At 71.7% G+C, this 111070-nt stretch carries 114 protein-coding genes and 1 pseudogene (2 of these 115 running past the window's edge); 63 read left to right on the forward strand and 52 right to left on the reverse strand.

Annotated elements, in window-relative coordinates:
- Window positions 1–285 carry the 3' end of a TerD family protein gene (locus EKH77_RS34375; protein WP_126915690.1) on the forward strand. 828 nt of this gene lie to the left of the window's left edge, so the window shows 285 of its 1113 coding nt (coding positions 829–1113); its start codon lies beyond the left edge, outside the window; the stop codon is at window positions 283–285.
- Between the two features lie 104 nt (window positions 286–389).
- On the forward strand, window positions 390–995 hold the full coding sequence (locus EKH77_RS19920; protein WP_126915691.1) for a Uma2 family endonuclease: 606 nt from the start codon (window positions 390–392) through the stop codon (window positions 993–995).
- A gap of 4 nt (window positions 996–999) precedes the next feature.
- Here EKH77_RS19920 and EKH77_RS19925 read toward each other — a convergent pair whose 3' ends face one another.
- Complete coding sequence (locus EKH77_RS19925) at window positions 1000–1827, reverse strand: class I SAM-dependent methyltransferase (protein ID WP_126915692.1); 828 nt, start codon at window positions 1825–1827, stop codon at window positions 1000–1002.
- 516 nt (window positions 1828–2343) lie between these two features.
- On the opposite strand from EKH77_RS19925, the gene EKH77_RS19930 reads away from it, so the two are divergent.
- Window positions 2344–2655 carry a hypothetical protein gene (locus tag EKH77_RS19930; protein WP_126915693.1) on the forward strand — a complete coding sequence of 104 codons (312 nt, stop codon included), beginning with the start codon at window positions 2344–2346 and terminating at the stop codon, window positions 2653–2655.
- A 742-nt stretch (window positions 2656–3397) separates the two neighbouring features.
- Here EKH77_RS19930 and EKH77_RS19935 read toward each other — a convergent pair.
- Window positions 3398–4720 carry an MFS transporter gene (locus EKH77_RS19935; RefSeq protein WP_126915694.1) on the reverse strand — a complete coding sequence of 441 codons (1323 nt, stop codon included), beginning with the start codon at window positions 4718–4720 and terminating at the stop codon, window positions 3398–3400.
- Window positions 4721–4783: 63 nt separating this feature from the next.
- On the opposite strand from EKH77_RS19935, the gene EKH77_RS19940 reads away from it, so the two are divergent.
- Entirely contained in the window at window positions 4784–5788 is a 1005-nt protein-coding gene (locus EKH77_RS19940) for a LysR family transcriptional regulator (protein WP_126915695.1), read from the forward strand.
- Window positions 5789–5805: 17 nt separating this feature from the next.
- Here EKH77_RS19940 and EKH77_RS19945 read toward each other — a convergent pair whose 3' ends face one another.
- Entirely contained in the window at window positions 5806–6618 is an 813-nt protein-coding gene (locus EKH77_RS19945; RefSeq protein ID WP_430980995.1) for an alpha/beta hydrolase, read from the reverse strand.
- A 104-nt stretch (window positions 6619–6722) separates the two neighbouring features.
- Here EKH77_RS19945 and EKH77_RS19950 point away from each other — a divergent pair, with 104 nt between their 5' ends.
- Window positions 6723–7883 (forward strand): adenosine deaminase, encoded by a 1161-nt coding sequence (locus EKH77_RS19950; protein ID WP_126915696.1) that lies wholly within the window; start codon window positions 6723–6725, stop codon window positions 7881–7883.
- Between the two features lie 190 nt (window positions 7884–8073).
- Entirely contained in the window at window positions 8074–8538 is a 465-nt protein-coding gene (locus EKH77_RS19955; RefSeq protein ID WP_126915697.1) for a hypothetical protein, read from the forward strand.
- Window positions 8539–8614: 76 nt separating this feature from the next.
- On the opposite strand, the gene EKH77_RS19960 is transcribed toward EKH77_RS19955, so the two are convergent.
- The 5 genes from EKH77_RS19960 to afsQ1 form a co-directional block, all read right to left on the reverse strand.
- A complete protein-coding gene (locus EKH77_RS19960; RefSeq protein ID WP_126915698.1) occupies window positions 8615–8827 on the reverse strand; it encodes a PspC domain-containing protein in 213 nt (70 codons plus the stop codon).
- 94 nt (window positions 8828–8921) lie between these two features.
- Window positions 8922–9485, reverse strand: a complete 564-nt coding sequence (locus EKH77_RS19965; protein ID WP_126915699.1) for a VanZ family protein — start codon at window positions 9483–9485, stop codon at window positions 8922–8924.
- Between the two features lie 45 nt (window positions 9486–9530).
- A complete protein-coding gene (locus EKH77_RS19970) occupies window positions 9531–10151 on the reverse strand; it encodes a hypothetical protein (protein ID WP_126915700.1) in 621 nt (206 codons plus the stop codon).
- On the reverse strand, window positions 10148–11659 hold the full coding sequence (locus EKH77_RS19975) for a sensor histidine kinase (RefSeq protein WP_240667437.1): 1512 nt from the start codon (window positions 11657–11659) through the stop codon (window positions 10148–10150). The genes EKH77_RS19970 and EKH77_RS19975 overlap by 4 nt, the downstream gene beginning before the upstream one ends.
- A gap of 112 nt (window positions 11660–11771) precedes the next feature.
- The gene (afsQ1, locus tag EKH77_RS19980) at window positions 11772–12452 is read right to left on the reverse strand and encodes a two-component system response regulator AfsQ1 (RefSeq protein WP_206280036.1); all 681 of its coding nucleotides are present in this window, start codon (window positions 12450–12452) and stop codon (window positions 11772–11774) included.
- A 218-nt stretch (window positions 12453–12670) separates the two neighbouring features.
- Between afsQ1 and EKH77_RS19985 the strand changes: the two are divergent.
- Window positions 12671–13425: pseudogene (locus EKH77_RS19985) on the forward strand (SigE family RNA polymerase sigma factor).
- Window positions 13426–13597: 172 nt separating this feature from the next.
- Here the strand turns inward: EKH77_RS19985 and EKH77_RS19990 are convergent.
- Window positions 13598–14254, reverse strand: coding sequence for a uridine kinase family protein (locus EKH77_RS19990; protein ID WP_126915703.1), 657 nt, complete (start codon window positions 14252–14254; stop codon window positions 13598–13600).
- A 152-nt stretch (window positions 14255–14406) separates the two neighbouring features.
- On the opposite strand from EKH77_RS19990, the gene EKH77_RS19995 reads away from it, so the two are divergent.
- A complete protein-coding gene (locus EKH77_RS19995) occupies window positions 14407–14775 on the forward strand; it encodes a hypothetical protein (protein WP_240667438.1) in 369 nt (122 codons plus the stop codon).
- A 79-nt stretch (window positions 14776–14854) separates the two neighbouring features.
- Here EKH77_RS19995 and EKH77_RS20000 read toward each other — a convergent pair whose 3' ends face one another.
- From EKH77_RS20000 to deoC, 3 genes are read right to left on the reverse strand one after another with little or no spacing between them, the layout of a single operon-like run.
- Window positions 14855–15739, reverse strand: coding sequence for an aldehyde dehydrogenase family protein (locus EKH77_RS20000; protein ID WP_126915705.1), 885 nt, complete (start codon window positions 15737–15739; stop codon window positions 14855–14857).
- The gene (locus tag EKH77_RS20005; RefSeq protein ID WP_126915706.1) at window positions 15732–17162 is read right to left on the reverse strand and encodes an aldehyde dehydrogenase family protein; all 1431 of its coding nucleotides are present in this window, start codon (window positions 17160–17162) and stop codon (window positions 15732–15734) included. Before EKH77_RS20005 ends, EKH77_RS20000 begins: the two co-directional genes overlap by 8 nt.
- A gap of 2 nt (window positions 17163–17164) precedes the next feature.
- Window positions 17165–18106 carry a deoxyribose-phosphate aldolase gene (gene deoC / locus EKH77_RS20010; RefSeq protein WP_126915707.1) on the reverse strand — a complete coding sequence of 314 codons (942 nt, stop codon included), beginning with the start codon at window positions 18104–18106 and terminating at the stop codon, window positions 17165–17167.
- A gap of 349 nt (window positions 18107–18455) precedes the next feature.
- Here deoC and EKH77_RS20015 point away from each other — a divergent pair, with 349 nt between their 5' ends.
- From EKH77_RS20015 to EKH77_RS20025, 3 genes are all read left to right on the forward strand, one after another.
- The gene (locus EKH77_RS20015) at window positions 18456–19817 is read left to right on the forward strand and encodes a hypothetical protein (protein ID WP_126915708.1); all 1362 of its coding nucleotides are present in this window, start codon (window positions 18456–18458) and stop codon (window positions 19815–19817) included.
- 85 nt (window positions 19818–19902) lie between these two features.
- The gene (locus EKH77_RS20020) at window positions 19903–20586 is read left to right on the forward strand and encodes a class F sortase (RefSeq protein WP_126915709.1); all 684 of its coding nucleotides are present in this window, start codon (window positions 19903–19905) and stop codon (window positions 20584–20586) included.
- Between the two features lie 28 nt (window positions 20587–20614).
- The gene (locus tag EKH77_RS20025; RefSeq protein WP_126915710.1) at window positions 20615–21241 is read left to right on the forward strand and encodes a PH domain-containing protein; all 627 of its coding nucleotides are present in this window, start codon (window positions 20615–20617) and stop codon (window positions 21239–21241) included.
- Between the two features lie 314 nt (window positions 21242–21555).
- Here EKH77_RS20025 and EKH77_RS20030 read toward each other — a convergent pair whose 3' ends face one another.
- The 3 genes from EKH77_RS20030 to EKH77_RS20040 form a co-directional block, all read right to left on the reverse strand.
- Window positions 21556–23241: a phospho-sugar mutase gene (locus tag EKH77_RS20030; protein ID WP_126915711.1), complete on the reverse strand. Its 1686-nt coding sequence runs from the start codon at window positions 23239–23241 to the stop codon at window positions 21556–21558.
- Window positions 23242–23591: 350 nt separating this feature from the next.
- Window positions 23592–24413 (reverse strand): purine-nucleoside phosphorylase, encoded by an 822-nt coding sequence (locus EKH77_RS20035; RefSeq protein WP_126915712.1) that lies wholly within the window; start codon window positions 24411–24413, stop codon window positions 23592–23594.
- Window positions 24414–24556: 143 nt separating this feature from the next.
- The gene (locus EKH77_RS20040; RefSeq protein ID WP_126915713.1) at window positions 24557–24994 is read right to left on the reverse strand and encodes a gamma-glutamylcyclotransferase; all 438 of its coding nucleotides are present in this window, start codon (window positions 24992–24994) and stop codon (window positions 24557–24559) included.
- A gap of 176 nt (window positions 24995–25170) precedes the next feature.
- On the opposite strand from EKH77_RS20040, the gene EKH77_RS20045 reads away from it, so the two are divergent.
- The gene (locus EKH77_RS20045) at window positions 25171–26619 is read left to right on the forward strand and encodes an NAD(P)H-quinone dehydrogenase (protein ID WP_126915714.1); all 1449 of its coding nucleotides are present in this window, start codon (window positions 25171–25173) and stop codon (window positions 26617–26619) included.
- A 120-nt stretch (window positions 26620–26739) separates the two neighbouring features.
- A complete protein-coding gene (locus tag EKH77_RS20050) occupies window positions 26740–27780 on the forward strand; it encodes a DeoR/GlpR family DNA-binding transcription regulator (RefSeq protein WP_126915715.1) in 1041 nt (346 codons plus the stop codon).
- Between the two features lie 78 nt (window positions 27781–27858).
- Here EKH77_RS20050 and EKH77_RS20055 read toward each other — a convergent pair whose 3' ends face one another.
- From EKH77_RS20055 to EKH77_RS20065, 3 genes are all read right to left on the reverse strand, one after another.
- Window positions 27859–28449 (reverse strand): TetR/AcrR family transcriptional regulator, encoded by a 591-nt coding sequence (locus EKH77_RS20055; protein ID WP_126915716.1) that lies wholly within the window; start codon window positions 28447–28449, stop codon window positions 27859–27861.
- 146 nt (window positions 28450–28595) lie between these two features.
- On the reverse strand, window positions 28596–30347 hold the full coding sequence (locus EKH77_RS20060) for an acetyl/propionyl/methylcrotonyl-CoA carboxylase subunit alpha (RefSeq protein ID WP_126915717.1): 1752 nt from the start codon (window positions 30345–30347) through the stop codon (window positions 28596–28598).
- A gap of 294 nt (window positions 30348–30641) precedes the next feature.
- Window positions 30642–31397, reverse strand: coding sequence for an IclR family transcriptional regulator (locus EKH77_RS20065; RefSeq protein WP_126915718.1), 756 nt, complete (start codon window positions 31395–31397; stop codon window positions 30642–30644).
- 189 nt (window positions 31398–31586) lie between these two features.
- On the opposite strand from EKH77_RS20065, the gene EKH77_RS20070 reads away from it, so the two are divergent.
- Window positions 31587–32195 (forward strand): hypothetical protein, encoded by a 609-nt coding sequence (locus EKH77_RS20070; RefSeq protein WP_126915719.1) that lies wholly within the window; start codon window positions 31587–31589, stop codon window positions 32193–32195.
- Between the two features lie 24 nt (window positions 32196–32219).
- Here the strand turns inward: EKH77_RS20070 and EKH77_RS20075 are convergent, their stop codons facing one another.
- The 5 genes from EKH77_RS20075 to EKH77_RS20090 form a co-directional block, all read right to left on the reverse strand.
- Window positions 32220–32831, reverse strand: a complete 612-nt coding sequence (locus EKH77_RS20075; RefSeq protein ID WP_126915720.1) for a Maf family protein — start codon at window positions 32829–32831, stop codon at window positions 32220–32222.
- A 52-nt stretch (window positions 32832–32883) separates the two neighbouring features.
- Window positions 32884–34335, reverse strand: a complete 1452-nt coding sequence (locus EKH77_RS20080) for a peptidoglycan D,D-transpeptidase FtsI family protein (RefSeq protein WP_126915721.1) — start codon at window positions 34333–34335, stop codon at window positions 32884–32886.
- 121 nt (window positions 34336–34456) lie between these two features.
- Window positions 34457–34585 carry a morphogenic membrane protein MmpB gene (gene mmpB, locus EKH77_RS34380; RefSeq protein ID WP_268248314.1) on the reverse strand — a complete coding sequence of 43 codons (129 nt, stop codon included), beginning with the start codon at window positions 34583–34585 and terminating at the stop codon, window positions 34457–34459.
- Window positions 34586–34658: 73 nt separating this feature from the next.
- The gene (locus EKH77_RS20085) at window positions 34659–34865 is read right to left on the reverse strand and encodes an acyl-CoA carboxylase subunit epsilon (RefSeq protein WP_126915722.1); all 207 of its coding nucleotides are present in this window, start codon (window positions 34863–34865) and stop codon (window positions 34659–34661) included.
- Window positions 34866–34899: 34 nt separating this feature from the next.
- The gene (locus tag EKH77_RS20090; protein ID WP_126915723.1) at window positions 34900–36498 is read right to left on the reverse strand and encodes an acyl-CoA carboxylase subunit beta; all 1599 of its coding nucleotides are present in this window, start codon (window positions 36496–36498) and stop codon (window positions 34900–34902) included.
- A gap of 199 nt (window positions 36499–36697) precedes the next feature.
- Between EKH77_RS20090 and EKH77_RS20095 the strand changes: the two genes are divergently transcribed.
- The 5 genes from EKH77_RS20095 to hutH all read left to right on the forward strand — a co-directional run bounded on the left by EKH77_RS20095 (window position 36698) and on the right by hutH (window position 42893).
- Window positions 36698–37564 (forward strand): biotin--[acetyl-CoA-carboxylase] ligase, encoded by an 867-nt coding sequence (locus tag EKH77_RS20095; protein ID WP_126915724.1) that lies wholly within the window; start codon window positions 36698–36700, stop codon window positions 37562–37564.
- 130 nt (window positions 37565–37694) lie between these two features.
- Window positions 37695–38855 carry an adenylate/guanylate cyclase domain-containing protein gene (locus EKH77_RS20100; RefSeq protein ID WP_126915725.1) on the forward strand — a complete coding sequence of 387 codons (1161 nt, stop codon included), beginning with the start codon at window positions 37695–37697 and terminating at the stop codon, window positions 38853–38855.
- Between the two features lie 106 nt (window positions 38856–38961).
- Window positions 38962–39762 carry an enoyl-CoA hydratase/isomerase family protein gene (locus EKH77_RS20105; protein WP_126915726.1) on the forward strand — a complete coding sequence of 267 codons (801 nt, stop codon included), beginning with the start codon at window positions 38962–38964 and terminating at the stop codon, window positions 39760–39762.
- A 170-nt stretch (window positions 39763–39932) separates the two neighbouring features.
- Window positions 39933–41045, forward strand: a complete 1113-nt coding sequence (locus tag EKH77_RS20110; RefSeq protein ID WP_240667772.1) for a sensor domain-containing diguanylate cyclase — start codon at window positions 39933–39935, stop codon at window positions 41043–41045.
- A gap of 303 nt (window positions 41046–41348) precedes the next feature.
- Window positions 41349–42893, forward strand: a complete 1545-nt coding sequence (gene hutH, locus EKH77_RS20115) for a histidine ammonia-lyase (protein WP_126915728.1) — start codon at window positions 41349–41351, stop codon at window positions 42891–42893.
- Between the two features lie 11 nt (window positions 42894–42904).
- On the opposite strand, the gene EKH77_RS20120 is transcribed toward hutH, so the two are convergent.
- Window positions 42905–43174 carry a hypothetical protein gene (locus tag EKH77_RS20120; protein WP_126915729.1) on the reverse strand — a complete coding sequence of 90 codons (270 nt, stop codon included), beginning with the start codon at window positions 43172–43174 and terminating at the stop codon, window positions 42905–42907.
- A 321-nt stretch (window positions 43175–43495) separates the two neighbouring features.
- Here EKH77_RS20120 and EKH77_RS20125 point away from each other — a divergent pair, with 321 nt between their 5' ends.
- The 3 genes from EKH77_RS20125 to EKH77_RS20135 all read left to right on the forward strand — a co-directional run bounded on the left by EKH77_RS20125 (window position 43496) and on the right by EKH77_RS20135 (window position 47264).
- Window positions 43496–44770 carry a L,D-transpeptidase gene (locus EKH77_RS20125; RefSeq protein ID WP_164737822.1) on the forward strand — a complete coding sequence of 425 codons (1275 nt, stop codon included), beginning with the start codon at window positions 43496–43498 and terminating at the stop codon, window positions 44768–44770.
- Between the two features lie 164 nt (window positions 44771–44934).
- Window positions 44935–45909 (forward strand): GNAT family N-acetyltransferase, encoded by a 975-nt coding sequence (locus EKH77_RS20130; protein ID WP_126915730.1) that lies wholly within the window; start codon window positions 44935–44937, stop codon window positions 45907–45909.
- A gap of 140 nt (window positions 45910–46049) precedes the next feature.
- Window positions 46050–47264: a DUF2786 domain-containing protein gene (locus tag EKH77_RS20135; protein ID WP_126915731.1), complete on the forward strand. Its 1215-nt coding sequence runs from the start codon at window positions 46050–46052 to the stop codon at window positions 47262–47264.
- A 169-nt stretch (window positions 47265–47433) separates the two neighbouring features.
- On the opposite strand, the gene EKH77_RS20140 is transcribed toward EKH77_RS20135, so the two are convergent.
- Window positions 47434–48225, reverse strand: a complete 792-nt coding sequence (locus EKH77_RS20140) for an AraC family transcriptional regulator (RefSeq protein ID WP_126915732.1) — start codon at window positions 48223–48225, stop codon at window positions 47434–47436.
- Window positions 48226–48280: 55 nt separating this feature from the next.
- Here EKH77_RS20140 and EKH77_RS20145 point away from each other — a divergent pair, with 55 nt between their 5' ends.
- Window positions 48281–48850, forward strand: a complete 570-nt coding sequence (locus EKH77_RS20145) for a class I SAM-dependent methyltransferase (protein ID WP_164737823.1) — start codon at window positions 48281–48283, stop codon at window positions 48848–48850.
- 58 nt (window positions 48851–48908) lie between these two features.
- Here the strand turns inward: EKH77_RS20145 and EKH77_RS20150 are convergent, their stop codons facing one another.
- Both EKH77_RS20150 and EKH77_RS20155 read right to left on the reverse strand, forming a co-directional pair.
- Entirely contained in the window at window positions 48909–49850 is a 942-nt protein-coding gene (locus EKH77_RS20150; RefSeq protein ID WP_126915733.1) for an SMP-30/gluconolactonase/LRE family protein, read from the reverse strand.
- A gap of 75 nt (window positions 49851–49925) precedes the next feature.
- Window positions 49926–50510: a Uma2 family endonuclease gene (locus EKH77_RS20155; RefSeq protein ID WP_126915734.1), complete on the reverse strand. Its 585-nt coding sequence runs from the start codon at window positions 50508–50510 to the stop codon at window positions 49926–49928.
- A gap of 150 nt (window positions 50511–50660) precedes the next feature.
- Between EKH77_RS20155 and EKH77_RS20160 the strand changes: the two genes are divergently transcribed.
- From EKH77_RS20160 to EKH77_RS20175, 4 genes are all read left to right on the forward strand, one after another.
- On the forward strand, window positions 50661–51401 hold the full coding sequence (locus EKH77_RS20160) for a hypothetical protein (RefSeq protein WP_240667439.1): 741 nt from the start codon (window positions 50661–50663) through the stop codon (window positions 51399–51401).
- Entirely contained in the window at window positions 51398–52735 is a 1338-nt protein-coding gene (locus EKH77_RS20165; protein ID WP_126915735.1) for a nucleotidyl transferase AbiEii/AbiGii toxin family protein, read from the forward strand. Before EKH77_RS20160 ends, EKH77_RS20165 begins: the two co-directional genes overlap by 4 nt.
- A 196-nt stretch (window positions 52736–52931) precedes the next feature.
- Window positions 52932–53732: a trypsin-like peptidase domain-containing protein gene (locus tag EKH77_RS20170; protein ID WP_126915736.1), complete on the forward strand. Its 801-nt coding sequence runs from the start codon at window positions 52932–52934 to the stop codon at window positions 53730–53732.
- Window positions 53733–53872: 140 nt separating this feature from the next.
- Window positions 53873–54937, forward strand: coding sequence for a methyltransferase (locus EKH77_RS20175; protein WP_240667440.1), 1065 nt, complete (start codon window positions 53873–53875; stop codon window positions 54935–54937).
- Window positions 54938–54946: 9 nt separating this feature from the next.
- Here EKH77_RS20175 and msrA read toward each other — a convergent pair whose 3' ends face one another.
- From msrA to EKH77_RS20195, 4 genes are all read right to left on the reverse strand, one after another.
- Window positions 54947–55600, reverse strand: a complete 654-nt coding sequence (msrA, locus tag EKH77_RS20180; protein ID WP_126915737.1) for a peptide-methionine (S)-S-oxide reductase MsrA — start codon at window positions 55598–55600, stop codon at window positions 54947–54949.
- Between the two features lie 89 nt (window positions 55601–55689).
- Entirely contained in the window at window positions 55690–56751 is a 1062-nt protein-coding gene (locus EKH77_RS20185) for a hypothetical protein (RefSeq protein ID WP_240667441.1), read from the reverse strand.
- 48 nt (window positions 56752–56799) lie between these two features.
- Window positions 56800–58428, reverse strand: a complete 1629-nt coding sequence (locus tag EKH77_RS20190) for a M48 family metalloprotease (RefSeq protein ID WP_126915738.1) — start codon at window positions 58426–58428, stop codon at window positions 56800–56802.
- 184 nt (window positions 58429–58612) lie between these two features.
- Window positions 58613–59698 carry a hypothetical protein gene (locus tag EKH77_RS20195; RefSeq protein WP_126915739.1) on the reverse strand — a complete coding sequence of 362 codons (1086 nt, stop codon included), beginning with the start codon at window positions 59696–59698 and terminating at the stop codon, window positions 58613–58615.
- Between the two features lie 143 nt (window positions 59699–59841).
- Between EKH77_RS20195 and EKH77_RS20200 the strand changes: the two genes are divergently transcribed.
- Window positions 59842–60987 (forward strand): cystathionine gamma-synthase, encoded by a 1146-nt coding sequence (locus EKH77_RS20200; protein ID WP_126915740.1) that lies wholly within the window; start codon window positions 59842–59844, stop codon window positions 60985–60987.
- 90 nt (window positions 60988–61077) lie between these two features.
- Here the strand turns inward: EKH77_RS20200 and EKH77_RS34760 are convergent, their stop codons facing one another.
- Window positions 61078–61770: a sigma factor-like helix-turn-helix DNA-binding protein gene (locus EKH77_RS34760; protein WP_126915741.1), complete on the reverse strand. Its 693-nt coding sequence runs from the start codon at window positions 61768–61770 to the stop codon at window positions 61078–61080.
- 45 nt (window positions 61771–61815) lie between these two features.
- A complete protein-coding gene (locus EKH77_RS20210) occupies window positions 61816–62319 on the reverse strand; it encodes a MarR family winged helix-turn-helix transcriptional regulator (protein ID WP_164737824.1) in 504 nt (167 codons plus the stop codon).
- Between the two features lie 215 nt (window positions 62320–62534).
- Here EKH77_RS20210 and ilvA point away from each other — a divergent pair, with 215 nt between their 5' ends.
- The 3 genes from ilvA to EKH77_RS20225 all read left to right on the forward strand — a co-directional run bounded on the left by ilvA (window position 62535) and on the right by EKH77_RS20225 (window position 65784).
- Window positions 62535–63752, forward strand: coding sequence for a threonine ammonia-lyase (gene ilvA / locus EKH77_RS20215; RefSeq protein ID WP_126915742.1), 1218 nt, complete (start codon window positions 62535–62537; stop codon window positions 63750–63752).
- Between the two features lie 137 nt (window positions 63753–63889).
- The gene (locus EKH77_RS20220; protein WP_126915743.1) at window positions 63890–64924 is read left to right on the forward strand and encodes an ATP-binding cassette domain-containing protein; all 1035 of its coding nucleotides are present in this window, start codon (window positions 63890–63892) and stop codon (window positions 64922–64924) included.
- Window positions 64921–65784 carry an ABC transporter permease gene (locus tag EKH77_RS20225; RefSeq protein ID WP_240667442.1) on the forward strand — a complete coding sequence of 288 codons (864 nt, stop codon included), beginning with the start codon at window positions 64921–64923 and terminating at the stop codon, window positions 65782–65784. The genes EKH77_RS20220 and EKH77_RS20225 overlap by 4 nt, the downstream gene beginning before the upstream one ends.
- 91 nt (window positions 65785–65875) lie before the next feature.
- Here EKH77_RS20225 and greA read toward each other — a convergent pair whose 3' ends face one another.
- The gene (gene greA, locus EKH77_RS20230; RefSeq protein ID WP_126915744.1) at window positions 65876–66373 is read right to left on the reverse strand and encodes a transcription elongation factor GreA; all 498 of its coding nucleotides are present in this window, start codon (window positions 66371–66373) and stop codon (window positions 65876–65878) included.
- A 218-nt stretch (window positions 66374–66591) separates the two neighbouring features.
- The gene (locus EKH77_RS20235) at window positions 66592–67002 is read right to left on the reverse strand and encodes a DUF4307 domain-containing protein (protein ID WP_126915745.1); all 411 of its coding nucleotides are present in this window, start codon (window positions 67000–67002) and stop codon (window positions 66592–66594) included.
- Window positions 67003–67124: 122 nt separating this feature from the next.
- Between EKH77_RS20235 and mca the strand changes: the two genes are divergently transcribed.
- The 3 genes from mca (at window position 67125) to EKH77_RS20250 (ending at window position 70344) form a co-directional block, all read left to right on the forward strand.
- On the forward strand, window positions 67125–67994 hold the full coding sequence (mca, locus tag EKH77_RS20240) for a mycothiol conjugate amidase Mca (RefSeq protein WP_126915746.1): 870 nt from the start codon (window positions 67125–67127) through the stop codon (window positions 67992–67994).
- 4 nt (window positions 67995–67998) lie between these two features.
- A complete protein-coding gene (locus EKH77_RS20245) occupies window positions 67999–68199 on the forward strand; it encodes a hypothetical protein (RefSeq protein ID WP_126915747.1) in 201 nt (66 codons plus the stop codon).
- A gap of 111 nt (window positions 68200–68310) precedes the next feature.
- Window positions 68311–70344 (forward strand): thioredoxin domain-containing protein, encoded by a 2034-nt coding sequence (locus EKH77_RS20250; protein ID WP_126915748.1) that lies wholly within the window; start codon window positions 68311–68313, stop codon window positions 70342–70344.
- Window positions 70345–70455: 111 nt separating this feature from the next.
- Here EKH77_RS20250 and EKH77_RS20255 read toward each other — a convergent pair whose 3' ends face one another.
- Window positions 70456–71094 (reverse strand): TetR/AcrR family transcriptional regulator, encoded by a 639-nt coding sequence (locus EKH77_RS20255; RefSeq protein ID WP_126915749.1) that lies wholly within the window; start codon window positions 71092–71094, stop codon window positions 70456–70458.
- A gap of 153 nt (window positions 71095–71247) precedes the next feature.
- Between EKH77_RS20255 and EKH77_RS20260 the strand changes: the two genes are divergently transcribed.
- Complete coding sequence (locus tag EKH77_RS20260) at window positions 71248–71460, forward strand: hypothetical protein (RefSeq protein ID WP_126915750.1); 213 nt, start codon at window positions 71248–71250, stop codon at window positions 71458–71460.
- Here EKH77_RS20260 and trhA read toward each other — a convergent pair.
- Window positions 71445–72248 (reverse strand): PAQR family membrane homeostasis protein TrhA, encoded by an 804-nt coding sequence (gene trhA / locus EKH77_RS20265; RefSeq protein ID WP_126915751.1) that lies wholly within the window; start codon window positions 72246–72248, stop codon window positions 71445–71447. The genes EKH77_RS20260 and trhA overlap by 16 nt on opposite strands.
- A gap of 273 nt (window positions 72249–72521) precedes the next feature.
- Here trhA and EKH77_RS20270 point away from each other — a divergent pair, with 273 nt between their 5' ends.
- From EKH77_RS20270 to EKH77_RS20305, 7 genes are all read left to right on the forward strand, one after another.
- On the forward strand, window positions 72522–74342 hold the full coding sequence (locus EKH77_RS20270) for a phosphoenolpyruvate carboxykinase (GTP) (RefSeq protein WP_126915752.1): 1821 nt from the start codon (window positions 72522–72524) through the stop codon (window positions 74340–74342).
- A gap of 236 nt (window positions 74343–74578) precedes the next feature.
- Window positions 74579–75529, forward strand: a complete 951-nt coding sequence (locus EKH77_RS20275; protein WP_126915753.1) for a hypothetical protein — start codon at window positions 74579–74581, stop codon at window positions 75527–75529.
- Between the two features lie 107 nt (window positions 75530–75636).
- Window positions 75637–75843, forward strand: a complete 207-nt coding sequence (locus EKH77_RS20280; RefSeq protein ID WP_126915754.1) for a hypothetical protein — start codon at window positions 75637–75639, stop codon at window positions 75841–75843.
- Window positions 75830–76339 carry a DUF6879 family protein gene (locus tag EKH77_RS20285; RefSeq protein ID WP_126915755.1) on the forward strand — a complete coding sequence of 170 codons (510 nt, stop codon included), beginning with the start codon at window positions 75830–75832 and terminating at the stop codon, window positions 76337–76339. Before EKH77_RS20280 ends, EKH77_RS20285 begins: the two co-directional genes overlap by 14 nt.
- Before the next feature lie 14 nt (window positions 76340–76353).
- On the forward strand, window positions 76354–77172 hold the full coding sequence (locus tag EKH77_RS20290) for a helix-turn-helix domain-containing protein (protein WP_276319258.1): 819 nt from the start codon (window positions 76354–76356) through the stop codon (window positions 77170–77172).
- A gap of 529 nt (window positions 77173–77701) precedes the next feature.
- Window positions 77702–77926, forward strand: a complete 225-nt coding sequence (locus EKH77_RS20300; RefSeq protein WP_126915758.1) for a DUF397 domain-containing protein — start codon at window positions 77702–77704, stop codon at window positions 77924–77926.
- Between the two features lie 81 nt (window positions 77927–78007).
- Window positions 78008–78496: a hypothetical protein gene (locus EKH77_RS20305; RefSeq protein WP_126915759.1), complete on the forward strand. Its 489-nt coding sequence runs from the start codon at window positions 78008–78010 to the stop codon at window positions 78494–78496.
- Here EKH77_RS20305 and EKH77_RS20310 read toward each other — a convergent pair.
- The 4 genes from EKH77_RS20310 to EKH77_RS20325 all read right to left on the reverse strand — a co-directional run bounded on the left by EKH77_RS20310 (window position 78480) and on the right by EKH77_RS20325 (window position 83303).
- Window positions 78480–78878: a hypothetical protein gene (locus tag EKH77_RS20310; RefSeq protein WP_126915760.1), complete on the reverse strand. Its 399-nt coding sequence runs from the start codon at window positions 78876–78878 to the stop codon at window positions 78480–78482. The genes EKH77_RS20305 and EKH77_RS20310 overlap by 17 nt on opposite strands.
- An 82-nt stretch (window positions 78879–78960) precedes the next feature.
- Window positions 78961–80172 (reverse strand): pyridoxal phosphate-dependent aminotransferase, encoded by a 1212-nt coding sequence (locus EKH77_RS20315; RefSeq protein ID WP_126915761.1) that lies wholly within the window; start codon window positions 80170–80172, stop codon window positions 78961–78963.
- Between the two features lie 87 nt (window positions 80173–80259).
- Entirely contained in the window at window positions 80260–81876 is a 1617-nt protein-coding gene (locus EKH77_RS20320) for an N-acyl-D-amino-acid deacylase family protein (protein ID WP_126915762.1), read from the reverse strand.
- 107 nt (window positions 81877–81983) lie between these two features.
- Window positions 81984–83303 carry an alanine racemase gene (locus tag EKH77_RS20325; RefSeq protein WP_240667444.1) on the reverse strand — a complete coding sequence of 440 codons (1320 nt, stop codon included), beginning with the start codon at window positions 83301–83303 and terminating at the stop codon, window positions 81984–81986.
- 177 nt (window positions 83304–83480) lie between these two features.
- Between EKH77_RS20325 and EKH77_RS20330 the strand changes: the two genes are divergently transcribed.
- From EKH77_RS20330 to EKH77_RS20340, 3 genes are read left to right on the forward strand one after another with little or no spacing between them, the layout of a single operon-like run.
- Window positions 83481–84536: a sugar kinase gene (locus EKH77_RS20330; RefSeq protein WP_126918182.1), complete on the forward strand. Its 1056-nt coding sequence runs from the start codon at window positions 83481–83483 to the stop codon at window positions 84534–84536.
- Window positions 84533–85312: an IclR family transcriptional regulator gene (locus EKH77_RS20335; protein ID WP_126915764.1), complete on the forward strand. Its 780-nt coding sequence runs from the start codon at window positions 84533–84535 to the stop codon at window positions 85310–85312. Before EKH77_RS20330 ends, EKH77_RS20335 begins: the two co-directional genes overlap by 4 nt.
- The gene (locus EKH77_RS20340; RefSeq protein ID WP_126915765.1) at window positions 85309–85734 is read left to right on the forward strand and encodes a RidA family protein; all 426 of its coding nucleotides are present in this window, start codon (window positions 85309–85311) and stop codon (window positions 85732–85734) included. The genes EKH77_RS20335 and EKH77_RS20340 overlap by 4 nt, the downstream gene beginning before the upstream one ends.
- 45 nt (window positions 85735–85779) lie before the next feature.
- Here the strand turns inward: EKH77_RS20340 and EKH77_RS20345 are convergent, their stop codons facing one another.
- Window positions 85780–87156 (reverse strand): M14 family metallopeptidase, encoded by a 1377-nt coding sequence (locus EKH77_RS20345; RefSeq protein WP_126915766.1) that lies wholly within the window; start codon window positions 87154–87156, stop codon window positions 85780–85782.
- A gap of 225 nt (window positions 87157–87381) precedes the next feature.
- Here EKH77_RS20345 and EKH77_RS20350 point away from each other — a divergent pair, with 225 nt between their 5' ends.
- Entirely contained in the window at window positions 87382–88260 is an 879-nt protein-coding gene (locus EKH77_RS20350) for a S1 family peptidase (protein ID WP_126915767.1), read from the forward strand.
- Between the two features lie 61 nt (window positions 88261–88321).
- Here EKH77_RS20350 and EKH77_RS20355 read toward each other — a convergent pair whose 3' ends face one another.
- Window positions 88322–90064 (reverse strand): chitinase, encoded by a 1743-nt coding sequence (locus EKH77_RS20355; RefSeq protein WP_430980996.1) that lies wholly within the window; start codon window positions 90062–90064, stop codon window positions 88322–88324.
- A gap of 285 nt (window positions 90065–90349) precedes the next feature.
- Here EKH77_RS20355 and EKH77_RS20360 point away from each other — a divergent pair, with 285 nt between their 5' ends.
- The 11 genes from EKH77_RS20360 (at window position 90350) to EKH77_RS20410 (ending at window position 100128) form a co-directional block, all read left to right on the forward strand.
- Entirely contained in the window at window positions 90350–91312 is a 963-nt protein-coding gene (locus EKH77_RS20360) for a hypothetical protein (protein WP_240667445.1), read from the forward strand.
- A gap of 99 nt (window positions 91313–91411) precedes the next feature.
- A complete protein-coding gene (gene cpaB, locus EKH77_RS20365) occupies window positions 91412–92131 on the forward strand; it encodes a Flp pilus assembly protein CpaB (protein WP_206279889.1) in 720 nt (239 codons plus the stop codon).
- Window positions 92132–92156: 25 nt separating this feature from the next.
- Window positions 92157–93899, forward strand: a complete 1743-nt coding sequence (locus EKH77_RS20370) for a P-loop NTPase (protein ID WP_126915769.1) — start codon at window positions 92157–92159, stop codon at window positions 93897–93899.
- 165 nt (window positions 93900–94064) lie between these two features.
- Window positions 94065–94367 (forward strand): pilus assembly protein, encoded by a 303-nt coding sequence (locus EKH77_RS34765; RefSeq protein ID WP_240667447.1) that lies wholly within the window; start codon window positions 94065–94067, stop codon window positions 94365–94367.
- Window positions 94364–95749 carry a CpaF family protein gene (locus EKH77_RS20380; protein WP_126915771.1) on the forward strand — a complete coding sequence of 462 codons (1386 nt, stop codon included), beginning with the start codon at window positions 94364–94366 and terminating at the stop codon, window positions 95747–95749. Before EKH77_RS34765 ends, EKH77_RS20380 begins: the two co-directional genes overlap by 4 nt.
- A 14-nt stretch (window positions 95750–95763) precedes the next feature.
- Window positions 95764–96711 (forward strand): type II secretion system F family protein, encoded by a 948-nt coding sequence (locus EKH77_RS20385; protein WP_126915772.1) that lies wholly within the window; start codon window positions 95764–95766, stop codon window positions 96709–96711.
- A gap of 37 nt (window positions 96712–96748) precedes the next feature.
- Complete coding sequence (locus EKH77_RS20390; RefSeq protein WP_126915773.1) at window positions 96749–97645, forward strand: DUF5936 domain-containing protein; 897 nt, start codon at window positions 96749–96751, stop codon at window positions 97643–97645.
- Window positions 97646–98019: 374 nt separating this feature from the next.
- Window positions 98020–98196, forward strand: a complete 177-nt coding sequence (locus EKH77_RS20395) for a Flp family type IVb pilin (protein ID WP_397612537.1) — start codon at window positions 98020–98022, stop codon at window positions 98194–98196.
- Window positions 98193–98888, forward strand: a complete 696-nt coding sequence (locus tag EKH77_RS20400) for a pilus assembly protein TadG-related protein (protein WP_126918184.1) — start codon at window positions 98193–98195, stop codon at window positions 98886–98888. Before EKH77_RS20395 ends, EKH77_RS20400 begins: the two co-directional genes overlap by 4 nt.
- A gap of 32 nt (window positions 98889–98920) precedes the next feature.
- A complete protein-coding gene (locus EKH77_RS20405; protein ID WP_126915775.1) occupies window positions 98921–99496 on the forward strand; it encodes a hypothetical protein in 576 nt (191 codons plus the stop codon).
- Window positions 99497–99573: 77 nt separating this feature from the next.
- Window positions 99574–100128 carry an OmpA family protein gene (locus EKH77_RS20410; protein ID WP_126915776.1) on the forward strand — a complete coding sequence of 185 codons (555 nt, stop codon included), beginning with the start codon at window positions 99574–99576 and terminating at the stop codon, window positions 100126–100128.
- A gap of 36 nt (window positions 100129–100164) precedes the next feature.
- Here EKH77_RS20410 and EKH77_RS20415 read toward each other — a convergent pair whose 3' ends face one another.
- The 5 genes from EKH77_RS20415 to EKH77_RS20435 all read right to left on the reverse strand — a co-directional run bounded on the left by EKH77_RS20415 (window position 100165) and on the right by EKH77_RS20435 (window position 103156).
- Window positions 100165–101022, reverse strand: a complete 858-nt coding sequence (locus EKH77_RS20415) for an arylamine N-acetyltransferase family protein (protein ID WP_126915777.1) — start codon at window positions 101020–101022, stop codon at window positions 100165–100167.
- Between the two features lie 169 nt (window positions 101023–101191).
- The gene (locus EKH77_RS20420; RefSeq protein ID WP_206279890.1) at window positions 101192–101845 is read right to left on the reverse strand and encodes a hypothetical protein; all 654 of its coding nucleotides are present in this window, start codon (window positions 101843–101845) and stop codon (window positions 101192–101194) included.
- 11 nt (window positions 101846–101856) lie between these two features.
- Window positions 101857–102087: a hypothetical protein gene (locus tag EKH77_RS20425; RefSeq protein ID WP_126915778.1), complete on the reverse strand. Its 231-nt coding sequence runs from the start codon at window positions 102085–102087 to the stop codon at window positions 101857–101859.
- A gap of 13 nt (window positions 102088–102100) precedes the next feature.
- The gene (locus EKH77_RS20430) at window positions 102101–102292 is read right to left on the reverse strand and encodes a hypothetical protein (RefSeq protein WP_126915779.1); all 192 of its coding nucleotides are present in this window, start codon (window positions 102290–102292) and stop codon (window positions 102101–102103) included.
- A 12-nt stretch (window positions 102293–102304) separates the two neighbouring features.
- Window positions 102305–103156: a helix-turn-helix domain-containing protein gene (locus EKH77_RS20435; RefSeq protein ID WP_126915780.1), complete on the reverse strand. Its 852-nt coding sequence runs from the start codon at window positions 103154–103156 to the stop codon at window positions 102305–102307.
- A 428-nt stretch (window positions 103157–103584) separates the two neighbouring features.
- On the opposite strand from EKH77_RS20435, the gene EKH77_RS20440 reads away from it, so the two are divergent.
- A complete protein-coding gene (locus EKH77_RS20440) occupies window positions 103585–103965 on the forward strand; it encodes an ATP-binding protein (RefSeq protein ID WP_126915781.1) in 381 nt (126 codons plus the stop codon).
- A gap of 67 nt (window positions 103966–104032) precedes the next feature.
- On the opposite strand, the gene EKH77_RS20445 is transcribed toward EKH77_RS20440, so the two are convergent.
- The gene (locus EKH77_RS20445) at window positions 104033–104305 is read right to left on the reverse strand and encodes a hypothetical protein (protein WP_126915782.1); all 273 of its coding nucleotides are present in this window, start codon (window positions 104303–104305) and stop codon (window positions 104033–104035) included.
- A gap of 385 nt (window positions 104306–104690) precedes the next feature.
- Here EKH77_RS20445 and EKH77_RS20450 point away from each other — a divergent pair, with 385 nt between their 5' ends.
- Complete coding sequence (locus tag EKH77_RS20450) at window positions 104691–105740, forward strand: hypothetical protein (RefSeq protein WP_126915783.1); 1050 nt, start codon at window positions 104691–104693, stop codon at window positions 105738–105740.
- A 24-nt stretch (window positions 105741–105764) separates the two neighbouring features.
- On the opposite strand, the gene EKH77_RS20455 is transcribed toward EKH77_RS20450, so the two are convergent.
- Window positions 105765–106781 (reverse strand): methyltransferase, encoded by a 1017-nt coding sequence (locus EKH77_RS20455; protein ID WP_126915784.1) that lies wholly within the window; start codon window positions 106779–106781, stop codon window positions 105765–105767.
- A gap of 128 nt (window positions 106782–106909) precedes the next feature.
- Entirely contained in the window at window positions 106910–107269 is a 360-nt protein-coding gene (locus EKH77_RS20460; protein WP_126915785.1) for a DUF192 domain-containing protein, read from the reverse strand.
- A gap of 58 nt (window positions 107270–107327) precedes the next feature.
- On the opposite strand from EKH77_RS20460, the gene EKH77_RS20465 reads away from it, so the two are divergent.
- Window positions 107328–108068, forward strand: a complete 741-nt coding sequence (locus EKH77_RS20465) for a prepilin peptidase (protein WP_126915786.1) — start codon at window positions 107328–107330, stop codon at window positions 108066–108068.
- 108 nt (window positions 108069–108176) lie between these two features.
- Here the strand turns inward: EKH77_RS20465 and EKH77_RS20470 are convergent, their stop codons facing one another.
- A complete protein-coding gene (locus EKH77_RS20470; protein WP_126915787.1) occupies window positions 108177–108902 on the reverse strand; it encodes a TetR/AcrR family transcriptional regulator in 726 nt (241 codons plus the stop codon).
- A gap of 110 nt (window positions 108903–109012) precedes the next feature.
- On the opposite strand from EKH77_RS20470, the gene EKH77_RS20475 reads away from it, so the two are divergent.
- The 3 genes in view from EKH77_RS20475 to EKH77_RS20485 are tightly spaced (each overlapping or abutting the next) and all read left to right on the forward strand, a layout consistent with a single transcriptional unit that may run on beyond the window.
- Entirely contained in the window at window positions 109013–109351 is a 339-nt protein-coding gene (locus EKH77_RS20475) for a darcynin family protein (RefSeq protein ID WP_126915788.1), read from the forward strand.
- Window positions 109348–109800: a hypothetical protein gene (locus tag EKH77_RS20480; protein ID WP_126915789.1), complete on the forward strand. Its 453-nt coding sequence runs from the start codon at window positions 109348–109350 to the stop codon at window positions 109798–109800. Before EKH77_RS20475 ends, EKH77_RS20480 begins: the two co-directional genes overlap by 4 nt.
- On the forward strand, window positions 109797–111070 hold the 5' portion of the coding sequence (locus EKH77_RS20485) for a multicopper oxidase family protein (protein WP_240667451.1). It continues 328 nt past the right edge of the window; the window shows 1274 of its 1602 coding nt (coding positions 1–1274); its start codon is at window positions 109797–109799; the stop codon falls past the right edge of the window. Before EKH77_RS20480 ends, EKH77_RS20485 begins: the two co-directional genes overlap by 4 nt.

Genomic DNA, 111070 nt, shown 5'->3' on the forward strand with positions numbered 1-111070 from the left:
CCGCCGCCGTACTACACGCCGCAGCAGCCCCAGGCGGGCTACCCCCAGCCGGTGCAGCAGGGCTACCCCCAGCAGGGATATCAGCAGCAGGGCTACCCCCAGCAGCAGCCCCCCGCCGGCTACCCGCAGCAGCAGGGCGGCCAGCAGCAGGGCGGCCGCCGCTTCGGCACCGGCGCCCTCATCGGCGCGGGCGCGGCGGGCCTCGTCGGCGGCGCGCTCCTCAACGAGGCGATGAGCGACGACGAGCCGGACGTGATCGTCAACAACTACTACGAGGACGAGTGACGGGCTGACGAGGGACTCCTCGTACGGGTGAACGGGACCGGTGGACCTCCGCCGGTCCCGTTCGGCATGCTGGGATCGGTGATGCACCGATGAAGGAGACCGCCGTGAGCGCACTCACCGTCGACCACTCCGAAGGCCACGGCCGTGAGTGGGACGAGCTGCTCCGTATCTGGGAAGAGACGGAAGCTCCCGAGGGCTGCAAGGTGGAGATCATTGAGGGGATCATCACCGTGTCACCAGCTCCCGCCAATAGGCACAACGTCATCGCGGGAAAGCTCCAGCGCGCTCTGTACACAGTGATTCCGGAGGACTGGGGGATCTATCAAACCCTGGCGGTCTCCGTCCCTTCGCGCAGCGGACTCTTCATCCCCGACCTGGTCGTCGCACCGGAGTCCGAGCTGCTGGAACTGTCCGAGTCCGAGCAGTACATTCCCGCGTCCGCCTCGACGTTCATCGCCGAGATCACGTCGAAGTCCAGCCTCCGTCACGACCGTGTCAGCAAGCCTGCGGCCTACGCGCACGCCGGTGCACCGCTCTACCTCCTGGTCGACGGTTGGGCGAAGGGTGGCCCTACCATCACTCTCTACGGAGAGCCGAAGGACGACGTCTACCGAGTGCTGTACGCAGGGAAGTTCGGAGAGGACATCCCCCTTCCCGAGCCGTTTGCCCTGACGCTTGAGACAGAGGCATTCCCCGTCGGCGTCGGCTGACGGCTCACGCCGGGGTGGCGCGGGCCAGGAAGAGGCCCGTGCGTGTCTCCAGTTCGAGCGCGCCGCCGTGGGCGTCGATCGTCCGTGAGACATCGGAAAGCACCGCCCGACGGGTCTCCTCCGTCAGGATCAGGTACGAGGAGAGCGACGACAGCAGGTCGACGATCCCGGCCGTGGTGCGGGTGTGTCGTGAGAGGTACAGGCGGTGCTCCACATCGGTGAAGTCCTCCTGGGCCCGCAGCTCCTCCCACACCCAGGAGTTCGGGGCCATGACCGACTCGCGCGGCTGGGCGTCGACGATCGAGTGCGGCGGCAGTCCCTGGAGGTGGCGGTGGTGCACGGCCCTCAGCTCGTGCCGAAGGGGCTCGTCGGCCACCAGCCAGTCGTTCCAGAACAGGGCGATGGCCCCGCCCGGAACCAGTAACTCCCGCGCCCGCCGCCAGCGCACCTCCGGGTCGACCCAGTGCCACGCCTGGCCCGCGAGAAGCAGCGCGAACCTCCGGTCCGAGGCCTGCCATCTCTCGAAGTCGACGTTCTCGACGGTGACATGAGGCATGTCGGCGGCGCAGTGCCGCGCCAGCACGGCCGCCATCCGGGGATCGGGTTCGAGGCAGGTCAACGTGACGCCGCGAGCGGCGAACGCGAGCGTCGCCTTGCCCGTGCCCGCGCCGACCTCCAGCGCGTCCACGCCCTGTGGCCGGTGCCCGGTGAACTCCAGCACGTCGGTGACGAGTTCGTCCGGATAGCCGGGCCGCGCGGCGTCGTACTGCTCGGCCGCCTCGCCGAAGGCGACGCGCCGTTCGGGGGCGCGGTCGATGGGATTCTCCGTCATGGCCCCATGGTGCCGCCGCCGGCCCGCCGCGCGCCGTATGTCGTCGCGGAGCGGCGAACTCCGCAGTGGTGGCAGTGCAATTCACCACCGGAGTGAGCCCAGACCGGGTGATTTCCGCAGGCGGAACGGCCGCGCGTCGCGCGGTGACGAGCGCCTTGCAGTCCACGCATCCGACCGGCGACTTCGCCGGCCTGCCGGTGCGGTCCGGCTCCCGGCCGCTCGGCACGAACCACGTCGCCTTGCCCGGCCCGGGCCCGTGCGTGCACACGCCCCACGCGTCCGATTCGTGCTCGATCAGCAGCAGCCCGCGTCCGGACTCGTCCTCCTGGGAGGTGGGACGACGGCGTCGCGGTAGGCCCTCGCCTGACACGCGTTGCAAGCCGTGGGCCGCTGTTCCGGCAGTGCTGACCACGACGTGAGGGCGCCGGGACGGCAGGTTCGAGCTGGCGGAAGGCCTCGGGGTGCGCCCAGTGGGACGCCACGGACAAGAAGTGCGCGGCGGCGGACAAGGCGCACGTGACGGCGACCAGCCTCAAGGCGGGGCAGGCGAAGCCGACCCGCACCCCGCTGGGGGTGAAGGGCCTCAACGCCAAGGTCATCTACGACGACGGCCGGTACCTGTCCGGCGCCTCGGTCACCTTCGCCACCCTCGACGGCACGACCCTGTGCACCGCGCGTACCGGTCTCCTCGGTACCGCCACCTGTGACGCCGAGGGCGTCTCCGTGACGGCGGCGGACCAGCTGCTGCGCGGCTACACCGCCACGTACAGCGGCATCAGCACCCTCGTCGGCTCCACGGGCAGGGGCGCTGTGGTCGTCGTCTCGTAGGCCGCGAACGGGGATGCGCGCGCCCGCACCACGCGCCCCCTGTGCGCCTCAAGCGCCCTGGCTTATGGGCCATTTGGTGACCCAGAGGGGCGATAGTGTCGCTGTGCGTGCCAATGGCACGCCCTCCTCCAAGGAAGGACCGGGCCCCACGTCCTCGGGGCCCGGCCCGAATCCAACAGGTGCGGTCAACCGGGATCTTTGGCCGCCTTTGTGGAGGAGGGCGATCCGTGGCCCGTCACCGTAAGCCGACCCTGATCGAGCGGATCTACTTTGTGGTCCGCGAGCTCGGGAGGTGGCTGATCGGGCGTTGACCGACGATCCCCCGACATGCTGGGGACCCTCGGTCGATTGAACGCCCATGCGGTGTTCTGGTCCCCGTCTGGATAACCGGTCCAGGCGGGGGCCTCTTTGTGCGTTGACCGACGATCCCCCGACGTACTGGGGACCCTCGGTCGATTGAACGCCCATACGGTGTTCTGGTCCCCGTCTGGATACTCGGTCCAGGCGGGGGCCTTCCTGCGCAGCGCCGCACGGTGATTTCCGGCCCGCACGGCACCGGGCATCCCCGAGGGGACGCCACCCCCACCGTACCGAATCCGCCACCCAACTTCAGCCCCCACACGCCCAACGGGTGAACCACAACGCGCCCCCATGACGAAGGGGCCGCACCCGCCGCCTGTCAAGAGCGGGTGTGGCCCCTCCGGGCTCTGCGAGCGGAATCCGCGCAAACCGCGGAAGCCGCCTAGCGGCGCGCCGCCGCGATCAGCAGGCGGCGCTGGACCGCCGCGCGGTGCGTCGCGTACAGCGTGATCGACGCGGCGGCCACCATGGCCAGCAGGCCCAGGACGACCGTGCCCTCCCAGCCCGCCGCGCGGAAGGCGATCGCGCCGAGGGTGCCGCCGACCGAGCTGCCCGCGTAGTACGCGAACTGGTAGAGGGCCGAGGCCTGGGCGCGGCCCGTCGTCGCGGCGCGGCTGACGGAGGACGAGGCCACCGCGTGGCCCGCGAAGAAGCCGGCCGTGATCAGGACCAGGCCGACCAGGATCGCGGTCAGCGAGGAGGTGACGGTCAGCAGCAGGCCCACCGCCGTCGTGCCCAGCGCGAGGTACAGCGCGCCGCGCCGGCCGAGGCGGGCGACGAGCGTGCCCGCCGCGGCGGAGGAGGCCGTGCCGACCAGGTAGATCAGGAAGATGGAGCCGACGACTCCCTGCGGCAGGGAGAAGGGCGCCTCCGCCAGCCGGTAGCCGATGACCGTGTAGACCGCGCCGAAGACGGTCATGAAGAGCGCGCCGATCGCGTACAGCCGGCACAGCAGGGGGTCGGTGAGGTGGGCGCGCAGCGTGCGGGCCAGGGAGCTCGCCGAGACCGTGGACGGGGTGAAGTGCCGCGCCTTGGGGATCATGAGCCGGAAGGTCAGCGCGCACACGACCGCCAGCGCGCCCACCGCGCACAGGCCCGCGCGCCAGCCCCATGCCTGGGCCACCCAGCCGGCCAGGATCCGGCCGGTCATCCCGCCGATGGCGTTGCCCGCCACGAACAGCCCGATCGCGCCGACCAGCGCCTTGGGGCGGACCTCCTCCGCCAGGTACGCCATCGCGGAGGCCGGCACTCCGGCCAGCGCCGCGCCCTGCACCGTACGCAGCGCGATCAGCGAGCCCAGGTCGGGGGCGAACGGCACCAGGAGGCCGAGCAGCGCGGCGACGCAGAGGGCCGCCGTCATCGTGGCCCGGCGGCCGAAGCGCTCGGAGAGGGCGCTGAGCGGGACGACCGCGAGGGCGAGGCCGCCGGTCGCGGCGGAGACGGTCCAGCTGGCCTGATCGGCCGTCACACCGAGGCCGCCCGAGATCGCGGGAAGCAGGGCCTGGGTGGAGTAGAGGAGCGCGAAGGTGGCGACGCCGGCGGCGAAGAGCGCGAAGCTCATCCGGCGGTAGCCGGACCCGCCGGGGACCAGCCGGGTGTCGTCGGAGTCGACGTTCGAGGAGGACGGGAGAGGCGACAGGGACGACGCGGTAGAGGCATCCGAGCGTGCGATGACGACGGATGCCCCGGTATCAGCGGGAGGCATGAATCAAACGTATGCACGGTGCATCTGATGCGTCCAATGCACAGAATGGCGATAATCGATCCCATGCAGCATGACCGCAGGTCAAAGGCACCTCTGTCACCGATCGGCAACAGGAGTGTTACCGAAGACTTTGATGGAACACCTACGGCGGAGCTTGCCGCCGGCTCCTGGGCGGCGACCCTGACGCCGCGTCTGGCGCAGTTCACGGCCGTCGCCCGGCACGAGCACGTGACGCGGGCCGCGCACCAGCTCGGCATGCCGCAGTCCACGCTCAGCCGGTCGATGGCCCGGCTGGAGGAGGACCTGGGCGTCGCGCTGTTCGCCCGCCACGGCCGGCAGGTCTCCCTGACCGCCGCCGGGCGCGACTTCCTGACGACGGTCGAGCGCGCGCTGTCGGAGGTCGAGCGGGCCGCCGAGTCCGTGCGGATGGACGCCGACCCGGAGTCGGGCAAGGTCGCGTTCGGGTTCCTCCACACGATGGGCTCCGAGACCGTACCCGAGCTCATCAGGGCCTTCCGCACCGACCATCCGCGCGTCCGGTTCCAGCTGGTGCAGAACTACGGCGAGGCGATGATCGAGCGGCTGCGCGACGGCGAGCTCGACCTGTGCCTGACCTCGCCGGTGCCGGACGAGCCCGACCTGGTGGCGCGCCGGCTGGACGAGCAGAAGCTGCGGCTGATCGTGCCGGACGACCATCCGCTCGCGGCGCGCAAGCGGATCCGGCTGGCGGAGGCGGCGAACGAACTCTTCGTCACCCTCGAACCCGGGTACGGGCTGCGGAAGATCACGGACCGGCTGTGCGCGGACGCGGGCTTCACGCCGAAGATCGCCTTCGAGGGGGAGGACCCCGAGACGCTGCGCGGCCTGGTCGCCGCCGGTCTGGGGGTCGGGCTGCTGCCGCCGCCCGCCGTGCCCCGGCCCGGGGTGGTCGAACTGGCGGTGACGGCGCCGCGCGCGGTGCGCGAGATCGGGGTGGCCTGGCTGGACGGGCATCCGGACACGCCGCCCGTCGCGGCGTTCAAACGGTTCCTGCTGTCGAGGCGGGGGCAACTGCTGCTGCACCGCTGACGGCGCGCCTCAGTGCCTCAGTGCCGCAGCGACTCCCCGAAGCCCGATGCCAGCGGCATCCGCAATCCCAGCGGCGGCGGAGCCGCGAAGGCGTCCACCACCGGGCGGGCGTACGGGTGGCCCAGCAGCGAGCCGCGGACGAAATCGGCGGCGAGTGCGAGGACTTCGGTGCGGTGCTGGTGGAGGGCGTGGCCGTCGGAGTGGACCTCGAAGCGGCAGACGTCGCGGTTGAGCTTCTTGGCGCGCTCGGCGAGGCGGTAGGACAGGTCCGGGTCCGTGCGCTCGTCGTTGGTGCCGTGGACGATCAGCACCCGGCGGCCCGCCAGCTGGCGCACCGGGTCGGGGGTGAGGACGGCGTCGGGCTCGGGCAGCCAGGGGGCGACCGCCAGCACCGACGCCACCGCCGGGTGCCCGGCGGCGAGCAGCGCGGCCCGGGCGCCCATGCCTTGACCCGCGAGGCACACCGGTACGTCGCCGTAGCGCCGCACCGCCTCGTCCGCCGCCCAGAGCACGTCCCCCACCGGGTCGGCGGCCGAACCGTTCCAGCCGCGGTGGCGGTAGCGCAGGACGTGGACGGCCAGGCCCTCCTCGCCGCCCGCCCGGGTCAGCCGGCGGGCCAGGGGGCGCTGGGCGGCCAGCGCGCGGTACGAGGGGCGGCGCACGCCCGCGGCCGGGCCGCCGGGCAGCAGCAGGGCCACCGCCTGCACCGTCGGGCCGGGCGGCAGGCCCGTCGCGCCGAGGGGTTTGCCGAGGCGGGGGGCCTGAAGGACGGGGCTCGCGGAGCCGTCCGGGTCGCTGGGGTCTCGCTGCGGCAACGCTTGCTGGACCATGGCAGACAACGATGGCAGAAGGACCGGTGGTGTCCACCCCACCGATGGGTCACCGTTCCGTATCGTTCGCCGTCATCTACGCGCGTAGGGGCTAGAGTGCGGAAATGACGAGCGAGACGTTCTCCCACACGATCCCGGGACAGCCCTCCCTGCCCTCTCCCGAGCAGATCCGCCGGGCGCCCAAGGTGCTGCTCCACGACCACCTCGACGGCGGTCTGCGCCCCGCCACGGTCGTCGACCTCGCGGCCGCGATCGGCTACGACAAGCTCCCCGAGACGGACCCCGAGAAGCTGGGCGTCTGGTTCCGCGAGGCGGCCGACTCCGGCTCGCTGGAGCGCTACCTGGAGACCTTCGCGCACACCTGCGCCGTGATGCAGACCCGCGAGGCGCTGTTCCGCGTGGCGGCCGAGTGCGCCGAGGACCTGGCAGCGGACGGCGTCGTCTACGCCGAGGTGCGCTACGCCCCCGAGCAGCACCTGGAGGCGGGGCTCACCCTGGAGCAGGTCGTCGAGGCGGTCAACGAGGGCTTCCGGGAGGGCGAGCGCCGGGCGCGCGCCAACGGCCACCGGATCCGGGTCGGCGCGATGCTGACCGCCATGCGGCACGCCGCGCGGGCGCTGGAGATCGCCGAACTCACCAACAACTACCGTGACTCGGGCGTCGTCGGCTTCGACATCGCGGGCGCCGAGGCGGGCTTCCCTCCCACCCGCCACCTGGACGCCTTCGAGTTCCTCAAGCGCGAGAACAACCACTTCACGATCCACGCCGGTGAGGCGTTCGGCCTGCCGTCGATCTGGCAGGCCCTCCAGTGGTGCGGCGCGGACCGGCTCGGCCACGGTGTGCGGATCATCGACGACATCGAGATCGCGGAGGACGGCACGGTCAAGCTCGGCCGGCTCGCGTCCTATGTGCGGGACAAGCGCATTCCGCTGGAGATGTGCCCCACCTCCAACCTCCAGACGGCCGCGGCCACTTCGTATGAAGAGCACCCGATCGGACTTCTGCGGAAACTGCATTTCCGGGCGACCGTGAATACGGATAATCGTCTGATGAGCGGTACCAGCATGAGCCGGGAATTCGAGCACCTGGTCAAGGCCTTCGGCTACACGCTGGACGACATGCAGTGGTTCACCGTCAACGCCATGAAGTCGGCCTTCATCCCATTCGATGAACGTCTGGCCATGATCAATGACGTGATCAAGCCGGGTTACGCGGAGCTGAAGTCCGAGTGGCTGTTCCGCCAGACGACGACGGGAACCGCCTGACCAGCAATTCCCCGCCGGGCCCGGTAATTCCCGGACGGCGTCCAATACCGTGAACGCGGCCGGGGTCCGACAGGGCCCCGGCCGTGTCATTGATTGCGGGTGCGGCGGACTCGTGGCTAGTTTGCAATGCCGCTCCCCTTTTCTTACGGCATCCCCGTCACGATCCCCGTCACGAGTCGAGGACAAACAGATGAAGCAGGCTTCTCTCAAGGCCCTTGGCGCCGCCGTCGTCGGTGCCGCCATCGCCGTCGGCGCGGCGGGCCCCGCCGCCGCCGGCACGCTGGAGTCGGTCACCACCACGGCCACCGGCGCGGCCAAGGGGCTTCCGCTGGAGCAGGTCGCCCCGGCGGCCCCGATGGGCGGCCCGGCGCTCGTCGCCTCGGACCGGCTGATCCGCTCCGGCGTCCTGGAGCAGTCGGCGAAGGCCGCCGACACCGCGCTGGCCCCCCACCTGCCCACCGAGAAACTGACCGGGCACGCGGAGAAGCTCGCCGGGCACCCCCGGGAGGCGACGGCCGAGGCCAACACCGGGAAGCCCGCCGCCGCCCCCGCCGACAACAAGGGCAACGCCGGTCTCCTCGGCGGCCTGCCCACCAAGGCCATCGCCCCCAACGGCCTCTCCCTGCCGGGCCTGGGCACCCCCAACATCAAGTGACGCGTACGGCGTCGGACGAGGCGAACGGGCCGCGCACCCCCGACAGGGGAGCGCGGCCCGTTCGTCGTACGACAGCTCACCAGGCCTTGGCGGACGCGCGGGGGCTGCCCTCGGACGGCATCAGGATCCACAGCGCGAGGTAGAGGACGAACTGCGGGCCGGGCAGCAGGCACGACAGCAGGAACAGCACCCGCACCGTCGTCCGGGACATCCCGAAGCGCTCGGCCAGACCCGCGCAGACTCCGGCGATCATCCTGTGGTTACGGGGGCGGACCAGCGGAGCGGACATGGCGGCGACTCCTTCACATCGAGGTGCCATGGGGAGGGAGTGTTCCCTCTCGATGACTCCACGCTACGGCCGCCGTACCGGGCAAAGCGTCACTCTACGGGGCGATCCCGACCCTGGGGATCGTCGGGGTCAGGGGGCACTCCGCCTCCTCCCGGCGGGGGGCCCGGGTAGGTCCCGCCTCGGCCCTGCGGCGTAGCCGGGCCCGTACCGCCGGGACGACCGCGAGGTGCGCGGCCGTCACCCCGGTGATGTTGAGCAGCAGCGCGTCCACGTCCAGCACCTGGCCCGCGACCCCGCTGCCCACCACCTGGAGGGCCAGCGAGAGCATCGCGCTGGTGAAGACCGTCCGGGCCAGCGAACCCAGCGTCGACGCCCCGATCCGGCCCCCCGCCCACGGCAGCAGCACCCCCAGCGGCGCGAACGGCAGCACCCCGGCCCCTATCGAACGCGCGGCCTCCCAGGGGCTCAGCGCCAGATCGGCCCGGATCGTGGCCAGCGGCTCCATATGCGCGGCGCTCACCCAGGGTGCGGTCAACGGCCGCAGGGCGAGCCAGCCGACCACGAGGACATGGGCGGCCAGGAGGACACAGCCCGCCACGCGGTAGCGGTGTCGGAGGGCGGGCGTACCGCCGTAGCCAAGACGCTGCACGCCCCCCATGACGCCGCACGCGGGGCGCGCGGTTCCGCGTCCGGGTACAGAGAGTCAGCGCCCGTCGGCCGACGGCAGTGGACTGCCGTTGCCCTGCACCGTCTCCGGATGCGTACGGGTCTCGTCGGTGCAGGCGTAACTCTTGGGACGATCGCCCGACGGCCCGCCCAGGATCACCGTGGGCCGCGCGTCGGCCGCCGGCGTCCCCGCGAACGTGCACACGACCTGCGCGAGCGCGAGCGGGGCCAGGTCGTCGGGGGGCATGTTCAGCCGGAGCGCCCCCGCCGGATCGCCCTTCGCCGGACCGCTGACGGTCAGCTGCTGGGGGACCGCCGTGGAGAAACCGGCCTCGTCCTCGGCGGGCGAGGGCGGCCGCTTGAGCTCGTCCAGCAGCGCCCGGGCGAGCGCCGCCGGGTCGCCGCCCTCCGGCACGGACACCAGCCGCGTCACGGGGAGTAGCAGCGAGGTGCACAGCAGCTGAACGGACGTGGTGGCGCTGCCCGGTGTCGCGGAGGCCTGCGGGCCGTGCACCACGCACGTGGCCCGCGAGGGCGCGCTGCCGGCGTCCACGGGCACGGCCGTGCCCCGGATGCCACAGCCGGACAGCCCGGTGACGAGCGCGAACACCCCGGCCGCGACGGCGGCCGTGCGGATCGTCGGCCTGAGCGGCCTCATCGGCTCTCCCCCTCGGCAGGGCCCCGCTCCGGCGCCGAGGCACCGCCGCCGTCGGGGGCGGCGCCACTGTCGGGGGCCGAGTCGCGAGGCAGCGTCAGCGTGAAGACGGCACCGCCCTCGGGGGAGTTCTCCGCTGTGATCTCGCCACCGTGGATATGGGCGTTCTCCAGCGCGATGGACAGCCCCAGACCGCTGCCCTCCGAACGCGGCCGCGACGCGCTCGCCTTGTAGAAGCGGTCGAAGACATGCGGGAGGACGTCCTCGGGGATGCCCGGCCCGTGGTCGCGCACCGCGATCACCAGCGCCTCCTCCGTCTGCCGCACCGAGACCCGCACCGGCGAACCGCCGTGCTTGAGGGCGTTGCCGATGAGGTTGGCCAGGATCACGTCGAGCCGGCGCGGGTCGAGCCGGACCATCGTGCCGCGCTCGGCGTCCAGCTCGACGGCGTCCAGCCAGGCCCGCGCGTCGATGCACGCGGTGATCTGGTCGGCGATGTCCACGTCGTCCAGGACCAGCCGGGCCGTGCCCGCGTCGAAGCGGGTGACCTCCATCAGGTTCTCCACCAGGTCGTTCAGCCTGCGGGTCTCGCTCACCACGAGCTGCACCGCCGGCGCGATCATCGGGTCCAGGGAGTCCGCCTCGTCCTCCAGCACCTCCGTCACCGCGGTGATCGCCGTCAGCGGGGTGCGCAGCTCGTGCGACATGTCGGCGACGAACCGGCGGCTCGCCGCCTCCCGGGAGCTGAGGTCCTCCACCCGCTTCTGCAGCGCCTCGGCCGTCTTGTTGAACGTCCGCGACAGGTCCGCCAGCTCGTCCGTGCCCGAGACCCGCAGCCGGGTGTCCAGCTTCCCCTCGCCCAGCCTGCGCGCCGCGTCGCCGAGCCGCTGCACGGGCCGCAGCACGGTGGAGGCCGCCGCCTGCGCCAGCAGCGCCGAGCCGATCAGCGCCAGGCCGGTGGCGATCCCCAGCGACCAGGCCAGCGAGTTGAGATCGGCCCGCTCGTTCTCCAGGGACTTCAGCAGATAGCCCGTCGGCCCGCCGCCGATCACCTTCGCGCCGCCGACCAGGTACGGCTTGCCGCCGAGGGTGATCCGCTGCCAGTACAGGTGGTACGGGTACGGATTGGACTCGTCGACCTTCCGCTCCCGGTTCACAGCGGTGATCAGCGACTTCGGCACGACGGACAGGGTGAACAGATCGCGGTCGGAGGGCGCGGCGCAGGCGGCGCCGCCCTTGACCGTGCCGATCAGCAGCACCTCGTACTTCTGCGAGGTCGCCGCCATCCGGTCGGCCGCCTCCTGGAGATCCGCGCACGTGGGCAGGAGCGGCAGCGAACCGGTGTTGTCCTGCAACGACTTACGGAAGTCGTCCAGGGCGGCGTTCTGCGTCCGGGTGAGGACCGCGTCACGGTTCAGCCAGTACGCGATGGCCGACGCGGAGACGGCCGCAGCGAGGGCCACCAGCGCGAAGACGAGCATCAGGCGCAGCCGCAGGCTGATCCACCGCATGCTCGGTTTCAGGAGGTTCCTGGCCGCCGCCCAGCCCCGCACCCGACCGGGCTCTTCTGTCACTGTCCGCTCTCAGTCCTCGTGTTCCGTCACAACCGCCGTCCGCCGGGGATCACTGCTGCGGGGCGTCCAGCCGGTACCCCACCCCGCGGACCGTACGGATCAGCGTCGGGGAGGACGGCACGTCCTCGACCTTGGCGCGCAGCCGCTGGACACAGGCGTCCACCAGCCGGGAGTCGCCCAGGTAGTCGTGCTCCCACACCAGCCGCAGCAGCTGCTGCCGGGAGAGCGCCTGGCCCGGCCGGCGGCTGAGCTCCAGCAGCAGCCGCAGCTCGGTCGGGGTCAGCTGGAGGTCCTGGCCGTTCTTGGTGACCGTCATCGCCGACCGGTCGATGACCAGCGAACCGAACGACGCCGAATCGCTGGACTCCCGCTCGCCCCGGCGCAGCACCGCCCTGATCCGGGCGTCCAGCACCCGGCCCTGCACCGGCTTGACCACATAGTCGTCGGCGCCGGACTCCAGCCCGACCACCACGTCGATGTCGTCGTTGCGCGCCGTGAGCAGGATGATCGGCAGCTGGTCCGTCCGCCGGATCCGCCGGCACACCTCGAACCCGTCGATACCGGGCAGCATCACGTCCAGCACGATCAGGTCCGGACGCTGCTCCCGCAGCATCTTCAGGCCCTCCTCGCCCGACGCGGCGGTCACCACACGGTGACCCTGGCGGGACAAGGAGAACTCCAGAGCCGTGCGGATGGCGTCGTCGTCCTCGATCAGCAACAGGAAAGGCACAGTGGTCATTCTGGCCTAAGAGTGGCCGGTAGTTCGACAGAAGGACGCCGCAGCGACCCGGGCCGGCCCCGCAACGGGCGCGGCGAGGCCTGTTGCAGTGCTGTGACAGTCGGCGGACAACGCCATGAAACTGGCCCGGCAGGCTGTGATGCACCGGGCAGGACAGAGGTCCGGGAAACACTGCCGGACCAACTGGCTCCACCGACGGGGGGCGCGAGATGAACGCACTGCACGCCACTGCGACCAGCGCAGTTCGCACGCGCCTGCACGACGCCGGGCGGGCCACCGAGAAGTCCGGTGCCGTGGGCGGGCGGGGGTGCGCTCGCGGCACCGGACGCAACTCAAGGCCGCCGTACATGGTGGCCATCGACGCGATCGCGTACGGGGAGGCCACGGTGGGCGCGGGGGGCGCCGCCACGGCCGACGGGGGAGCGACACCGGTGTGTCGCGGGCGGAGGCGGAGTTCACCGCCTACGTCCAGGAGCGCCGGGCCTCCCTGTACGCGACCGCGTACCACCTGACCGGTGACCGCCACGAGGCGGAGGACCTGCTCCAGAGCGCGCTGTTCTCCACGTACCGCGCCTGGGACCGGATCTCCGACAAGGCGGCGGTCGGCGGCTATCTGCGCCGCACCATGACCAATCTCCACATCAGCGCCTGGCGCCGCCGCAAGCTCAACGAGTACCCGACCGAGGAGCTGCCGGAGACGGCCGCCGAGACCGACGCGATGCGCGGCACCGAGCTGCGCGCCGTGCTCTGGCAGGCCCTCGCCAAGCTCCCCGAGCTCCAGCGCACCATGCTCGTCCTGCGCTACTACGAGGGCCGCACGGACCCGGAGATCGCGGAGATCCTGGACATCAGCGTCGGCACGGTCAAGAGCAGCATCTGGCGGTCGCTGCGGCGGCTGCGCGAGGACGAGACGATCGGCTCCGGCCGGGGCGTCCGCGAGTCCTTCGGGGAGCTCGTGGCGTAACGGACGGACCCGGGTCACGGGGGACCACGGGGATCACGGGGGAACAGCAGGACCAACGGGGGAAAACGGGGGGAGAGAGCGGGCCGGCGGTCGGGGGGACCGCCGGGCCCGCTCTCGCCGTTTCCGGTACGCGTGGAGGAACGTTTCTGTCGAGCGCTCCCGTGCCCGCGCGTCAGACGCGGACGGTCTCGCGGTGGCCGGCGGCCGCGGCGGCGATCCGGCCCATCGCGGTGTCCCTGCCGCAGGCGAAGGCGCCCAGCGCCGTCTGGCGGGCCACGATGCCGCGCTCGGCGCGCATCAGCCGCAGGCCGCGCCGGATCAGGTACAGGACGGGCTTGCGGGCCTCGCGGATGTCACGCAGCAGCCGCTGGCGGAACGTGGCGGAGGGCCGGCCGCGCAGGCACAGGGCGTCCGCGAGGTGCCCGAGCTCCCGGCACGGGCCGATGATGTCGGCGGCGAAGATCCCCTCGGCGATGAACAGCGGCGTCCGCCCGATGTCCAGGCCGCTCTCACCGGTCCGCGAGCTGGTGGAGATGTCATAGACGGGCACGTTCGTCCGGGCCGTGCGGCACAGCTCGTCGATCGCGGCCACGGCGGCCTCCGCGTCCCACGACAGCGGGGAGTCCCAGTCCGTGCCGGTGCCGTCCGGGAGGAGCGGCAGCGTGGGGTCGTCGCCCTCCTTGTAGAAGTCGTCCAGGTTGAGCACCGGCAGCCCGGTACGGGCGGCGAGGGAGGACTTTCCGGAGCCGGAGGGGCCGGTGAGCAGGATGACGCGCGCGGCGGGCGAGTGGGAGGTCACGGGACACCAGTGTGAGGCATTGGGCCGCATGGGGGATCCCCCTGGGTCGCGACGTGCGCGGCGAGTAGCCGATCCACTACGTTGCGTTGTCGTTCGCAACCTTCTCACGGCAGGTGGTCATGGCCTCCCACGCACGTCACCCACGTCACGCGTCCCCTCCTCCTCCGCGCCGGCGCACGCTGATGCGCGTCGGGCTGACCGTATCGGCGGGCGCGGCGCTCGCCACGGGCGGAGCGGCCACGGCCCACGCCGAACCGCAGGCGCCGCGCGCCGAGCTGGGCCGCACGGACGTCGGGGCGGCGTTCACGGGCACCGGCATCGCCCTGGAGAAGTCCGTCGAGGGGCTCTCGCCGGTGCTGAAGACCTTCAAGTACCACCCGCTCGCGGCCACCCCCGTGGACCCGCTGAACAACGGCGCCCGCACACAGGTCGCGGACTTCAAGCCCGTCGGCACCGACGCGGTGACCGCCCCGGTCACGAACCGGGGACAGGTCGGGGACCTGCCCCTGGTGGGCCAGGCGCTGAACGTGCTGCCGGGCAACGGCGGCTGAGACGGTCGCCACGACAGGACGGCGGCGGCTTCCCGAAGGGGAAACCGCCGCCGTCGTCATGTCATGACGTCCAGGTCCGTCAGTAGGACGAACCGCCCGCGCCCAGCGAACCCGTCGGGTGCCAGACGGTCTTCGTCTCCTGGAACGCCATCAGGCGCTTGGTGCCCGGGTCGGCGGACCAGTCCACAGCCTGTGGACGGACGACGCGCTTGAGGTTGTCGGCCGCGGCGATCTCCAGGGCCTTCGCCAGCTCGGCGTCGGCGCCCGCGAGGTCGAGGGCGTTGACGTCCTGGTGGGCGGCGAGGGCCGGGAAGATCTCCGACGCCTTGCCGGACAGGATGTTGACCACGCCACCGGGCACGTCGGAGGTGGCCAGCACCTCGCCCAGCGACAGCGCGGGCAGCGGCGCCTTCTCGGACGCGACGACGACCACCGTGCTGCCGCCCGCGATCACCGGGGCGATCACGGAGACGAGGCCCAGCAGCGAGGACTCCTGCGGGGCGACGACGGCCACGACGCCGGTCGGCTCGGGGGAGGAGACGTTGAAGAACGGCCCGGCGACCGGGTTGGTGCCCCCGGCGATCTGGGCGATCTTGTCGGTCCAGCCCGCGTACCAGACCCAGCGGTCGATCGCGGCGTCCACCTGGGCGGCGGCCTTGGACTTCGACAGCCCCTCGGCGTCGGCGACCTCGGCGACGAACTGGTCCCGGCGGCCCTCCAGCATCTCGGCGACGCGGTAGAGGATCTGGCCCCGGTTGTAGGCGGTCGCGCCGGACCAGCCGCCGAAGGCCTTGCGGGCCGCGACGACGGCGTCACGGCCGTCCTTGCGGGACGACAGCGGCGCGTTGGCGAGCCAGTTGCCCTTGGAGTCGGTCACCTCGTACACCCGCCCGCTCTCGGACCGGGGGAACTTGCCCCCGACGAACAGCTTGTAGGTCTTGAAGACACTGAGCCGATCAGACATCGAGGTAGGCCTCCAGACCGTGACGACCGCCCTCGCGCCCGAAACCGGACTCCTTGTAACCACCGAAGGGCGACGTGGGATCGAACTTGTTGAACGTGTTGGCCCACACCACACCGGCGCGCAGCTTGCTCGCGACGGCGAGCATCCGCGAGCCCTTCTCGGTCCAGATGCCGGCCGACAGGCCGTACTCCGAGTTGTTGGCCTTGGCGACGGCCTCGGCGGGCGTGCGGAACGTCAGCACCGACAGGACGGGGCCGAAGATCTCCTCGCGGGCGATGCGGTGCGCCTGGGAGACGCCCGTGAACAGCGTCGGGGCGAACCAGTAGCCGTTCGCCGGCAGCTCGCAGACCGGGGCCCAGCGCTCGGCGCCCTCGGCCTCGCCACTGTCGGCCAGCGCCCGGATGCGGGCCAGCTGCTCGGCGGAGTTGATCGCACCCACGTCGGTGTTCTTGTCGAGCGGGTCGCCCACGCGGAGCGTGGACATCCGGCGCTTCAGGGCGTCCAGCAGCTCGTCCTGGATCGACTCCTGCACCAGCAGGCGCGAGCCGGCGCAGCAGACCTGGCCCTGGTTGAAGAAGATCCCGTTGATGATCCCCTCGACCGCCTGGTCGATCGGCGCGTCGTCGAAGACGATGTTGGCGCCCTTGCCGCCCAGCTCCAGGGTGAGCTTCTTGCCCGTACCGGCGACGGTCCGGGCGATCGCCTTGCCGACGGCGGTGGAGCCGGTGAAGGCGACCTTGTCGACCCCGTCGTGCGCGACGAGCGCGGCGCCGGTCGTGCCGTCACCGGTGAGGATGTTGACGACACCCTTGGGCAGGCCCGCCTGACGGCAGATGTCGGCGAAGAACAGCGCCGACAGCGGCGTGGTCTCGGCCGGCTTCAGCACCACGGTGTTGCCCGCGGCCAGCGCCGGGGCGATCTTCCACGCCAGCATCAGCAGCGGGAAGTTCCAGGGGATGACCTGACCGGCGACGCCCAGCGGCTTGGGGCCCGGGCCGAAACCGGCGTGGTCGAGCTTGTCGGCCCAGCCCGCGTAGTAGAAGAAGTGGGCGGCGACCAGCGGGAGGTCCGCGTCGCGGGTCTCCTTGATCGGCTTGCCGTTGTCCAGGGTCTCCAGGACGGCCAGCTCGCGCGAGCGCTCCTGGATGATCCGGGCGATGCGGAAGAGGTACTTCGCGCGCTCGGCACCCGGCAGCGCGGACCACTTCTCGAACGCCTTGCGGGCGGCCTTCACCGCCGCGTCGACGTCCTCGGCCGAGGCCTGCGCGACCTCGGACAGCACTTCCTCCGTCGACGGCGAGACGGTCTTGAAGACCTTCCCGTCGGACGCCTCGCGGAACTCGCCGTCGATGAACAGCCCGTACGACGGGGCGATGTCGACGACCGAGCGGGACTCGGGCGCCGGAGCGTATTCAAAAGCCATGGTCAGTCCACCGTCACATAGTCGGGACCGGAGTAGCGCCCGGTGCTCAGCTTCTGGCGCTGCATCAGCAGGTCGTTGAGGAGGCTGGAGGCGCCGAAGCGGAACCACTCGTTGGTCAGCCACTCCTCGCCCACGGTCTCGTTGACCAGCACCAGGAACTTCAGCGCGTCCTTGGTCGTCCGGATGCCGCCGGCCGGCTTCACTCCGACCTGTACCCCGGTCGCGACGGCGAAGTCGCGCACGGCCTCCAGCATCAGGAGCGTGTTCGCCGGGGTGGCGTTGACGGCGACCTTGCCGGTGGACGTCTTGATGAAGTCGGCGCCCGCGAGCATGCCCAGCCAGGAGGCGCGGCGGATGTTGTCGTACGTCGACAGCTCGCCGGTCTCGAAGATGACCTTCAGCCGGGCGGCGGAACCGTCCGCGCGGCGGCAGGCGTCCTTGACGGCCTTGATCTCCTCGAAGACGGACAGATAGCGCCCGGAAAGGAAGGCACCGCGGTCGATGACCATGTCGATCTCGTCCGCGCCCGCGGCGACGGCGTCGGCCGTGTCGGCCAGCTTGACGGGGAGGGCGGCGCGGCCGGCCGGGAAGGCCGTCGCGACGGAGGCGACCTTGACCTCCGAGCCCGCGAGGGCCTCGGCAGCCGTCGCCACCATGTCGGGGTAGACGCAGATCGCGGCGGTGCGCGGGGTGCCGCGGTCCGTCGGGTCCGGGTTGAGGGCCTTGGCACACAGCGCCCGGACCTTGCCGGGGGTGTCCGCGCCCTCCAGGGTCGTCAGGTCGATCATGGAGATCGCCAGGTCGATGGCGTACGCCTTCGCCGTCGTCTTGATCGATCGGGTGCCCAGCGCCGCGGCGCGGGCCTCCAGCCCGACCGGGTCGACGCCCGGGAGGCCGTGCAGGAAGCGGCGCAGCGAGGCGTCGGAGGCGGTGACGTCCGCCATCGAAGCGAGTCGCTCAGCGGCTTCATTGCCGGATGAGGGGAACCTCGGGGAGGGGGTCATGGTCACCGGATGAGCATATCTACGCGCGTAGCGCGTGTCACCCCCTCCGGAGGCCCTTCTTCCGGGGCGGGGAGATACGACATGACTTATCCCTACTCATCCTGATTCAGTGGCAAGCGATGGGCCATCTTCCGGTTGCTGTCGATGTTTGGTGACAAATACGCGAAGACGTGATCACACAAGATCCATAGATTCTTCTCAGCAACCCCGCCCGACCTCTCCGGCCTCAACCGAACCGAGGGAAGCGGCATGCGAATCCCCTACCTCTGACTCCAAACAGGAGCCCTGCATGTCTGCTCTGTCCCCGCGCCGCCGCTCCGCACTGCGTGCCGCGATCACCACCGCCGCCCTCGCGGGTGCCGTACTGGCCCCGGCCACCGCCGCGTTCGCGGCCGAGCCGGCGGCTCCCGCCGCTCCCGCCGCCCCCGCTGCTCCCGCCGCCAAGACGGCCGAGCCGGCCGCGGGCACCTCCGCCACCACCAAGGCGGAGGAGAAGAAGGCCGAGACCGCCACCGGCACGAAGAAGGACGCCGGCACCAAGGCCGAGACGGGCACCAAGAACGAGACGGGCGCGAAGGCCGGGACGGGCACGAAGGCCAAGACCGAGACGGACGGCGCGAAGGCCGAGACCGGCAAGGGCGAGGAGAAGGTCGCCGGCACCTGGTGGCTGCGCCGCACCCTCACCCTCTCCGACGGCAGCGTGGCGAAGGTCTACCAGTCGGGCCCCGAGACCCACCGCGTCGACATCATCTCCGGCGGCGAGGTCGTCAAGTCGGTCAAGGTCGACGGCCGGAACGCGACGTTCGAGTACAACGGCATGGAGCTCACCCTCACCGCTCTGACCGGCGAGGTCCTCGGTGGCCAGAAGATCTTCGGCAGCTGGTGGCTGCACGACAAGGTGACCCTCGCGGACGGCAGCCTGGCGAAGGTCTACGAGTCGGGCCCGGAGACCCACCGCGTGGACATCATCTCGGGTGGCGAGGTCGTCAAGTCGGTCAAGGCCGACGGCCGGAACGTGACGTTCGAGTACAACGGCATGACGCTCACCCTCACCGCCCTGCGCGGCGAGATCCTCAACGACAAGGGCGGCGCCGGCCAGGGCCCCGTGACCGCCGTTCGCTACGCGGGCAACGCCGTCTACATCGGCAACGGCATGGTCGCCGTGCTCCGCAACGACCCCGAGGCCGGCGGTCCCGAGGCGTGGATCCGTCACGTCGGCGAGCAGTGGAAGCCCGGCGACAAGTACATGGTCAGGGTCGTCGGCAAGCTCGACCGCGAGAACACGTCCGCGACGATCCGGGGCCTTGAGCTGCGCCTGGTCGACGCCGAAGGCTCCGCCCCCGTGCTCGAGGTGAGCGGTGACGGCGGAACCAAGACCTTTGCCCTCCCCAAGGGGCAGCCGGCCGGCAAGAGCGGCGCGTCCACCGGCTCCGCCGGCGGCTCCGCCACCCAGGCCAAGGCCGTCAACGCCTCCGCCCAGCTCGCCCAGACCAAGGCGATCCCGCAGGGCGGTGTGGCGGCCGGTGCCGAGGGTGTGCGTGACGGCAACGACACCATGCTCCTCGCCGCCGGTGGCGCCCTCGCCTCCGTCAGCGCCGCGGGCGTCGCCTTCGCCGTGCTGCGCCGCCGCGTCGCCGGCTCCGCCGCCTGATCCACGACCGACCGACTCGCGAGGGCGGGCCGCCACCTCACCGGCGGCCCGCCCTCGCGCCGCAGCGCCACGTCCAGGAGCTCCGATGATCCCCTCCTCCGGCGACCTCGCCCGCCCCCGCGCCCGCGCCCGCCGGGTCACGGCGGCCGCGCTGCTCGCCGTCGCCCTCGGCGGCGGACTGCTCGGCTGCGGCACCGGCCCGCACCCCGCCAAGGTCGGCGCCCATGTGCCGGCGACCTCGGCCCCGCGCCCCTCCGGCGTGCCCGCGCTCCCCGCCTCCAAGCCCGTACGCGTCAGCATCCCGGCAGCCTCCGTCGACACCGGCCCCGTCCTGGAACTCGGTCTAGCCGACGACGGCACCGTCGAGGTGCCGACCGTCGCCCAGGCCGACCGCGTCGGCTGGTACGACAAGGGCGTCACCCCCGGCGAGACCGGCCCCGCCGTCCTCATCGGCCACTACGACACCGCCGAGGGCCCGGCCGTCCTCAAGGACATCGCCAAGGTCCGCACCGGCGACCGCGTCACCGTCACCCGCGCCGACGGCTCCACCGCGACCTTCACCGTTCGCGAACTGCAACAGGTCGACAAGAAGAACTTCCCCACCCGGCGGGTCTACGGGAACACCGACCGCCCCGAGCTCCGCCTCATCACCTGCGGCGGCGACCTCCGCGACGGCCACCGGCCCGACAACATCGTCGTCTACGCCGACCTCACGTCGAGCACGCCGTCGAGCACCCCGTCGGGCGCGTCCGCCACCCGTCGTCCGTAGCCGCGCCCGGTCGTGCAGAATCGGCGCCATGACGAGATCCCCTGACGCCCCCGGCCAGGAATACGCCGAGCGGTGCTTCCGCTCCTCCGCCGGCATCGGCGGCGGTGTACTGCTGCTCGCCCTGACCGCGTGGCTGGGCGGCGACGCGATGCTGCGCGGCACGGGCAACGCGCCGTGGCTCGCGCTGGCGGGACTGCTCTTCGCACTGCCCCTGATCGTCGCCTTCACGCTGCGGCCCGCGGTGTGGGCGGGCGAGGACCGGCTGCTGGTGCGGAACCCCTTCCGCACGATCACCCTGCCCTGGGCCTCCGTCGAGGGCGTCCGCGCGGGCTACTCCAGCGAGGTCTTCGCGGGCGGGAAGAAGTACCAGCTCTGGGCCATCCCCGTGTCGCTGAAGCAGCGCAAGCGGGCGGCGCGGCGGCAGGCGCGGGACGCGGCGGAGGACGTGACGGGGCGCGCCTCCGTGACCCCCCGCCCCTCCGGGCCCCTGCGGGCCCCGTCCGACCAGGCGATCGAGGATCTGCGCGAGCTCGCGGAGCGGGGGGCTTCGCGGGAGGGGGCGCAGGGGTCGCCCTCCGTGCGGTGGGCTTACGAGCTGTTCGTGCCCTCGGCTGTGGGGCTGGTCCTTTTCGCCGCGCTCGCGATTGCCGGCTGAGCGGCGCCTCCCGCGCGGGGTTCCGTCGGCTTTCCGGCTGCCCCGCCGTGGGGGTTTCCCGCGCCTGCGGCGCGGGTTTCGCCCACCCACCCGCCCGATTGCCCGGAAACGGATCGCTCAGCCAGGGGCTGGGGTGACGTGAGGGGGCGGGGTGGGGTGGATGGGCCCTGGTAGGGGCGTGAAGAGCTCTTCGCCGCTAGGGCCAAATACGGGGCAACCAGCACCGTGATACCAGGCACCGCGAAGAGGTCAGCCCCGTAAGGGTCCGTCCACCCCACCCCGCCCCCGACCCACGGACACGGAGACGGAGGGCGTCAGATGCCCGCCGCCCGCGACAGGTCCGTCTTGATGCCCGCCAGGACCTCGCCCGCCTGCCGACGCGCGTCGACCAGCGCCGCCGCCGAAGCCACCGGCACCACGACCTCCAGGTAGCACTTCAGCTTCGGCTCCGTACCGCTCGGCCGCACGATGACCCGCGCCCCCGACACCGTCCCCGCCTCGTCGCCCGCCAGGGCGTACCGCAGGCCGTCCGTCGGCGGCAGCGACTCCGTGCCCTTGGACAGGTCCTCGGCGGAGACCACGTGCAGCCCGGCCAGGACCACCGGCGGCGCCTCCCGCAGCCGGCGCATCGCCGACGCGATCAGCGACAGGTCCTGCACCCGCACCGACAGCTGGTCCGTGGCGTGCAGCCCGTGCTCGACCGCCAGGTCGTCGAGCAGGTCGCTCAGCGTCCGGTCCGACTGCTTCAGCTCGGCCGCCAGCTCGGCCACGAGCAGCGCGGCCGTGATGCCGTCCTTGTCGCGCACGCCCTCCGGGTCGACGCAGTAGCCCAGCGCCTCCTCGTAGGCGTAGCGCAGCCCGTCCACGCGGGCGAGCCACTTGAAGCCGGTGAGCGTCTCCTCGTACGACGCGTCCGGCGCGCCCGCCGCGATGCGGGACAGCAGCGAGGACGAGACGATCGTCGTCGCGAACGCGCCACGGGCGTTCTTGTGCACGAGGTGCTCGGCCAGCAGCGCGCCGACCTCGTCGCCGCGCAGCATCCGCCAGCCCTCGACGTTGTCGGGGTCCGGAACGGCCACGGCGCAGCGGTCGGCGTCGGGGTCGTTGGCGATGATGATGTCGGGCGCGCCGCCCGCCTCCGCGGCCGCGCGGGCCGTCGCGAAGGCGAGGTCCATCGCGCCCGGCTCCTCCGGGTTGGGGAAGGCCACCGTCGGGAAGTCCGGGTCCGGCTCGGCCTGCTCGGCGACGACGACGGGCTCCGGGAAGCCGGCGCGGGCGAACGCGGCGGTCAGGACGGAGCGGCCCACGCCGTGCATCGGCGTGTAGACGACGCGGATGTCACGGGCGGAGCCGTCGGTGAGGACGGCGTCGGTGCGCGCCAGGTAGGCGTCGACGACGTCCTCCTCCCGGAGGGTCTCCCAGCCCTCGGACGGGCGCGGGACGTCGTTCAGGCTGGCGATCGCGGCGATCTCGGCGGCGATGCCGGCGTCGGCGGGCGGCACGATCTGGGAGCCGTCGCCCAGGTAGACCTTGTAGCCGTTGTCGCGCGGCGGGTTGTGGCTGGCCGTGACCTCCACGCCGGCGACCGCGCCGAGGTGGCGGATGGCGAAGGCGAGGACGGGCGTGGGCAGGGGGCGCGGCAGCAGCGCGGCCTTGAGGCCCGCGCCGACCATGACGGCGGCGGTGTCCAGCGCGAAGTCGGCGGACTTGTGGCGGGCGTCGTAGCCGATGACGACCGTGCCACCGGTGTGGCCCTGCTTCTTCAGGTACGCGGCGAGGCCGGCGGCGGCGCGGATCACGACGGTGCGGTTCATGCGCATGGGGCCGGCGCCGATCTCACCGCGGAGACCGGCGGTGCCGAACTGCAGGGTGCCGGCGAAGCGGGTGCCGAGCTCGGCGACGTCGCCGGCGTCGATGAGCTTGGCGAGCTCGTCGCGGGTCTCGGGGTCGGGGTCCTCGGCGAGCCAGGTCCGGGCCTGTGCGATGAGGTCTCGCTCCACGTTTTTCCTCCGGAGGTTTCGGGGGGCGGTGCGCCTGCCGTGCGGGGTGGGTCGGGGCCGGGGCGGGACGGCCCTTCTGGGACTGCATGATTTACGGCGGATGAGCTCCCAGTCGAGGGTGCCCCCATGGCCGCCACAAATCACGCTTTACGTCCCTGCCAGGGCCGTCCCGCCCCGTCCCCTCCCGCCGGTTCGGCGTCTGCGGCCCGGTGGGGGCTGCCCCAGCCCCCGGCGACGTCAGCCGCGTGCCGGGCGATCGGGCGGGTGGGTGGGGTAGACCGCGCCGAAGGCGCGGAAACACCAGCGCCGGAGGCGCTGGAAGCGCCCCCGGCACGGGGTGGGGTCCAAGGTCAGAGCTTGGGCAGGACCTGCGCCAGCAGGGAACCCATGCGGGCGGCCGCGTCGCGACCGGCCTCGAGGACCTCTTCGTGGTTGAGGGGCTCACCGGTCATGCCCGCGGCGAGGTTGGTCACCAGGGAGATGCCCAGGACCTCCGCGCCCGCCTCGCGGGCCGCGATGGCCTCGAGGGTGGTGGACATGCCGACGAGGTCGCCACCGAGGGTGCGGACCATCTTGATCTCGGCGGGGGTCTCGTAGTGCGGGCCGGGGAGCTGGACGTAGACGCCCTCCTCCAGGCTGGCGTCCACCTCCTTGCACAGGGCGCGCAGACGGGGGGAGTACAGGTCGGTGAGGTCGACGAAGTTGGCGCCGACGATCGGCGAGGTCGCCGTCATGTTGATGTGGTCGCTGATCAGCACCGGCTGGCCGGGGCGCATGCCGTCGCGCAGGCCGCCGCAGCCGTTGGTGAGGACGACGGTCTTGCAGCCGGCGGCCACGGAGGTGCGGACGCCGTGGACGACGGCGGCGACACCGCGGCCCTCGTAGTAGTGCGTACGGCCGAGGAAGACGAGCGCGCGCTTGTCGTTGACCTTGTAGGAGCGGACCGTGCCCGCGTGGCCCGCGACGGCGGCGGCGGAGAAACCGGGGAGCTCGGTCACCGGGAACTCGGCCTCCGGGGTGCCGAGGGCGTCGGTGGCGGGGACCCAGCCGGAGCCCATGACCAGGGCGACGTCGTGGGTCTCGGCGCCCGTGAGCTCGCGGAGACGGGCGGCGGCGGCGTCCGCCGCGGCGTACGGGTCGGCCTGGATGTCGGGGGTTACAGAAGCGTTCACGCGGACGAGGGTAGCCGCTCTTGGCCTACGCGCGTAGATGTCGCTGGTTACGGTGTTCCGATTGTTGCTTTGTGCGTTGCGACGAGATGGGATCGTCACTTTCCGCACATACCCGGCGGGGTTCCGCGCATACCCGGTGGCGCTCAGCAGGGCCGCTTGCGCAGTTCCATGACGTAGTCGTGGGGCGCGCCCGCCGATTCCGCGGCGTCGGCGATCTCGCCGAGGTAGCGGGCGGAGGGGAGCCCTCCCTCGTAGCCGTTGAGGACGTAGACCCACGCCGGCTCCTCTCCGTCGAGAGTGTGCACCCGGACGCGCATCCGGCGGTAGACATCCAGGCCGACACCCTCCCAACGGTCCATCGAGTCCTCGTCCATCGGAGCGATGTCGTAGAGGGCGACGAAGACCTGGGAGCGGGGGGCTTCGACGATCGTGGCGAGCGCGCCCTCCCAGCCCATCTGCTCTCCGCCGAAGGTCAGCCGCCAGCCGTTGAGCCAGCCGGTGCCGCGCAGCGGTGAGTGGGGGGCGCGGCGGGACATCAGCCGCGCGTCGAGGTTGCCGGCGTACGCGGCGTAGAGCGACATGGTTCCGAGGGTACGGGAGTGAGGCGGAACGGCATTTGGGGTGGCAATCTCGAAGGGAGGATCGCGCGAACGTTCTGGCGGGTTTCGCTCGGGATTCGGAGAGGATTCGCGTAGGAATCACGGAGGGATCGCGCTAAGGAGGCCCCGGAAGGAGTCGCTTTGATGGGTGCGGGACAATGGAGTACGTGACTCGGATCGTGATCATCGGTGGCGGACCCGGCGGCTACGAGGCAGCGCTTGTCGCTGCCCAGCTCGGCGCGGAGGTGACCGTCGTCGACTGCGACGGTCTGGGTGGGGCGTCGGTGCTGACCGACTGCGTCCCTTCGAAGACTCTTATCGCTACAGCGGAAGTGATGACCAACTTCGACTCCTCCTACGAGGAGCTGGGGATCATCGTCGCCGACGACACCCCGCCGCTGGAGCAGGCCGCCCGTGTGATGGGCGTGGACCTGGGCAAGGTCAACCGTCGTGTGAAGCGTCTGGCGCTGGCCCAGTCGCATGACATCACCGCCTCGGTGACCCGCGCGGGTGGCCGTGTGATGCGCGGGCGCGGGCGGCTGGAGCCGCAGCAGGCGCCGGACGGGTCGCGCCGGGTGGTCGTGACGGCCGCCGACGGGACCGAGGAGACGCTGGTCGCCGACGCCGTGCTCGTCGCCACCGGCGCCCACCCCCGGGAGATCCCGGACGCGCTGCCCGACGGCGAGCGCATCCTGAACTGGACGCAGGTCTACGACCTCGACGAGCTGCCCGAAGAGCTGATCGTGGTGGGCTCCGGTGTGACCGGTGCCGAGTTCGCCGGCGCCTACCAGGCGCTGGGCTCCAAGGTGACGCTGGTCTCCTCCCGCGACCGGGTGCTGCCGGGCGAGGACCCGGACGCGGCCGCCGTGCTGGAGGACGTCTTCCGGCGGCGCGGCATGAACGTGATGGCGCGCTCGCGCGCCCAGTCCGCCAAGCGGGTGGGGGACCGGGTCGAGGTCACGCTGGCCGACGGCCGTGTGATCACCGGTACCCACTGCCTGATGGCCGTGGGCTCCATCCCCAACACGGCGGGGATCGGGCTGGAGGAGGCCGGGGTCCGGCTCCAGGAGTCCGGGCACATCTGGACGGACAAGGTCTCGCGGACGTCCGCGCCGGGCGTCTACGCGGCCGGCGACTGCACCGGTGTGTTCGCGCTGGCGTCGGTGGCGGCGATGCAGGGCCGCATCGCGATGTACCACTTCCTGGGCGACGCGGTGGCGCCGCTCAATCTCAAGACGGTATCCGCGAACGTATTTACGGATCCGGAGATTGCGACGGTCGGGTACACCCAGGCCGATGTCGACAACGGTCTCATCGACGCCCGGGTCGTCAAGCTTCCGCTGCTGCGCAATCCGCGGGCGAAGATGCAGGGCATTCGCGACGGTTTCGTGAAGATGTTCTGCCGGCCCGGCACGGGCATCGTCGTCGGTGGTGTGGTCGTCTCGCCGCGGGCCAGTGAGCTCATTCATCCGATCGCGATCGCCGTCGACAACAATCTGACGGTCGAGCAGATCGCGAACGCGTTCACGGTCTACCCGTCCCTGTCGGGGTCGGTCGCCGAGGTGGCGCGGCAGTTGCACACGCGGAAGACGCAGCGCGAAGCGTAAGGAAGGCCGATGTAGGCCAAGGGGGAGTGGCGGGGGAGCCGTTTGTTCCGGTTCCCTATACCACCTCTTGGGTCGCACTACGGACAACTTCCGTTAATTGCTGCAACCTGCTGAAAACAGATGGACGTTGGCGTTACTGTCGGTTTCGTGTTCGCTGCAGAACGTCGTCAATTGATCCTCGAAATGGTGCGGGCCAACGGGGCGGTTTCGCTCCGTGAGCTCGCCCGCGTCGTCCAGACCTCAGAAGTGACCGTACGGCGGGACGTGCGGGCGCTCGAGGCCGAAGGACTGCTCGACCGCCGGCACGGCGGTGCGGTGTTGCCGGGCGGTTTCACCAGGGAGTCCGGCTTCCCGCAGAAATCCCATCTAGCGACCGCCGAGAAGACGGCAATCGCCGATCTCGCGGCGAGCTTCGTCGAGGAAGGCGAGGCCGTCGTCGTCGGCGCCGGTACGACCACGCAGGAGCTGGCCCGCCGGCTCGCACGCGTACCGGGTCTGACCGTGGTCACCAATTCCCTGCTCGTCGCCCAGGCCCTGGCCCATGCCAACCGGGTCGAGGTCGTCATGACCGGCGGCACGCTCAGAGGTTCGAACTACGCGCTGGTCGGCAGCGGGGCCGAGCAGTCCCTCCAGGGGCTGAGGGTCTCGCGGGCCTTCCTGTCCGGGAGCGGGCTGACCGCCGAGCGCGGGCTGTCCACGTCCAACATGCTCTCCGCGAGCGTGGACCGGGCGCTGGTACAGGCGGCGGCGGAGGTCGTCGTCCTCGCCGACCACACCAAACTGGGCACGGACACCATGTTCCAGACCGTGCCCACCGATGTGATCACCCGGCTGGTCACCGACGAGCCGCCCGTCCACGACGAGCGGGCCGCCACCGAGCTCCAGGCCCTGGCCGACCAGGGCGTCCACATCTCGGTGGCCGGCCCGGGCGCGGGCAGCGGCCCGGCGGCCGGCGTCGTCCACGGGGACGTCCCCACGGCGTCCCCACGACGACGGGACGTACCCCCGCTGCCCGGCCAGCGCAGAAATCTGCCGCTGGGTCACGGCCAGCAGCCCGGCCCGGTCCAGGGCGGGCCGCCGGGCGCCCAGCTGCGCAGCGCCGTCTCCCTGGGCGAGCAGGCCACGGCCCGGGTGGCGGACCTGGCACCCCGCCGACGGTAGGCAGGTCCGATGACCCCCATGGCCACGGGAACACCGGGGATCCGCGAGCTCTCCCCGGCGAAGGCTACGGCAGGGCTTTTAGCACGGCCGGGCTTTTAGCCCGGTCAGGGTGAGCGTGAGCAGGCGGTCGGCCAACTCCGGGTCGTCCGGGGACTGTTCGGCCGCCAGCGCGATGGCGTTCGTCAGCTGCATCAGGTCGACGATGTCCACGTCGGGGCTGATGGCGCCGGACCGCTGGGCGCGGGCGAGCAGCTCGCGGCCCGCCTCGCGCAGCGGCAGGCTGCACCGCGACATGGCGGAGCCCTCGTCCGTCTGCGCGGCCATCAGCGCCCGGGAGAGACCGCGATAGGTGCTGGCGTGCGCCACGATGGCCCGCAGCCAGGCGACCAGCGCCCGGCAGGGCTCGGGAGCCGCCAGCAGCTCACGCGAGCGTGCGAGGATGCCGTCCACCTCGCCCTGGAACACCGCGCTCATCAGCGCCGTGCGATTGGGGAAGTGCCGGTAGAGCGTGCCGATGCCCACCTCGGCCCGCCGGGCGATGTCCTCCAGCGAGGCGTCCGTGCCGTGCTCGGTGAACGCCGTCCGGGCCTCCGTGAGCAGCCGCTCGTAGTTGCGCCGTGCGTCCGCGCGCATGGGTCGTGGTGACGTCTGCGCCGCGTCGGTCGCCATTCCGTCCGTCCTCCCGATCACAGTCCCCGTCGGTCCCTCGTTCCCCCGTCAGCCAAGGATGCCAGGCCGCCGGGGGCCCCGGACGACGAACGCCCACGGGCCCCGGCCGGTGCGGCGGGGCCCGTGGGCGGCGATCAGCTCTCGGATCAGTCCTTGATCTCGCAGATCACGGCGCCGGAGGAGACGGACGCGCCGACCTCGGCGGTGATCCCCTTGATCGTGCCGGAGCGGTGGGCGTTGATGGGCTGTTCCATCTTCATGGCCTCCAGGACCACGACGAGGTCGCCCTCGTTGACCTGCTGGCCCTCTTCGACCGCGACCTTGACGATCGTGCCCTGCATCGGCGAGGCCAGGCTGTCGCCGGAGGCGGCGGAGCCGGACTTCTTGGCGGCGCGGCGCTTGGGCTTGGCACCGCCCGCGGCGGCGGTACGGGCCAGGGTCATGCCGAGCGCGGCCGGCAGGGAGACCTCGAGGCGCTTGCCGCCCACCTCGACCACGACCGTCTCGCGGCCGAGTTCCTCTTCCTCCTCGGCGGCGGCGCCGGTGAAGGGCGGGATGGTGTTGGTGAATTCGGTTTCGATCCAGCGGGTGTGGATGTGGAACGGGTCGCTGGTGAAGGCGGGGTCGGTGACCACGGCGCGGTGGAAGGGGATGGCGGTGGCCATGCCCTCGACCTGGAACTCCGCCAGGGCGCGCGCCGCGCGCTGCAGCGCCTGTTCACGGGTGGCGCCGGTGACGATCAGCTTGGCGAGGAGGGAGTCCCAGGCGGGGCCGATGACGCTGCCGGATTCCACCCCCGCGTCCAGCCGCACACCCGGCCCGGTGGGCGGGGTGAAGGTGGTGACGGTGCCGGGGGCGGGCAGGAAGTTGCGGCCCGGGTCCTCACCGTTGATGCGGAACTCGAAGGAGTGACCGCGCACGGCGGGGTCGTCGTAGCCGAGTTCCTCGCCGTCGGCGATCCGGAACATCTCCCGCACCAGGTCGATGCCCGTGACCTCCTCGGTCACCGGGTGCTCCACCTGCAGACGGGTGTTCACCTCCAGGAACGAGATCGTCCCGTCCATCCCCACCAGGAACTCGACGGTTCCCGCGCCGACGTACCCGGCCTCCTTCAGGATGGCCTTGGAGGCGGCGTAGAGCTGGGCGTTCTGCTCGTCGGAGAGGAACGGCGCGGGGGCCTCCTCGACGAGCTTCTGGTGGCGGCGCTGCAGGGAGCAGTCGCGGGTGGAGACGACGACGACGTTGCCGTGGGTGTCGGCGAGGCACTGGGTCTCGACGTGGCGGGGCTTGTCGAGGTAGCGCTCGACGAAGCACTCGCCCCGCCCGAACGCCGCGACCGCCTCGCGGACCGCGGAGTCGTAGAGTTCGGGGACTTCCTCGAGGGTGCGGGCGACCTTCAGGCCGCGGCCGCCGCCACCGAACGCCGCCTTGATCGCGATCGGCAGACCATGCTCCTGGGCGAACGCCACGACCTCCTCCGCCCCGGACACCGGGTCCGGGGTGCCCGCGACGAGAGGAGCACCGGCACGCTGGGCGATATGCCTCGCCGCGACCTTGTCGCCCAGGTCGCGGATGGCCTGCGGGGGCGGGCCGATCCAGGTCAGCCCGGCGTCCAGGACGGCCTGGGCGAACTCGGCGTTCTCGGAGAGGAACCCGTACCCGGGGTGGACCGCGTCCGCGCCGGACTCCGCCGCTGCGGCCAGGACCTTGGCCATGTCGAGGTAGCTGGTCGCGGGGGTCTCACCACCCAGCGCGTACGCCTCGTCGGCCGCCCGGACATGCAACGCGTCACGATCCGGATCGGCATAGACCGCCACACTGGCGATCCCCGCGTCCCGGCACGCACGAGCGACACGGACAGCGATTTCGCCACGATTGGCGATAAGCACCTTGCGCACGATGGCTCCCTCCTTGAAACAAGGTGAGTTTAGGTACTGGCGACACTCTGTGCCGACCCGACTTCCGGGGTGACCTTGCCCACACGGAGCGTGAGAAGGGAGCCGTGCGTGAGCCCAAGTCCCCAGATCATCCACGGTACGCCGGGTTTCCCGGGCCGCCGTTCGCGCGACCGTGTGGCCAAGCTCTCGGATGGCGACCGGGAGTGGCGACGCCGAATCTTTGTGGAGTCCCTACGAACGGGTGACACAAAGTTTGCGTGCCGTCCCGGGCCGTAGGCACCGTTGCCGATAGATCTACCCGTCAGTAAGGCGGCTGATGTCCGACACGCCCCGCCACTTCGCCGCCTCCGCGGCGACCGCTCGGAGGGTCTCCGTCACCTGTGCGCCGCGCCGGCGGAAGTCGTCCAGCGGGAGCGCCGCCGACACAGCCGCCAGGCCCTCGGACGAGGGCACCGGCACCGCCACGCACGCCACACCCGGCACGCACTCCTCCACCTCCACGGCCACCCCTTCGTGGCGCACCCGCCGCAACTGGACGTCCAGTCGCTCCGCCGAGGTGATGGTGCGCGGAGTGATCGCCCGCATCCCCGAGGCGGCCAGATAGCGCAGCCGGGCCGCCCGGGGGAGGGCGGCCAGCAGGACCTTGCCGTGGGCGGTGGCGTACCCGTGGGCGTCCTGGCCGGTGCCGAAGCCGCCGGTGGGGTGAGTCGTGGTCGCCCCGGCGAGCACGGCGATGTCACCGTCGCGGTACGTGCTGAAGTACGTGTCGACCCCGGCCGTGCGGTGCGCCCTCGTCAGCAGCTCCTGCACCTCGTCCCCCATCCGCATCTGCTGCTGGAAGGCCCGGTGGAGGGCGGGTACCCGGTAGCCGAGGACGTAGCCGGCGGGCGTACGGGTGAGGTGGCCGCGGTCCGTGAGGGCGCCCAGCAGCTCGTACACCGTGGACAGGCCGCAGCCCAGCCGGCGGGCGAGGGCCTTGGCGGGGACGGGGCCGGTGGCGGCGGCGACAGCGTCCAGGACGTCCAGGGCGCGGTCGACGGACTGCGGCATGACGGGCGGGGCTCCTTCGGGATCGGGCGTCAGCGGAATCGATGGAATCAGTCGTAAGAGGCCGAGGTGGTGCGGTAATTCCCGGTGGCGGGGGAGGCGCGGGTGGCGAACTGCGCTGACTGTGCCGGGCATTGCCTCCGGTGGCCCAGGGGATCGTGACCGAAATACCCTGACATCGTTGATGAAGTCATGATCAAGCGCATTGCTGTCGCTGCCGTTCTGACCGGCGCCGCACTGTCCATGTCCTCCGTCGCTGCCGCCGCCGTACCCACGCTGCCGACGCCGGTGGGGCCGCCCCCGTCGTCGAACGCGGGACCGGTCGGTGTCACGGCCCCTTCGCCGGACGCGCCGGTGAAGGGCGACCCCAAGGCGGGCCCGGGGAAGCAGGCTCCGGGGAAGCAGGACCCGGCCAAGAGCGCTCCCGGCAAGAAGGCCCCGGGCAAGGGCGCGCCCGCCAAGGGCGACTCCGGTAAGGGCGACCCCGGCAAGGGGCAGGCGCCGAAGAAGGGGCAGGCCGTCAAGGGTCAGGCCGCCGCGCCGAAGGGGCAGGCCCCCAAGGCGCACGGTGGCAAGGGCGCCGCCGGGCCGAAGGCCCCGGCCGTCCACGGCGCCCCGGCCCCGGCGCAGGTCCAGCCCCCCAAGGGCATGCCCGCGCCGCAGGCCGCCCCCGCCGTGCAGGACATGGCCCCGGACCACGACCAGAGCGTCTACCCGGGCGTGGTGAAGGGGCTCGGCAAGCTCAACCAGCTCAGCCAGCTGAAGCAGGTCGGCGCCGCGACGAGCGCGCTGCCGCTCTAGCGGATCGCGAACCGGGCGGGCCGGTCAGGCCCAGAGGTCGGTGATGCCGACGCCCAGCTCCGCGAGCAGCCGGCGGAGCAGCGGGAGCGACAGGCCGATGACATTGCCGGGGTCGCCGTCGATGCCCTCGACGAACGGTGCCGAGCGGCCGTCGAGGGTGAAGGCGCCCGCGACGTGCAGCGGCTCGCCGGAGGCCACGTAGGCGGCGATCTCGGCGTCGGACGGCTCGCCGAAGCGGACCGTCGTGGAGGCCGTCGCCGAGGCGCGGCGGCCCGTGGCGGTGTCGACGACGCAGTGGCCGGTGCGCAGGACGCCGGCGCGGCCGCGCATGGACTTCCAGCGCGCGGTGGCCTCCTCGGCGTCGGCGGGCTTGCCGAGGGCCTGGCCGTCCAGCTCCAGGACGGAGTCGCAGCCGATGACGAGGGCCCCGGCCGCCGCCTCCCGCTCCGCCACCGCGGCCGCCTTGGCCTCGGCCAGCACGAGGGCCAGCCCGGCGGGGGTCGGGGCGTCCAGGGCGTCCTCGTCCACCCCGCTGACGATCACCTCGGGGGCGAGGCCGGCCTGGCGCAGCAGCCCGAGTCTCGCGGGGGACTGGGAGGCGAGGACGAGGCGGCGGGAGGGGGTGCGGTTGCTCATGGGGGCCAGCGTAGTTTCCCGGGGGCTCCGCCCCGGACCCCGCTCACCGGGGTCACTTGCCCAGCACCGCCTCCATGACCTTCTTCGCGATCGGGCCCGCGAGCTTGCCGCCCGAGATCTCGTCGTCCGGGACGCTGTCGTCCGGGTCGATCATCACCGCGACCGCCACCGGCGAGCCCTCGTCCGTCTTCGCGTACGAGATGAACCACGCCAGGTTCTTCTGGTTCGCGCCCCGCTCCGCGGTGCCCGTCTTGCCGCCGACGGTGACGCCGTCGATGAGGGCGGCCTTGCCGGTGCCCTTGGTGGCGGTGTCCTCCATCATCTGCTGGACCTTCTTGGCGATCCCGGGTGATACGGCCTCCGACATCACCTCGGGCTTGTGCTTCTCGACCGTCTTCAGGTCCGGGTCGCGCAGCTCCTCGACCATGTAGGGCTTCATCAGCTTGCCGTCGTTGGCGATCGCGGCGGTCATCATGGCGACCTGCAGCGGGGTGGCGGTCAGGCTGCCCTGGCCGATGCCGGCCATGGCGGTCTGGGACTTGTTGATGTCCTTGGGGAAGGTGCTGGCGCTCGCCCGCACCGGCGTGAAGGGCTCCTGGTTGAAGCCGAACTTCTCCGCCATCGCGCGCATCTTGTCCCGCCCCAGGTCGGAGCTCGCCTTGCCGTAGACGGTGTTGCAGGAGTTCTGCATGGCCACGTCGAGGGAGGCGTTCTTGCAGGGGGCGGCGGGGTTCTGGTTGGGGAGCCTGGTCACGGTGCCGGGCATGGTCCAGGGGTCGGGGGAGTCCGTGGGGGCGTTGATGTCCGAGTAGAGGCCGTTCTCCAGGGCCGCGGCCGCCGTCACGATCTTGAAGGTGGAGCCGGGCGGGTACGTCTCGCGCAGCGCCCGGTTGTTCATCGGCTTGTCCGGGTCCTTCTGGAGCGCGTCCCAGGCGACCTTGTCCTGCTTGCTGTTCCCGGCGATGGTGGAGGGGTCGTACGAGGGCGTGGAGGCCAGCGCGAGGATCTTGCCCGTCCGGGGGTCGAGGGCGACGACGGCGCCCTTGCGGTCGCCCAGGCCCTCGTAGGCCGCCTTCTGCGCCTTGGGGTCGATGGTGGTGACGACGTCGCCGCCGCGCGCCTTCTTGCCGGTGAACATGTCGGCGGTGCGCTGGAAGAACAGCCGGTCGTCCGTGCCGCTGAGCAGCTTGTTGTTGACGCCCTCGAGATAGCTGCTGCCGTAGCCCTGGGAGAAGAAGCCCGTGACGGGGGCGTACATCTTCCCGTCGGTGAAGGTCCGCTTGTACTTCAGGTCGCCGCCGGTCTCCACCGACCCGGTGACGGGCCGGCCGCCGACGATGATGTCGCCGCGCGGCTGGGAGAAGCTCGCGATCGCGACGCGTCGGTTCTTCTCGTGGTTCGACAGCTCGTCACCGCGAACGAACTGCACCCAGGTCGCCCTGACCAGCAGGGAGAGCACGAGTATTCCGGTGAATACCGCTATGTGACGGACGGGCTTGTTCATATGGGTCAGGACGTGAAACGGGTGAATCCAGTTCCAGAACGGACAAACCTATGAGCCGTCTGTGACACAGCGTGACCGCCGACACGGCGTGACCGTCGCGAGGTCAGCGCACGCCCAGGGGTCAGTGCACACCCAGCACCAGGAAGAGCAGCACCATCCCCACCGCCAGCACGATCCCGGCCCGCCGGAGCATGAGCTGCGCCTCGCGCAGCTCCTCGGGCGGTTCGTCGGACGGGTCGGACCAGAGCATGACCTCCATGGTCCGCCCGCGAGGCGTGTGGCGCCTGAGTACGCGTACTCAGGCCGCCACGACGCCGAGGGGCTCAGGCGGGCCAGTAGGTGGTGCGCCAGGCCAGGGGGCCCGGGTGCGGGACGCGCCGGCCCGCCGCCAGCCGGGCCGGGTTGGACCACTCCGAACGGGCCGGGGCGTCCTGCGCGGCGGTGGCGCCCACCGCCGCGCGCGCCTGGACCACCGCCAGGGCGGCGGCCAGCTCCTCGGGTGTGGGGTTGCCCCGAACGACCTTGATCACGTCGGCGTCCCTTTCGCTACGTTCCCTGCGTTCGCTACAGCGGGATGTTCCCGTGCTTCTTCGGCGGCAGCGCCTCGCGCTTGTCGCGCAGGGCGCGCAGCCCCCGCACGATGTGGCGGCGGGTCTCCGACGGCATGACCACCGCGTCGACGTAGCCGCGCTCGGCCGCCACATAGGGGTTGAGCAGCGTGTCCTCGTACTCCGCGAGCAGCTCGGCGCGCAGCGCCTCCTGCTCCTCCGGCGTGGCGGCCGCGGCCAGCGAGCGGCGGTGGAGGATGTTGACCGCGCCCTGGGCGCCCATCACCGCGATCTGCGCCGTCGGCCACGTCAGATTGAGATCGGCGCCCAGGTGCTTGGAGCCCATGACGTCATACGCGCCGCCGAACGCCTTGCGGGTGATCACGGTGATCAGCGGGACCGTGGCCTCCGCGTACGCGTAGATCAGCTTGGCGCCGCGCCGGATGATGCCGTTGTACTCCTGGTCCGTGCCCGGCAGGAAGCCCGGGACGTCCACGAACGTCAGCACCGGGACGTTGAACGCGTCGCAGGTGCGCACGAACCGCGCCGCCTTCTCGCTCGCGGCGATGTCCAGACAGCCCGCGAACTGCATCGGCTGGTTGGCGACGACGCCCACCGGGCGGCCCTCGACCCGGCCGAAGCCCGTGAGGATGTTCGGCGCGAACAGCGCCTGCGTCTCCAGGAACTCGCCCTCGTCCAGCACGTGCTCGATCACGGTGTGCATGTCGTAGGGCTGGTTCGCCGAGTCGGGGATCAGGACGTCCAGCTCGCGGTCGGCGTCCGAGACCTCCAGGTCGGCCTCCTCCGGGAAGGCCGGCGGCTCGGAGAGGTTGTTCGACGGCAGGTACGACAGCAGCGCCTTGACGTACTCGATGGCGTCCTTCTCGTCGCCCGCCATGTGGTGGGCCACGCCCGACGTGGTGTTGTGCGTCCGCGCGCCGCCCAGCTCCTCGAAGCCCACGTCCTCGCCGGTGACGGTCTTGATGACGTCCGGGCCGGTGATGAACATGTGCGAGGTCTGATCCACCATCACCGTGAAGTCCGTGATGGCGGGCGAGTACACCGCGCCGCCCGCGCACGGGCCGACGACCAGCGAGATCTGCGGAATGACGCCGGAGGCGTGGGTGTTGCGGCGGAAGATCTCGCCGTACATGCCCAGGGACGCCACGCCCTCCTGGATGCGGGCGCCGCCCGAGTCGTTGATGCCGATGACCGGGCACCCCGACTTCAGGGCGAAGTCCATCACCTTGACGATCTTCTGGCCGAACACCTCGCCGAGCGCGCCGCCGAACACCGTGAAGTCCTGCGAGAAGACGGCCACCGGACGGCCGTCCACCGTGCCGTAGCCGGTCACCACGCCGTCCCCGTACGGGCGGGTGGCGTCCATGCCGAAGTTCGTCGAACGGTGCCGCGCGAACTCGTCGAGCTCCACGAACGAGCCCTCGTCCAGCAGCAGATCGACCCGCTCGCGCGCCGTCAGCTTGCCCTTGGCGTGCTGCTTCTCCACCGCCCGCGCGGAGCCGGCGTGCGTCGCCTCCTCGATCCGGCGCTGGAGATCCGCGAGCTTCCCCGCGGTCGTGTGGATGTCCAATTCGTCGGCTACTGGCTCGGACACGGGATGCGGCTCCTGCTCGTCCGGAGGGGTGGGATGGCGGACATGGCGGCGCCGCCCGACGGGCCCGCCCTGGCTACCGGTTCGTAGCGTATCCGCGCGCATGCGCTGCGGCAGTGCGTCTTTGGCCACACCTTCGGCGGCGCCGGAGCCGGTCGGTGCCGTCCGGTTCGTCGGGCTCTCGCCTCCTATGGTGGCTCTTATGACGCCCTCCGACGCCTCCGAAAACCCCCGGTCCGAAAACCCCTGGTCCGATCTGGACCGCCCGCCGCTCAACGCCAACGCCCTGCGCCGCGCGCTGCTCCGCCCCGGCGGGCTGTGGACCTCCCTCGACGTGGTCTCGCGCACCGGCTCCACCAACACCGACCTCGTCGCCGCCGGCGGCCCCGAGGGCGCGGTGCTCGTCGCCGAGGAGCAGTCCGCCGGGCGCGGCCGCCTGGACCGCACCTGGTCCGCGCCCCCGCGCTCCGGACTCTTCTTCTCCGTCCGCCTCGTCCCCGGCCCCGGCGTGCCCGTCGAGCGCTGGGGCTGGCTCCCGCTGCTCGCCGGGGTCGCCACCGCCACCGCCCTCTCCCGCGCCGCCGGCGTCGACACCGCCCTGAAGTGGCCCAACGACCTGCTCGTCACCGTCGACGGGGAGGAGCGCAAGGCCGGTGGCATCCTCGCCGAGCGCTCCGGCGACGCCGTCGTGGTGGGCATCGGGCTGAACGTCACGCTCCGCGCCGACGAGCTCCCCGTCCCGCAGGCGGGCTCCCTCGCCCTCGCCGGCGCCGAGGTCACCGACCGCGACCCGCTGCTGCGGGCCGTGCTGCGCAACCTCGCCGACCTCTACGAGGCGTGGCGCGCGGCGGGCGGCGACCCGGCCGCCTGCCGGCTCCAGGAGATGTACACCGCCGGGTGCGCCACCCTCGGCCGGACCGTCCGCGCCGAACTGCCCGGCGGGCGCGAGCTGGTCGGCGAGGCCGTGGCCGTCGACGGCGACGGACGGCTGGTGCTGGCGACGGCCGAGGGGGTGCGGCAACCGGTGGGAGCGGGCGACATCGTCCATTTGCGGGCGGCCGGATCGTAAACGTCGTAAAGAGTGACCGCCGCGCCGTCGGGAGAGTGAGCTACGGCACACCTGACGTATCGTTGTGCCCGGAACCTAAGCGAGCAGTGATCGGCAGGGCAGTGCGCACGGATCGGACAGGGGGCGGGCGGTGACCGCCGACGATGGGGGAACCACCCGAGCCGGCAGGGCCACGGGGGACGACGGTACGGGCGGCGGCGACCACGGCACGCGCCACGCCGGTCACCCCGGCGTCGGGGGGAGCATCGGCGAGGAGGACATCGGCGAGGAGGGCGACCCTCTCGCGCTCCGGCTGGAGTCGCTGATCCTCGGGGCCGAGCGCCGCTACACCCCCTTCCAGGCCGCCCGCGCGGCCGGGGTCTCCATGGATCTGGCCGCCCGCTTCTGGCGCGCCATGGGCTTCGCCGACATCGGCCAGGCCAAGGCGCTCACCGAGGCGGACGTGCTGGCGCTGCGGCGCCTGGCCGGTCTGGTCGAGGCGGGCCTGCTCAGCGAGCCCATGGCCGTCCAGGTCGCCCGGTCCACGGGGCAGACCACGGCCCGGCTGGCCGACTGGCAGATCGACTCCTTCCTGGAGGGGCTGACCGAGCCTCAGGAAGGCTTGAGCCGGGCCGAGATCACATATCCGCTGGTCGAGCTGCTTCTGCCCGAGCTGGAGGAGTTCCTGATCTACGTCTGGCGGCGGCAGCTCGCCGCCGCCACCGGCCGCGTCGTCCAGGCGGCCGACGACGCGGAGATGGTCGACCGGCGTCTGGCCGTCGGCTTCGCCGACCTCGTCGGCTTCACCCGGCTGACGCGGCGGCTGGAGGAGGAGGAGCTCGGCGAGCTCGTCGAGGCCTTCGAGACGACCGCGGCGGATCTGGTGGCGGCCCATGGCGGGCGCCTGATCAAGACGCTCGGTGACGAGGTGCTGTACGCCGCCGACGACGCCGGTACGGCGGCGGAGATCGGGCTGCGGCTCATCGAGACCCTCACGAACGACGAGACCATGCCCGAGCTGCGGGTCGGCATCGCGTTCGGGACGGTCACGACGCGGATGGGCGACGTCTTCGGCACCACCGTCAACCTCGCCAGCCGGCTCACCTCGATAGCGCCGAAGGACGCCGTCCTCGTCGACGGCGCCCTGGCGGAGGAACTCACGCGCAGCGGGGACGCGCCCAAGTCCGAGGCGGAGGTCGCGGCGGCGGCCGAGCGGGGCGAGTACCGGTTCGCGCTCCAGCCGATGTGGCAGCGGCCGGTGCGCGGCCTCGGAGTCGTCGAGCCGTGGCTGCTCACGCGGCGGGAGCCGTAGCTGGGGGACCACCCGCCGCGGCGGTTCGATCTTGGGTATGGCCCCCGGCGCGGCCGGGAGGCATGATCGGTGCCGTCGGGACAACGGAGACCGGGAGGGCACCAGCGTGAGCGAACGCCGCATCGGAGAGTGGATCGCGATCCGGACGCACGAGAACGGCCACGTCGCCGAACTCGTCCTGGACCGGCCCAAGGCCATGAACGCCGTCTCCACGGAGATGGGCCGGCTCATCGGGCAGGCGACCGCCGAGCTCGCCGCCGACCGGGACGTCCGGGTCGTCGTCCTCACGTCCACGCACGAACGCGCCTTCTGCGTCGGCGCCGACCTCAAGGAGCGCAACTCCTTCACCGACGCCGACCTCGTCCGCCAGCGTCCGCACGCCCGGGCCTGCTACACCGGCGTGCTGGAGCTGCCCGTTCCCACCATCGCCGCCGTGCACGGCTTCGCCCTGGGCGGCGGGTACGAGCTCGCCCTGTCCTGCGACGTCATCGTGGCCGACCGGACGGCCGTGGTGGGGCTGCCCGAGGTGTCCGTGGGCGTGATCCCCGGCGGTGGCGGCACCCAGCTGCTGCCGCGCCGCGTCGGGGCCGCCCGCGCCGCCGAGCTGATCTTCAGCGCCCGGCGGGTGGAGGCCGCCGAGGCCCGGGAGTTGGGCATGGTGGACCTGCTCGTCGACGAGGGCCGCGACCGGGACGAGGCTTTGGCGCTGGCCGCCCGGATCGCCGGCAACTCCCCGGTCGGGCTGCGGGCCGCGAAGCGGGCGCTGCGGCTGGGGCACGGGCTGGACCTGCGGGCCGGGCTGGAGGTCGAGGACGCGGCCTGGCGGTCGGTGGCCTTCTCCGGCGACCGGGCCGAGGGCGTGGCGGCGTTCAACGAGAAGCGGAAGCCGGACTGGCCGGGGGAGTGACGTACTGGCGGGTGACGTACTGAATTTCTTTATTGCGCGGAATGCGCCCGACGTTCTTACGCTGGAGTACGGGTCGGGAGGCCCTGGCGGTCACGGAATGTGAGGCTCGGGTGGCTGGTGACGGGGAGTGCGATGCCCGGCTGCGCGCCGTCGTGGAGCTCGCGCAGGCGATGGCCGCCGCGCCCACCCCGCTCGAGAGCGTCGAGGCCGCGGCGGAGGGCGCGCGCCGCGCGCTGGACGGGACGTTCGCCGCGATCTCGGTGTGGGAGCGGGAGCGCGGCCGGCTGCGGGTGCTGGTGAACACGGGCGAGCTCGCGGAGGGGGAGGAACGCTTCCCCGGGGACGAGTCGTACCCCGTGGACGTCTTTCCCGAGATCACGGAGTTCCTGCACGAGCGGTGGGTGGGCGGGCAGCCGCACGCTTGGGTGGAGACGGCCCGGGGGGACGCCGACGCGGACCACCGGCGTGTCACCGCCCTGCGGCGGCGTGGGCGCGGCTGCTGCGTCGTCGCGCCGATCGTGCTGCACGGGCGGGCGTGGGGTGAGCTGTATGTCGCGCGCTCGGTTCGGGCGCCGCTTTTCGGGCCTGCCGACGCGGACTTCGCGACGGTGCTGGCGGCGGTGGCGGCGTCCGGCATCGTGCAGACCGAGCGGCTGGAGGAGGTCCGGCGGCTGGCGTTCACCGACCCGCTGACGGGGCTGGCCAACCGGCGGGCGGTCGACGCGCGGCTGGACGAGGCTGTGGAACGGCACCTGGGGGAAGGTGCTGTCGTCAGTTTGTTGGTGTGTGATCTCAACGGGCTGAAGAAGGTCAACGACACGTTGGGGCACGCGGTCGGGGACCGGTTGCTGGAGCGGTTCGGGTCGGTGCTGTCGCTGTGCGGGGCGAAGCTGCCGGGGGCGCTGGCGGCGCGGCTGGGGGGCGACGAGTTCTGTCTGCTGTCGGTGGGGCCTACGGCGGACGAGGTGGTGCGGGTCGCGGACGAACTGTGCAGGCGGGCGGGGGCGTTGGAGCTGGGGGAGGGGGTGGCTTGCGGGGTCGCTTCCACGGGGGATCCGATCGGGGTGGTGCGTTCGGCGCGGCGGCTGTTCCGGCTGGCGGACGCGGCGCAGTACCGGGCGAAGGCGGCGCGGTCGTCCGGGCCGGTGGTGGCGGGGCGGGACGGGGGGCGGGCGGATCCGGTGGTGCGGATGGCCGACCGGCCGCCGTCGCCGTTGTCGGCGGAGCGGCGCCGGTTCCGGGGTCGGGGGCGGGGTGGGGTGGACGGACCCTTACGGGGCTGAGCTCTTCGCGGTGCCTGCCACAAGGTCAGGGGCGCCCGGTATTCACCCTCCAGCGGCGAAGAGCTCTTCACGCCCCTACCAGGGCCCATCCACCCCACCCCGCCCCCTCACGTCACCCCAGCCCCTGGCTGAGCGATCCGTTTCCGGGCAATCGGGCGGGCGGGTGGGTGGGCGAAATCCCGCGCCGCCAGGCGCGGGCACCCCCACGGCGGGGCAGCCGGCATGGATCGTCACCCGGCGGCGTTACACGAGTACAAAGTCGACTAGTGACAGGTAGCGATTCAGTCTCTAGGGTGCCTGAATATGGATATGCACTCTGTGGTGGTGGGAACCTCCGGCACGACCGCGGAAGACGTGATCGCCGTCGCCCGCGACGGCGCCCGCGTGGTCGTGTCGGAAGAGGCCCTCGCCGCCGTCGCCGCCGCGCGGCAGGTGATCGACGATCTGGCCGCCAAGCCGGACCCCGTGTACGGCGTCTCGACCGGCTTCGGCGCCCTCGCCGTCCGGCACATCAGCCCCGACCTGCGGGTCCAGCTCCAGCGCAACATCGTCCGCTCGCACGCCGCCGGCATGGGCCCGCGCGTCGAGCGCGAGGTCGTGCGGGCGCTGATGTTCCTGCGCCTGAAGACGCTCGCCTCCGGGCACACGGGCGTACGCCCGCTGGTCGTCGAGACGATGGCCGCCATCCTCAACGCGGGTATCACCCCCGTGGTGCACGAGTACGGCTCGCTCGGCTGCTCCGGCGACCTCGCGCCGCTCTCGCACTGCGCGCTCACGCTGATGGGCGAGGGCGACGCCGAGGGCCCCGACGGCGTGGTGCGCCCGGCCGCGGAGCTGCTCGCCGAGCACCGCATCGAGCCCGTGGAGCTGCGGGAGAAGGAAGGGCTCGCGCTGCTCAACGGCACGGACGGCATGCTCGGCATGCTCGTCATGGCCTGCGCGGACCTGGCCCGTCTGATCACCTCGGCCGACATCACCGCCGCGCTGTCCCTGGAGGCGCTGCTCGGCTCGGAGAAGGTGCTGGCCCCCGAGCTCCACACCATCCGTCCCCACCCGGGGCAGGGCGCGAGTGCCGCGAACATGGCGGCGGTGCTGGCCGGTTCCGGGCTCACCGGGCACCACCAGGACGACGCGCCGCGCGTCCAGGACGCGTACTCGATCCGTTGCGCCCCGCAGGTGGCCGGCGCGGGCCGGGACACCCTGGCGCACGCCCGGCTGGTGGCGGACCGCGAGCTGGCCGCCGCGGTCGACAACCCCGTGGTGCTGAGGGATGGCCGCGTGGAGTCCAACGGCAATTTCCATGGCGCGCCAGTGGCTTACGTCCTTGATTTCCTTGCGATTGCGGCTGCTGACCTTGCTTCCATTGCCGAGCGGCGGACCGACCGGTTGCTGGACAAGAACCGCTCGCACGGGCTGCCGGCCTTCCTGGCGGGGGACGCCGGGGTGGACTCGGGGCTGATGATCGCCCAGTACACCCAGGCCGCGCTGGTCAGCGAGATGAAGCGGCTGGCGGTCCCGGCGTCGGTGGACTCGATCCCGTCCTCCGCGATGCAGGAGGACCACGTCTCCATGGGCTGGTCGGCGGCGCGCAAGCTGCGGACGGCCGTGGCGGCGCTCGGCCGGGTCGTCGCCGTGGAGCTGGTCGCCGCGACGCGGGCGATCGAGCTGCGGGAGGGCCTGGAGCCGGCCCCGGCCTCGCGGGCCGTGCTGAAGGCCGTGCGCGCGGCGGGCGTGGAGGGCCCCGGCGGGGACCGTTTCCTGGCGCCGGACCTGGCGCTGGCCGAGGAGTTCGTCCGGTCCGGGGAGCTCGTCGCGGCCGTGGAGCCGGTGACGGGCCCGCTGGCCTGACGGCCGGTCGGTCAGCCGGCGGCGCCGCGCGACCTGCGCGCGGCGCCCGTGACCAGCGCGCCGCCCGCGGCGACGAACGCTATGCCACCGAAGACATACGGAGTGGTGTCCACGCTCCCGCTGGCCGCCAGCTCCTGGGCGGCCGGGGCCGCTGCCGTCGCGACGGCGTCCTGCTGCTTCTCGGGGCGCTCGGGCGTAGCGTTGGCAGTGGGGACGAACCACAGCGCGCACAGCACCGTGCAGGCGGCGACGGCGGTCAGCAGCGGGCGACGTGTGGTCACGGGATGAAACCCCCTGGCGACGACGGAGATTGTTGGTCGTGAGCTGTGGCGCGTCCCGACTGACACGATGTTAGTGACACCGGCGGCCGGTGGGGAAGCCATGGGGTAACCGGCGGTCTAGTAGCAGGGCGTTTGCCCTTTTTCAAGACCCCGGTTGCGGGCCTCGTGACCCGAGGGGCTTTACTGGCGTGGTCTTTCCCACAGTTTGCCGATGAGTGGAACCGGGCCAAACGGTGCACGCGTTCCCTTATGTAGTAGCCGGGATACGTGTAGCCCCACGAGCCCCACGATCGGCTCGGGGGATTCCGGGGTCCAGGAGCAATGGAGAAGCGTGTGATGACGTACGGCAAGCGCCGCAAGGGCCTGGTGGCCGCGGCCGCTGTGCTCGGCGGGGTACTGACTCTGGCCGCCTGTGGTGGCGACGGCGACGACGCCAAGGGCGGCGGTGACGCCAAGGGGAAGTCGCAGGGTCAGGTCGATGCCGCGGCCGCCAAGGACGCCTCCAAGGCGCAGATCAAGATCACGCCCAAGAACGGCGCCAATGGCGTCGGCATCACGGCCGATGCCGTTTCCGTCGCTGTGAGTGATGGCGAGCTCACCAGCGTCAAGATGACGACGGACAAGGGCACCCCCGTCGAGGGTTCAATATCTTCGGACAAGAAGTCCTGGAAGCCGAACAAGCAGCTCGAGCGTTCGACCAAGTACAAGATCACCGCCGAGGCCAAGGACTCCAAGGACCGCAAGGCCACTGAGAACTCCTCTTTCTCCACCGTCTCTCCCGACAACAGCTTCATCGGCTCCTTCACGCCGGAGGACGGCTCGACGGTCGGCGTCGGCATGCCCGTGTCGATCGACTTCGACAAGCCGATCAAGAACCGGAAGGACGTCCAGTCCCACCTGACGGTCACCAGCAGCAGCGGCCAGAAGGTCGTCGGTCACTGGTTCGGCGACCAGCGCATCGACTTCCGGCCGCAGGAGTACTGGAAGGCCAACTCCGAGGTCACGCTGAAGATGGACCTCGACGGCGTCGAGGGCGGCCCGAACATCAAGGGCGTCCAGAAGAAGACGATCCAGTTCAAGATCGGCCGCTCGCAGGTCTCCACGGTCGACGCCAAGACCCACCAGATGACGGTGGTCCGGGACGGTCAGACCCTCAAGACCATCCCGATCTCGGCGGGCAGCCCGTCCAACCCGACGTACAACGGCAAGATGGTGATCTCCGAGAAGTTCGTGGAGACCCGGATGAACGGCTCCACCGTCGGCTTCACCGGCAAGGACGGCAAGGGCGAGTACGACATCAAGGACGTGCCGCACGCCATGCGCCTGTCCACGTCGGGCACGTTCATCCACGGCAACTACTGGGGCAGCGGCGTCTTCGGCGTCTCCAACACCAGCCACGGCTGCGTGGGCCTGGAGGACAAGCAGGGCGCCAACGACCCGAACACCCCGGGTGCCTGGTTCTACAGCAACTCGCTCATCGGTGACGTCGTCGACGTGAAGAACTCCGACGACAAGACCGTCGCCCCGGACAACGGCCTCAACGGCTGGAACATGGACTGGGCGCAGTGGGTCGCGGGCAGCGCCACCGGCGCGTGAGCCTCACCCACTGAGGATTTCGAGGGGCCCTCCCGGCGGATTCGTCCGCGGGAGGGCCCCTTTGCCGTCGGTGCCCGTCGGTGCCCGTCGGGGCTCGTCGGGGCTCGTCGGGGCTCGTGGAAAACCGAACGACAGCGCGGAGCTCGCGTCGTAGCGTGCGCGGAATGAGTGAACTGCTGCGTCTGAACGATCGTCCCTCCGAGAGCGAGATCGACGGCTGGCACGCCGTCATCGCTTCCGCCCATGCCCACGACCTGCCCGCCGTGCCCGCGCCCGGGCGGGTGGAGACGGCCGGGGTGCTGTGCGTGACGGACGACGACAGCCGGTACGTACGGCTGGCCGTGCCGGGGGACGGCGAGTATGCGGGGGTTGTTTCCCTGCGGTTGTTCAACGAGGGGGCGAACCGGAAGACGGCCTGGATCGAGCATCTTGTCGTCCGGCCGGAGTTGCGGAACCGGGGCATCGGGACGCGCCTGTGGCAGGAGGTGCGGGCGATCCTGGAGGGGGAGCGGCGGGGCGCGGTCGGCGCCCAGATCGAGATCGGCGGCGCGGGCGAGAAGTTCGCCCTCGCGCACGGCTTCGTGTGCGCCCTCCCGCTGGTGATGTACGTACAGGACGTGACGGAGGAGGCGGCGGCCGAGGAGCCGGTCCTGCCGGAGGGGTACCGCTTCGTCGAGTGGGAGGGCGCCGTGCCCGAGGAGTTCGCCGGCCCCTTCGCGGCCGTCCGCGACGCCATGTCGGACAGCCCCTGGGGCGACTTCGAGGAGGAACGGCCGCGCTGGGACGCCGAGCGTTCCCGCGCTTTCCAGCAGCTCGTCGTCGACCGGGGCGGGGAGATGCTCACGGTCGCCGCGGTCGCGCCCGACGGCTCGTTCGCCGGGTACACCGAGCTGGTGCGGCGCTCCCCGGAGGGGGCGCGGGCCACGCAGTACGGCACCGCCGTCGCCGCAGGCCACCGCGGGCTCGGCCTGGGCCGGGCGGTCAAGCTGCGGATGCTGCGGCTCGTGCGCGAGGGCCGGATGCCCGTACGGGAGATCGTCACGGGTGTGTCCGACGACAACGGGCCCATGCGCGCCGTGAACAAGCTGCTCGGCTACCGGCCCGAGCGGTCCGTGGGAGTCTTCCAGGCCCGGCTCTGACCCGGCTCCTGCCCCGCTCCGACCTGCGGGAGCCGGGGCGGGCACCGGGCGTGTGCCCTGTCTCCGGGGATGCGGGAAGATGGGATTCCACTCCGGCGCACCCCCCAGCCCCGGCCCCCCGAGGAAGCGAGCCCCCCACAGTGCAGAGCACCGAGTCGCCCCTGGAAACCGTCGCCGCGGCCGTACGCGGGCTGCGGGCGGCGCGCGGGGACGATCTCGACGACGCCGTCTACGCCGCCGCCTCCGTCCTGGCCGCCGCCCCCGCCGGGTGGGAGGCCATCAGCGGCGCGGTCGTCCGGCACGGCTCGGCGACGGTGCGGCGGGCCTGGGAGTACGGCTGGCAGCCCGCCGACGTCGTCCGGCTCGTACGGCGGGAACTGCCCGCCGCCGAGACCCGTTTCGCCGTCGCCCTCATCGCCGCCGAGGGCCGGCGCTACGCCCCGGAGACGCTCGACGCGCGCTGGGTCGCCCAGCTGACGGAGCTCGACGCGCGCGCCTGGTGGGAGACGGACGACACCTTCCTCGACGGCTTCGCGGAGCGCGAGCGGCTGAGCCGCTTCGAGACCGCCGTCCGCGCCCTGGCCACGCTGCGGCTGATCGACGGGCTGCCGAGGGTCGGCGGCGTCGGCCCGCTGCCCGGCACCGGCGGCCACGTCGCCACGGCCGCCGCGGCCGCCCCGCCCCGGATGCTCGGCCGTGTCCGGGCGCTGCTGGCGAAGGCGGAGTCGACGCAGTTCCCGGAGGAGGCGGAGGCCCTGTCCGCCAAGGCCCAGGAGCTCATGGCCCGGCACTCCATAGACGAGGCCCTGCTCGCCGCCGGCGCGGCCGCCGCCGGGGACGGGCCGGGCGCCTGCCGGATCGGGGTCGAGGGCCCGTACGAATCCGCCAAGGCCCTGCTCCTGAACGCGGTGGCCGCCGCCAACCACTGCCAGGCCGTGTGGTCCGCCGAGTACGGCTTCTCGACGGTCGTCGGTTTCGACGCCGACCTGGAGCTCGTCGAGCTCCTCTACACCTCCCTCCTCGTCCAGGCCACCGCGGCGATGGGCCGCGCCGCCGACGACCACCACGCCCGTGGCCGCTCCCGTCGCACCCGTGACTTCCGCGAGTCCTTCCTGATCGCCTACGCGGGCCGGATCGGCGACCGGCTGTCCGCGGCCGTCCGCGACGTGGCCGCCGAGGAGACCCGCCCCGAGGTGCTGCCCGTCCTGGCCGCCCGGGACGTGGCGGTCGGCGAGACCGCCGGACGCCTCTTCCCCGAGACCACCTCCCACCGCCTCAAGGGCCGCGACGCCGAGGGCTGGGCCCGAGGCACGGAGGCCGCCGACGCGGCGAGGCTGGCGGGGCAGCGCCCGTAAGGGGCAGGTGCGCCCGTAAGGACGCGCCCCTAAGGGGCGCGGGGCTGCGTCGATATGCGGCTGCCGCCGCGCGGGCGCGCCCACCGACGTGCCCCGTAAGGGGCGCGGGGAACTGCGCGACCAGCCCCCACCGGCCCGCAAGTGATCAAACCGAACGCCGCCGGCAGCGCTATCGCGGTGCGAAATACGCCCCCGGCGCCACCCCCACCCCCCTCCGGAACGCCGCGACGAACGCACTCGGCGAGCCGTACCCCACCCGCCGCGCCACCGAGGACACCGTCACCCCCGCCGCGAGCAGCGGCATCGCCGCCTCCAGCCGCAGCTGGGCGCGCCACCGCCCGTACGACATGCCCGTGCCCTCGGCGAAGGCCCGCGCGAGCGTCCGGCCGCTCGCGCCCACCAGCGCGCCCCACTGCGCGAGCGTGCGCCCGTCCGCCGGGTCCGCGCGCAGGGCCTCCGCCACCCGCCGGGCCCGGGGGTCGGCGGGCATCGGCGCCCTGACCGTCGTCACGGAGACGGGACGCAACTGGTCCAGCAGGACGTCCTCCGCACGCTGCCGCGCCCCCGTGTCGAGGTCCTCCTGCGACAGATGCCCGATCAGCTCCCGCAACAGCCCGGAGACCGCCATGACTTGCGGTGTCTCCCAGGTGAACGGGCAACGGTCCGGCCAGAAGTACAGACTCCGCATCAGTGCGGCGCACGTGGCGCCCGTGGCGTGCGGGACGCCCGCCGGGATCCACAGCGCGACGGTCGACGGCAGCACCCACGTACGTCCCGCCGCGCGCACGGCCAGGACGCCGCGCGGCGCCCACGCCAGCTGATGGGCGCTGTGCCGGTGGACGTCGAACCACTCGTCCTCACCGAGCGCGAAGCTGCCGACAGCTATGGCACTGCCGGCCGGGGCGACGACGTGGGCGGCGGGATGCACCCCCGTGACGGCGGTATGTCCTTTCGGCGACATGAGTTGGCCTCCTGGCCCGTATACGACACGGTCGCCTGATTCCTAGCCTTGCCGCATGCCGATGAATCTCGTTCACCGCCGTTTGTGCAGTTCCGAGAAGTGGGCCCGCGCCGTCGAGGACCGTTTGCTGCCGTGGGTCCTGGACGGAGTGCCGCTCGGGCCCGACGCCCTGGAGATCGGGCCGGGTTACGGGGCCACCACGCGCGTCCTGCTGCGCCGGAAGGGCCTGACGCGGCTGAGCGTCGTCGAGGTCGACGCGGCGTACGCGGCCGGGCTGCGCCGCGAGTTCGGCGACCGGGCCGAGGTCGTGCACGGCGACGGGACCGCCCTGCCCTGGCCCGACGGCCGCTTCGACTCCGTCGCCTGCTTCACCATGCTCCACCACGTCCCCTCGCCCGCCCGGCAGGATGCCCTTTTCGCCGAGGCGCACCGCGTGCTGCGCCCGGGCGGTGTCTTCGCCGGCTGCGACTCGCTGAGCAACTGGCGCTGGCGGCTGATCCATTGGGGCGATACGTGTGTGCCGGTGCCGCCCGCGACTCTGGAGACGCGGCTGCGGGCGGCGGGGTTCACGGAGGTGAAGGTGGAAGTGGGGACGGGCAGCTTCCGCTTCCGGGCGGTGCGGTAGGGGATGCCCCGCCGCCCGTACGGGGGTCGGGCGGCGGGGCGGTACCGTCCTCGTGCGGTCAGCCGAGCGTCACCGTCACGACGCGGCCGGAGGCCTCCGTGACGAACAGCTCGCGGCGCCCGTCGTGATCGCCGAACGCACGCGGCACGCGGACGCTCGTCGGCATCCGCAGCCCGCTCACCAGCACGCAGGACCGTCCGGTCACCGGGTCCACCTTGATCAGCTCGCCGCTCCGGAAGGCCGCGACGACCAGGTCGCCGCCGAAGGCAGTGAGGTCGTCGAGGAACTTGCCGTCCAGGACGGTGTGGCTGAGCCGGGTGACGGTGGTGTGCCGCGCCGGGTCGGCCAGGGGGACGCGGACGACCGGGGACGAGCCGTTGACGAGAACGCTCGCGTAGAGCTGATCGCCGACGATCTCCAGGCCGTTGGAGCCGAAGACGTCCGCCTTCCGCGTCCACTCCTCGTCCCGGCTGCCGTCCGGCCGGACCTTGAGGATGCCGGTGGCCAGCTCGCGGCTGAGGTAGAAGTTGCCGGCGGAGTCGATGGCGAGGCCGTTGATCCTGGGTGTGCCGCCGAAGACCTTCTCGGCGCGGGGCTCGGCCGCGGCCGGGTCGAAGCGCATGACACCGCCGTCCCGCTCCAGCGGGTTCACGCCGAAGTTGACGTACATCATCCCGTCCGGCCCCCGGCGGATCCCGCCGGGCCCGGGCACGGGGAAGGACGCCTTCAGCGTCCCGTCGGGGGCGTAGCCCTCGACGCGGTTCTTGGTCACATGGGAGACCCACAGGGTGCCGCGCCCGTCGAACTCCAGGTTCTCCCGCCAGTCCAGCAGGGGCACGCCACCGTCGTGGAACACGGAGACGGCCGTGGGCCGCCCGCACCGGTCGGGGCGGTCGGCATTCCGGGCCGCCGTGGCACTCGCCGCTCCCGCCGCTGCCGACCCGCCAACGACCAGCGCGGCCGCCAGACTTCCCACCATCGCCATCGAACGAATATTCATGGAGGGGTTGTATCGCGTCTGCTTCCGCTCCAGCGCGCCGTTGGCCGAATCACGTGCCGGAGCGGCGCCGCGAGGCTAGTAACGCGGCAGGTTCTCCGTGGAGATGGTCCAGTCGCCGATCGTGACGTCCTCCCCGTAGACGAAGTCCTTCCGCATCGCGTAGCGAGGCCCGGACGGAGTCTTGTGGATACCGGAGAAGACGGCTCCTTCGCCCTTGCGCGGATCGAAGATGGCGTATACCGGGATTCCGAGCAGGGGATAGTCCCGCATCTTGCCCACCCAGTCGTTGTCCGGGTTGGACCGGGAGACGACCTCGATGGCGGCGACGACGGTGCGCGGGTCGAAGGACCCTTCGCCCTCCATGTCCTCTTCCCGGATCACCATGACGTCCGGGTGACGCAAGATGCCTTCGTTCACGCCCTCCACATCGGGCGTCCCGGTGGGAGCTGCCATGCCGTCCGGCATGACCTTCTCCAGCCGACGGCTGATGCGGAACGCTGTCAGCTCGTGCGGCTTTCCGGGCGACATCATGTCGTGAACGATCCCTTCCCTCGTGATCTCCAGCTTGCCGGGCACACTCTCCTGTATCTGCTCGACGACGTCTCGCATCGCCTGGTAGTGGAGGCCATCGTGCCCGACGTGGTCCGGGGCGATCGTCATGACGTTCGCTCCTCTCTGCTGCAGCGGCCCTGAGGGTCGGCCGGAGACACCTGAATCATGCTATCTCCGTGGCCGGAGACACCGCGTTCTTCGCATCCTTCGCATGGGGCGTCGATGACCTACGAGGTCATGCCCTGAGATCATCCCCCGGTGATACCCAGCACCACCGCAACCACCACAGCTCGCTTCACCACAGCCCACTTCGCCGGTGACTTCGAGGCCCACCTCACCGTGCGCGCCGATGACGGGCCCGCGACCGTGGACGCGCTCGAACGGTACGCGGCCGGTCACGGCATGAAGTGCGCGCACATCGTGCTGGACCGGGGCCGGACGCCCAGCCAGCCGATGCTCACCCTGCGCGGCTCCGGGCGGCTGCCCGTGGTGCGGGAGGCCGTGGAGGCCGCGGCGCGCGGGGTGCGGGGGGCCGGGTTCGCGGTCGTCCGGACGAAGATCGAGGCGACCCCGTGGGCGGAGGGCGTACCCCGCACCGACGCGGAGGCGGCGGCCCTCGGGGCGCGGTACTACTTCGAGCACCACGTGAAACTCCTGCTCACCTCCGGCACCGACACCTCCGCCCTCACGGCGCTCGCCGAGGCCCACGCCGCGCACCTGTCGCGCAACGCCCGCCGGGTGCGCGCGGACGGCCGCGCCGAGCGGTTCGTCACGCAGCGCTGCCGCCTCGTGGGCCGCCCGACGGCGGAGCGACGGCTGGACGCGCTCCTGACGGCCCTGCGGGACGCCGGGTACGACATCGCCTCCAGCGAACGGGAGTTCGTCGTGCACGACAGTGACGAGACGGTCGACGACGGCTGGATCGACGAAGAGACGTCCGACGAGACGTCCGATGAGACGCCCGAGGAAACGACCACCACCGAGGACGTGAACCGATGACGACGACGACACCGTGGGAAGACTTCCCGTACGGACCGTGGGAGGCGACGACGGTCGTCCCGCAGCTCCCGCCCGACGAGGCCACGCGGCAGAAGATGGACCTGCCGGCGACGCTGCGCCCGGTGCCCGGCGAGGGCGTCGTACAGCTGCCCGTGTACGACCCGGCGGCCAACCACCACCTCCTCGGCATGCGGCTGAGCGAACCCCGGTTCGCGGACCCGGACCGGGGCGAGGCGTGGTTCGCGGCCCGGCGTCACGCCCTCGACCACGTGCTCGCGGCGGTCGCGGGCTCCCCGTGGGCCGGGCACCTGGTGCTGCGCGGCAGCGTGCTACTCAAGGCGTGGTTCGGCGACGCGGCCCGCGAGCCCGGTGACCTGGACTTCGTCGTCGTCCCCGACACCTGGCGGCTGGAGGACGAGCGCACGGACGCCATGCTCGACGGCATAGCCCGCGCCGCCGAGGCCGCCGCGCGGGCGTCCGGCGGCCCCGTCCGCTTCGACGCGGCGGGCGCGGTCAGCGACGAGATCTGGACGTACGACCGCGTGCCGGGCCGCCGGCTCGTCCTGCCCTGGACGGGCACGGGCACGGGCACCGTGCCGGACGGCGTCCCGCCCGGCACGGTCCAGCTCGATTTCGTCTTCAACGAGCCGCTGCCCGCCCCGCCCGTCCGCACCGCGATCCCGCCCCTGGCCGGCGCCCCGTACAGCCCGCGCGGCCCGGTCGAGCTCATGGCGGCGAGCCCGGAACTCTCGCTCGTGTGGAAGGTCATGTGGCTGGTGAGCGACACCCACCCCGAGGCCAAGGACCTCTACGACGCCGTTCTCCTCGCGGAGAGCGTCACCGCGCCGTACGAGCTGCTGGACCGCGTCCTCTCGGCGGCGGGGGAGTGGTCCGACATCCCGTCCGTCCTCGCGGAGGCGGGCGAGATCGACTGGCCCGAGTTCGAGAAGGACTACCCGGACGACACGGAGACCGGAGGCGGCTACCTGCTGCGCTTCGCCGCCGCCCTGTCCCGGACCCATGTGCCGGACGAGGCGAGCGCGTACGCCCGGCTGGCCGTCGCCTACGAGGGCCTCACCGGCACCGTGCGCGAGCAGCACGCGGCGGGCGGCATGGAGGCCGTCGCACTGTGGTTCGCCGAGCGCACGGTTTCCAGCATCGGCTCGCTGATCGCGTTGAGGGAAGTGCTGGGACGCGATCGGTGCACCCTCCGCGAGGCAGCGGAGATCGCCGTCTCCCTCCGCGACCCCCGCCCCGGCCGCGACCGCGACGCGATCTCCTACTACCACGGCGATCCGCGCCATATCGCGGCGCGACTGGAGGAGATGGCTTGAGGAGATGGCTTGAGGAGATGGGGTAGCGCAGGGGTAATGAAATGGCCGTGAAGTGGTACTCGAGCTTCACTCGACTCCTAGTGACAAACCCGCATCCGTGTTCTTCGATGTGCGTGATTGCCGCTGCGGCAGTCGGCCGGGGCCGTCGTCCGTCGTCCCCACCCCGGCCGTCCCCGTCCTGTACAGGAGTGATCGCATGCTGCGCGCGTTACGCGCCCTCGGCCTTGCCGTTCTCACGGCCGGCCTGACCCTCACCGCCGTCCCGGCGGCCACCGCCGCCACCCCCGCCGCCGGCTCGGCCGCCGCCCCCGCGGCCGAACGGCCGCTGACACCCATCGGCGGTGGCACCGGCATCATCTTCCGGATCACCCCGACCCCGGAGGAGCGCCAGAGCTTCTACGTCTGCACCCTCACCGCCGTCGGCCGCGACAACGCGGGCAACCTGGTGGGCCTGACCAACGCCCACTGCTTCATCGACGAGAAGGGCAACAAGCTCGTCGGCGAGAAGGTCTACCGGGACACCTCGCCCGCCGGAACCGCGGCCGCCCCCGCCGACCTCAACGCCAGCCGCGCGGACCTGGAGACGGGCGCCATCGGCGAGGTCACCTTCGTCAGCACCCCCAACAACCTGCTCAACGCCGGTCCCAAGGGCCTGGACTACGCCGTCATCAAGCTGGACGAGTCGCGGGTCGCCCCCACCGCCACCGTCGGCGGCGTGACCATCTCCTCGATCGGCGCCCCGCCGCCCAACGGCGTCCGCATGTGCAAGCAGGGCCACCGCACGGGCCTGACCTGCGGCATCAAGCTGGGCACCCACGACATCTGGTTCACCCACCTGATCTGGACCAACGGCGGGGACTCCGGCTCTCCCGTGGTCAGCGGCCAGACGCTGGTCGGCAACGCCTGGGGCGTGCAGCACAGTTCGGCGATCCTGGACATCATCGCCGAGATGAACGCCAACGGCGGCGTCGGCGCGGGCTTCCACCTGGCGGTCTGAGCCAACCGAACGGGACACGGCGGCCCTAGGGCGGAAGTCCTACCGGAGATCGACACAGCGGCGGAGCCGGGGCCGGGACGGGGGCTGAAAGGGTGGTGATCCTCCGATACCCACCGGAACCGCCGCCCAGGGAGACCGCGATGGACCCCACCACCACCCGTGACTCGACCGCCCCCGAAACCGCCACGGAAACCCCCTTGGACCCCTCAGGCGCCATGCGACTGATGGAGGAGACCTTCGGTTTCCTCCACTCCGCCGCCCTGCGGACCGCCGCGCGCCTCCGGCTCGCCGACCACCTCGCCGACGGGCCGCGCACCCCCGCCGAACTCGCCGATGCCACCGGCACCGACGGCACGACACTGCGCCGGCTGCTGCGGCTCCTGGCGTCGCGCGGCGTCTTCCAGGAGGACGAGGCGGGCGCGTTCGGACTGACCCCCGCCGCGTCCGCCCTGCGCACCGGCATACCGGGCTCGCTGCACGCCGCGGTGCTCCTGCTCACCGACGACATGTTCCTGCGCCCCGCGGCCGACCTCGCCGAGACCGTGCGCACCGGCGAATCCGCCTTCCCCAGGGTCTTCGGCACCCCTTTCTTCGAGCACCTCCGGACCGACGACGCGGCCCGCGAGGTCTTCGACGCCGGCATGGCGGCCTTCTCCGGCCCCCTCGACGACGTGGTCGCCGCCGCGTACCCGTTCCCGGACCACGGCACGGTCGTGGACGTCGGCGGCGGCCGCGGCGGCCTGCTCCGGTCCGTCCTGCTGCGCCACCCCGGCCTGTCGGGCGTCCTCTTCGACCAGGCACCGGCGCTGCGCGAACCCCTCCTCGCCACGGACGAGTTGACGGGACGCTGGCGTGCCGAGCCCGGCGATTTCTTCACCGCCGTCCCGAAGGGCGACGTCCACCTCCTCAAGCACGTCCTGCCCGACTGGAGCGACGACGACTGCGTCCGCATCCTGCGCTCCTGCCGCCAGGCCCTCGCCCCGGGCGGCCGCGTCCTGGTCGTCGACGCCGCCCCGCCGCCGGGCAACGCCCCCCACCCGGGCAAGGACCTCGACCTCATGATGCTGACGGCCCTCGGCGGCAGCACCCGCACCCCCGCCGAACTGGCCACCCTCTTCACCCGCGCCGGCCTCCGCCACGTCCGCACCCTCCCCACCCCGGGCTTCGCCTCGATCGTGGAAGCGGAAGCGGCACCCCTGGACTAGCCGCCTGGACTAGTCGCCGACGGGCGCTATCCCTACCGGGCAGGAGACGCCCGTGCCGCCGATGCCGCAGTAGCCCGTCGGGTTCTTGGCGTCCGAGAGGTACTGCTGGTGGTAGGCCTCCGCGTAGTAGAAGGGGGCCGCCGGGAGGATTTCCGTGGTGATGGCGCCGTAGCCCGACGCGCGGAGCACCGACTGGTACGCCTCGCGCGAGGCCTCGGCCGCGGACTGCTGGTCGGGGGAGTGGGTGTAGACCGCCGAGCGGTACTGGGTGCCGCGGTCGTTGCCCTGGCGGTTGCCCTGGGTGGGGTCGTGGGACTCCCAGAAGAGCTTGAGCAGGGATTCGTACGAGACGCGGGACGGGTCGAAGACGACGCGGACGACCTCCGTGTGGCCCGTCAGGCCGCTGCACACCTCCTCGTACGTCGGGTGCGGCGTGGTGCCGCCCTGGTAGCCGGCCAGGGTCGTCCAGACGCCCTCGGTCTGCCAGAACTTCCGTTCCGCGCCCCAGAAGCAGCCCAGGCCGAAGTCGGCCACGGCCAGGCCCTCCGGGTAGGGGGCGGCCAGCGGGGTGTCCAGGACGCTGTGGCGCTCCTGGAGGGGGAAGGCCGGGGCCGGGCGGCCGGGCAGGGTCTGCTCGGGGGTGGGCAGGTGGTTCGGGGACATCCGGTTCTCGCTCTCCTCGGCTCCAGCGGTCCTGAAGGAGAGAACGCACGGCCGGGGCCGGGGATTCCGGCCCCGGCCGGGCCGGGTCGTCAGCGACCGTTCCTGAGGGCCCCGGAGCCGATGATCGCCGCGTCGCGGTAGAGGCAGAACGCCTCCGCCTCCTTGGTCGGGTAGAGGGTCCACGGCTCGGCCGCCACGTAGCCGTCCACCCGCCGGAACTGCTCCACGGCCTCCGCGTAGCGCTCCTGCTTGGTCAGGACGTACGCCAGCAGGTGCCGCGCGTCCGCCAGCCGGGGGTGGTCCGGACGGCAGGCCGCCACGTCCATCAGCGCGGCGTCGACCATGGCCGTGAGATCCACCGAGCGGAAGGCGACGTCCGGGGCGTCCGCGTCGAGGTGGTCATGCCAGTGCTGGAGCGGGAGCATGGTCATCAGGTTGCCGGGCGGGGCCGTGCACGCGGCCCCCCACGCGAACTCGCGGACCAGCTCCTCGGAGCCGCGCCACCTCGGGTACCAGAACAACAGAGCGGACGCGTGGGCGTCGAAGTGGTACGGCGCGCGCGAGGTGATCTCGGCCCACAGCTCCCGCATCTCCTCGTGCGACGCGCCCGTGGCCTTGTACAGCGGGATCCGGGCGAGATACGGAGTGGGGTCCTCCGGCGCGGCCAGGGACCCGGCGCGGTCGAGGTCGTCGCGGGCCTCCTCCAGCACCCGGTGGAAGCCCCTGAACTGCTCGGCGGTGGTGTCCTTGGCCCAGGCCGTGCCACGGATGTCCCAAGCCACGATGATCCTCGCTTCCGCCTTGACGACGGCCGCGCCCGGGTCGTCGGGGCGCGCGGCCTCCCAGGCGCGGAGCCAGGCGTCGTCCTTCGCCGCCGCGTTGGCGATGATCCCGACGAGCGCGGAACGTCGTTCCCAGTCGCTGCCCGTGGCGTCGAGCGCCCGGGCGGCGGGCTCCCAGTCGCCCCGGGCGAGGGCGGCCTCGATGGCGTCGGCCTCGGGGTCCGCGAAGGACCGCGCCGTGTTCTGCCGCTCCGGCGGCAGCCAGCCCGCGGCGGCGAGTTGCGCGGCGGACGGCGCCGCGGCCGCGCGCCGCTTCCTCCTGATCCAGAGGAAGACGGACACCGCGATGATGATGAGAGACAGCAACATGCCTGAGGAGGATCCGATCGAGAGGTAGAGGGAAAGGGGACGAAGAGTTCAGGCGGTGGACGAGCGCAGCAGTTCGCGCAGCGGCGCCGTGTCGGGGACGTCCCCGACGGCCGGCCGCACCGCGGCCGCCACCGCCTCGGCGGCCTCCCTGCCGCCCGGCAGCAGCAGTCGTGCCGGCTCCGCCCAGGACAGCTCCCAGCGGGCCGCCGCCGTTTCGGCCAGGGCCAGTTCGGTCAAGTCGCACAGCCCGGAGTGCAGCGCGGGGCGCAGGAACTCCCGGGCGGCCCTGCCCCGCGCCCGAGCGGCCTCCGGTGACTTGGGCAGGTGGTCGGCGATCCGCCACAGCCCGCCCGCGTCGACCGCGCCGAGGAATGCCGCCAGGTCTGCCGAGGGGCTCGCCGGGGACACTGGGAGGCCCGCCGCCGCCAGCGCCTCCCGCAGCGGGCGCGCCTCCTCCACCGTCAGCGTGTGCGCGGTCCGGTGTGTCAGCTCCGGCCAGTCCGCCCGTTCCAGGGCCAGGGTCTCGGGGGTGAGGACGGCGGCCTCCAGCTCCGCCAGGACCTGCTCGGCGTCGCGCAGCAGCGCGAGCGCGGGCCCGGCCGGGGCGTTCGCGCGGCCGTCGTCGGGCAGTGCCTCGACCAGGCGGATCCGGTCGGCCGGCGCCGGGTGGGTGTCGTACCGGGAGGGGACGCCGGCGGGCGGTTCGCTCCGCAGTGCCGCCAGGTTCTCCTGGCGCTCGGGGGCCGTGAGCAGGCTGCGCAGGCCGCCGAAGACCTCGCCGCGCGGCGGGAGGAGGCCCGCCGGGATGCCCATCGTCGCGTAGCGGCTCATATAGAAGTCGTGGACCGCGTCGAGCACGGCGATCTCCCGGAGCGCCGACGCGGTGGCGTCCCGGCCGGCGATCCGCGCCGCCGTCCGGTCGGCGGCGAGCTCCTGCGCCCGGGCGGCGCTGTGGGTGGCCCGTAGGTAGAACCGGGCGTACGCGAGGAAGGGCTTGGCCGCGATCCGGTACGTGAACCCGGCCCGGCCGGTGTTCACCTCCTTCCCCTCGCGGCCCTTGGCCACCGCCTTGGCGGCGGCCTTCTCCCGGCGGGCGCGTTTCCTGTCGAGCCGCTTCCGTTCCTGCTCCTGGAAGGCATCCGCGGTCCGCAGCACGCTGTCGCGGCCGCGGTGGGTGAGGCCGGCGAGCCGGGTGTCGGTGTTGCAGTAGTGGGCGAGTTCATGGGCGAGCACGGCGTGGAACTGCGGTTCGGTGAGCCCGGTCAGCAGCGGGACGCCGATGTAGAGCCGACGTGGGCCGGGCAACAGCCCGAGCAGCCGGGTGTCCTCGGAGACGCCCGCGTTCGCGTCCCCGGTGAGCAGGATCGCGTCGGGCGCGCGGGTGCCGACCCGCTCGGCCAGCGAGCGTACGGTCCGCCACAGTCCGGGCTGCTCGCTCTCGCTGACGGGCAGTCCGACGACGTCGGCGTGCCCCGGCCTGCCGAGCAGGAGGGTGGCCCGGACGATAGGCACTCCGAGCAGCGCGGACAGGACGGTCAGCTCGACCGCGACGGCGGTCGGCGCCCAGAGCCAGGCCGCGACGTCGGCGCCGAGGAGCGCGCCGAGCACGGCCAGGGTGAGCAGATGGAATCCGGCAAGCAGGGCGAGGGCCCGCAGGGCGCGCAGAGAGGTGCCCACAGGGCGAGGTCCCCCAGCTGAGGAGTCGGCGAAGCAACAGCCAGGGGATCATATGTGCGATTGTGGTGCGGGTGGGCGTAATTTCGCCGGACGCCGAATAAGCCGAAGAGGTCGGACAAGCCGAAGAGGTCGGACAAGCCGGATCACGCCCGGTATCGCCCCCGGCCACGCCCGGCTCCCCCGGTCACCCTTGCGCCGCGCCCGCCCCCGCCACCGCCATCGCCCGGTACGCGGCGTACGCGGCCACCGGGTCCGGCTCGTACGTCCACGGGAGCGCCCCGATGTGGCCGTCGACCTTCCGGAACTGCTCCAGCGCCTCCGCGTGACGCTCGGCCCGCACCAGGAACCACGCCAGCAGGTGCCGGACGTGCGGCAGCACCGGGTGGTTCTCCGGCGCGTGGTGCACCGCGTACTGGGCGGCCTCGATCGCGTCGCCGACCACCGCGCTCTGGAACAGGCCGCGTACCAACTGCACGTCGGGCAGGTGGTCGAAGACCGCGAACAGCGGCAGCGCGGGCAGCAGACTGCCCTCCGGCGCGGTGGAGGCCGCGCGCTTGGCGAAGGACTCGGCCTGTTCCCGGGAGCCGTGCCACTTCGCGCTCCAGTAGCGCAGCGCGCTCAGGTGCGCCCCCATGTGGCCCGGCGCGCGCGTGGTCACGGTCTCCCACACGGACTGGAACTCCGCCTCGCTCGCGCCCATCCCCCGGGCCACGCCCAGCTCGACGATGTACGGGACGGGGTCGCCCGGCGCCAGCAGGGCCGCCTCGGCGCAGACCGTGCGCGCCTCCTCCAGGATCATCCGGAAGTCCTGCGAGGACGGGTTCCGCATCGCCTGCTGGACCAGGAACTCCGCCTGCACCGCCGCGCCGCCCGCGTCCTTGGGCGCCACCACGCGCCAGTGCCGCAGCCACATCCCGCCCGTGCCCGGCGCCTCGGCCAGCTCCTGGGCCGCCGCGCCGGCCAGCGTCTGCACCCGCTGCCAGCGCAGCTCGGCGTCGCCCGTGGCGGGCGTCCGGGCCAGCAGATCGGCCGCCGGCTTCCAGTCCTGGGTGCGGCGGGCCTCCGCCACGGCGGCCAGCAGCTCCTCGTCGGGGCCGGGCAGCCGTACGTCGAGCCGCTCGGGCGGGACGAGGCCGTGCGCGCCGGTCGGGTCCGTGGCCGCCTCGGCGCCCTGGACGACGCCTCGCACGGCCCGGTACCGCCGGATCGCGGGGGCCACGACGACACCGCAGATCACGGTGACGGCGAGGAGGATGAGCAGAATCTCCATGGACTGTCCTGAGGAACGAAGAGGCCGAAGGGGCTGAGGGATGACGCCGGACGACGGTACAACGTGACAAACCGGCGAATCGTTCATCTGCCGGTTACAAGTGAACAGGAGCGTTCGGGCGAACGGGCACTACTCTCGGATGAATGAGCGACCAGCACAGCTTCGAGACCCTCGCGATCCACGCCGGGCAGGAAGCGGACCCGCTGACCGGGGCCGTCGTACCGCCCATCTACCAAGTGTCCACGTACAAGCAGGACGGCGTCGGCGGTCTGCGCGGCGGTTACGAGTACAGCCGCAGCGCCAACCCCACGCGCACGGCCCTGGAAGAGAACCTGGCGGCCCTCGAGGGCGGCGTCCGGGGCCTCGCCTTCGCCTCGGGCCTGGCCGCCGAGGACACCCTCCTGCGCACGCTGCTCGCGCCGGGTGACCACGTGGTCATCCCGAACGACGCCTACGGCGGGACGTTCCGGCTCTTCGCCAAGGTCGTGAGCCGCTGGGGCGTGGAGTGGTCGGTCGCCGACACCTCCAGCCCGGACGCCGTGCGCGCGGCCATCCGGCCCGAGACCAAGGTGGTCTGGGTCGAGACCCCGTCCAACCCCCTGCTCGGCATCACCGACATCGCCGCCGTCGCGGGCGTCGCCCACGAGGCCGGTGCCAAGCTCGTCGTCGACAACACCTTCGCCAGCCCCTACCTGCAGCAGCCGCTGTCCCTGGGTGCGGACGTCGTCGTCCACTCCACCACCAAGTACATGGGCGGCCACTCCGACGTCGTCGGCGGCGCCCTGATCGCGGCGGACACCGGCCTGGGCGAGGAGCTCGCGTACCACCAGAACGCGATGGGCGCCGTCGCCGGCCCCTTCGACTCCTGGCTGACGCTGCGCGGCATCAAGACCCTCGCCGTGCGCATGGACCGCCACACGGCCAACGCCGAGCGCGTGGTGGACCTGCTCGTCTCGCACCCGAAGGTGACGCAGGTCTACTACCCGGGCCTGCCCGAGCACCCGCTGCACGAGGTCGCGGCCAAGCAGATGCGCGCCTTCGGCGGCATGGTGTCCTTCCGCGTCGCGGGCGGCGAGGAGGCGGCCGTCGAGGTCTGCAACCGCGCCAAGCTCTTCACGCTGGGCGAGTCCCTGGGCGGTGTCGAGTCCCTGATCGAGCACCCGGGCCGGATGACACACGCCTCGGTCGCCGGCTCCCAGCTGGAGGTCCCGGCGGACCTGGTCCGCGCCTCGGTCGGCATCGAGTCGGCCGACGACCTGCTGGCCGACCTGACGCAGGCGCTCGGCTGACGTTCTTCGGCGTTCTTCGGAGGGGCTGAGCACTCAGCCCCTCCGGCGTTTGAGGAGCGGGGGTCCGGGGCGGAGCCCCCAGGGGCCGTCTCAGTCCCCGCCCCACAGCGGCGGAGCCGTCCCCGACGCCGGCGGATGCCACGGTTCCGCCATCGCCGCCCACACCCCGAACGCCACCACGGCGAGGAAAAGCGCTGCCCAGGCCACGGCCCGAACCACCCGCCGCCTGCGCACCAGCCGCCGCCCCCGCTCTGCGGCCCGTGCCACCACCTCCGCCGGCACGGCCGGACGCGGCCCGTCCAGCAGCCGCCGGACCTCCGCCTCCCGGCGGTCCTGGCCGCTCACGCCGCCACCGTGAGGACGGCCCGCGCGCACAGCGCGCACGCGCTCCACGGATACCCCGAGCGCCGCCGCCGTCTGTTCCTCGGCGACCCCCTCGTACAGCCGCAGGACGACCACCAGCCGCTCCCGCGACGTGAGCCGGGCCAGCGGACCGTCCCCGTCACCCCGGCGATGACACCTCCCCGAGCGGGCATAGCGCGCCACGAGCTCCTGGCGGGTGCGTTCGTACGGGTCCTCGCCGCCGAGGCCGTCCCAGGCGGCGTACGTGTGGGCGAGGGCGCGGGTCAGCAGTCGTTCGGCGGCTTCCCGGTCGCCGGTGAGCAGCAGCGCGGTGCGCAGCAGTCTGCCGCCCGCGCCGCCGGCGAACGCTTCGAACTCCCGGGCGCGGCGGCGCTCCCGGGCGTCCTGCCGCTCTCGCGCCCCTCCAGAAGAGGCTCGCACCCCTCCAGAAGAGGACAGCGGCGCGGTCCGGTCAAGAGGCTCCGGTCAAGAGGCCGGCGGAACCTGCTGGGGCTGGGTGAAGTGGATGTCGGACAGGGCCGTGTTGAAGCGGGTGAGCAGGGTGCAGAAGACGTCCCGCTCGTTCTCGGACCACCCCTCCGTGCACAGCGCCATCAGCTCGCGCCGGGAGGCGCGGACCTCCTCCAGGCGGGCCTTGCCGCGCGGGGAGAGCTGAAGGACGACGGCGCGGCCGTCCTCGGGGTGCGAGGTGCGCTTGACCAGACCGGTGTCGACGAGCGGCGCCACCTGGCGGGTGACGGTCGAGGAGTCGATGCCCATGCCCGCGGCGAGCGCCTTGACGCCCATCGGGCCTTCCTGGTCGAGGCGGTTGAGCAGGAGGTAGGCGGCGCGGTCCATGGAGTTGTGGACCCGGCCTACGCCACCGAGCCGGGTCTGCTCGGCACGGCGGGCGAAGACGGCCACCTGGTGCTGGAGGGCGTCGAGGACACCGGGGGCGAGGTCGGTCGTCATGTCCTGAGAGGTGGGCATGGCCTGGGGCTCACTTCGTACGGCGGGCAGGGGATGCGGAGCTGGAATCGCTGAGAATGTGGGACAGAGTACGCGTCCCCGCACGCTGTTGTACCAGTGCTCCGCAAACCGGTCGGTATGTATGTATGCGCCGCCCGTATCGCCCCTTACGTCCTTGCTGTATGCCCCATTTATCCGCTCGGTCGGCGCCTCCGCCGCGGCGCGATACTGAGGACATGGCCGCACGTCCGGTGACCCTCGGCGATGTGCGCCGGGCGCGGGAGACGCTGTCGGGGGTCGCCCGGGTCACCGCCCTGCAGAGCAGCCGCCACCTGTCCGGGCTCGTCGGCACGCCCGTCCGCCTCAAGTGCGAGAACCTCCAGCGCACCGGCTCGTTCAAGATCCGCGGCGCCTATGTGCGGATCGCCGCCCTGACGCCTCCCCAGCGCGCGGCGGGCGTCGTCGCCGCCAGCGCCGGCAACCACGCGCAGGGCGTCGCGCTGGCCGCGTCCCTGCTGGGGGTGCGGTCGACGGTGTTCATGCCGGAGGGCGCCCCGCTGCCGAAGATGGCCGCCACCCGCGAGTACGGCGCCGAGGTGCGCGCCTGTGGCCAGGGCCTGGGCGAGGCGCTGGACGCGGCCCGCGCGTGGGCGGAGCGGACGGGCGCGGTCCTCGTCCACCCCTACGACCACCCGGACATCGTGGCCGGTCAGGGCACCGTGGGGCTGGAGATCCTGCAGCAGTGCCCCGAGGTGCGCACCGTCGTCGCGGCGGTCGGCGGGGGCGGGCTGATCGCCGGGATCGCGGTGGCGGTCAAGGCGCTGCGGCCGGACGTGCGGATCGTGGGCGTCCAGGCGGCGGGCGCCGCCGCGTACCCGCCGTCGCTGGCCGCCGGCCACCCGGTGACGGTGGCGGACCCGGTGACGATGGCGGACGGCATCAACGTCGCCCGCCCCGGCGAGGTGCCGTTCGGGATCGTGGCGCGGCTGGTCGACGAGGTGCGCACGGTCTCCGAGGACGGGATCGCCGCCGCCCTGCTGCTCTGTCTGGAGCGGGCCAAGCTCGTCGTCGAGCCGGCGGGCGCGAGCCCGGTGGCGGCGCTGCTGGCGGACCCCGGCTCGTTCCGGGACCGGGGCCCGGTGGTGGCCGTGCTGTCGGGCGGCAACGTCGATCCGCTGCTCTTGCAGCGGGTCCTGCGCCACGGTATGGCCGCCGAGGGCCGCTACCTGTCGCTGCGGATGCCGCTGCCGGACCGCCCCGGGGCGCTCGCCGCGCTGCTGGAGGTGCTCTCCGCCGCGAACGCCAACGTCGTCGACGTCGCCCACGAACGCACCGACCCCCACCTGGGGCTGACGGAGGCTGAGGTCGAGATCCACCTGGAGACGGCGGGCCCGGAGCACCGGGCGGAGGTGCGCGAGGCCCTGCGCGCCGCGGGCTATCCGCTGTCCCCCTGACCGTCCCCGGATATAGGCGGCCGCCCCGATATCCGGAAGTAAGGACCACGCATATCCGGTGGCATTCATTCAGAGGGCGGATCGCCACCGATGAACGTAAAATCAACTATTACGTCACCCAAACGGGGAGTACATCCATGCCAGGCGCTATTTACGCCGAAGGCCTGGTCAAGACCTTCGGCGACGTCACGGCTCTGAACGGCGTCGATCTCGACGTTCCGGAAGGGTCCGTTCTAGGACTGCTCGGCCCCAATGGCGCCGGCAAGACCACCGCCGTGCGCGTGCTCACCACCCTGATCAAACCCGACCGCGGTAAAGCCGTGGTGGCGGGCATCGACGTACTGAGGAAACCCAACGACGTCCGGCACGCCATCGGGCTGTCCGGCCAATTCGCCGCCGTCGACGAATATCTGACGGGCCGTGAGAACCTCCGGATGGTCGGCCGGCTCTACCAGCTCAGCGGACGCGACGCCAAGGCCCGCGCCGGCGAGCTGCTGGAGCGCTTCAACCTCGCCGAGGCCGCCGACCGGCCCGCCAAGACCTACTCCGGCGGCATGCGCCGCCGCCTCGACCTCGCCGCCGCCCTGGTCGTCAGCCCGCCCGTGATGTTCATGGACGAGCCCACCACCGGCCTGGACCCCCGCAACCGCCAGGCCCTCTGGGAGGTCATCCAGGAACTCGTCGCCGGCGGAACGACCCTGCTGCTCACCACCCAGTACCTGGAAGAGGCCGACCACCTCGCCCACGACATCTGCGTGATCGACCACGGCAGGGTCATCGCCCGCGGCACCTCCGACCAGCTCAAGGCGCGCACAGGCGGGGAGCGCGTCGAGCTGGTCGTCCACGAGCGCGAGCACATCGCCCCCGCCCTCGGCGTCATCCGCGCCTTCGGCAAGGGCGAGCCCACCGTCGAGGAACACACCCGCAAGGTCATCGTCCCCGTCTCCGGTGGCGCCAAGCTGCTCGCCGAGGTCATCCGGGAACTGGACGGGCGCGGCATCGAGATCGACGACATCGCCCTGCGCCGCCCGACCCTCGACGACGTCTTCATCTCGCTCACCGGGCACGCGGCCGCGAGCGACGAACCGGGCCCGGACGGATCCGCTTCCGGCGCGGACGGTTCCGGCGCGGACGGTTCCGTCGAGCTGAAGGAGGAGGTGGCGGGGCCATGACCGTGACCGGTACCACCCTGCCCCGGCGGCCCGTGCCCGTGGCACGCGGCGGGGCGGCCGTCCAGTCCGTCCGCGACTCCCTGGTCGTCGCCCAGCGGAACCTGATCCGCATGATCCGGATCCCTGAGGTCGTCGTCTTCGGCCTCGTCCAGCCGATCATGTTCGTGGTGCTGTTCAGCTACGTCTTCGGCGGCTCGATCGCCGTCGGCGGCAGCACGGACCCGAGCACGTACCGCGAGTACCTGATGGCGGGCATCTTCGCCCAGACCGTCACCTTCGCCACGGCGGGCGCGGGCGCGGGCATCGCCGACGACATGCACAAGGGCCTCATCGACCGCTTCCGCTCCCTGCCCATGGCCCGGGGCGCGGTGCTCACCGGCCGCACCCTCGCCGACCTGGTGCAGACGGCCCTCACCCTCGTCGTCCTGGCGATCGTGGCGGTCATCGTCGGCTGGCGGATCCACGAAGGCGTCCTCAAAGCCCTCGGCGGCTTCGCCCTGCTGCTCCTGCTCGGCTACGCGTTCTCCTGGATCGGCGCGCTCATCGGGCTGTCCGTAAGAACCCCTGAAGCGGCCACCTCGGGCGGGCTGATCTGGCTCTTCCCGCTCACCTTCATCTCCAACGCCTTCGTGCCCTCGGGCAATATGCCCACCGTGCTGCGCGTCATCGCGGAGTGGAACCCCTTCAGCGCCACCGTGCAGGCGGCGCGGGAGCTGTTCGGCAACGTGCCCCGGGGCTATCCGGTGCCGGGCGCGTGGCCGATGCAGCACCCGGTGTGGGCGTCGGTGCTCTGGTCACTGCTGATCATCGCGGTCTTCCGGGCGCTTTCGGTGCGCAAGTACCGCTCGGCGACGGCGTAGCGACCCTCGGACATGGGGATACGCCGGAGCCCCGGACCCGTGCACGGGTCCGGGGCTCCGGCGTATCGCTGGCGTATCGCTCCGGGGGCGCTCAGCCGCTGTAGGGCTTGGCCTCCAGGATGCGGACCATGGCCTTCTTGCCGTTCGGCAGCTCGTACTGGGCGTCCTCGCCGATCTTCTTGCCGTTGACGCCGCTGCCGAGCGGGGACTGCGGGGAGTACGTCTCGATATCCGAGCTGGCGTACTCGCGGGAGGCCAGCAGGAAGTCGAGGGTGTCCTCCGGGTCGCCGTCGAAGGCGATGGTGACGACCATGCCGGGGGCCACCACGCCGTCCGTGGCGGGGGCCTCGCCGACCTTGGCGGACTCGAGGAGCTGCGTGAGCTGCCGGACGCGGAGCTCCTGCTTGCCCTGCTCCTCCTTGGCCGCGTGGTACCCGCCGTTCTCTCGCAGGTCACCTTCCTCGCGGGCCGCCGCGATCTTCGCGGCGATCTCGGTGCGAGCGGGACCAGACAGGTACTCCAGCTCGGCCTTGAGCTGGTTGTACGCCTCCTGAGTCAGCCAGGTGACGTTGTCGCTGGTCTGGGTCACAGGTGCTCCTCGTCGGTACTGGGGAATGCTGGGGATGCATCTCGATACAAATGAACGCCCTACTCAGAAGGGTGCACCTTCAAAGCGGGGCGAAACCACGAGCCTAACAATTACGTCCCGAAGGGGGAAGGAGTAAGCGGGAGAAAACGCGCAAGAATCCTGTTAACGCAGGTCAGCGCGGTATCTCCGGGTAACACTCGACGGCACGCCCGGCGGTGTCAGCCCCGCGAGGCGGTCCGGCAGCCCTCCAGCTCCGTGGCGCTGGCGTGGGCCGTCGTCCGGATCTCCACCAGCTGGCTGAAGTGGTCCTCGCGCCGGTCGAACGTCACGTCCTTGCGGGCCACCTCGGCGCCGTCCGCGCCCAGCGAGCGCAGGGTGCACACCGCGACGGCGTCCTTCTCCTTGCGCACCTCCACGACCGCCTGCACGGTCGTGTCGGACATCGTCTTCGACCGGGTGAGCTGACCGGTCACCTCCGACGAGGTGATGTAGTGCACACCGGCCCAGCCGACGAAGCCGAGCAGCGCCGCGCCGAGCACCGCCCCGACGATCTTCAGCTTGCGGTCGGCACGCTCGTCCGCCGAGCGGCCGTAACGGCCCTCGGGCAGGGCATCGCGCTCCGCAGCCATGATCGTTCCTCCTGGGCGCCGATTTGTGAACGCGGAATGAAACGCGTCCCGCTTCGGTCACTATAGGAGGCGCCCCGGATGTCCAATGGGAGGGGCCATGACCAGTGACTGAGGACCGAGCGTTGACTGAGCAGCTGCGAATGATGGCCGTTCACGCCCACCCCGACGACGAGTCGAGCAAGGGCGCGGCCACGATGGCCAAGTACGTGTCCGAGGGGGTGGACGTGCTGGTCGCCACCTGCACGGGTGGTGAGCGCGGCTCCATCCTCAACCCCAAGCTCCAGGGCGACCCGTACATCGAGAAGAACATCCACGAGGTCCGCGCCAAGGAGATGGCCGAGGCCCGCGACATCCTCGGCGTCAAGCAGGAGTGGCTGGGCTTCGTCGACTCCGGTCTCCCCGAGGGCGATCCGCTCCCGCCGCTGCCCGAGGGCTGCTTCGCGCTGCAGGACGTCGAGGAGGCGGCCGGCCGGCTGGTGAAGCTGATCCGCGAGTTCCGTCCGCACGTGATCACCACGTACGACGAGAACGGCGGCTACCCCCACCCCGACCACATCATGACCCACAAGATCTCGATGGTGGCCTTCGACGCCGCGGGCGACCCCGAGCGCTACCCCGAGGCCGGCGAGCCCTGGCAGCCGCAGAAGCTCTACTACAACCAGGGCTTCAACCGTCAGCGCACCCAGGCCCTCCACGACGCGCTGATCGAGCGCGGCCTGGAGTCCCCGTACGGCGAGTGGCTCAAGCGCTGGGACGAGATGGGCCGCGAGCGCACCCTGACCACGTTCGTGCCGTGCGCCGACTTCTTCGAGATCCGCGACAAGGCCCTGATCGCCCACGCCACGCAGATCGACCCGGACGGCGGCTGGTTCCGGGTGCCGATGGACATCCAGCGCGAGGTCTGGCCGACCGAGGAGTACGAGCTGGCGAAGTCTCTCGTCGACACTTCCCTCCCCGAGGACGACCTCTTCGCGGGCATCCGCAACAATTGACCCCATGATGATGAGCGCCCTTACGCTTGCCGCCGCGGATCTCGACCAGAACAAGGTCACCCCCGGAGTCCTCGGCTTCATCGTCTTCGCCGTCATCGGCGGGGCCGTGTGGTTTCTGATGAAGTCCATGAACAAGCACATGAAGCGGGTGGACTTCGAGGAGGCGCCCGACCCGTCGGTCGAGCCCGGCAAGACGACGGCCTGACGGCGGCGGCGTGGCGGCGGTGTCCGTTGTGACATGACCGGACGGGCCCCCGCGGCTCGTCCGGCGCCGCCGGAGCCCGCCCCGGAGCCCGCCGTGCGCGAGGATGGGCCCATGCCCAATCGCCTGGCGCACGAGACGTCCCCCTACCTCCTCCAGCACGCCGACAACCCCGTCGACTGGTGGCCCTGGTCGCCCGAGGCCTTCGCCGAGGCGCGGCGCCGAGGCGTGCCCGTGCTCCTGAGCGTGGGGTATTCGAGCTGTCACTGGTGCCATGTGATGGCGCACGAATCCTTCGAGGACGAACCGACGGCCGCCTACCTCAACGAGCACTTCGTCTCCGTCAAGGTCGACCGCGAGGAGCGGCCGGACGTCGACGCGGTCTACATGGAGGCCGTCCAGGCCGCCACCGGCCACGGCGGCTGGCCCATGACCGTCTTCCTCACCCCCGACGCCGAGCCCTTCTACTTCGGCACCTACTTCCCGCCCGACCCCCGGCACGGCATGCCCGGCTTCCGGCAGGTCCTGGAGGGCGTCCGGGCCGCCTGGAGCGATCGCCGCGACGAGGTGGGCCAGGTCGCCCGGCGCATCGTCCGCGACCTCTCCGAGCGCTCCCTCGCCGTGGACGCCGTCCGGCCCCCCGGCCCGGAGGAGCTCCACGCCGCCCTCCTCGGCCTCACCCGCGACTTCGACGCCACGCGCGGCGGCTTCGGCGGCGCCCCTAAATTCCCGCCGTCGATGACGCTGGAGTTCCTGCTGCGCCACCACGTCCGCACCGGCTCCGAGGCCGCCCTGGAGATGGCCACGGCCACCTGCGAGGCCATGGCCCGCGGCGGGATCTACGACCAGCTCGGCGGCGGCTTCGCCCGCTACGCGGTCGACGCCACGTGGACGGTCCCGCACTTCGAGAAGATGCTCTACGACAACGCCCTGCTGTGCCGGGCGTACGCCCACCTCTGGCGGGCCACCGGCTCGGAGCTCGCCCGGCGCGTGGCCCTGGAGACGGCGGACTTCATGATCCGCGAACTCCGCACGGCCGAGGGCGGCTTCGCCTCCGCGCTGGACGCCGACAGCGACGACGGCAGCGGCCGGCACGTCGAGGGCGCGTACTACGTCTGGACGCCCGCGCAGTTGCGCGAGGTGCTGGGCGAGGAGGACGCGGCGCTCGCGGCGGAGCACTTCGGCGTCACCGAGGAGGGCACGTTCGAGGAGGGCGCGTCCGTCCTCCAGCTCCCCGACACCGAGCGGCTGTGGGAGGCGGGGAAGGTCGCGTCCGTCCGGGCGCGGCTGCTGGCCGCCCGCGACCGGCGGCCCCGGCCCGGCCGCGACGACAAGATCGTTGCCGCCTGGAACGGGCTGGCCATCGCCGCGCTCGCCGAGACCGGCGCCTACTTCGACCGCCCCGACCTGATCCAGGCCGCCACGGACACCGCCGACCTGATCGTCCGCGTCCACATGGACTGGCACGGGCGGCTCGCCCGCACCTCGCTGGACGGCGCCCCCGGCACCCACGCGGGCGTCCTGGAGGACTACGCGGACGTCGCCGAGGGTTTCCTCGCGCTGGCCGGCGTCACGGGCGAGGGCGTGTGGATCGACTTCGCCGGGCTGCTCCTGGGCACCGTCCTGGACCGCTTCACCACGCCCGACGGCGCGCTGTTCGACACCGCCGACGATGCCGAGAAGCTGATCCGCCGCCCGCAGGACCCCACCGACAACGCCACGCCGTCGGGCTGGACGGCAGCGGCCGGGGCGCTCCTGTCGTACGCCGCGTACACGGGCAGCGCCCGGCACCGGGAGGCGGCGGAGAAGGCGCTCGGCGTGGTGACGGCGCTGGGGCCGAAGGCGCCGCGCTTCATCAGCTGGGGCCTGGCGGTCGCCGAGGCGCTGCTGGACGGGCCCCGCGAGGTCGCCGTCGTGGGCCCGGCGGACCACCCGGCGACGGCGCGGCTGCACCGCACCGCGCTGCTGTCGACGGCCCCGGGCCTGGTCGTCGCGGTCGGTGAACCGGGCTCGGAGGAGATCCCCCTCCTCGCGGGCCGCACCCTCCTGGACGCCCGCCCGGCGGCGTACGTATGCCGCGCCTTCACGTGCGACGCCCCGACGACGGACGCGGAGAGTTTGGAGGGACGGCTGGGGTCCGGGGCGTAAGCCCCGGGAAACGGTGAAAGGGCGGGAGTGGGGCCCACTCCCGCCGCGATGGCGAGCAGCCACGATGTACCGGACCGGCGGTGCCGAACCCACCCCGGCGCGCTCACCGCGTCACAGTGTCAGCCCCCGCACGAGCACCCCGAGCGCCCGGTCGATCAGCGACGGCAGGTCATCCGTCTGCCCCTGCTCGACCCAGTGCATAGTCGCCTCCTGCATCGCCGCCAGGACGGCGGCGACCACGACCCGCAGCTCCAGGTCGCCGGCCGGGCGCCCCGTGCGCCCGGCCAGGACGGCGCAGAGCACGCGGGCCGATTCCGCCATGCCCTCCGCCGTCCGGCCGCGCAGCGCGGGCACCTCGTGCACGAGCCGGGTGCGCTGGCGTAGTTCGGCGATGTCGCGTTCGACGAGCTGGCGGACGGCACCGGTGACGCCGTGCCGGATGGACTCGACGGGGTGCTCGTCCGCCGGGCGCGAGCGGATCGCGGCCTCCATCACCGCGTCGTACTCGTCGGTGAGGACGATGTCCTCCTTGGTGGGGAAGTAGCGGAAGACCGTGCTGGTGGAGACGTCGGCGGCTTCGGCGATCTGGTCGACGGGCGTGGCGTCGTACCCCTGCCGTTCGAACAGCCGGTAGGCGGCACCCCGGATCGCCCGGCGGGTCTGGATCTTCTTGCGCTCGCGCAGCCCGAGGACGGGCGCGGTCGGCGGCGCGGTCGGCACCGCGGGCGGGGAGGAGTGGGCTGTGGCCATGGCCGCATTCTCCGGCATCGGTCTTTTCACGGACCACACCGAGCGCGGGAGTGGCCGGCTTTGACGGGACGCTGATTGTCAGTGGGGTGTGTGACGCTGTGTGCGGGGCAGGCAAGCGGGCAGTCAGCCAAAAGGTGATGGAGGGGGTATGTCATGACCGTTGCCGCTTTGCTGGTGGCCGTGTTGAGCGTCACCGGGTACGTGTTCGTGGGGGAGGTCGGCGTCCTGGCCGTGGTCGTGGCCGGCGTGGCCGGTCTGACGTGGCGGGTGGCCGCGGCGTCGAGGCCGCGGCCGCCGCGCGGGGCCGTGGAGCGCGTCGCGCGCGCTCGGAGGCGCGCTCAGGCGCACGCTCAGGCGTGCGAATAGGCCACGAGTGAGATGCCCACGTAGTGGGTGATGAACGCGGCGAGCGTGAGCGAGTGGAACACCTCGTGGAATCCGAACCAGCGGGGTGAGGGGTTCGGGCGCTTGATCCCGTAGATCACGCCGCCCGCCGAGTAGAGCAGGCCGCCGACGATCACCAGCACGAGGACGGCGATGCCGCCCTTGCGGAGGAAGTCCGGCAGGAAGAAGACGGCGGCCCAGCCCATCGCGATGTAGCAGGGGGTGTAGAGCCAGCGCGGCGCGCCGACCCAGAAGACGCGGAAGGCGATTCCGGCGGCGGCCGCGAGCCATACGGCCCAGAGCAGCAGCCGTCCCCGGCCGCCGGGGACGAGGAGCATGGTCAGGGGGGTGTAGGTACCCGCGATGATCAGGAAGATATTGGCGTGATCGAGTCGGCGCAGCACGGCCTCCGCGCGCGGGCTCCAGTCGCCGCGGTGGTAGAGCGCGCTGATGCCGAACAGCAGGCAGGCGGTCAGGACGTAGACCGCGCAGGCGATTCTGCCCCGGGTGCTGTCGGCCAGGGCGGTGAGGAAGACGCCGGAGATCAGCACCGCGGGAAACATCCCGGCGTGCAGCCAGCCGCGCAGCCGTGGCTTGACCGGAGTGGCCGCGGTGACGACCGCGGCCGCTCCGGTGACGTCGGTGACGTCGGCGGCCGGCGAAGCGGTCGGCGAACCGGAATCGGACGAACTGGCGTTCAGGATTGCGGCATGCGGCGCCCCGGAGGAACCGGAGGACGGAGAGGGCGCTGTGTCGGGCGCGGGTGTCATGGCCGTCATGCTACCTACGCAACCGTAGGTTACGGGCGGGTATCGGGTGGTGATGGTCACGGGGGCGCCCCCTGGACAGATCGGATGATGAGTCGGATGATCAAATGAGTGCGGGCGGCACCGGATGAGCGGTCACGAAGCGTCTGGGTCGCGGCCCCCAAGGGGCAACCAAAGTGCAGAGACGGTCCGGCACCGGCGATCCCCGGTGCCCATGGGCCGTTCCACCCTCAATATCTGACGCCGGACAGCGGGTTCCGGCGGGACGGAGCGATCGTGGCGCGCACCAGTGCGGCTCCCACCACCCCCACCAACCACCAGGAGCTGATCTCCTGGGTCGACGAGATCGCCGCCCTCACCCAGCCGGACCAGGTGGTCTGGTGCGACGGTTCCGAGGCCGAGTACGAGCGCCTGTGCGAGGAGCTCGTCGCCAAGGGGACCTTCCGGAAACTCGACCCGGTCAAGCGCCCCAACTCCTACTACGCCGCCTCCGACCCCAGCGACGTGGCGCGCGTCGAGGACCGTACGTTCATCTGCTCCGAGAAGGAGGAGGACGCCGGCCCGACCAACCACTGGAAGGCCCCGGCGGAGATGCGCGAGATCTTCTCCGGTGAGCAGGGGATCTTCCGCGGCTCCATGCGCGGCCGCACCATGTACGTCGTGCCCTTCTGCATGGGCCCCGTCGGCTCGCCGCTCTCCGCGATCGGCGTCGAGATCACCGACTCCGCCTACGTCGCCGTCTCGATGCGCACCATGACCCGCATGGGCCAGGCCGTCCTCGACGAGCTCGGCACCGACGGCTTCTTCGTCAAGGCCGTCCACACCCTGGGCGCCCCGCTGGCCGAGGGCGAGCAGGACGTGCCCTGGCCCTGCAATTCCACCAAATACATCTCGCACTTCCCCGAGGACCGCGAGATCTGGTCCTACGGCTCCGGCTACGGCGGCAACGCCCTGCTGGGCAAGAAGTGCTACGCCCTGCGCATCGCCTCCGTGATGGCCCGGGACGAGGGCTGGCTCGCCGAGCACATGCTCATCCTCAAGCTCACCCCGCCGCACGGCGAGCCGAAGTACGTCGCCGCCGCCTTCCCCTCCGCCTGCGGCAAGACCAACCTCGCCATGCTGGAGCCCACCGTCTCCGGCTGGACGGTGGAGACCATCGGCGACGACATCGCCTGGATGCGCTTCGGCGAGGACGGCCGCCTCTACGCCATCAACCCCGAGGCCGGCTTCTTCGGCGTCGCCCCCGGCACCGGCGAGCACACCAACGCCAACGCCATGAAGACCCTCTGGGGCAACGCCGTCTTCACCAACGTCGCCCGCACCGATGACGACGACGTGTGGTGGGAGGGCATGACGGAGAAGGCCCCCGACCACCTGATCGACTGGAAGGGCAACGACTGGACCCCGTCCTCGGACACCCCGGCCGCCCACCCCAACGCCCGCTTCACCGTCCCGGCCTCGCAGTGCCCGATCATCGCCCCGGAGTGGGAGGACCCCAAGGGCGTCCCGATCTCGGCCATCCTCTTCGGCGGCCGCCGCGCCACGGCCGTCCCGCTGGTGACCGAGTCCTTCAACTGGCAGCACGGCGTCTTCCTCGGCGCCAACGTCGCCTCCGAGAAGACGGCGGCCGCCGAGGGCAAGGTCGGGGAGCTGCGCCGCGACCCGTTCGCCATGCTGCCGTTCTGCGGCTACAACATGGGCGACTACATGGGCCATTGGGTCAAGGTCGGCCAGGACAAGGACCAGTCCAAGCTCCCCAAGATCTACTACGTCAACTGGTTCCGCAAGGACGCGGGCGGCCGCTTCGTCTGGCCGGGCTTCGGCGAGAACAGCCGCGTCCTGAAGTGGATCGTCGAGCGCCTCGACGGCACGGCCGACGGCGTCGAGACCCCCATCGGCATCCTCCCGACGCGCGACGCCCTCGACACGGACGGCCTCACCATCCCGGACGCCGACCTCGACCTGCTCCTCACGGTCGACAAGGACGTCTGGCGCGAGGAAGCGGCCCTGGTGCCCCAGCACCTGGAGACCTTCGGCGACCACACGCCGAAGGAACTGTGGGACGAGTACCGGGCACTGGTCCAGCGACTGGGCTGACGCCCGCGCCCTGACGCCTGCGTTCCGACGGCTGTGCCCCGCTCTCTCCGGGCGGGGCGCAGCCGTGTCGTCAGACCGCCTGAGTTCCACCGGAAGGTCCGCGTCCGAGTGTGGGGATGCGCTACGGTCGCGGTAATCGGGTCGCTTCGTAGAGTGAACGAAGCGACCCCCAACGCTGGTTGCACCCGGCGAAGGGGGTCTACACCCGCGAGGTGCTATCCCAAGGAGACTCGCGAATGCAGAAGCATGCTATCCCTCCTGCACGTTTCTTCACGCAGGTGTCGAACGACATCATCCGCCATCCGCGCCTGTCGGCCGAGGCCGTACGCCTGTTGATGTGGCAGCTCTCGCTCCCCGGCGATGTGGACCAGCCGTTGTCGGAGACGGCGAAGCGGGCGGGGATCAAGAAGACGGCGTTCCAGCGCGCGAAGCAGGAGCTGATCGCGGAGGGGTACGTCCACGAGTGGCGCGGCCAGGGCCCGCACGGCCGCTGGGCGACCAGGCAGCTCGTCTCGAACGTACCGCTGAGCGCCGAGGAGGCGCTGGTGGCACGGGACGGGGACCGTCCAGCCGAGCCGCCGACGGCCGTGGAACCGACGGCCGTGGAACCGGCCACCGGCGAGCCGGAGGGCCGGTCCGTCGGCCGTTCCCAAGAAAACACGGAAGGGAACACGCAGAACCCTCCCTCCCAGCCCTCCCCGTCCTCCCCGCTGATCGAGCGCGGCGCCCTGGCGCTCTCCTCCGTCTCGCACCGCGAGCGCCAACTGTGCCTGACCGGGCGGGAGGTGACGGGACTGGCCCCACTGGCCGCCGAGTGGTTCCTGCGCGGCGCCTCGCTGACCGACCTGCGTGAGGCGCTGACCTCGGGACTTCCCGAACGCGTCCACTCGGCAGCGGCCCTCGCCCGCAACCGCCTGACGCGCAAGCTGCCGCCGATGCCGTCGTTCGCTGAGCAGCGGGTCCAGGAAACCCCCGCTGCCGAGCCGCGCGTGGCGAGCATGCGCGAATGCCGGGGCGAGCACGTGCAGCCGCGCTTGTTCCGCCCGGTGGCAGAGGAGACCTTGTGCCCGGCCTGCCGCCGGGAACAGGCAGCAGAAACCGCCACAACGACCGCGATGGAGACGCCTCATTCCGCTGCCACATGGGGCGCGGCGACAGCGCGAACGGTACTGAGCGTCGGCGCCTGAGGCGGAGGGACTTTCCTGTTCTGGAAAGGATCAGTCCTTGACCGTGCCGTAATCGTCTCGGGAGCATCGACATGACGGACGCACCACCGATGCGAGGGGGGCAAGGGATGCTGCGGAAGCTGTCGGGTGATCCGGACTGCAAGAACGGGACGTGCCCGACCTTGTGGGCGACGGAGGACGCGGGAAGCTACGTGGTTCAGGGGTACGTCGTCACCGATCCCGAACGGCTGGCGCAGCTCGACTTGCCCGAAGGGGAATCCGCCGTCCTGGTTCCGGCCGCCGTCCTGGAGGGGTATTTCCGTGCTCAGCGGTGAAGAGTTCGGCCGACTGTTCGAGACCTTCGAGTGCTCGGCATTCCGCCTGGAGACCCTTGCCGCCTACGACATCGAGGACGAACGAGAAGAGTTCGAAGCTTTCCTGGCGGGCAAACCGATGCCACCCGAGTGGCATGACAATCCGTGGGTGCGGTCCATGACGGACCGAGGGAAGTCCGTGGCCCGTGTGCACGTCCTTCGGTCGCCGCTCACCGACTACCTCCGCTACGAGCTGTCGGCATACCCCGGGAACATCACGGCCGGGGAGTCCGTCGGGATCATCGACCTGTCGGAGAGAGAGGTATCCGGCCTCCCGGATCACGACTTCTGGCTGTTTGACGACGCCGACGTCTACCGGATGCACTACACGGCAGGCGGGCGGTTCGCGGGAGCGGAGCTCCTGTCGGCGGATCGGCTCGCCGAGTATCGGCAGTACCGGGACATCGCCTCGGCCCACGCCGTTCCGTTCGCGGAGTACTGGAGCATGCGCTACTGAGCCGACGCACGGAACTGGGAACTGCTTTGCGGGCGCTCAGGGTGACATCGGGACTCACCGGTGAGACCGTCGCCCGTAGGTCCGCCATGTCCGCGGGGAAGCTTTCGAAGATCGAGACAGGCAAGGTCCTGCCCAGCGTTACCGACGCCGACCTGATCCTGACCGCCCTGGGGGTATCGGAAGCGGCCAAGGCCGAGTTCCTGGAGGCGGCGAGAGCCGAGGCCACCGAGGCCACGGCGTGGCGTGTGCTGCGCCGGATGGGGCCTTGGAAACACCAGAAGGCAATCAAGGCCATCGAGGCCCGGACAGCTGTTCTCCGACTCTTTCAGGGACAACTGATTCCCGGCTTGCTCCAGACCCCGGAGTACGCCTACGCCGTCTTCTCCCTACCGCCCGGCTTGTCAGACGAGTGCAAGGCCAAGACCGTAGCCGCACGGCTCGAGCGTCAAACGGTGCTCTACGAGCCACGCCGGACCTTCGAATTCCTCATCTGTGAGCACGTTCTGAGATGGCGCATCTGCGCGCCCGTCGTCATGGCGCTGCAACTCGACCGGCTGCTGTCCCTGTCTCGATTGCCCAACGTCAGGCTCGGCGTGATCCCGTTGTCCGGCTTGATGCCGGACTTCCCGATGACGTGCTTCAGCCTGCATGACGATCGGCTGGTCATTGTGGAGACGTTCCATTCGGAGGTCAGCACGCGCGAGCCGAGAGACATTCAGCAGTACTCGGAGACGTTCGAACGGTTCGCCTCGGTCGCTGTCTACGGCGCCGACATGCGAGTCGTCGTCGAGGCCATCCGGGACGACTTCTTTCACGAACAGGAAACCAGCTAGATCCCGACGCCCCGACCCGGACACCATCGACTCCTGACGCACACAGACGGCAGTGAAGGGGTACGCGATGGCGGCCGGGACCGATGAATGGGAGTACGTGACCTATGCGCCCCATGGAGCGAAGTGCTCCGTCTGTCGCCGCGACGTGAAGCCTCTCGATCCGGTCCGCAGGGGAACCATTCAGCAGGCTGCTGGTCCGCCCGTGGCGGTGTACCGACACGCGGGACAGTGCCCACGCCGGGGAACGGCTGCGGCGTGATGGTTCCTGTCACTGGTCCGTCTCCCCGGCGGAGTGACAGGTAAGCCCCCGACCGGACAAGGCTTGAACAGGGACAGGACGTGTCCCGTCTGGGCTGACGTGCTCAGGTTCTCTCCCCCGGTCCGCCCCTTGGCTGGGGTGCCGCCCTGGGCGGTGAGGGCATCGGTTCCGGACCCAGGGAAGCCGGAGCACCCACCTCCAACGCTTCCGCCCACTGCGGGCGAAGGACGGCCTCCAGCGGCCGTCAGGCAGATCAGGAAGGACATACCGATGACCGACCTGTACGAACTCCCGATCGACTGGGCCGAGTTCTCGAAGGCGTGCGGAGGCAACACCCATCCGGACGGCGAGGCGTGCGTGACGCTGGCGAAGATCGGGCCGGACGCGTGGGCCGTGGGTGACAGCAAGCGCCCCGACGCCGAACCGCTGCGCTTCACCACGGCGGAGCTGAACGCGGCGGGCATCGACCCCGCCCGCTTCGCACTGTCCGCCTGAACCGCCCGAACCGCCTGAACTGACGGCCCTGCCCTCGCGCCGACGGGCGGGGCCGTCGCCATTCCACGGAACGGAGCAGCGGTGCACCACCACGGCTACGCATGGCTCGGGGAGAAGAAGACCTTCGACAAAGAGAGCATCCGCAGACCACCCGGCCAACCCCCGACAGCAGGCAGTGAGAAGGACGTGGTCGACCGGTACCGGGAGGCCGTGGCCGTGTTCCCGACGTCTGACGTTCCCCCGATCCAGACAGCGCACTGGCTGATGAAACCGCCCTCGATGATCCGGGGAACATGGGAGGAACCCAAGGACGCCGGCGCATGGCTCGGCCTCCAGCTCACCGAGTTCGCACCCCGGTTCGCCTCTGAGGACGATCGGGAGGCGGCCAGGCTGGTGCTCCTGGTGAAGGCGGCGGTCGAACGGCTCACATGGGGAGGCGACGTGTCCCTCGGCCACTACCTCAACGGCACCGTCTTCCATTCCGTCGCCCTCGTGACGTGCTCACCCAACCGCGCCGAACCCGCTCTGCCCTGCCCGGAAGTCGGCGCGGGCGTTACATCCCGTCCGTGATGCCCAGCTTCGCCGCGTGGGCGTGGAGGCGCTCCGCCGCCAGGGCCGCGCCCGTCGCGTCGCCGCGTTGGGTGGCGACGACCAGGGCCTGGCCGGCGAGGGTGTGGGCGCGCTGGTGGAGGGCGGTGACGTGGGTCGGGGTGGGGGTGGGGGTCGTCGGCCGGGCTCGGAGTGGGGCGCTGCCGCGCAGGTGTTGTACGCGCAGGGCCAGTCGGTGCGCGGCGTCGTCCAGTTCGGGCGACGGGGTCAGCGCGCGGAGCTCGTCCGTCACGGTGAGCAGGGCCGTGAGATGGCCGGCGAGCCGGATGGTGAGCTCCTCCTCGCGGGAGCGGTGCGGCCCGTGCGTGCAAACCGTGTGCTTGGTGCGGGTCGGCTCGTACATGGATGGCCTCCTGAGTTACCTCTGAAGGCCATCCTAACTTAGACCCTGTCTAAAGTTGTCCCCGTTGCAGAGTGGGGCGGGGTTACGGCTGTCCGTAGCCGTCCAGGAAGTTGCCGATCCGGGTGACCGCGTCCGCCAGGTCCTTGGTGGAGGGCAGGGTGACCAGGCGGAAGTGGTCCGGCTCCGGCCAGTTGAAGCCCGTGCCGTGGACCACCATGATCTTCTCGGCCCGGAGCAGGTCGAGGACCATCTGCCGGTCGTCCTTGATCTTGTAGACCTTGGGATCCAGCCGGGGGAACGCGTAGAGCGCGCCCTTCGGCTTGACGCAGGTGACGCCCGGGATCTGGGTGAGCAGCTCGTGCGCCACGTCGCGCTGCTCCAGCAGCCGGCCGCCCGGCAGTACCAGGTCGTTGATCGACTGCCGGCCGCCGAGCGCGGTGGCCACCGCGTACTGCGCGGGCATGTTGGCGCACAGCCGCATGTTGGCGAGGATCGTCAGGCCCTCGATATAGCTGTCGGCGTGGGCCTTGGGGCCGCAGACCGCCATCCAGCCGCTGCGGTAGCCCGCCACCCGGTATGCCTTGGACAGGCCGTTGAAGGTGAGGGTCAGCAGGTCCGGGGCGATGGCGGCGGTCGGGGTGTGGGTGACGCCGTCGTAGAGGATCTTGTCGTAGATCTCGTCGGAGCAGACGATCAGATTGTGACGGCGGGCGATCTCCGTGAGGGACCGCAGCATCTCGTCGTCGTAGACCGCACCCGTGGGGTTGTTGGGGTTGATGATGACGATCGCCTTGGTGCGGTCCGTCACCTTGCTCTCGATGTCGGCCAGGTCCGGCATCCAGTCCGACTGCTCGTCGCAGCGGTAGTGCACCGCCGTGCCGCCCGCGAGGGAGACGGACGCGGTCCACAGGGGGTAGTCCGGCGCGGGGACGAGGACCTCGTCGCCGTCGTCGAGCAGCGCCTGCATCGACATCTGGATCAGCTCGGAGACGCCGTTGCCGAGGTACACGTCCTCGACGGACAGCTCGATGCCCTTGGTCTCGTAGTGCTGCACCACCGCGCGGCGGGCGGCGGGCAGGCCCTTCGCGTCGCCGTAGCCGTGGGCGTCGCCCACGTTGCGCAGCATGTCCTCGAGGATCTCGGGCGGGCACTCGAAACCGAAGATCGCGGGGTTGCCGGTGTTCAGCTTGAGGATGCGCTCACCTGCCGCTTCCAGCCGCATGGCCTCCTCGAGCACCGGGCCACGGATTTCGTAGCAGACGTTGGCGAGCTTCGTTGACTGGATCACCTGCATGACGGCCACCATACGGGGGCGCCACATGCCGTGCGCGCGCTTTCTTCCGTCGCTTTGGTCGCATCCGGCCCACCTGTAATGCCCAGGTCAGGTCGTCGGCGTGCGGCGTACTGTCCGTCCGGCCAGTACGTCCGTCCGGCGTCCGTCTTCCATCACAAAGCGTCCGGCAATCAGGACATAAGGAATACCGGTCGGAAGCGTCCGTGGGGCTTCGAAAGTGGCACCGGCGGCAACCGTTTCCGGATCGAAGAGAACGACGTCGGCGTGGTGTCCCTCGCGGATCAAGCCCCTGTCCGGCAGCCTCAGCCGGGCCGCCGGACGTGACGTGAGATGCGCCACGCACTCCTCCAGGGAGAGCACTCCCAGCTCCCGGACGTAGTGGCCCAGGTAGTGCGGGAACGTTCCGTAGGCGCGCGGATGCGGTTTCGCGCCGTGCAGGATCCCGTCGCTGCCGCCCGTGTGTACCGCGTGCCGCATGATCGTGCGGACGTTCTCCTCGTGGCCGACGTGCTGGAGGATCGTGGGGCCCAGATCGTCTTCGAGCAGGAGCCGGCGGGCCGTCGTCCATGGTTCCTCGCCCCGCTCGCGCGCCGAGTGGGCGATGCTTCGGCCGATATATCGCGCGAGGGCCGAGTTCGATACGCCCGAGATCTCCACGCTCTCCCAGTCGACGGTCACCCCGTGGCAGCCGTCCGAACCCGTCACCTCCAGCGCGTGCCGGATCCGGGCCGCCGTCGCGTCGTCGCGCAGCCGGGCCAGGATCGCCTCCGGGCCGCCCTCGCCCGCCCAGCCCGGGAGGAGAGCGGCGAGCGTGGTGGAGCCGGGGGTGTAGGGATAGGTGTCGAGGGAGATGTCCGCGCCGTCGGCCAGCGCGGCGTCCAGCAGGGCCAGCAGCTCGGGGGCGCGGCCCTCGTTCACCCCGAAGTTCATGACGGCGTGCGCCAGGTGGAGGGCGCAGCCCGCCGTCCGGGAGAGCTCGATCATCTCCGCGTACGCCCGGAGCGCGCCCGCCCCGTACGAGCGGTGGTGCGGGCAGTAGTAGCCGCCGTACTCCGCCACGACCCGGCACAGCTCGGTCAGCTCGGCGTCGTCGGCGTACATCCCGGGCGTGTAGGTGAGCCCGGACGAGAGGCCCACCGCGCCCTGCGCCAGGCCCTCGGCGACCAGGCGCTTCATGCGGTCGAGCTCGGCGGCCGTCGCCGGGCGGTCCTCCCAGCCGACGGCCAGCATGCGGACGGTGCCCTGGGGGACGAGGTAGGCGGCGTTGACGGCGATGCCCTCGCCGGCGAAGCCGTGGTCCAGGCGGTCGAGGTAGCCGCCGACGGAGCGCCACGTGAAGTCGATGTCCGCGCCGTCCCCGTTCCAGCCGGTGATCTGGGCGCGCACCTCGGCGAGGGTGCGGTCGTCGACGGGCGCGTAGGACAGGCCGTCCTGGCCGATGACCTCCAGGGTCACCCCCTGCGCGGCCTTCGCGGTGTGGGCGGGGTCGCGGAGGAGGGCGAGGTCGCTGTGGGCGTGCATGTCGATGAAGCCGGGCGCCAGCGCCAAGCCTGTGGCGTCGAGGGTGCGGGGGGCCCACGGTCTGGGGCCTTCGCCCTCGCGGTGGATCTCGGCGATCCGGCCGCCCGCGAGGGCGACGTCGGCTCGGTAGGAGGGGCGGCCGGTGCCGTCCATGACGCGGGCGTTGCGGATGACCAGGTCCATGCGGGTCCCCTGCGGGCCGGTGGTCCGGTTGTGCCCACCCTCCCCCAGCTACCGCTGGGAGGTGCCCCCAGCCCAGCGGAACGGGTGACCACAACCGGCGGGGTCGGTCAGAAGAAAGTGCGGACGTATTCCGTGACCGTTCCGTCCGCCGTCGCCAGCGGGATGAGCGGCCACTTCTCGAAGACCGTGCACGGGTGCGACAGGCCCAGGCCCACCCAGTCGCCGACCTCCAGCCGTTCCGCTTCCTCGCCCGTGAGGGAGACGAAGGCGTGCTGGTCGGCGAGGCGGGTGACGGTCAGGCCCGTGGCCGGGCGGAGGGAGCCGTCGCGGGCGGAGCGGATGACCTGCGGTTCCGGGAGGTCCAGGTCGTAGGAGACGTCGCGCTTGCCCGCGTTGAGGTAGGCCATGCCGGTCTCGGGGCGGGAGACGACCTGGGCCCAGAGACGGAAGGCCGGGTGGAGGGCGCCCTCGTCGGGGTGGCGGTTGAAGGGGGTCTTGCGGCGGTACTGGCCGTCGTCGTGGGTGACGTACGCGCCGGAGCGCAGCAGCTTGAGCACCGGCGCGGACAGCGGCGGAAGCTCTGCGAAGACGCTCGCGACGGCGTCGAACCACGCGCTGCCGCCCGCGCTGACCACGATCTCCTCGACACCGGCGAAGCGGCCCGCCTTGTCGAAGGCGACCGCGAGCCCCGTCAGCCGGCGCAGCCACGCGTCGACGGTCTCGGCGTCCGCGTCCGGGATCTCCGCCTCGTACCCGGCGACGCCGACCAGGCGCAGGGTGGCGGTGGCGGCCACCGCGTCCGCGACGGCCTCGCCCTCCGCCTCCGTACGGACGCCCGTACGGGCGCCCACCGCGCCCAGCTCGACGACGACGTCCAGCGGGCGGCCCGCGCCCGCGTCGCGCAGCGCGGCGTCCATCAGCTCGACGCCGCGCACGGAGTCGACGTAGGTGACGATCCGCAGCTCCTGGTCGGTGGCCAGCTCGCCCGCGAGCCAGCGCAGCGCGGCGGCGTCGACGACCTCGTTGGCGAGGAAGATCCGCCGCACGCCGAAGGCGCGGTAGACGCGGACCTGCGCGGGGGTGGCGGCGGTGATGCCCCAGGCGCCGCGGTCGAGCTGGCGCTCGAAGAGCCGCGGGGCCATCGACGTCTTGCCGTGCGGGGCGAAGGCCAGGCCGTGCCGTTCGGACCACTGCTCCATCAGCCCGAGGTTGTGGTCCAGCGCCTCGGCGGAGAGGGCCAGCACCGGCGTGGTGAAGCCGCCGGTGAACAGCGAGCGCCGCTCGGCCGCCAGTTCGCCGACGCTCCGGCCGTCCGCGTCCGGGGGCAGCCCCTTGAACCGGTGGTCCACCCGCTCCCGGGCGAGCTCGGCGACGGCGTCGGTGGCTATGGCGGCGGGCGTGCCGGCCGTGCGGGCCGTGCTGGCCATGGGGCCTCCCAAGGGATCGGGACGCGTTGCGTTTTCTGCAACGTTCATTGCGTGTGGCGCTGCACGGTGTCTAACATCCCGGCAAGTGCCGGGTCAACGGCGTCTCACAGTGTCCGACGGTCTCAACGGTAGGGGGATGTCGTGAGCGGCCCCGACGTCGTGTGCCTCGGCGAGTCGATGGTCGTCCTCCGCCCGGGCCCGGCCGGAGCCGGGCGACGCCTCGCCGACGTGCCGTCCTTCGACCGCGGCATCGGCGGCGCCGAGTCGAACGTCGCCTGCGTCCTGGCGCGCGGCGGCCACCGCGCCCGCTGGATCAGCCGCGTCGGCGCCGACGCCTTCGGCACCCACCTGGTGGCCGCCGTCGCCGCCCACGGCGTGGACACCACGCACGTCCAGTACGACCCCGCCCGCCCCACCGGCGTGTACTTCCGGACGGCGGGTGAGCGGCCCACGACCCCCGGTGCGACCGCCCCGCACCACGCGGAGACCCTCTACTACCGTGCCGGATCGGCCGCCTCCGCCATGTCGCCCGCCCTGATCCCCCGCACGGCCGCCCACGCCGGACGGATCCTCCACCTCACCGGCATCACGGCCGCCCTCTCCACCGACTGCCTGGCCCTGCTCCGCGAGCTCGTCGACCGAGCTCCGGGCGGCGGCCCGCTGCTCTCCTTCGACGTCAACTACCGCGCCGCGCTGTGGCGGAACGCCGGAACGAGCCCGCGCGTCCTCGCCGAGCTCGCCCGCGCCTGCGACATCGTCTTCGTCGGCGAGGACGAGGCCGAGGCCGCCTGGGGCATCGACGGCGGCCCCGACGCGATACGCGCCGCCCTGCCCGAACCCGCCGTGCTCGTCGTCAAGCAGGGCGCCGCCGGAGCCACGGCCCACACCCGGGAATCCGTCGTGTCCATGCCCGCGCCCGCCGTCGACGTCGTCGCGCCCGTCGGCGCGGGCGACGCCTTCGCGGCCGGCTTCCTCTCCGCCACCCTGCGCGGACTCCCGCTGCCCGCGCGCCTCCGGTACGGCCACCTCATGGCCGCCGCCGCCCTCACCGTCCCCGGCGACCTCGCCGAACCGCCGCCCGCCGCCCTCGCGGACGCCCTGGCGGGACTGGACCCCGCCGCCTGGGGAAGACTGCGACTCGGCCCGGGCTGGACCACGGACACCCGGACGAAGGACATACGGGTGGCAGACCCCCTCACAGAGGACTCCCGCACAGAGGACCCCCGCACATGAGCCAGACCGTCGACCGCGCCCTGAGCATCCTGCCGCTGCTCGCCGAGGGCCCCGCCAACCTCGAACAGGTGGCGAGCCGCCTCGGCGTCCACAAGTCCACCGCGCTGCGCCTGCTGCGCACCCTCCACGAGCACGGCATCGTCTACCGGCAGCAGGACCAGCGCTACCGCCTCGGCGCCCGCCTCTTCGCCCTCGCCCAGCAGGCCGTCGAGAGCCTCGACATCCGCGAGATCGCCCACCCCCACCTCGTCGCCCTCAACGAGAAGTGCGGCCACACCGTCCACCTCGCCGTGTACGAGGACGACGAGGTCCTCTACATCGACAAGGTCGAGAGCCGCTACCCCGTACGGATGTACTCCCGCATCGGCAAGCCCGTGGCGATCACCGTGGCGGCCGTGGCCAAGCTGCTCCTCGCCGACCTCCCCGAGCCCGAGCGCCGCGCCGTCGCCGGCCGCCTCGACTACCCCGCCTACACCTCCCGTTCCACCCCCGACGCCACCGCCTTCCTCCAGGAGCTGGCCGCCGTACGGGAACGCGGGTGGGCCACCGACTTCGGCGGCCACGAGGAGTCCATCAACTGCGTCGGCGCCCCAGTCCGGGGCCCCGACGGACGGGTCGTCGCCGCCTGCTCGGTGTCGGCGCCCAACGTCGTCGTCTCCTCCGACGAACTCCTCGCCCTGCTGCCGCTGCTGCGCCGCACAGCGGACGCGATCAGCGCCGAGTACTCCGGAATCTCGATCCCGGCGACCGTTTCCCCGACGAAAGCGATGCCATGAGCGACAAGACCCCGAAGGCCCTCAAGACCGCCGTCACCCCCGTCGGCCACACCACCCCGCCCGCGAAGTTCTCGCACGGCGTGCGCAAGGGGAACATCCTCCAGGTCGCCGGCCAGGTCGGCTTCCTGCCCGCCGAGCCCGGGCAGGACGGCCCCGTCGTCGCCGGCCCGGCCCTGCGCGAGCAGACGCTGCAGACCCTGGCCAACGTCCGGTCCGTGCTGGAGGCGGGCGGCGCGAGCTGGGAGGACGTGGTGATGCTGCGCGTCTACCTGACGGACACGGAGCACTTCGCGGAGCTGAACGAGATCTGGAACGACTACTTCGCCGACCTGAAGGAGGCCCCTGCGGCCCGGACGACGGTCTACGTCGGCCTGCCCAAGGGCCTCCTGATCGAGATCGACGCGCTCGCGGTACTGGGCTGAACCCCAGCGAGCCCGCTGAGGCTCAGCCGCGCCGGAGCGGGGCGGTCATGAGCAGTACTGCTGCTCCTTCCCGATCGACCGGTACATGCAGTCCGCGTTCTCCAGGAGCTGCAGCACCGCCTCCCGGTTGCGCGCCACCTCGCGGTCGATGACCGACGCCGGCGGGTAGAAGCCGCCGCCCGCCCCGCTCGCGTCCGGGTACATCTCGAAGGTGTAGGCGAAGACCTTCTGGTTCCCCCAGAGCCAGTCGTCGATCGACCCGTCGGTGATGTACAGGTCGCTGGACTGCTCCGGCGTGTAGCCGTTGCTCGCCGCCATGGACTTCCCGACGGCCGCGAACGCGTCGCGGTCGTCCTGCGTCATGCCGGGCGCCGTGTCGTCGTACGTCCAGCCGAACGGCCAGAGCACCAGCTCGCTGTAGGTGTGGAAGTCGATGGCGGCCTTGATCTGCTGCTTGCCGCCGACGACGCGGCTGCGGACGAAGTCCGCGACGACCTTCACCTCGGGGGCCGACTCCGGGCCGGAGCCGCGGTAGGTCTCCGAGCCGGTGCTGCCGGACGAGCCGCCGCAGCAGCCCCACTTGTAGTCCCAGTTGCGGTTGGTGTCCGTGCCACGCGAGTTCGAACCCGCGTTGGGCTGCCGGTTCTTGCGCCAGCCGCGGTAGGTGCCGGTGGCGATGTCGTATTCGCCGCCGTCGGGGTTGACGTCGGGCACGATCCAGACCACCCGGCTGTCGAGCATCTTGGTGACGCGCGCGTCCTTGCCGTACTGGGAGCCGAACTCCTTGAGCAGGTACAGCGCCATCTCGACGGTCAGGTGCTCGCGGGCGTGCTGGTGGTGGGTGAAGAGCACCTCCGGCTTGGCGGCGTCCGTCGTCGCCGAGCCGTTGGTGACCTTCACGGCGATGATGTCCCGGCCCTCGTAGGACTTGCCGATGACCTGCTTGCTCATGAGGGACGGGTACGCGGCGAGGTCCGCGTCGATCTCCGCCATGGCGCGGGCGTAGTTGTGGTACTTCGAGTCCGCCGGCGGGAAGTCGTACGGCCGGGCGGCGCGGCCGCGGTCCGGGGTGCCGGGCAGGGCCGTCACCCGGTAGCCCATGGCGCGGAGGCGCCCGGCCTGCGCGGCGTCGGCGGTGACGACGACGGAGTCCTTCCGCACGGCGTCGACCGAGACGCCGGTCGCGGCGACGGCGGTGCGCTGGGCGGCGGTTCTCGGCCCGGCGACCTCGTACGAGCGGGTGTCGTTCGCACGGATCTCATCCGCGTGAGTGCCGTCCGTCCGGGTGCCGTTCGAGCGGTCCGGGCGGTCCGCGCCGTGCGAGGACGCGGGGGCGGCCATGGCCAGGGTGAGCAGGGCGGCGCCCGTGGCGGCGGCCCACCGGCCGTGGCTCTTGCGGGTACGGGGGGTGTGGGGTCGCATGCGGCCTCCTGAGGGGCGTTCGTGCGACGAATGAGGGGGGTGTTCGCTGTGTCGATCCTCCCCAGTGTTCGAGGCATGTCATGAGCAGGTCAAGGAGAAGTGTGCGAGGGAAACAAGCCAACTTCCCCACCACTTCAGACCGCTTGATTGCCGGGCGCCCACAACGGCCCCAACAATGCACACGTCAAAACCGGATGCACTTCTGAACGGAGAGGACCACCCCCCATGAGACGACCTCTCGTCGGTGCGCTCACGACGCTGCTGCTCACCGGGGCGACCGTCGCCGGCGCCGGACCCGCCACGGCCGCGCCGGCCACCGCGCAGCCCCAGGCCGCGGCCAAGACCAAAGCCGTCGACTTCGCCGGCACCGTGGCGCTGAGCAACTGTTCCGGCTCGCTGATCCGCATGCCCAACTCGGCCGACAACGACCCCGGCCTCGTGATGACCAACGGCCATTGCCTGGAGACCGGCATGCCCGGCCCCGGCGAGGTCCTCGTCGACCAGCCCTCCAGCCGCACCTTCAGCCTGCTCAACTCCACCGCCGGCAAGGTCGCCACGCTCCAGGCCACCAAGGTCTCGTACGCGACGATGACGGACACCGACGTCACGCTCTACGAGCTGAACACCACCTACGCGCGGATCAAGCAGCAGTACGGCATCGACGCCCTCCGTCTCTCGGGCGACCACCCCGTCGCCGGCACGCCCATCAAGGTCGTCTCCGGCTACTGGAAGCGCATTTACTCCTGCAACGTCGACGGGTTCGTCCACCAGCTCCGCGAGGCCGACTGGACCTGGAAGGACTCGCTCCGCTACACCTCGTCCTGCAACACCATAGGTGGCACGTCCGGCTCGCCCGTCATCGACGCGAACTCCGGCAAGGTCGTCGCCATCAACAACACGGGCAACGAGAACGGCGAGCGCTGCACGATGAACAACCCGTGCGAGGTCGACGAGAACGGCACCGTCACCGTCCGCCGGGGCATCAACTACGCCGAGCAGACGTACGGCATCACCAAGTGCGTCGACACCGGCAACAAGATCGACCTCGACCTGCCGGGCTGCGAGCTCCCGAAGCCGGCGGGGGAGGAGCTGGCCCGCCGCTGACCGGCTCGCCCCCGCGGTGCCGGACGGGCCGGCCGACCCGGCCCGTCCGGCACCCGCTCGCCTACGGCAACCCGTGGACGTGCGGCCCCACCGCGTTCGACCAGGCGTTGCCCGCCGTGGCGTCCCAGTTCGTGGACCACGTCATCGCACCCCGCAGCCCCGGATACGTACGCGACGGCTTGAACGAACCGCAGCTCGTGCCCTTGGTGAGGCAGTCCAGCGCCGCGTTGACCACGGACGGCGCCACGTACCCGCTGCCCGCGCCGCGCGGCGAGGCGGGCACCCCCAGGCCCACCTGGGACGGGTCCAGCCCGCCCTCCAGCTGGACGCAGGCCAGCGCGGTCAGGAAGTCCACCGACCCCTGCGCGTACACGTTCCCGTCGCAGCCGTTCATCGAACCGCTGTTGTAGAACTGCGTGTTGACGACGGTCAGGATGTCCTTGATGTCGAGCGCGGTCCTGAAGTAGCCCGAGGGCGTCGACTGCATGTCGATCGTCTGCGGCGCCATCGTGATGACGAGCTTGTCGCCCGCCTTCGCCGACAGCGCGCGCAGCGCCTGCGTCATATACGTCGGGTTCAGCCCGTTCTCCAGGTCGATGTCGACGCCGTTGAAGCCGTATTTCCGCATCAGCGCGTACACGCTGTCGGCGAAGTTGTTCGCGGACGTCGCGTCGTTGACGCTCACCGCGCCCCGCTCGCCCCCGACGGAGATGACGACGGACTTTCCCGCCGCCTGTTTGGCGGCGATGTCGGCTTTAAACGCCGCCTCCGGGTATTTCAGCGCCGGGTCGAGGGTGAAGTCGACGGCCCCGGGTGTCGTCGTCGCGTCCGCGAAGGCGACGGCGATGATGTCGTACGCGGCCGGGACGTCGGCGATCTTCTGGACGGTGGCGCCGTTGTCGAAGTTCTGCCAGTAGCCGGTCACCGCGTGCCGGGGCACGCCCGGGGTGCCGCCCCCGCCCCCGGCCGTCGTGGCGGTGACGGCCGCCGAGGCGGCCGACTCGCCGGCGGCGTTGGACGCCGTCACCTGGAAGCGGTACGAGGTGGCCGCCGCCAGCCCGGTGACGGTGGCGGACGTACCGGTCGTCGACAGCGCCTTGGCGCCGTCCCGGTAGAGGGTGTAACCGGTCGCGCCGGGCGCGGCCTGCCAGCTCAGGGCCACGGACGACGCGGTGACCGCGCCCGCCGCCAGCCCGCCCGGCGCGTCGGGCACCCGGCCGCCGGGATCGCCCGGGTCACCGCCGGCGGGACCCGTGAGGGTGATGTCGTCGGCGAAGTAGGCGGGCTGCCCGTACCACCCATGGGTGAACACCGTGACGGAGGTGGTGTTCGCTCCGGTTGTGAAACCGGTGGTGAGCTGCTGCCAGTCGGCCGCGTTCGGCGTCCACGTCGACACGTCCGTGGTGCCCGTCCCGCTCGCGCCGAGGTAGACGTACGAGCCCCGCACCCACGCGCTCAGCGTGTACGAGGAGTTGGGCCGCACGCTCACGCTCTGCGCGCACGTGGCGGTGTCCGAGCCGGTGGGGGTGGCCCGGAGCGCGGCGGAGCCGGAGTGTGCGGGGGAGGCGACCGTCGTGCCGCTGCCGCCGGTACAGCTCCAGGAGGAGAGGCCGGACTCGAAGCCGGGGTTCTTGACGAGATTCGGCTCGGCGGAGGCCGGGGTGGCGGCCCGGGCGGTCACCGCGTTCGCACCGCCCAGCGCCACGAGGCCGCCGGCCGCGAGCGCGAAGGAGACGAGGGCGCCGCCGAGGCGGCGTCTGAGGGGCGGGCGGCTGCGGTGCCGACGATGAGGTATGCGTTCCACTACTGCCTCCGGTGGGAAGGAAGTTGACGCTGTTGTGAAGTGTGAATGAGGGGGTGACTGGGGGGTGTTCATGCGGAACGGTGGCCACCGTCCGTGGCGCCAATGTGGTCCAGACCAATGCTTTCGTCAAGGCTTCGGCACCACCGCCACCACCCCGTGGGGCAAACATCGAGGAACTGTTCTCAGCCGCTCCATTCGTGGATAAAGTGCGGAGGCGCCAGCACTGGGCAGTATCGATCTGCGACCGCCGGAGCCCCCGCGGCCGGAGTGAACGGGGAAGCCGACGTGCCGATTGCGATAGCGGTCACCAGCTCCGATCTGGTGCTCCCCCCGCCCGGCGGGCCCGTCCCGGAGGCCGCCGTGCTGCGGCCCCCCGAGGAGCAGCCCCTGGAGACGGCCGTCACCCAGGCCGCCCTCCTGCTCGACCAGTGCGGCCACCTCGTCGTCCTCTACCCCGACTCCCTCCCCGCCGCCTACGTCCGCCGCCTGCACACCGTGCGCTCGGTCCTGGAGAGCGACCGCGTCGCCCTCCTGCCCGTCCCCCTGCCACCGCTCGCCGTCGGCGTCCTGGCCCGGCAGTTACGGCAGTTGTCCGTCTCCGACCTCAGCCCCGGCGTCCTCGCCTCCGCCGCCCGGCTGCTCACCCACTACATCTACGCGGGCGCCCAGTTGTCCTCCGTCGCCCGCTGCGACCGCGTGGACGTGAGCATCGGCGCGCACGTCAGCTCCCTCGTCCCCGGCACCCGCTTCGGTGTCCTCGTCAACCCCGCCCGCAGGCTGCTGCGCACCGGTCCCGGCGAGACCCCCGACGGCCCCGGGTTCGCCACCCGGCTGACCGTCGCCCGCTCCCGCCCCCGCACCGGCGAGGACTGGGTCACCGACACCCTCGCCCCGGGCTGGCGGGTCCAGGGCGTCCAGGAGATCCTCCCGCTGCCCGCCGACTCCCGGCGCTGGTGGGGCACCCCGAGGGCGGTCGAGTTCGCGGCGGCCATCCCCGACCCGTCCGTGCTGTACCAGCTCGTCACCTCCGTACGCCGCGAGGAGTGCCACTGGTGCGGCCTCGAACTCATCGGTGACCGCTGCGGTTTCTGCTCCGCGCCCGTGCCGCGCGCGGACGCCGCGATCGGCGGGGGCGGCGCGACCGGCGCGACCGGCGACCGTTCCGCCCATGCCCACGCCCTCGGCCCGCCCGCCGCCGCCCGGGCACCCGGCGCCCGCCACGCCGCCCCGGCGACGAGCGGCCGCTGAGCAGGGGCCGACAGTCCCGATGCCTGCCCCGGTACCCGCGGTGCCTGCCCCGATGCCCGTCCCGCCCCCGACCCCGGTCCGAACGAGGTTCGCCACCCCATGAATTCACGCCAGCGACGCGGCATCGTCCTGCTGCTCCTGTCGGCCCTCTGCGCCGTCGGCGCGTTCGCCGGGGTGTTCTCGGTCATCCACGACGCCGAGTCGAAGACCGGACCCGAGACCACCGCGTACCGGCTGAAGACCGATATCCCCGCCTACCGCGACCTGGACACGGACGAGTTCGAGAAGATCTCCATGCCCAGGCGCTGGCTCCCCGTCACCGCCGTCACCGACCTCTCCGCCGTCCACGGGAAGATCGCCGTCACCCCGCTGCGGAAGGGCTCGCTGCTCCAGAGCGACATGATCGTCGCCCGGCCCGCCCTCGCCCCCGGCAAGCAGGAGATCGCCATCATGATCGACGCGGCCACGGGCGTCGCCGGCAAGATCCAGCCGGGCGCGCGGGTCAACATCTACGCCACCTTCGACGCCAAGGAACAGGGCGCCAAGCCCGTCTCCAAGGTGATCGTCAGCGGCGCCCAGGTCATCGACGTCGGCAAGCTCACGCCCTTCAAACGGGACGGCGACAGCCGGTCCGCCGCCACCACCCGGCAGGCGGGGGAGGCCGTGCCGATCACCTTCGCCCTGGACACCAAGGACGCCCAGCGCGTCGCCTACGCCGAGTCGTTCGCCTCGCACGTCCGGCTCGCCCTCGTCGCCCCCGGCAGCCAGGAACCCGTCGGCGGCGGCGACCGTACGTACACCCTCGACGGTGACAAATAGCGTGGATGGAGGAGGCAGGCTCCCGGTGACGATCAGAATCCTCCCCGCTGTCGGCGACCCCGGCACCGCCCGCGCCGTCGCCGGAGTGCTCGCCGGACTCCCCGGCGTGACGACCCTGCCCGGCGTCGGCGACTCCAGCCGCCTGCTGGAGGCGCTCGCCGCGCTGGGCGCGGGCGGGATCGCCCACCTGCCCGAGGTCGTCCTCGTGCACGAGCGCCTCGGGCCCGCGCCCGCACTCGAAATCGTCCGCGAGATCGCCCTGCGCTTCCCCGCCACCGGCGTGATCCTCATGTCGGCGGACGCCGGGCCCGCCCTCTACGCCGCCGCCATGGACTGCGGCGCGCGCGGCCTCGCCATACTGCCCCCGACCTACGAGGAACTCGGCGCCCGCGTCCAGGCCGCCGCGCACTGGGCCGGCGGAGTCCGCCGTCATCTCGGCGCGGCGGCCGAGGGAACCGCTGACGGAAGCGCCGCCTCCGACGGGGCGCGCGGCACGCTCGTCGCCGTCGTCGGTGCCAAGGGCGGCGTCGGCACGACCGTCACCGCCGTCCAGCTCGCCCTGGCCGCCTCCGCCGCCGGCCGGGCCGTCGCCCTCGCCGACCTGGACCTCCAGTCCGGCGACGTCGCCTCCTACCTCGACGTACAGTTCCGCCGGTCCATCGCCGACCTCGCCGGCATCAGCGACATCACCCCGCGCGTCCTGGCGGACGCCGTCTTCCCCCACCCCACCGGCCTCGGCCTGCTCCTCGCCCCGGCCGAGGGCGAACGCGGGGAGGACGTCGGCGAACCCGCCGCCCGGCAGATCACCGCCGCCCTGCGCGGCCGCTACGAACTCGTCGTCGCCGACTGCGGCACCCAGATCACGGCGGCGGGCGCGGCCGTCATCGAGGCGGCCGACCTGGCGTTACTGGTCACCACGCCGGACGTGGTGTCCGTCAGGGCGGCCAAGCGCATGGTCCGGCTCTGGGAACGGCTTCAGATCCGTACGGCCGAGGAGACGACCACCGTGGTCAACCGCCACACCCGCAACGCGGAGATCCAGCCGCCCCTCATCGCCCGCTCCACCGGCACCCGCGCCGCCCGGACGACCATCCCGGCCGGCTACAAGGAGCTCCAGGGCGCCGTGGACTCCGGCCGGATGCAGGACCTCGACGCCCGCTCCGGCGTCCGCCAGGCCCTGTGGACCCTGGCCGGCGAACTGGGCCTGGCCACGTCCCCGGCCCGTACGGGCGCCGCCGAACGCCCGGCAGCGCTGGGCGGCCTGCGGAGACGCCGTGCCATAGAGGGCAGCGCTGCCAAGACCCCCACCGGCGGGGGAACGGGTACGGGTACGAGTACGGGCCCGGAGCAGCTGTCCCCAGTGCCCCCGGCCGGCGGCCGCTTCCGGCGACGCGAGCGCTTCGGCGACCGCTTCGGCGACCGTTTCGGCGACCGGGGGCAGGTGGCCGTGGAGTTCGTCGGCATCCTGCCGCTGATCCTCATCGCGCTGGCCGTCGTCTGGCAGTGCGTCCTGGTCGGTTACAGCTACTCCCTGGCCGGGCACGCCGCCGACAAGGGTGCCCGCGCCGGCGTGGTCGGCCGCGACTGCGCGGCGGCGGCCCGCGCGGACATGCCGAAGTCCTGGCACACGGAACCGTCCTGCGGACCGGGCCCGGCGGCCGGGGTCTACAGCGCGAGCGTCCGCGTGAAGGTCCCACTCCTCTTCCCGGGCGCCGCCGACTGGCCATGGACGGTGGAAAGCACGGCGGGCGTGGCGAGGGAGGACTGAGTGGATCACAACCCAGCCCCTCCGGCGTTTGAGGAGCGGGGGCCCGGGGGCGGAGCCCCCGAAAGAAACGGGAAGGGGCGGGTCCGGGGCGAAAACCACCCCCACGACCAAGGATCGGCCTCCATCGAATTCCTGGGCTTCCTCCCCCTCCTACTGGCCTTGGCCGTGGCTGCGGCCTACCTGGGCATCGCCGCCTACGCCACCCAACAAGCCGGCACCGCAGCCCGCGCGGCCGCCCGCACCGCCACCGTCGACGACCCGAAGACCGCCCCGGCGGCAGCCGCCCGCGCGGCCGTGAGCCCCTGGGTCGCGGCCAGGGCGGACGTCGACGCCACCCCCTGCGCCCCCGGCGCCGACCGGGCCACGGCCACCGTGACCGTCGACGTCCCGCCCCTCCTCCCCGGCACCGGCTTCACCGTCACCCGCAGCGCCACGATGGCCTGCCCCACCGAGGCGGCCGGAACATGAGCGGCCTTCGCGCCCGCATCACCGCCGCCCCCGAAGCCCGCCCCGACGGCCGGGAGCCCGGCCATCTCGTCCCCGTCTACCGGGCCAAGCTGCTGGAGGAGATCGACCTCGCCGAGATGTCCGCGCTCGCCGCCGACGAGCGCCGCTCGCGCCTGGAGCGCGTGCTCGGCCACATCATCAGCCGCGAGGGCCCCGTCCTGTCGACCGCCGAACGCGACAGCCTGATCCGCAGGGTCGTCGACGAGGCCCTCGGCCTGGGCGTGCTGGAGCCGCTCCTGGAGGACCCGTCCATCACCGAGATCATGGTCAACGGCCCCGACCAGGTCTTCGTCGAGCGCGCCGGCCGCGTCGAGCCCGTCCCCGTACGGTTCGCCTCGCACGAGCAGCTGATGCAGACGATCGAGCGGATCGTGTCGACGGTCAACCGCCGCGTGGACGAGTCGAATCCGATGGTCGACGCCCGGCTCCCCACCGGGGAACGCGTCAACGTCATCATCCCGCCGCTCGCGCTGAACGGCGCCACCCTCACCATCCGCCGCTTCCCCCGCGCGTACACCCTCCAGGAGCTGATCGCGATGGGCACGCTGGACGAGCCCATGCTGATGCTGCTCGCCGCGCTCGTCCGGGCGAAGTTCAACGTGGTCGTCTCCGGGCCGACCGGCGCCGGCAAGACGACGCTCCTCAACGCCCTCTCCGGCCTCATCCCGGACGGCGAACGCATCATCACCGTCGAGGACGCCGCCGAGCTGCAACTGCAACAGCGGCACGTCATCCGCTTGGAGTCCCGCCCCCCGAACGTCGAGGGCAAGGGCCGGATCACCATCCGCGACCTCGTCCGCAACTCCCTGCGCATGCGCCCCGACCGCATCATCGTCGGCGAGGTGCGCGGCGGGGAGACCCTCGACATGCTCCAGGCCATGTCCACCGGCCACGACGGCTCTCTCGCCACCGTCCACGCCAACAGCGCCGAGGACGCGCTGATGCGACTGCGCACGCTGGCGTCGATGTCCGAGGTCAAGATCCCCTACGAGGCTCTGCGCGACCAGATCGACAGCGCCGTGGACTGCCTGGTGCAGCTCGTCCGCCACGCGGACGGCACGCGCCGCATATCGGAGATCGCCCTGCTGACCTCGGCGCCGGACGAGTACGGGGCCGATGGTCACCGCCTCGCCACCGTCGCCCGCTTCGACGCCGATCCCATCGGCGCCGACCGCGTCGTACGCGGCACGTTCACGCACTTCCCGCTCCCCGAACGCGCCGCCGAGCGGCTACGGCTCGCGAACGAGCCCGTACCACCGGCCTTCGGCGTCGCCGCGTTCCCCCAGGAACTCACCGTCCGGGGAACCGGACGAGGGCAGCAAGGCATCAGAGGTACGAGGTAGTTGAGGTAGCGGACATGGACCACCTGGACGAGCTCGCGCTGCTGACCGTCGGCGCCACCGCGCTGTGCGGGACACTGGCCGTCGCGGGCGTACGGACGTACGTCACCGGCAGGGACCGCCACCAGGCGCTCGTCGACCGGCTCTCCGACGCCCCCGCCCCACCCCCCGCCGGCCCCGCCCGGCCCTTCCGGCGCCTGGACCGGTGGCTGAGGGCCACCCGCCCCGGCCGGCGGCTGGAATGGGAGATCGCGGCGACCGGACTGGACATCACCGCAGGCGAGTTCACGGCGGCGACGATCGGCGCGGCGGCCGCCCTGTGGATCGCCGCCGCGCTGCTCCTCGCGCCGTTCTTCGGGCCGCTGGCGGCCGCCGTCGCCGTCTGGTCCTCCCACGCGTTCCTGGTGTGGCAGCGGCGCAAACGCACCGAGAAGTTCATCAACCAGCTTCCCGAGCTCTCCCGGATCCTCGCCAACGCCACCCAGGCCGGACTCGCCCTCCGCACGGCCCTCGGCATGGCGGCCGAGGAGATGGAGGCCCCGGCGGGCGAGGAGCTCGCCAAGGTCGCCGACGGGCTCGCCGTCGGCCACTCCGTCGACGACGCCCTCGGCGAGCTCGCCCGCCGGCTGCCCTCCCGCGAACTGGTGGTGCTCGTGACCACGCTCGTCCTCTCCCACCGCGCGGGCGGCACGGTCGTCAGCTCCCTGCGCAATCTCACCACCACCCTCGAAGAGCGCAAGGAGACCCGGCGCGAGGTGCGGACGCAGCTCTCGCAAGTGACGGTCACGGCCTACGTCGTACCGCTGATGGGTATCGGGACGTTGCTGCTGATGGACCGCATCGCACCGGGATCCCTGGACAGGATGACGGGAAGCTGGCTGGGGCAGGCCGCGGTCGTGGCGGCCTTCTGCCTCTACGGGGTGGGGTTCTTCCTCATCCGCCGGATGTCGAGGATCGACGTATGAGCCGGGCCCGGGACGTGGGGACTCGGGACGTGGGGAGATGAGCGGCGTGGGAATCCTGCTGGCGCTGCTGGCCGGCGTGTCCGTCGTGGGCGCCTGCTACGGCATCGCGCTCGTCCGCAGCGAGGCCAGGCTGCCGCCCGACCTCGCCCTGGCCCTCGAAGTCGGCTCCACGCGCACCACGGCCGTCGGCTCGGCCGTCGACCGGCTCGGCATGCGCCACGCGCCGCTGGTGCTCCGCCTGATGGGCGAGAAGCGCGTCGCGGCCGTACGGCGCCGCATCGACCGCGCCGGCAACCCGGCCGGCCTGACCGTCGACCGCTACGCCGCCCGCCGGGCCGTCTACGGCGTGCTCGGCTTCGTCGGCGCGCTGGTGATGCTGGCCAAGGGCCAGCCCCTGCTCGCCGTGCTGATGGTCGCCTTCGGCCTGTTCTGGATCGAGGTCGGCATCCGGGCCGCCGTGCGGGAGCGCCGGGCCGCCATCGAACGGACCCTGCCGGACTTCCTCGACGTCCTCGCCGTCGTCGTGAGCGCCGGGCTGAGCTTCCGGCAGGCGCTCGACCGGGTGGCCGAGCACTACGAGGGCCCATGGGCGGACGAACTGCGGATCGTGCTGCGCCGGCTGGACATGGGCGTCGCCCGCCGCCAGGCCTTCGACGAGCTGCGCGAGCGCAACGACTCCGAGCAGGTCGCCCAGTTCGTCACCGCCCTCCAGCAGGGCGAGGAACTGGGCACGCCCATCGCCGACACCCTGATCGGCATCGCCAAGGACATGCGCCGCACGGACGCCCAGCTGGCCCGGCGGCGAGCGGCCAGGGCGGTGCCCAAGGCGACGATGGTCATCACGACGTTCATGGTCCCGGGCACGGTGATCCTGCTGATCGCGGGGTTCTTCCTGGGCTCGGGCACGGATTTCGGCTCCATCACGGGGGAGTGAGGGCCAAGTAAGTGATCACCACCTGTGAGAGGAGAACCACCGCCATGACGCACGCCTCGCAACACATACACATATCCCCGCACACCGCTGCCCCCTGCTCCGAGCCCGCCGGGGCCCACCCGTTGGGGGAGTTGAGGGAAGACCGTGAAGGGCCTTCGCGCCTGCAATCGGATGTGGGACAGTCGTCGGCGTCGACGTCCGAGGGCATCGCCGCCGAACGGGGGTGAGACAGATGGTGTCCCAACTTCCCGGTGAGGGAAGGGAACGGGACCGTACGGTCCGTACGGAGATCTCCCGAGGAGGAGAACATGAGGCTCAAGGCAATCCAGCGGCTTTCGGCGGAAGGCTCGGACGACTCGGCCGGCTCGGACGGCGTGGACGGCTCGGACGACTGGAACTGGACCCGGGATCGGGACCGGGGGCAGACCTCGGTCGAGTACCTGGGCATCATCGCCGTGGTCGTGGCCATCATCCTCGTCCTGACGACGACGGACTTCGGCACGATGATCGCCACGGCGATCACCAACCAGATCAGCCGCATCACCGGCTGAACCGGCCGCCCGAGCGGCGGTTCCACGGCGACGCGGGGCAGGCGTTCCCGCTGTACATCACGGCCGTGGCGGCCCTGCTCTTCCTCGCGCTCGCCTTCTTCGCCGTCGGCCGGGCGGGTGCCGTCAAGAACGCCGCCCAGACCGCCGCCGACGCGGCCGCCCTCGCCGCCGCCCAGGACTACCGCGACCAGCTCCGTACGGGCTTCCTGCTGGCGGTCGGTGCGGGCGGGGCGGGTGCGGGCACGGCCGGTGCGGGTGGCTGGGCGGACTGGCTGGCGGGCCGGGGCGGCCGGGACGGCCCGGCCTGCGAGGCGGCCGAGTCGTACGCGCGGCTGAACGGCGCCCAGCCGACGATCACTTGCGATCCGGGCGGTGAGCCGGGTTCGTTCACGGTGACGGTCACGTCGGAGCGGACGGTGGGGGAGTCCGTCGTCCCCGGTACGGGCGACAAACGCGCGACGGCGACGGCGAAGGCGACGGTGACCCCGCGCTGCGACGCCCGTCCGACACCCCCCACACCACCCACACCCACACCCACACCGGCCCCTACACCCTCCCCGACCCCGACTCCGTCCCCTCCTCCGGTCATCGACCTCACCTGCGACGGCGGGAAGGTGCTGGTGATCGACCCCAGGCGCCCGGAGGCGACGGTGAAGGCGACGGACCTGTTCGCAGTGCGCCTCGCGGAGTGATCCCACCGTCCGACCAGTGAAGGAACGGCACCATGAGCTCTCGTATCGCAGGTGCGGCCCTTGTGGTCGTCATATCCCTCGCCCTGGCGGGCTGCGGAGGTGAGGGGAACGATGACGGAAAGAAGACGATCGACCTGAACGCGGCGAGAGGCGGCGGCTCCGGCTCCGACACCGCGCCGAAATCGTCGGAGGAGCCCGTGTCGTCGTCGGGCGGCGGGAAGCTGGGCGAGATCAAGGGCCCGGACGGCGTGGTCGTCACCCTCACGTCGGCCGTCCGCGACAAGGGCGGCTTCGTCACTGTGGGCGGCACGGTCGCCAACCGGGGCAGCAAGCCGTACACCCCGCTGACCTGGCGCTCGAAGGAGACGGAGATGAAGTCGCAGTCCTCGGTCTCGGGCGCCTCGCTGATCGACTCGGCGGGGAAGAAGCGGTACCTGGTCCTGCGCGACACGGACGGCGAGTGCCTGTGCACCACGGGCCTCGTCAACATCCGTCCCGGTGAGAGCCGCCCCGTCTTCGCCCAGTTCCCGGCGCCGCCCGCGTCCGTCACGGACGTGGACTTCCAGCTTCCGGCGATGCCGTCCGTGCGGATCAGGATCTCGGGGTGAGCGGGGTGAGCGGGGTGACTCCGGCAGCGATTCCCTTGGGAACATTCCTGGCGGTGACGCTGGCTTTCGCTGTCACGATGCCTGGCCCGGCGGCGGTCAGCGCGTACGCGGACGCCGGCCCCGGCCGCCAGACGAACACCACACCGCCGGTGAGACTCGACCCCACGGCCCCGGGCCTCAAGCTCCGGCCGGGCAGGAAGCTCGCCCCGGGGCGCGTCCTCGACATCAAGTCGGTCGTCGAGACGGACGACGGCGGCGAGCGCCGCGAGGACACCAACGTCGACGTCACCTTCGCCCTCCAGGCGGAGGTCATCTTCGACAAGGACAGCGCCGACCTGGGCGACGCCGCCCGCGCCCGCATCCGCGCGATCGCGGACGAGGTGAAGAAGCAGAAGGCCACGGCCCTGCGCGTCTTCGGCTTCACGGACAACCTCGGCGACGCCGACCACGGCGTGTCCCTCAGCAAGGAGCGCGCCAACATGGTCCAGCGCGAGCTGGCCAAGGACCTGGGCTCGGCCACGATCCAGTACGAGATCCGCGGCTACGGCGAGCAGTACCCGATCGCCGACAACGCGACGGAGGACGGCCGTCGAAAGAACCGTCGCGTGGAGGTGAGCTTCCCGAGGAAGTAGGGACCCCGAGGAAGTAGGGACCCCGGCTCTTCCGGGTCAGTCCGAGTCGAGCCCCTCGTCGCGCAGCCGTGCGAGCTCCTCCGCGCCGAGCGAGATCCCGAACGTCTCCTTCAGCACCTGCCCCAGCTCGTCCGGTTCGACCTTCCGTTCGGTCGACGAACCGTCGGGCCGGGAGGTGGTCCACGTCGTGGCGTCGAGCCGGTGGTGCGCTGTGGCGCTGAACTGCTGGGCGAACAGCCGCTTCACGAACGGCGAGCGCGCGTGCGTGCCGACGTAGTGGCTGGCCACCACGTAGTCGATCGTGTACGCGGGCCTCAGCGTGAACGTGTGCCGGTCCCCCCAGCCGTCCGCCCGGTACTGGTGAAGCCACCAGTCGTCGATGCCGAACGTGCCGTCCCGCCGCTCCATCCGGAACCGCCAGCCGTCGAGGTCGACTTCGGTACCGTCGGCGATCTCGATGGGCTCCAGCGGCCCGGCGCCGAATCCCACGTCGCACAGCCACAGCCGGTCGTCGTCCGCGGCCGTGACCGCCAGCAGCGCGTGCGTGGCCGGCAGCACCTTCCGCGCACCCATCGTCACCCGGCCTATCAGCCCGGTGAACGTGAACCCGATCCGCTCGAGCGCGGCGGCGAACAGCACGACGTGCTCGAAGCAGTAGCCTCCGCGCCCGCCGCGCACCAGCTTGTCCTGCACGGACTCGAGATCCAGCAGCACGGGCACGCCCAGTACGGCGTTGACGTTCTCGAACGGGATCGCCGTGACGTGCGCCCGCTGCAGCCCCCGCAGCACCTCCAGCGTCGGCGCCCGCTCCCCCTCGTACCCGATACGGGCCAGGTAGGCATCCAGGTCCAGCTGATCGCCGTGCCACCCGCGTCCGGAGTCCGCCTGCGTCATGGTCCATCCCTTTCGGGTTCAACGTTCTGTACGGCTCGACGGTAGGCGGTGGAGTGCGGTCCGCGCCTCTGTATATCGACGGGTCCGGCTCGCCTCTTGGGCCTAGGACCAGGGGCGTATCCCCCCGCGGTCGCCGCTGCGAACGCGACCGCCGGGGGACGGGACACCATTAGCCCCGACGGCGAAACCAGCGACGGGCGCCGGAGTCGGAGCGGCGGATTTCCGGGCGACTCGGCGGGACGAAGGGCGGCAACGCCTTGAATCCGCTGTGCAGGGTCAGGGTGGGGGTTATCCGCTCCAGCGTCGCCCGTACGCGGGTGAGCGGGTGGTCGGGGAACTCCGCGTCCGACTGCTCGTGGTCGGCGACGTGATAGGGCAGGCCGCCCACGAGGTCCGGAGCGTACGGATGGAGGGTGAAGTACTGGGACGGGTCCAGACGGCTGAGAACGAAGGCCTCGCGGACGCCGGTTATCGGCCCTTCGGCCGCCTGGACCTTCACCACGGTGCTGCACCCGGCTCGCGGAACCGTCCACGAGCCGATGAACACCAGGCCGTGGCCGCTGGGCCGTGGGATCTTGACGAGCTGCCGAACGGCTGGGAGGGCGTCCACGTCGCCGAGCACGGCTTCGATCAGACCACCGCCTACCCGGGCGGCGGAGTGAGCCAGCCCGTACCGGAGCCGGTCCGGATCGTCGAGGGACGCGGGCAGATCGGGAACGAGGTCGAAGAAGTGGACGGAGAGGACGAGCCCGTGGTCGTCCGTCCAGACCCCGGGCTCCCGCTCCGTGAATCCGGTGAGGTCCATGCTGGTGATCGGTGTCATGGGCCTCATCATCACGTGCCCTGCCGGACACCGCCCAGCGGTCCCGGATCCTGCAGGAGGTGATCGGCCTTGCCGGCCTTGATATCGCGGATGAGGGCGCGGAGCGCTTCGCGGGTGTCGGTGAGGTAGACGTTTTCAGCGCCGGCCACGGCGATGTATGCGTGGCCGGCGCTGTCGGTGCCTATTCGGAAGCAGTTGTTGCCGTCTCCGCAGAACGGGGCTTCCCAGCGGATGTCGGACATGAGGGTGCGCTCCTCAGAGGAGGTGGTCGGCCTTGCCCGCTTTGATGTCCCGGATCAGGGCACGTAAGGCGTCGCGGGTGTCGGTGAGGTAGCGGTCTTCAGTACCGGCTACGGCGATGTAGGCCCGGCCTCTGTCGTCGGTGCCTATCCGGAAGCACGCACTGCCTTCGCCGCAGAACGGCTCTTCCCAGCGGATGTCTGGCATGTTCCTGACTCCTCAGAGCTGACGTGCGATGCCATGGATGAACTTGCGTGAATCGTCCGGTTCCAGTGCGAGTCGTTCCATCCATGCCAGCTGCGCACGGTACTTGGACAACTGGGCCTCGCTATAGAGAAATTCCGGGCCGTGTGTGCTGTCAATCTGCACGGTGTCCAGCGGGGGGACCACGGCTGCCGCGTAGACCAGGGTCTGCCCCGCTCCCGGGAAGACGCCATGGGCAATGGGAAGCACGCGCAAAGTCACATGGCTGAGCTCCGACATGTTCATCAGGTGCTCAAGCTGGGCGCGTGCCACCGATGGTCCACCGAACTGCATGCGCAGGGCCGCTTCGTGAATGATGCCGCAGTAATCCGGCGGATCATCCCGGGTGAGGATCTGCTGGCGCTCCAGCCGAAGGACCAGTCGGAGCTCCAGCTCTCGTTCGGGAAGGTGGGGGACGACCGCTTCGAAGATGGTGCGAGCGTGGTCGACTGTCTGCAGCAGTCCGGGGATGTGGACGGTATGAGCGGTGTGCAGGCGGGTGGCGTGCGCCTCCATCTCCGCGATGTCCAGGAGGCCACCGGGCAACGCACCTCGATAACGTTCCCACCACCCTCTGCCAGCAGGTTGAGCCATCTTGGCGAGCGCGTCGATGTAGGAATCGTCTGAGCAAGCGCAATAGCAGGCCCAGCTTCTCAGGCGATCAGGGCTGATGGCCCTGATGCCGCGTTCAATGTTGGAGATCTTGCTGCGATCGACACCCAGCAGGGAGGCGGCTGCCTCGGCGCTGACTCCGGCTGCCTGTCGCATCTTGTGAAGCTCGTAACCCAAGCGCTTCTGGCGCTCTGTGGGAGCAGTTCGCTGTGCCATGGCACCTCTTCCTATACGGGGTGCGCAGCCGCCTGCACCTCCACGTCGTGAGAGTTCCCTCGAAAGGGGCCAAGTTTCACATGAGGTGGCCAATTGGCCCCGTGAATGGCTAGCTTCAGTGGAGTAGCACACAAGCCCGGCGCAGCCGGAAGCGCATCGCGTGGGCATGCCCGAACTCTCCGTCCCTGGGAGGGGCGTGCCTGCGTCAGGGAGACAAGCCACCGGCGTACACCGCAGCGCGCGTGCGAACTCCGCAAGCTCAGACCACCCACACGGGAGTCGTCGCCATGCCATCCGCAAGCATTTGCCCAACCGTCACCCCCGGCCCAACCGACCCATCCGACCACCTCCCATCCACCTCCACCACCCGCTCCCCGGAATCCCTCGCGTACAGCTACGCCATCCCGGGCGAACCGCACGCGGTCGCGGTGGCTCGCACGAGCGTGCACAACGCACTCGCCGCGCACGGACTGGCGGACCTGCTGCCACCGGCCCTCCAGGCGACCGGCGAACTCGTCGCGTGTGCGGCGCTGTTCGAGCCCGGACAGGTGCTGTACCTGTCCGTCGGCTGGCAGCAGGAAGGGGTGAGGATCGTCGTGTGGGATCCGCACACGCGGCACGTGGATCCGGACAGTTCCGGGAAGTGCGCGGCGCGTCGCAACAAGATGCTCTATCTCCTCGCGTGCGTGGTGCACGAGTGCAAGGGGAGCTGGGGGGTGATTCGCCCGGCCCCGGCGCGGGAGGGTACCCGGGTATGGGTGAACCTCCCGCGCCAAGGGGCAGCCGACTACGCGGCGGCGCTCTGCTGAGGCCGGGCACCGCACGTTCAGGGCCGGTTCACCGGAACGCGGTGGACCGGCCCTGAGCGGTGGTCTGTCAGAAGTGGTGGGACGTGTTGCGGTCCAGGTCCTCGCACTGCTGGGCGCGGTGGTAGAGCGCGTCGGACTTGGCGAGGGTGCGGCGGGCGGCCTCGCGCTGGCCGGCGCGCTTCTGGCGCGCGGCCTCCTGCTTCAGGACGGCGGCGTCGTGACGCAGCTGTGCGATGTCGCAGGTGAAAGAGGCCGCCTGGGCGGTGGGGGCGGTGACGAGGGCGGCACCGGTGCCCGCCATCACGGCGGTCAGGACAAGTGCGGATATGCGACGACGCATAGGTTTCCTTACTAAGAGATACGGATCAATCCAGCCACACGTTTGGCCGGAACTGATCGTTCACCGTATACGAGTTGGAGCGGTCGCGCGCATGCGGGATAGCAGGGCAGGATGGGGCCGCCCGAGCGGGGAGCGGTGAGGGAGGCGGGACATGAGGGGCGGGCTCGTCGTGGTGGCGACGGCGTTCGGAGTGCTCGTCGGGGCTGCGGATAAGGCGGGGGCGGCCGGGGCGGCGGATGAGCCGGCGGCGTACCGGATGGCTTCGGGGGCGACTGCCGTGCAAGGGGCGGGAAACAGCGCTGATCGCGGTCCTGAGCTGAAGGCGGGCGCGAGTACGTACACCGACAGCATCAAGCCGAAGGAAACGAAGTACTACACGGTCGAATTGGACGCTCAGTCGAGCGCGTACGTATCGGCGGTGGCGGTGCCGAAGGCGGGGAGCGCGATGGGGTTGCGGGACGGGATCGACGTGTCGTTACAGGCGCCGGACGGGACACAGTGCGGGACGGTGCGGCACCGGTCGTTCCTGTCGGTCGGGGGCGCGTATCCCGTCGCGGACTACGCGGAACGCGTGGTGAAGCCGGGCGCGGCGTGCGGGGCGCCGGGTTCGTACCGGTTCGTCGTGGAGCGAGGGGACGCGCTGGGCGGGGACGCCTCGGCCGTACCGATCGAGCTGAAGTATGTGGCGGAGCCGCCGCAACGCACCGAATCCACCGATACGTTGTCGGCTCCCGGAGCGTGGAGCTCGCAGGCGCCGTCGAGACCGCCGCAGGGCACGGCGGAGGGCGTTACGGGCGGCACGGGCTTCAACGACGCCGCCGAACTGCGCCCGGGGACGTGGCGCGACGAGCTCAGGCCCGGGGACACGCGGTTCTACCGCGTATCGGTCGACGCGGGCGAACAGCTTTTCGCGGACGCGGAGTTCGGAGGAGCGGACAAGGGGGTTCCGATGGTGATCGGCGGCGTACGGCTGGGGCTGAACAACGCCGCGCGCGGCTTCGTCATGAACAAGACCACCGGCTACCAGGGCAAACCGGCCACCGTCTCGCTGGCCACGCCCCCGGCGGCGTACGGCGGTGGTGCTGGTGGGGGTGGTGAGGTCGTGCGGGGCATGCGTTTCGCGGGCTGGTACTACCTCCAGGTGAGCCTGAGTCCGAAGGTGCGGCAGGGGGCGCGTGGGGCGGGTGTGCCCGTCACCTTGCGGGTGGACGTCGCGGGCGCGCGCAAGGCCGACCAGGGCGTCGGACGGTCGCAGGGGAGCGGCGGCCACCCGGGCGGCGAGGGCGGTGTGGGAGGGGAACTGGTGGCCTCGGCCGGGACCGGCCCGCGCAAGGAGTGGCTGCGGACGATCGGCTATGTGGGGATCGGCACGGGAGTGACGTTGCTGCTGGGGCTGGGGGTGTGGACGCTGCTGGCTCGCCGGCGTGACGGGTGACGTCCGGGATGGGGACGCCGCTGGTCATTTCCTGGCGATCACCATCGACTCGGGCCCGGCCAGGTGCCGCACATGGCTTTCACGGAAACCGGCGTCGGCCAGCCAGCCCCGGCAGTCGGCGCCGGTGTACTCGAAGCCGCCGGGGGTCTCCAGGAGCATGGTGAGGCTCATGAGCAGACCGTCGACGTTCTCCCGGCGGTCGTCGTCGAGAAGCGTCTCGTAGATGACGACGAGTCCGCCGTCCGGCAGCGCCTCGTGGGCCTTGCGCAGCAGCGTCCGGCACGTGGGCAGGTCCCAGTTGCTGAGGATGTGGCCGAAGATGAGCACATCCGCTTGTGGCAGCGGTTCGGTGAAGAAATCCCCGGCGCGGAAGGTGATCCGGTCTGTGAGACCGGACTGCGTAAGTCGCTGTTGGAAGCCGGGCGCGGCGGCGGGCAGGTCGAAGCCGATGCCCCGCAGGTGGGCGTGGCGGCGGAGCAGCCTGGTCAGCAGGAAGCCCTCGGCGCAGCCGATGTCCGCGACCGTGCGGTAGGGGGACCAGTCGATCGCGTCGACCAGGGCGAGGACGGATCCCATGGACAGCCCCGTCATGGCCTGCTGGAAGGCGGCGAGGCGCTCGGGGTCGGCGTAGAGGGTGGCGTAGATGTCCTCGTCGCCGGACTTGATCTCGTTCTGCGGCTCGCCCGTGCGCAGCGCCGCTTCGAGCCGGCCCCAGAGCCCGTACATCCTGGCATCGGTCATCTCCAGGAATCCGCCGAGATAGGTGGGTTCGCCGCGGACAAGGTAGCGGGCGGTGGCGGGGGTGTTGGCGTATGTACCGTCGGTGCGCTCCAGGAGGCCGAGGGCGACGAGGGTGTCGAGGAAGTCGTGCGCGGAACGCGGGTGAAGGGCGAGGCGGGCGCGCAGTTCGTCGCCGGTGAGCGGGCGCTCGGCCAGCTCCGAGAAGAGGCCGAGGGAACTGGCGGTGAGCAGGACCTTCGCGGTCATGAAGCCGGAGGCGATCCGCAGGAGAGCGTCAGGACCGGGGGACGTAGCGCTCATGGTGGCTGGCTCCTCGTGAGGCGCGCGCAGAAGGCGCGCACAGAAGGGACGTGCCGGATAAATCCGTACTACCCGCTTCGTGGTCGGCGCAGACGCGGAGCGGGGAGGAGCCGTGGCGCGCCCAGAGGTCAGCCGGACGGCAGGATCTCGACGCGCACGCCGGGCGCCAGGCCCCACTCCGCCATCGCGCCCGCCGCGCTCTCCAGGACATGACGGGCCCTGATCCGGGGAATCCCGAGGCGCCCGGGTCGCATGGTGCGGACGGTGAGCACGGTGAAGTGGCGGTCGAGATAGGCGACATCGATGGGGAAGCGCATGCGCCAGGTGTGAACGCCTGAGGCGGGGGTCAGGAGGAGGGCGCCCGTGAGGGAATCGCGACCGAGGAGGCCGCACGTCCGGGCCCGGTAGGAGGCGGCGATCTCCAGCGGTGTGATCATCCCGCTGGAAACGACGTGGAGTTGAGCGAAACCGTCCTGGTGGCGGGCCATGCGCCAAGGTTATCCACAGGCCCCGGCGAGAATCGGCGAACGTACGTAACCTCGGGGCATGGACGTTGTGTTGATCGCCGTCGCCGCTGTGTATGGCGCCCTCGCCGGGGTGTTGACACGGCGCGCGCGGTTCCGGCTGGCCGTGGAGCCGGAGGAGGGTTGGAGATCCACGGCCCCGTGCGGGCATGCCGTCGGCGGCTGGGTGGGTGCGGCCCGCTGCGGCGTGTGCGGAGAGAGATACGGGCCGGGCGCGCCGGCGCCGCCGTGGTGGCCGGCGGTCATGACGGCCGTGGTGTGCGGAGGGCTCGCGGCGGCGGTCGGGATACGGCCCGAGCTGGCCGTATGGCTGCTCGCGGTGCCCGTGGGGGTGGTGCTGGCGGGCGTCGACCGGCAGGTGCACCGCCTGCCGGACGTCCTGACCCTGCCCCTGGCGGCGGGGACGGCACTCCTGCTCGGAGCGGCCTCGCTGATACCGGGCGCGGCGGGCTCCTGGCCCCGCGCCCTCCTGGGCGGGCTGGCGCTGGGCGGCGGCTATCTCGCGCTGTTCCTGCTCCATCCGAGCGGCATGGGCTTCGGCGACGTGAAACTCGCCGCGGGCCTGGGCTGCGCCCTCGGCTGGTACGGCTGGTGGCCCCTGCTCCAGGGCGCCCTGGCAGGCCTGCTCCTCGCGTCCTGCTACGGCAACGCCCTACGCATCACCCACCGCGTACCCCGAGGCGCGTCCATACCCCTGGGCCCATTCCTGATCGCGGGCGCGTGGGCAGGGGTACTGGCAGGTGCCCTACGGGCCAAAGGCTGACCGGGGGACGAGGGGCGGGGGCGAAGGGGGAGGGGAGGGAGGGGGGCGGGCCCCCCGGGAGCGTCGTCGCGGAGTCGTGGCAGCACGCCCTGGCAGCGGTTCTCACCGTTAGTCGGCGCCGGGGGTGGCGCCCAGCGCTGTCAGGATGTCGGCGAGGGTGTGCTCGAAGAGGGGTTCGGGGTCGGTGAGGGCGAAGTCGAGGTGGCCGAAGGCTTCCACGGCGACTGCCCCGTACAGACGGGCCCAGCAGGCGACGAAGACGTAGATGGCGTCCAGGGGCACGGGTTCGCCGGAGAGGTGTTCGCGGACCTCCTCGAGCTGGGCCGCCCAGGCGGGGTCCAGGGCGGTGGGCGGTGGCTGGACGCCGCCGTTCCGCCACAGCTGGACCATCAGGTCGAGGACGACGCCGCCGAAGCGCCAGCCGGAGTCGTGGGCGACGGTGCCGGGCGTGGTGTCGGCGTCGGCGTCCGGCTTGGCGAACAGCAGGCCGAACTCGCGGGGATGGTCCAGCGCCCAGCGGCGCAGTTCGCGGCATACCTCGCGCAGTTGACGTCCGGGCTCGGCGGCCGGGTGGCGGTCGCGGGCCGTGGTCAGGGCGGTGGCCAGCTCGTCGTAGAGGGACGAGGCCAGGGCCTGGATCAGGTCGCGGTGGCCCGCGTAGTAGCGGTACAGGCCGGGCGCGGTCATGCCCATCTCGCGGGCGATGGCCCGCAGCGTGACGGCCCCCGGCCCTTCCTCGACCAGCAGTCGCCGCCCCGTGCGCAGGATCTCCGCCAGCGCCTCCTCGCGAACGCGGTGCTTGCGGCCGGTACGGGCTCCCGTGGTGCTGGACATGGGGCTCGGCCCGCCTTCCCTCGACGCTTCCCTTGACAAAGTTAACGCCTATCACTTTACCTTTCCCTCGAAAGTTAACACCGTTAGCAAATGCTCGCCGGGGGAGTCCCATGAAGTACGGCATCGTCCTCACCTACACCGTCACCGAGCGGTGGCTGGCGCTGTCGCGCGAGGAGCGCAACGCGATGCGCGAGGCGCATCTGGAGCCGGCCTTCGCCGCCTACGCCGACCGCGTCCGGGCCCGGTTCTTCGACGCCGAGGCGTTCAGCGGCCGGTTCTCGGACTTCGTCGTGCTGGAGACCGAGGACCTGGGCGCGTACTACTTCCTGATCGAGGCCCTGCGCGACACACCGGTCATCGCCGAGGGGTACCTCACCTTCGGCGAGATCTTCCTGGGCGTCGAGGACGGCTTCCAGGCGTACGAGCAGGCCCAGGGCGACGCCCGGTGAACGCGCGGACGGGACAGCGGACGGGACAGCGGACGGGGTACGAGCGTCGCCGGCCGGTGCGGCTGTTGCGCGTCACGGCCGTGCTCGTGCTGCTGGACACGCTCGCGCAGGCCGCCCTGGCCGGGCTCTTCGTCACCGGGGACCTCGACCTCCTCGCCTGGCACGCCGCCAACGCCGACGTGCTGAGCGCCTTGACCGTCGTGGAGACGGCGGCGGCGTTGCTGGTGTGGCGACGCCTGCGCGGCCCGGGGTGGCCCGTGGCGGTGAACACGGTGCTGGTGGCGTTGGTGAGCGTGCAGCGGGGGCTCGGCGAGGCCCGCGCGCTCGCGGGCCACATACCGCTCGGAATGGCCATCTTCGGCTGTGCGACGGCCTTGGCCTGCTGGGCGTTCACCCATCGCCCGCAGCCCGTCGTGCACGTCGGCCGACTGAGGGAAGCGGCCCAGTGAGACGACGCACGTTCCTGGGGCTGGCCGCAGGGGCCGGCGTCGCGGCGACCGTGGGCGCGGCGGGCTGGGCCCGCCTGGCCGGGGCGTCGACGGGCCGGGTCCTGGCCAGCGAGGGGCCGCTGCCCAAGCCGTTCGGCGTGCCGCTGCCGGTTCCGCCGGTCGCCCGGCCGGTACGCGGCGAGGGCGGAGCCGACGTCTACGAGGTCGAGCAGCGCGAGGGCCGCGTGGAGATCCTGCCGGGCCGGAAGACCACGGTATGGGGGTACGACGGGATCTTCCCCGGCCCGACCTTCGCCGCCCGCTCGGGGCGCAGGACCGTGCTCCAGGTGCGCAACAGCCTCGCCGTCCCGACCGTGACGCATCTCCACGGCGGCGTCACCCCGCCGGAGTCCGACGGCTACCCCACCGACCTGCTCCTGCCCGCCCGTTGCTCACCCGGCGGCGCGAGCCGAGCCCGCGACAGCATGGCCCACGACGGCATGGGGGACGACCACGCCGGCCGGATATCCATCGGCTACCGCACCTACGAGTACCCGCTGCCGCAGCGGGCGGCGACGCTCTGGTACCACGACCACCGCATGGACTTCAGTGCCCCGCAGGTCTGGCGCGGCCTGGCCGGCTTCTTCCTCATCGGCGACGAGGAAGAAGCGAGGCTTTCGCTGCCTGGCGGCGACCGCGACGTCCCGCTGATGCTGTGCGACCGCTCCTTCGAGGAGGACGGCTCCTTCCGCTATCCCTCCCATGAGCACGATCACCCCGCCCCCGGGCACGGCCACGACGCCTTTCCCGACGGGGTGCTCGGCGATGTCCAGCTCGTCAACGGCGCGCCCTGGCCCGTCCTGGAGGTGTCCGCCACCCGCTACCGCTTCCGTTTCCTCAACGCCTCCAACGCCCGCCGCTACCGGCTCCGTCTGGAAGCAAAAGAAGGCACGTCCGGCCGATTCGTTCAGATCGGCAGTGACGGTGGGCTGCTGGCCGCGCCCCAGTCACTCGCCACGGTCGACATGGCTCCGGGCGAACGCTGCGACGTCGTCGTCGACTTCGCCGACTTTCCTGTCGGCAGCCGGATCACCTTGCGCAACACCGCCGCCGAGGGTGGCATGCGCGACGTCATGCGGTTCCACGTCGTGCGTGGGGGACGGGACGACAGCCGCGTACCGGCTCGGCTCGCCGCCTCCTTCGAGAGGCTCTCGCCGAGCGCGGCGATGCCGGTGCGGGTCTTCGACTTCCGCCGGACGAACACCGGCGAGGACGGCGAGGACGGCGGGAG

Source organism: Streptomyces luteoverticillatus (genome assembly GCF_003970715.1).
GTDB classification, from domain to species: Bacteria; Actinomycetota; Actinomycetes; order Streptomycetales; family Streptomycetaceae; genus Streptomyces; species Streptomyces abikoensis.

Coding starts and splice junctions, on each gene's coding strand:
- EKH77_RS20110 (WP_240667772.1), top strand. CDS start 39,933: ATGGCCGCCGCGCCCACCCCGCTCGAGAGCGTCGAGGCCGCGGCGGAG.
- EKH77_RS20175 (WP_240667440.1), top strand. CDS start 53,873: ATGGACCCCACCACCACCCGTGACTCGACCGCCCCCGAAACCGCCACG.
- EKH77_RS19965 (WP_126915699.1), bottom strand. CDS start 9,485: ATGGGGGGCGTGCAGCGTCTTGGCTACGGCGGTACGCCCGCCCTCCGA.
- EKH77_RS20310 (WP_126915760.1), bottom strand. CDS start 78,878: ATGTACGAGCCGACCCGCACCAAGCACACGGTTTGCACGCACGGGCCG.
- EKH77_RS20410 (WP_126915776.1), top strand. CDS start 99,574: ATGCCTGGCCCGGCGGCGGTCAGCGCGTACGCGGACGCCGGCCCCGGC.
- EKH77_RS20245 (WP_126915747.1), top strand. CDS start 67,999: ATGATGATGAGCGCCCTTACGCTTGCCGCCGCGGATCTCGACCAGAAC.
- EKH77_RS20420 (WP_206279890.1), bottom strand. CDS start 101,845: ATGACACCGATCACCAGCATGGACCTCACCGGATTCACGGAGCGGGAG.
- EKH77_RS20345 (WP_126915766.1), bottom strand. CDS start 87,156: ATGCGACCCCACACCCCCCGTACCCGCAAGAGCCACGGCCGGTGGGCC.
- EKH77_RS20350 (WP_126915767.1), top strand. CDS start 87,382: ATGAGACGACCTCTCGTCGGTGCGCTCACGACGCTGCTGCTCACCGGG.
- EKH77_RS20460 (WP_126915785.1), bottom strand. CDS start 107,269: ATGGCCCGCCACCAGGACGGTTTCGCTCAACTCCACGTCGTTTCCAGC.
- EKH77_RS20080 (WP_126915721.1), bottom strand. CDS start 34,335: ATGAACAAGCCCGTCCGTCACATAGCGGTATTCACCGGAATACTCGTG.
- cpaB (WP_206279889.1), top strand. CDS start 91,412: ATGAATTCACGCCAGCGACGCGGCATCGTCCTGCTGCTCCTGTCGGCC.
- EKH77_RS20335 (WP_126915764.1), top strand. CDS start 84,533: ATGAGCCAGACCGTCGACCGCGCCCTGAGCATCCTGCCGCTGCTCGCC.
- EKH77_RS20455 (WP_126915784.1), bottom strand. CDS start 106,781: ATGAGCGCTACGTCCCCCGGTCCTGACGCTCTCCTGCGGATCGCCTCC.
- EKH77_RS20075 (WP_126915720.1), bottom strand. CDS start 32,831: ATGAGCAACCGCACCCCCTCCCGCCGCCTCGTCCTCGCCTCCCAGTCC.
- EKH77_RS19940 (WP_126915695.1), top strand. CDS start 4,784: ATGCAGCATGACCGCAGGTCAAAGGCACCTCTGTCACCGATCGGCAAC.
- EKH77_RS20330 (WP_126918182.1), top strand. CDS start 83,481: ATGGTCGTCCTCCGCCCGGGCCCGGCCGGAGCCGGGCGACGCCTCGCC.
- EKH77_RS20445 (WP_126915782.1), bottom strand. CDS start 104,305: ATGCGTCGTCGCATATCCGCACTTGTCCTGACCGCCGTGATGGCGGGC.
- EKH77_RS20415 (WP_126915777.1), bottom strand. CDS start 101,022: ATGACGCAGGCGGACTCCGGACGCGGGTGGCACGGCGATCAGCTGGAC.
- EKH77_RS20025 (WP_126915710.1), top strand. CDS start 20,615: ATGACGAGATCCCCTGACGCCCCCGGCCAGGAATACGCCGAGCGGTGC.
- EKH77_RS20065 (WP_126915718.1), bottom strand. CDS start 31,397: ATGCCGCAGTCCGTCGACCGCGCCCTGGACGTCCTGGACGCTGTCGCC.
- EKH77_RS20015 (WP_126915708.1), top strand. CDS start 18,456: ATGTCTGCTCTGTCCCCGCGCCGCCGCTCCGCACTGCGTGCCGCGATC.
- EKH77_RS20340 (WP_126915765.1), top strand. CDS start 85,309: ATGAGCGACAAGACCCCGAAGGCCCTCAAGACCGCCGTCACCCCCGTC.
- EKH77_RS20380 (WP_126915771.1), top strand. CDS start 94,364: ATGAGCGGCCTTCGCGCCCGCATCACCGCCGCCCCCGAAGCCCGCCCC.
- EKH77_RS20070 (WP_126915719.1), top strand. CDS start 31,587: ATGATCAAGCGCATTGCTGTCGCTGCCGTTCTGACCGGCGCCGCACTG.
- EKH77_RS20165 (WP_126915735.1), top strand. CDS start 51,398: ATGACGACGACGACACCGTGGGAAGACTTCCCGTACGGACCGTGGGAG.
- deoC (WP_126915707.1), bottom strand. CDS start 18,106: ATGGCGGACGTCACCGCCTCCGACGCCTCGCTGCGCCGCTTCCTGCAC.
- EKH77_RS20155 (WP_126915734.1), bottom strand. CDS start 50,510: ATGACGATCGCCCCGGACCACGTCGGGCACGATGGCCTCCACTACCAG.
- EKH77_RS20275 (WP_126915753.1), top strand. CDS start 74,579: ATGCAGAAGCATGCTATCCCTCCTGCACGTTTCTTCACGCAGGTGTCG.
- EKH77_RS20125 (WP_164737822.1), top strand. CDS start 43,496: ATGGAGAAGCGTGTGATGACGTACGGCAAGCGCCGCAAGGGCCTGGTG.
- EKH77_RS19975 (WP_240667437.1), bottom strand. CDS start 11,659: ATGCGGTGGATCAGCCTGCGGCTGCGCCTGATGCTCGTCTTCGCGCTG.
- EKH77_RS20465 (WP_126915786.1), top strand. CDS start 107,328: ATGGACGTTGTGTTGATCGCCGTCGCCGCTGTGTATGGCGCCCTCGCC.
- EKH77_RS20045 (WP_126915714.1), top strand. CDS start 25,171: ATGGAGTACGTGACTCGGATCGTGATCATCGGTGGCGGACCCGGCGGC.
- EKH77_RS20055 (WP_126915716.1), bottom strand. CDS start 28,449: ATGGCGACCGACGCGGCGCAGACGTCACCACGACCCATGCGCGCGGAC.
- EKH77_RS19945 (WP_430980995.1), bottom strand. CDS start 6,618: ATGGTCCAGCAAGCGTTGCCGCAGCGAGACCCCAGCGACCCGGACGGC.
- EKH77_RS20225 (WP_240667442.1), top strand. CDS start 64,921: ATGACCGTGACCGGTACCACCCTGCCCCGGCGGCCCGTGCCCGTGGCA.
- EKH77_RS20050 (WP_126915715.1), top strand. CDS start 26,740: ATGGACGTTGGCGTTACTGTCGGTTTCGTGTTCGCTGCAGAACGTCGT.
- EKH77_RS20320 (WP_126915762.1), bottom strand. CDS start 81,876: ATGGACCTGGTCATCCGCAACGCCCGCGTCATGGACGGCACCGGCCGC.
- EKH77_RS20325 (WP_240667444.1), bottom strand. CDS start 83,303: ATGGCCAGCACGGCCCGCACGGCCGGCACGCCCGCCGCCATAGCCACC.
- EKH77_RS20315 (WP_126915761.1), bottom strand. CDS start 80,172: ATGCAGGTGATCCAGTCAACGAAGCTCGCCAACGTCTGCTACGAAATC.
- EKH77_RS20200 (WP_126915740.1), top strand. CDS start 59,842: ATGAGCGACCAGCACAGCTTCGAGACCCTCGCGATCCACGCCGGGCAG.
- ilvA (WP_126915742.1), top strand. CDS start 62,535: ATGGCCGCACGTCCGGTGACCCTCGGCGATGTGCGCCGGGCGCGGGAG.
- EKH77_RS20300 (WP_126915758.1), top strand. CDS start 77,702: ATGACCGACCTGTACGAACTCCCGATCGACTGGGCCGAGTTCTCGAAG.
- msrA (WP_126915737.1), bottom strand. CDS start 55,600: ATGTCCCCGAACCACCTGCCCACCCCCGAGCAGACCCTGCCCGGCCGC.
- EKH77_RS19970 (WP_126915700.1), bottom strand. CDS start 10,151: ATGAGGCCGCTCAGGCCGACGATCCGCACGGCCGCCGTCGCGGCCGGG.
- EKH77_RS19955 (WP_126915697.1), top strand. CDS start 8,074: ATGAAGCAGGCTTCTCTCAAGGCCCTTGGCGCCGCCGTCGTCGGTGCC.
- EKH77_RS19960 (WP_126915698.1), bottom strand. CDS start 8,827: ATGTCCGCTCCGCTGGTCCGCCCCCGTAACCACAGGATGATCGCCGGA.
- EKH77_RS20040 (WP_126915713.1), bottom strand. CDS start 24,994: ATGTCGCTCTACGCCGCGTACGCCGGCAACCTCGACGCGCGGCTGATG.
- EKH77_RS20145 (WP_164737823.1), top strand. CDS start 48,281: ATGCCGATGAATCTCGTTCACCGCCGTTTGTGCAGTTCCGAGAAGTGG.
- EKH77_RS20020 (WP_126915709.1), top strand. CDS start 19,903: ATGATCCCCTCCTCCGGCGACCTCGCCCGCCCCCGCGCCCGCGCCCGC.
- EKH77_RS19935 (WP_126915694.1), bottom strand. CDS start 4,720: ATGCCTCCCGCTGATACCGGGGCATCCGTCGTCATCGCACGCTCGGAT.
- EKH77_RS20140 (WP_126915732.1), bottom strand. CDS start 48,225: ATGTCGCCGAAAGGACATACCGCCGTCACGGGGGTGCATCCCGCCGCC.
- mmpB (WP_268248314.1), bottom strand. CDS start 34,585: ATGCTCTGGTCCGACCCGTCCGACGAACCGCCCGAGGAGCTGCGCGAG.
- EKH77_RS20385 (WP_126915772.1), top strand. CDS start 95,764: ATGGACCACCTGGACGAGCTCGCGCTGCTGACCGTCGGCGCCACCGCG.
- EKH77_RS20250 (WP_126915748.1), top strand. CDS start 68,311: ATGCCCAATCGCCTGGCGCACGAGACGTCCCCCTACCTCCTCCAGCAC.
- EKH77_RS20390 (WP_126915773.1), top strand. CDS start 96,749: ATGAGCGGCGTGGGAATCCTGCTGGCGCTGCTGGCCGGCGTGTCCGTC.
- EKH77_RS20000 (WP_126915705.1), bottom strand. CDS start 15,739: ATGTCTGATCGGCTCAGTGTCTTCAAGACCTACAAGCTGTTCGTCGGG.
- hutH (WP_126915728.1), top strand. CDS start 41,349: ATGGATATGCACTCTGTGGTGGTGGGAACCTCCGGCACGACCGCGGAA.
- EKH77_RS20130 (WP_126915730.1), top strand. CDS start 44,935: ATGAGTGAACTGCTGCGTCTGAACGATCGTCCCTCCGAGAGCGAGATC.
- EKH77_RS20220 (WP_126915743.1), top strand. CDS start 63,890: ATGCCAGGCGCTATTTACGCCGAAGGCCTGGTCAAGACCTTCGGCGAC.
- EKH77_RS20195 (WP_126915739.1), bottom strand. CDS start 59,698: ATGGAGATTCTGCTCATCCTCCTCGCCGTCACCGTGATCTGCGGTGTC.
- EKH77_RS20235 (WP_126915745.1), bottom strand. CDS start 67,002: ATGGCTGCGGAGCGCGATGCCCTGCCCGAGGGCCGTTACGGCCGCTCG.
- EKH77_RS20260 (WP_126915750.1), top strand. CDS start 71,248: ATGACCGTTGCCGCTTTGCTGGTGGCCGTGTTGAGCGTCACCGGGTAC.
- EKH77_RS20435 (WP_126915780.1), bottom strand. CDS start 103,156: ATGGCACAGCGAACTGCTCCCACAGAGCGCCAGAAGCGCTTGGGTTAC.
- EKH77_RS20280 (WP_126915754.1), top strand. CDS start 75,637: ATGCTGCGGAAGCTGTCGGGTGATCCGGACTGCAAGAACGGGACGTGC.
- EKH77_RS20170 (WP_126915736.1), top strand. CDS start 52,932: ATGCTGCGCGCGTTACGCGCCCTCGGCCTTGCCGTTCTCACGGCCGGC.
- EKH77_RS20005 (WP_126915706.1), bottom strand. CDS start 17,162: ATGGCTTTTGAATACGCTCCGGCGCCCGAGTCCCGCTCGGTCGTCGAC.
- EKH77_RS19925 (WP_126915692.1), bottom strand. CDS start 1,827: ATGACGGAGAATCCCATCGACCGCGCCCCCGAACGGCGCGTCGCCTTC.
- EKH77_RS20430 (WP_126915779.1), bottom strand. CDS start 102,292: ATGCCAGACATCCGCTGGGAAGAGCCGTTCTGCGGCGAAGGCAGTGCG.
- EKH77_RS19995 (WP_240667438.1), top strand. CDS start 14,407: ATGCGCGTCGGGCTGACCGTATCGGCGGGCGCGGCGCTCGCCACGGGC.
- EKH77_RS19950 (WP_126915696.1), top strand. CDS start 6,723: ATGACGAGCGAGACGTTCTCCCACACGATCCCGGGACAGCCCTCCCTG.
- EKH77_RS20470 (WP_126915787.1), bottom strand. CDS start 108,902: ATGTCCAGCACCACGGGAGCCCGTACCGGCCGCAAGCACCGCGTTCGC.
- EKH77_RS20095 (WP_126915724.1), top strand. CDS start 36,698: ATGACGCCCTCCGACGCCTCCGAAAACCCCCGGTCCGAAAACCCCTGG.
- EKH77_RS20210 (WP_164737824.1), bottom strand. CDS start 62,319: ATGCCCACCTCTCAGGACATGACGACCGACCTCGCCCCCGGTGTCCTC.
- EKH77_RS19990 (WP_126915703.1), bottom strand. CDS start 14,254: ATGCGGCCCAATGCCTCACACTGGTGTCCCGTGACCTCCCACTCGCCC.
- EKH77_RS20425 (WP_126915778.1), bottom strand. CDS start 102,087: ATGTCCGACATCCGCTGGGAAGCCCCGTTCTGCGGAGACGGCAACAAC.
- trhA (WP_126915751.1), bottom strand. CDS start 72,248: ATGACACCCGCGCCCGACACAGCGCCCTCTCCGTCCTCCGGTTCCTCC.
- EKH77_RS20475 (WP_126915788.1), top strand. CDS start 109,013: ATGAAGTACGGCATCGTCCTCACCTACACCGTCACCGAGCGGTGGCTG.
- EKH77_RS20150 (WP_126915733.1), bottom strand. CDS start 49,850: ATGAATATTCGTTCGATGGCGATGGTGGGAAGTCTGGCGGCCGCGCTG.
- EKH77_RS20405 (WP_126915775.1), top strand. CDS start 98,921: ATGAGCTCTCGTATCGCAGGTGCGGCCCTTGTGGTCGTCATATCCCTC.
- EKH77_RS20255 (WP_126915749.1), bottom strand. CDS start 71,094: ATGGCCACAGCCCACTCCTCCCCGCCCGCGGTGCCGACCGCGCCGCCG.
- EKH77_RS20185 (WP_240667441.1), bottom strand. CDS start 56,751: ATGTTGCTGTCTCTCATCATCATCGCGGTGTCCGTCTTCCTCTGGATC.